General features: G+C 38.0%; 113 protein-coding genes, 1 tRNA gene, 1 other RNA gene and 1 other annotated feature (2 of these 116 only partly in view). Of the genes, 111 read left to right on the top strand and 4 right to left on the bottom strand.

All coding sequences use genetic code 11. The features are described from left to right. From VPAR_RS05620 to VPAR_RS05590, 7 genes are all read left to right on the top strand, one after another. Nucleotides 1-600, top strand: the 3' portion of a protein-coding gene (locus VPAR_RS05620; RefSeq protein WP_004696208.1) for a D-alanine--D-alanine ligase family protein. The gene continues 333 nt to the left of window position 1, outside the view; 600 of the gene's 933 nt are visible here — the last part of the coding sequence; the start codon falls outside the window, past its left edge; the stop codon is at nucleotides 598-600. Between the two features lie 28 nt (nucleotides 601-628). Next, nucleotides 629-1,510: a cell division protein FtsQ/DivIB gene (locus VPAR_RS05615; RefSeq protein ID WP_008714136.1), complete on the top strand. Its 882-nt coding sequence runs from the start codon at nucleotides 629-631 to the stop codon at nucleotides 1,508-1,510. Further along, nucleotides 1,511-2,206: a DUF881 domain-containing protein gene (locus VPAR_RS05610; protein ID WP_004697175.1), complete on the top strand. Its 696-nt coding sequence runs from the start codon at nucleotides 1,511-1,513 to the stop codon at nucleotides 2,204-2,206. Further along, entirely contained in the window at nucleotides 2,203-2,547 is a 345-nt protein-coding gene (locus tag VPAR_RS05605; RefSeq protein ID WP_004696202.1) for a small basic family protein, read from the top strand. Before VPAR_RS05610 ends, VPAR_RS05605 begins: the two co-directional genes overlap by 4 nt. A 138-nt stretch (nucleotides 2,548-2,685) precedes the next feature. Beyond that, nucleotides 2,686-3,726 (top strand): cell division protein FtsZ, encoded by a 1,041-nt coding sequence (gene ftsZ, locus VPAR_RS05600; RefSeq protein WP_004697140.1) that lies wholly within the window; start codon nucleotides 2,686-2,688, stop codon nucleotides 3,724-3,726. 80 nt (nucleotides 3,727-3,806) lie between these two features. Beyond that, a complete protein-coding gene (locus tag VPAR_RS05595; protein WP_004696198.1) occupies nucleotides 3,807-4,376 on the top strand; it encodes an outer membrane beta-barrel protein in 570 nt (189 codons plus the stop codon). Nucleotides 4,377-4,623: 247 nt separating this feature from the next. Then, on the top strand, nucleotides 4,624-5,871 hold the full coding sequence (locus VPAR_RS05590; RefSeq protein ID WP_012864505.1) for an aminotransferase class I/II-fold pyridoxal phosphate-dependent enzyme: 1,248 nt from the start codon (nucleotides 4,624-4,626) through the stop codon (nucleotides 5,869-5,871). 129 nt (nucleotides 5,872-6,000) lie between these two features. On the opposite strand, the gene VPAR_RS05585 is transcribed toward VPAR_RS05590, so the two are convergent. Then, nucleotides 6,001-6,270 carry a DUF896 domain-containing protein gene (locus VPAR_RS05585; RefSeq protein WP_012864504.1) on the bottom strand — a complete coding sequence of 90 codons (270 nt, stop codon included), beginning with the start codon at nucleotides 6,268-6,270 and terminating at the stop codon, nucleotides 6,001-6,003. A gap of 123 nt (nucleotides 6,271-6,393) precedes the next feature. Here VPAR_RS05585 and nth point away from each other — a divergent pair, with 123 nt between their 5' ends. From nth to VPAR_RS05385, 40 genes are all read left to right on the top strand, one after another. Next, nucleotides 6,394-7,029, top strand: coding sequence for an endonuclease III (gene nth, locus VPAR_RS05580; protein WP_004696192.1), 636 nt, complete (start codon nucleotides 6,394-6,396; stop codon nucleotides 7,027-7,029). A gap of 1 nt (nucleotide 7,030) precedes the next feature. Then, on the top strand, nucleotides 7,031-8,476 hold the full coding sequence (locus VPAR_RS05575) for a hypothetical protein (protein WP_012864503.1): 1,446 nt from the start codon (nucleotides 7,031-7,033) through the stop codon (nucleotides 8,474-8,476). A gap of 104 nt (nucleotides 8,477-8,580) precedes the next feature. Beyond that, entirely contained in the window at nucleotides 8,581-8,850 is a 270-nt protein-coding gene (locus VPAR_RS05570) for a YdbC family protein (protein WP_004696187.1), read from the top strand. Nucleotides 8,851-8,929: 79 nt separating this feature from the next. After that, the gene (rpmE, locus tag VPAR_RS05565; RefSeq protein ID WP_004696185.1) at nucleotides 8,930-9,127 is read left to right on the top strand and encodes a 50S ribosomal protein L31; all 198 of its coding nucleotides are present in this window, start codon (nucleotides 8,930-8,932) and stop codon (nucleotides 9,125-9,127) included. Nucleotides 9,128-9,184: 57 nt separating this feature from the next. Further along, on the top strand, nucleotides 9,185-10,090 hold the full coding sequence (locus VPAR_RS05560) for a DUF1385 domain-containing protein (protein ID WP_042466781.1): 906 nt from the start codon (nucleotides 9,185-9,187) through the stop codon (nucleotides 10,088-10,090). 2 nt (nucleotides 10,091-10,092) lie between these two features. Then, nucleotides 10,093-11,175 carry a peptide chain release factor 1 gene (gene prfA / locus VPAR_RS05555; RefSeq protein WP_004697261.1) on the top strand — a complete coding sequence of 361 codons (1,083 nt, stop codon included), beginning with the start codon at nucleotides 10,093-10,095 and terminating at the stop codon, nucleotides 11,173-11,175. After that, entirely contained in the window at nucleotides 11,168-12,037 is an 870-nt protein-coding gene (prmC, locus tag VPAR_RS05550) for a peptide chain release factor N(5)-glutamine methyltransferase (RefSeq protein ID WP_012864501.1), read from the top strand. Before prfA ends, prmC begins: the two co-directional genes overlap by 8 nt. Nucleotide 12,038: 1 nt before the next feature. Further along, a complete protein-coding gene (locus VPAR_RS05545; protein WP_012864500.1) occupies nucleotides 12,039-13,070 on the top strand; it encodes an L-threonylcarbamoyladenylate synthase in 1,032 nt (343 codons plus the stop codon). 112 nt (nucleotides 13,071-13,182) lie between these two features. Then, nucleotides 13,183-13,629 (top strand): low molecular weight protein arginine phosphatase, encoded by a 447-nt coding sequence (locus tag VPAR_RS05540; RefSeq protein ID WP_004696171.1) that lies wholly within the window; start codon nucleotides 13,183-13,185, stop codon nucleotides 13,627-13,629. Between the two features lie 11 nt (nucleotides 13,630-13,640). Then, nucleotides 13,641-14,078 carry a ribose 5-phosphate isomerase B gene (gene rpiB, locus VPAR_RS05535; RefSeq protein ID WP_012864499.1) on the top strand — a complete coding sequence of 146 codons (438 nt, stop codon included), beginning with the start codon at nucleotides 13,641-13,643 and terminating at the stop codon, nucleotides 14,076-14,078. A gap of 45 nt (nucleotides 14,079-14,123) precedes the next feature. Next, complete coding sequence (glyA, locus tag VPAR_RS05530) at nucleotides 14,124-15,356, top strand: serine hydroxymethyltransferase (RefSeq protein WP_012864498.1); 1,233 nt, start codon at nucleotides 14,124-14,126, stop codon at nucleotides 15,354-15,356. A gap of 185 nt (nucleotides 15,357-15,541) precedes the next feature. Further along, a complete protein-coding gene (gene upp, locus VPAR_RS05525) occupies nucleotides 15,542-16,168 on the top strand; it encodes a uracil phosphoribosyltransferase (RefSeq protein ID WP_004696164.1) in 627 nt (208 codons plus the stop codon). Nucleotides 16,169-16,412: 244 nt separating this feature from the next. Then, complete coding sequence (locus VPAR_RS05520) at nucleotides 16,413-17,438, top strand: sugar-binding transcriptional regulator (RefSeq protein WP_012864497.1); 1,026 nt, start codon at nucleotides 16,413-16,415, stop codon at nucleotides 17,436-17,438. 67 nt (nucleotides 17,439-17,505) lie between these two features. Further along, nucleotides 17,506-18,516, top strand: coding sequence for a type I glyceraldehyde-3-phosphate dehydrogenase (gene gap / locus VPAR_RS05515; protein WP_012864496.1), 1,011 nt, complete (start codon nucleotides 17,506-17,508; stop codon nucleotides 18,514-18,516). A gap of 13 nt (nucleotides 18,517-18,529) precedes the next feature. Beyond that, nucleotides 18,530-19,708 carry a phosphoglycerate kinase gene (locus VPAR_RS05510; RefSeq protein ID WP_012864495.1) on the top strand — a complete coding sequence of 393 codons (1,179 nt, stop codon included), beginning with the start codon at nucleotides 18,530-18,532 and terminating at the stop codon, nucleotides 19,706-19,708. Between the two features lies 1 nt (nucleotide 19,709). Beyond that, a complete protein-coding gene (gene tpiA, locus VPAR_RS05505) occupies nucleotides 19,710-20,480 on the top strand; it encodes a triose-phosphate isomerase (RefSeq protein WP_012864494.1) in 771 nt (256 codons plus the stop codon). A gap of 13 nt (nucleotides 20,481-20,493) precedes the next feature. Continuing rightward, nucleotides 20,494-22,020 (top strand): 2,3-bisphosphoglycerate-independent phosphoglycerate mutase, encoded by a 1,527-nt coding sequence (gene gpmI / locus VPAR_RS05500; RefSeq protein WP_012864493.1) that lies wholly within the window; start codon nucleotides 20,494-20,496, stop codon nucleotides 22,018-22,020. A gap of 117 nt (nucleotides 22,021-22,137) precedes the next feature. Continuing rightward, nucleotides 22,138-23,421, top strand: coding sequence for a phosphopyruvate hydratase (eno, locus tag VPAR_RS05495; RefSeq protein ID WP_012864492.1), 1,284 nt, complete (start codon nucleotides 22,138-22,140; stop codon nucleotides 23,419-23,421). 188 nt (nucleotides 23,422-23,609) lie between these two features. Then, nucleotides 23,610-24,620, top strand: coding sequence for a GspE/PulE family protein (locus VPAR_RS05490; RefSeq protein ID WP_012864491.1), 1,011 nt, complete (start codon nucleotides 23,610-23,612; stop codon nucleotides 24,618-24,620). Then, on the top strand, nucleotides 24,604-25,623 hold the full coding sequence (locus tag VPAR_RS05485) for a type IV pilus twitching motility protein PilT (protein WP_012864490.1): 1,020 nt from the start codon (nucleotides 24,604-24,606) through the stop codon (nucleotides 25,621-25,623). The genes VPAR_RS05490 and VPAR_RS05485 overlap by 17 nt, the downstream gene beginning before the upstream one ends. Before the next feature lie 8 nt (nucleotides 25,624-25,631). Continuing rightward, nucleotides 25,632-26,807 (top strand): type II secretion system F family protein, encoded by a 1,176-nt coding sequence (locus VPAR_RS05480; protein ID WP_012864489.1) that lies wholly within the window; start codon nucleotides 25,632-25,634, stop codon nucleotides 26,805-26,807. A 37-nt stretch (nucleotides 26,808-26,844) separates the two neighbouring features. Further along, on the top strand, nucleotides 26,845-27,291 hold the full coding sequence (locus VPAR_RS05475) for a competence type IV pilus major pilin ComGC (protein WP_012864488.1): 447 nt from the start codon (nucleotides 26,845-26,847) through the stop codon (nucleotides 27,289-27,291). A gap of 53 nt (nucleotides 27,292-27,344) precedes the next feature. After that, nucleotides 27,345-27,887, top strand: coding sequence for a prepilin peptidase (locus VPAR_RS05470; RefSeq protein WP_004696142.1), 543 nt, complete (start codon nucleotides 27,345-27,347; stop codon nucleotides 27,885-27,887). Continuing rightward, nucleotides 27,866-28,327, top strand: a complete 462-nt coding sequence (locus VPAR_RS05465; RefSeq protein ID WP_012864487.1) for a hypothetical protein — start codon at nucleotides 27,866-27,868, stop codon at nucleotides 28,325-28,327. The genes VPAR_RS05470 and VPAR_RS05465 overlap by 22 nt, the downstream gene beginning before the upstream one ends. Before the next feature lie 7 nt (nucleotides 28,328-28,334). Beyond that, complete coding sequence (locus VPAR_RS05460) at nucleotides 28,335-28,691, top strand: hypothetical protein (protein WP_012864486.1); 357 nt, start codon at nucleotides 28,335-28,337, stop codon at nucleotides 28,689-28,691. After that, the gene (locus VPAR_RS05455) at nucleotides 28,688-29,359 is read left to right on the top strand and encodes a hypothetical protein (protein ID WP_012864485.1); all 672 of its coding nucleotides are present in this window, start codon (nucleotides 28,688-28,690) and stop codon (nucleotides 29,357-29,359) included. Before VPAR_RS05460 ends, VPAR_RS05455 begins: the two co-directional genes overlap by 4 nt. A gap of 34 nt (nucleotides 29,360-29,393) precedes the next feature. Next, nucleotides 29,394-29,747 (top strand): hypothetical protein, encoded by a 354-nt coding sequence (locus VPAR_RS05450; RefSeq protein WP_231968113.1) that lies wholly within the window; start codon nucleotides 29,394-29,396, stop codon nucleotides 29,745-29,747. Nucleotides 29,748-29,756: 9 nt separating this feature from the next. Then, nucleotides 29,757-30,611 carry a hypothetical protein gene (locus VPAR_RS05445; protein WP_012864483.1) on the top strand — a complete coding sequence of 285 codons (855 nt, stop codon included), beginning with the start codon at nucleotides 29,757-29,759 and terminating at the stop codon, nucleotides 30,609-30,611. After that, complete coding sequence (locus VPAR_RS05440) at nucleotides 30,595-31,191, top strand: PilN family protein (protein ID WP_042466778.1); 597 nt, start codon at nucleotides 30,595-30,597, stop codon at nucleotides 31,189-31,191. Before VPAR_RS05445 ends, VPAR_RS05440 begins: the two co-directional genes overlap by 17 nt. 7 nt (nucleotides 31,192-31,198) lie before the next feature. Beyond that, nucleotides 31,199-31,588 carry a hypothetical protein gene (locus tag VPAR_RS09645; RefSeq protein ID WP_042466776.1) on the top strand — a complete coding sequence of 130 codons (390 nt, stop codon included), beginning with the start codon at nucleotides 31,199-31,201 and terminating at the stop codon, nucleotides 31,586-31,588. Between the two features lie 119 nt (nucleotides 31,589-31,707). Then, on the top strand, nucleotides 31,708-32,550 hold the full coding sequence (locus VPAR_RS05430) for a shikimate kinase (RefSeq protein WP_042466775.1): 843 nt from the start codon (nucleotides 31,708-31,710) through the stop codon (nucleotides 32,548-32,550). Continuing rightward, a complete protein-coding gene (locus tag VPAR_RS05425) occupies nucleotides 32,522-33,436 on the top strand; it encodes an ATP-dependent 6-phosphofructokinase (protein WP_042466774.1) in 915 nt (304 codons plus the stop codon). Before VPAR_RS05430 ends, VPAR_RS05425 begins: the two co-directional genes overlap by 29 nt. A 159-nt stretch (nucleotides 33,437-33,595) precedes the next feature. Continuing rightward, nucleotides 33,596-34,678, top strand: a complete 1,083-nt coding sequence (locus tag VPAR_RS05420; RefSeq protein ID WP_004697057.1) for an efflux RND transporter periplasmic adaptor subunit — start codon at nucleotides 33,596-33,598, stop codon at nucleotides 34,676-34,678. Between the two features lie 12 nt (nucleotides 34,679-34,690). Continuing rightward, on the top strand, nucleotides 34,691-35,413 hold the full coding sequence (locus tag VPAR_RS05415; protein WP_004697222.1) for an ABC transporter ATP-binding protein: 723 nt from the start codon (nucleotides 34,691-34,693) through the stop codon (nucleotides 35,411-35,413). Next, on the top strand, nucleotides 35,406-36,617 hold the full coding sequence (locus VPAR_RS05410) for an ABC transporter permease (RefSeq protein ID WP_012864479.1): 1,212 nt from the start codon (nucleotides 35,406-35,408) through the stop codon (nucleotides 36,615-36,617). Before VPAR_RS05415 ends, VPAR_RS05410 begins: the two co-directional genes overlap by 8 nt. A gap of 225 nt (nucleotides 36,618-36,842) precedes the next feature. Then, nucleotides 36,843-37,307 carry a PaaI family thioesterase gene (locus VPAR_RS05405; protein WP_012864478.1) on the top strand — a complete coding sequence of 155 codons (465 nt, stop codon included), beginning with the start codon at nucleotides 36,843-36,845 and terminating at the stop codon, nucleotides 37,305-37,307. A 36-nt stretch (nucleotides 37,308-37,343) separates the two neighbouring features. Further along, nucleotides 37,344-38,366, top strand: a complete 1,023-nt coding sequence (gene pheS, locus VPAR_RS05400; RefSeq protein WP_012864477.1) for a phenylalanine--tRNA ligase subunit alpha — start codon at nucleotides 37,344-37,346, stop codon at nucleotides 38,364-38,366. Between the two features lie 9 nt (nucleotides 38,367-38,375). Beyond that, on the top strand, nucleotides 38,376-40,820 hold the full coding sequence (pheT, locus tag VPAR_RS05395) for a phenylalanine--tRNA ligase subunit beta (RefSeq protein ID WP_012864476.1): 2,445 nt from the start codon (nucleotides 38,376-38,378) through the stop codon (nucleotides 40,818-40,820). An 87-nt stretch (nucleotides 40,821-40,907) separates the two neighbouring features. Next, nucleotides 40,908-43,331, top strand: coding sequence for a U32 family peptidase (locus tag VPAR_RS05390; protein ID WP_012864475.1), 2,424 nt, complete (start codon nucleotides 40,908-40,910; stop codon nucleotides 43,329-43,331). Between the two features lie 13 nt (nucleotides 43,332-43,344). Next, nucleotides 43,345-45,723 (top strand): endonuclease MutS2, encoded by a 2,379-nt coding sequence (locus VPAR_RS05385; RefSeq protein WP_012864474.1) that lies wholly within the window; start codon nucleotides 43,345-43,347, stop codon nucleotides 45,721-45,723. A gap of 157 nt (nucleotides 45,724-45,880) precedes the next feature. Here VPAR_RS05385 and VPAR_RS05380 read toward each other — a convergent pair whose 3' ends face one another. Beyond that, nucleotides 45,881-47,971 (bottom strand): transglycosylase domain-containing protein, encoded by a 2,091-nt coding sequence (locus VPAR_RS05380; RefSeq protein ID WP_012864473.1) that lies wholly within the window; start codon nucleotides 47,969-47,971, stop codon nucleotides 45,881-45,883. Nucleotides 47,972-48,128: 157 nt separating this feature from the next. Between VPAR_RS05380 and tyrS the strand changes: the two genes are divergently transcribed. From tyrS to VPAR_RS05350, 6 genes are all read left to right on the top strand, one after another. Beyond that, nucleotides 48,129-49,337: a tyrosine--tRNA ligase gene (gene tyrS / locus VPAR_RS05375; RefSeq protein ID WP_004697206.1), complete on the top strand. Its 1,209-nt coding sequence runs from the start codon at nucleotides 48,129-48,131 to the stop codon at nucleotides 49,335-49,337. Nucleotides 49,338-49,556: 219 nt separating this feature from the next. Continuing rightward, the gene (locus VPAR_RS05370; RefSeq protein WP_004697042.1) at nucleotides 49,557-50,198 is read left to right on the top strand and encodes an NUDIX hydrolase; all 642 of its coding nucleotides are present in this window, start codon (nucleotides 49,557-49,559) and stop codon (nucleotides 50,196-50,198) included. A gap of 77 nt (nucleotides 50,199-50,275) precedes the next feature. Then, nucleotides 50,276-52,657, top strand: a complete 2,382-nt coding sequence (ppsA, locus tag VPAR_RS05365) for a phosphoenolpyruvate synthase (RefSeq protein WP_012864472.1) — start codon at nucleotides 50,276-50,278, stop codon at nucleotides 52,655-52,657. Between the two features lie 98 nt (nucleotides 52,658-52,755). Beyond that, nucleotides 52,756-53,385 (top strand): helix-turn-helix transcriptional regulator, encoded by a 630-nt coding sequence (locus tag VPAR_RS05360; protein WP_232618500.1) that lies wholly within the window; start codon nucleotides 52,756-52,758, stop codon nucleotides 53,383-53,385. Between the two features lie 10 nt (nucleotides 53,386-53,395). Beyond that, the gene (locus VPAR_RS05355) at nucleotides 53,396-54,217 is read left to right on the top strand and encodes a pyruvate, water dikinase regulatory protein (protein ID WP_012864470.1); all 822 of its coding nucleotides are present in this window, start codon (nucleotides 53,396-53,398) and stop codon (nucleotides 54,215-54,217) included. Then, on the top strand, nucleotides 54,214-55,203 hold the full coding sequence (locus tag VPAR_RS05350; RefSeq protein ID WP_012864469.1) for a deoxyguanosinetriphosphate triphosphohydrolase: 990 nt from the start codon (nucleotides 54,214-54,216) through the stop codon (nucleotides 55,201-55,203). The genes VPAR_RS05355 and VPAR_RS05350 overlap by 4 nt, the downstream gene beginning before the upstream one ends. Nucleotides 55,204-55,287: 84 nt before the next feature. Here the strand turns inward: VPAR_RS05350 and rpmB are convergent, their stop codons facing one another. After that, a complete protein-coding gene (gene rpmB / locus VPAR_RS05345) occupies nucleotides 55,288-55,476 on the bottom strand; it encodes a 50S ribosomal protein L28 (RefSeq protein ID WP_005386334.1) in 189 nt (62 codons plus the stop codon). A gap of 223 nt (nucleotides 55,477-55,699) precedes the next feature. Here rpmB and recG point away from each other — a divergent pair, with 223 nt between their 5' ends. The 32 genes from recG (at nucleotide 55,700) to VPAR_RS05185 (ending at nucleotide 85,469) form a co-directional block, all read left to right on the top strand. Continuing rightward, nucleotides 55,700-57,742, top strand: coding sequence for an ATP-dependent DNA helicase RecG (gene recG / locus VPAR_RS05340; protein ID WP_012864468.1), 2,043 nt, complete (start codon nucleotides 55,700-55,702; stop codon nucleotides 57,740-57,742). A gap of 132 nt (nucleotides 57,743-57,874) precedes the next feature. Beyond that, nucleotides 57,875-58,060 (top strand): 4-oxalocrotonate tautomerase, encoded by a 186-nt coding sequence (locus VPAR_RS05335; protein ID WP_004696087.1) that lies wholly within the window; start codon nucleotides 57,875-57,877, stop codon nucleotides 58,058-58,060. 76 nt (nucleotides 58,061-58,136) lie between these two features. Beyond that, nucleotides 58,137-59,591, top strand: coding sequence for an IMP dehydrogenase (guaB, locus tag VPAR_RS05330; RefSeq protein ID WP_012864467.1), 1,455 nt, complete (start codon nucleotides 58,137-58,139; stop codon nucleotides 59,589-59,591). A 15-nt stretch (nucleotides 59,592-59,606) separates the two neighbouring features. After that, nucleotides 59,607-60,329 (top strand): WecB/TagA/CpsF family glycosyltransferase, encoded by a 723-nt coding sequence (locus tag VPAR_RS05325; protein ID WP_012864466.1) that lies wholly within the window; start codon nucleotides 59,607-59,609, stop codon nucleotides 60,327-60,329. 14 nt (nucleotides 60,330-60,343) lie between these two features. Continuing rightward, nucleotides 60,344-60,985, top strand: a complete 642-nt coding sequence (locus tag VPAR_RS05320; RefSeq protein WP_004697134.1) for a phosphatidylserine decarboxylase family protein — start codon at nucleotides 60,344-60,346, stop codon at nucleotides 60,983-60,985. Then, nucleotides 60,978-61,649, top strand: coding sequence for a CDP-diacylglycerol--serine O-phosphatidyltransferase (gene pssA, locus VPAR_RS05315; RefSeq protein ID WP_012864465.1), 672 nt, complete (start codon nucleotides 60,978-60,980; stop codon nucleotides 61,647-61,649). The genes VPAR_RS05320 and pssA overlap by 8 nt, the downstream gene beginning before the upstream one ends. A gap of 19 nt (nucleotides 61,650-61,668) precedes the next feature. Then, complete coding sequence (locus VPAR_RS05310) at nucleotides 61,669-62,931, top strand: glycosyltransferase family 2 protein (RefSeq protein ID WP_004697272.1); 1,263 nt, start codon at nucleotides 61,669-61,671, stop codon at nucleotides 62,929-62,931. Between the two features lie 17 nt (nucleotides 62,932-62,948). Next, on the top strand, nucleotides 62,949-63,710 hold the full coding sequence (surE, locus tag VPAR_RS05305; RefSeq protein ID WP_012864464.1) for a 5'/3'-nucleotidase SurE: 762 nt from the start codon (nucleotides 62,949-62,951) through the stop codon (nucleotides 63,708-63,710). Nucleotides 63,711-63,764: 54 nt separating this feature from the next. Next, nucleotides 63,765-63,848, top strand: a tRNA-Leu gene (locus VPAR_RS05300). Nucleotides 63,849-63,942: 94 nt separating this feature from the next. After that, nucleotides 63,943-64,734: a hypothetical protein gene (locus VPAR_RS05295; protein ID WP_012864463.1), complete on the top strand. Its 792-nt coding sequence runs from the start codon at nucleotides 63,943-63,945 to the stop codon at nucleotides 64,732-64,734. 68 nt (nucleotides 64,735-64,802) lie between these two features. Continuing rightward, complete coding sequence (gene acpS / locus VPAR_RS05290) at nucleotides 64,803-65,174, top strand: holo-ACP synthase (protein ID WP_004696069.1); 372 nt, start codon at nucleotides 64,803-64,805, stop codon at nucleotides 65,172-65,174. A gap of 1 nt (nucleotide 65,175) precedes the next feature. Continuing rightward, nucleotides 65,176-66,753, top strand: coding sequence for a bifunctional ADP-dependent NAD(P)H-hydrate dehydratase/NAD(P)H-hydrate epimerase (locus VPAR_RS05285; protein WP_012864462.1), 1,578 nt, complete (start codon nucleotides 65,176-65,178; stop codon nucleotides 66,751-66,753). Further along, the gene (locus VPAR_RS05280; protein ID WP_012864461.1) at nucleotides 66,750-67,694 is read left to right on the top strand and encodes a ComEC/Rec2 family competence protein; all 945 of its coding nucleotides are present in this window, start codon (nucleotides 66,750-66,752) and stop codon (nucleotides 67,692-67,694) included. Before VPAR_RS05285 ends, VPAR_RS05280 begins: the two co-directional genes overlap by 4 nt. Nucleotides 67,695-67,938: 244 nt before the next feature. After that, nucleotides 67,939-69,036 carry an N-acetylmuramoyl-L-alanine amidase family protein gene (locus VPAR_RS05275; protein WP_012864460.1) on the top strand — a complete coding sequence of 366 codons (1,098 nt, stop codon included), beginning with the start codon at nucleotides 67,939-67,941 and terminating at the stop codon, nucleotides 69,034-69,036. 3 nt (nucleotides 69,037-69,039) lie between these two features. Beyond that, the gene (locus VPAR_RS05270; RefSeq protein ID WP_004696063.1) at nucleotides 69,040-69,600 is read left to right on the top strand and encodes a GerMN domain-containing protein; all 561 of its coding nucleotides are present in this window, start codon (nucleotides 69,040-69,042) and stop codon (nucleotides 69,598-69,600) included. A gap of 112 nt (nucleotides 69,601-69,712) precedes the next feature. After that, nucleotides 69,713-70,693 (top strand): thiamine-phosphate kinase, encoded by a 981-nt coding sequence (gene thiL / locus VPAR_RS05265; protein WP_012864459.1) that lies wholly within the window; start codon nucleotides 69,713-69,715, stop codon nucleotides 70,691-70,693. Next, nucleotides 70,683-71,177 (top strand): tRNA (adenosine(37)-N6)-threonylcarbamoyltransferase complex ATPase subunit type 1 TsaE, encoded by a 495-nt coding sequence (gene tsaE / locus VPAR_RS05260; protein ID WP_012864458.1) that lies wholly within the window; start codon nucleotides 70,683-70,685, stop codon nucleotides 71,175-71,177. The genes thiL and tsaE overlap by 11 nt, the downstream gene beginning before the upstream one ends. Continuing rightward, on the top strand, nucleotides 71,161-71,919 hold the full coding sequence (gene tsaB / locus VPAR_RS05255) for a tRNA (adenosine(37)-N6)-threonylcarbamoyltransferase complex dimerization subunit type 1 TsaB (RefSeq protein ID WP_012864457.1): 759 nt from the start codon (nucleotides 71,161-71,163) through the stop codon (nucleotides 71,917-71,919). The genes tsaE and tsaB overlap by 17 nt, the downstream gene beginning before the upstream one ends. Next, on the top strand, nucleotides 71,919-72,368 hold the full coding sequence (gene rimI, locus VPAR_RS05250) for a ribosomal protein S18-alanine N-acetyltransferase (RefSeq protein ID WP_012864456.1): 450 nt from the start codon (nucleotides 71,919-71,921) through the stop codon (nucleotides 72,366-72,368). The genes tsaB and rimI overlap by 1 nt, the downstream gene beginning before the upstream one ends. Next, complete coding sequence (tsaD, locus tag VPAR_RS05245) at nucleotides 72,365-73,396, top strand: tRNA (adenosine(37)-N6)-threonylcarbamoyltransferase complex transferase subunit TsaD (RefSeq protein WP_012864455.1); 1,032 nt, start codon at nucleotides 72,365-72,367, stop codon at nucleotides 73,394-73,396. Before rimI ends, tsaD begins: the two co-directional genes overlap by 4 nt. A gap of 2 nt (nucleotides 73,397-73,398) precedes the next feature. Further along, nucleotides 73,399-74,790, top strand: a complete 1,392-nt coding sequence (locus tag VPAR_RS05240; protein ID WP_012864454.1) for a sensor histidine kinase — start codon at nucleotides 73,399-73,401, stop codon at nucleotides 74,788-74,790. Next, a complete protein-coding gene (locus tag VPAR_RS05235; protein ID WP_012864453.1) occupies nucleotides 74,791-75,369 on the top strand; it encodes an ANTAR domain-containing response regulator in 579 nt (192 codons plus the stop codon). Nucleotides 75,370-75,500: 131 nt separating this feature from the next. Beyond that, a complete protein-coding gene (gene groES / locus VPAR_RS05230; RefSeq protein WP_004696047.1) occupies nucleotides 75,501-75,782 on the top strand; it encodes a co-chaperone GroES in 282 nt (93 codons plus the stop codon). Nucleotides 75,783-75,894: 112 nt separating this feature from the next. Next, entirely contained in the window at nucleotides 75,895-77,520 is a 1,626-nt protein-coding gene (groL, locus tag VPAR_RS05225) for a chaperonin GroEL (protein WP_012864452.1), read from the top strand. Nucleotides 77,521-77,853: 333 nt separating this feature from the next. Continuing rightward, complete coding sequence (locus VPAR_RS05220) at nucleotides 77,854-78,270, top strand: DoxX family protein (protein ID WP_004696040.1); 417 nt, start codon at nucleotides 77,854-77,856, stop codon at nucleotides 78,268-78,270. Nucleotides 78,271-78,333: 63 nt separating this feature from the next. Beyond that, nucleotides 78,334-79,590 carry a diaminopimelate decarboxylase family protein gene (locus VPAR_RS05215; RefSeq protein WP_012864451.1) on the top strand — a complete coding sequence of 419 codons (1,257 nt, stop codon included), beginning with the start codon at nucleotides 78,334-78,336 and terminating at the stop codon, nucleotides 79,588-79,590. Nucleotides 79,591-79,884: 294 nt separating this feature from the next. After that, nucleotides 79,885-80,628, top strand: coding sequence for a Fe-S cluster assembly ATPase SufC (gene sufC, locus VPAR_RS05210; RefSeq protein ID WP_004696035.1), 744 nt, complete (start codon nucleotides 79,885-79,887; stop codon nucleotides 80,626-80,628). A gap of 8 nt (nucleotides 80,629-80,636) precedes the next feature. Then, nucleotides 80,637-82,046, top strand: a complete 1,410-nt coding sequence (gene sufB, locus VPAR_RS05205) for a Fe-S cluster assembly protein SufB (protein WP_004696034.1) — start codon at nucleotides 80,637-80,639, stop codon at nucleotides 82,044-82,046. A gap of 9 nt (nucleotides 82,047-82,055) precedes the next feature. After that, entirely contained in the window at nucleotides 82,056-83,102 is a 1,047-nt protein-coding gene (locus VPAR_RS05200; RefSeq protein ID WP_012864450.1) for a SufB/SufD family protein, read from the top strand. A 12-nt stretch (nucleotides 83,103-83,114) separates the two neighbouring features. Further along, nucleotides 83,115-84,344: a SufS family cysteine desulfurase gene (locus tag VPAR_RS05195; protein ID WP_004696029.1), complete on the top strand. Its 1,230-nt coding sequence runs from the start codon at nucleotides 83,115-83,117 to the stop codon at nucleotides 84,342-84,344. A gap of 14 nt (nucleotides 84,345-84,358) precedes the next feature. After that, nucleotides 84,359-84,784 (top strand): Fe-S cluster assembly sulfur transfer protein SufU, encoded by a 426-nt coding sequence (gene sufU / locus VPAR_RS05190; protein ID WP_012864449.1) that lies wholly within the window; start codon nucleotides 84,359-84,361, stop codon nucleotides 84,782-84,784. Between the two features lies 1 nt (nucleotide 84,785). Further along, nucleotides 84,786-85,469 carry an HAD hydrolase-like protein gene (locus tag VPAR_RS05185; RefSeq protein ID WP_012864448.1) on the top strand — a complete coding sequence of 228 codons (684 nt, stop codon included), beginning with the start codon at nucleotides 84,786-84,788 and terminating at the stop codon, nucleotides 85,467-85,469. 80 nt (nucleotides 85,470-85,549) lie between these two features. Here VPAR_RS05185 and VPAR_RS05180 read toward each other — a convergent pair whose 3' ends face one another. Then, entirely contained in the window at nucleotides 85,550-86,056 is a 507-nt protein-coding gene (locus VPAR_RS05180) for an S-adenosylmethionine decarboxylase family protein (protein WP_004696023.1), read from the bottom strand. Nucleotides 86,057-86,269: 213 nt separating this feature from the next. On the opposite strand from VPAR_RS05180, the gene VPAR_RS05175 reads away from it, so the two are divergent. From VPAR_RS05175 to pcrA, 26 genes are all read left to right on the top strand, one after another. Then, nucleotides 86,270-86,749, top strand: coding sequence for a CtsR family transcriptional regulator (locus VPAR_RS05175; protein WP_004696020.1), 480 nt, complete (start codon nucleotides 86,270-86,272; stop codon nucleotides 86,747-86,749). A gap of 6 nt (nucleotides 86,750-86,755) precedes the next feature. After that, nucleotides 86,756-87,295, top strand: coding sequence for a UvrB/UvrC motif-containing protein (locus VPAR_RS05170; RefSeq protein WP_012864447.1), 540 nt, complete (start codon nucleotides 86,756-86,758; stop codon nucleotides 87,293-87,295). Between the two features lie 9 nt (nucleotides 87,296-87,304). Continuing rightward, complete coding sequence (locus VPAR_RS05165) at nucleotides 87,305-88,366, top strand: protein arginine kinase (RefSeq protein WP_012864446.1); 1,062 nt, start codon at nucleotides 87,305-87,307, stop codon at nucleotides 88,364-88,366. Between the two features lie 234 nt (nucleotides 88,367-88,600). Further along, nucleotides 88,601-91,048: an ATP-dependent Clp protease ATP-binding subunit gene (locus VPAR_RS05160; RefSeq protein ID WP_012864445.1), complete on the top strand. Its 2,448-nt coding sequence runs from the start codon at nucleotides 88,601-88,603 to the stop codon at nucleotides 91,046-91,048. A gap of 164 nt (nucleotides 91,049-91,212) precedes the next feature. Continuing rightward, nucleotides 91,213-92,586 carry a DNA repair protein RadA gene (gene radA, locus VPAR_RS05155; RefSeq protein ID WP_012864444.1) on the top strand — a complete coding sequence of 458 codons (1,374 nt, stop codon included), beginning with the start codon at nucleotides 91,213-91,215 and terminating at the stop codon, nucleotides 92,584-92,586. Between the two features lie 15 nt (nucleotides 92,587-92,601). Further along, nucleotides 92,602-93,753, top strand: coding sequence for a PIN/TRAM domain-containing protein (locus tag VPAR_RS05150; protein WP_004696009.1), 1,152 nt, complete (start codon nucleotides 92,602-92,604; stop codon nucleotides 93,751-93,753). Continuing rightward, nucleotides 93,737-94,912: a 2-C-methyl-D-erythritol 4-phosphate cytidylyltransferase gene (gene ispD, locus VPAR_RS05145; RefSeq protein WP_012864443.1), complete on the top strand. Its 1,176-nt coding sequence runs from the start codon at nucleotides 93,737-93,739 to the stop codon at nucleotides 94,910-94,912. Before VPAR_RS05150 ends, ispD begins: the two co-directional genes overlap by 17 nt. A 2-nt stretch (nucleotides 94,913-94,914) precedes the next feature. Beyond that, nucleotides 94,915-96,384, top strand: a complete 1,470-nt coding sequence (gene gltX, locus VPAR_RS05140) for a glutamate--tRNA ligase (protein ID WP_012864442.1) — start codon at nucleotides 94,915-94,917, stop codon at nucleotides 96,382-96,384. A 118-nt stretch (nucleotides 96,385-96,502) separates the two neighbouring features. Further along, on the top strand, nucleotides 96,503-97,474 hold the full coding sequence (locus VPAR_RS05135) for a bile acid:sodium symporter family protein (RefSeq protein WP_042466766.1): 972 nt from the start codon (nucleotides 96,503-96,505) through the stop codon (nucleotides 97,472-97,474). A gap of 244 nt (nucleotides 97,475-97,718) precedes the next feature. Further along, nucleotides 97,719-97,925, top strand: a binding site (T-box leader). Between the two features lie 49 nt (nucleotides 97,926-97,974). After that, nucleotides 97,975-99,423 (top strand): cysteine--tRNA ligase, encoded by a 1,449-nt coding sequence (cysS, locus tag VPAR_RS05130; RefSeq protein WP_012864440.1) that lies wholly within the window; start codon nucleotides 97,975-97,977, stop codon nucleotides 99,421-99,423. Next, nucleotides 99,413-99,889: a Mini-ribonuclease 3 gene (locus VPAR_RS05125; RefSeq protein WP_042466765.1), complete on the top strand. Its 477-nt coding sequence runs from the start codon at nucleotides 99,413-99,415 to the stop codon at nucleotides 99,887-99,889. The genes cysS and VPAR_RS05125 overlap by 11 nt, the downstream gene beginning before the upstream one ends. Before the next feature lies 1 nt (nucleotide 99,890). Continuing rightward, complete coding sequence (gene rlmB / locus VPAR_RS05120; protein WP_012864438.1) at nucleotides 99,891-100,622, top strand: 23S rRNA (guanosine(2251)-2'-O)-methyltransferase RlmB; 732 nt, start codon at nucleotides 99,891-99,893, stop codon at nucleotides 100,620-100,622. Nucleotides 100,623-100,624: 2 nt separating this feature from the next. Then, nucleotides 100,625-101,158: an NYN domain-containing protein gene (locus tag VPAR_RS05115; RefSeq protein WP_012864437.1), complete on the top strand. Its 534-nt coding sequence runs from the start codon at nucleotides 100,625-100,627 to the stop codon at nucleotides 101,156-101,158. 73 nt (nucleotides 101,159-101,231) lie between these two features. Beyond that, nucleotides 101,232-101,906, top strand: coding sequence for an RNA polymerase sporulation sigma factor SigH (gene sigH / locus VPAR_RS05110; RefSeq protein ID WP_012864436.1), 675 nt, complete (start codon nucleotides 101,232-101,234; stop codon nucleotides 101,904-101,906). A gap of 5 nt (nucleotides 101,907-101,911) precedes the next feature. After that, nucleotides 101,912-102,148: a preprotein translocase subunit SecG gene (secG, locus tag VPAR_RS05105; RefSeq protein WP_004695991.1), complete on the top strand. Its 237-nt coding sequence runs from the start codon at nucleotides 101,912-101,914 to the stop codon at nucleotides 102,146-102,148. A gap of 58 nt (nucleotides 102,149-102,206) precedes the next feature. Then, entirely contained in the window at nucleotides 102,207-104,570 is a 2,364-nt protein-coding gene (gene rnr / locus VPAR_RS05100) for a ribonuclease R (protein ID WP_042466763.1), read from the top strand. An 8-nt stretch (nucleotides 104,571-104,578) separates the two neighbouring features. Further along, nucleotides 104,579-105,049: an SsrA-binding protein SmpB gene (smpB, locus tag VPAR_RS05095; RefSeq protein WP_012864433.1), complete on the top strand. Its 471-nt coding sequence runs from the start codon at nucleotides 104,579-104,581 to the stop codon at nucleotides 105,047-105,049. A gap of 154 nt (nucleotides 105,050-105,203) precedes the next feature. Further along, entirely contained in the window at nucleotides 105,204-105,704 is a 501-nt protein-coding gene (locus VPAR_RS05090; RefSeq protein ID WP_012864432.1) for a hypothetical protein, read from the top strand. Next, a complete protein-coding gene (locus tag VPAR_RS05085; protein WP_012864431.1) occupies nucleotides 105,704-106,432 on the top strand; it encodes a 6-carboxyhexanoate--CoA ligase in 729 nt (242 codons plus the stop codon). Before VPAR_RS05090 ends, VPAR_RS05085 begins: the two co-directional genes overlap by 1 nt. Nucleotides 106,433-106,436: 4 nt before the next feature. Continuing rightward, on the top strand, nucleotides 106,437-107,594 hold the full coding sequence (gene bioF / locus VPAR_RS05080; RefSeq protein ID WP_012864430.1) for an 8-amino-7-oxononanoate synthase: 1,158 nt from the start codon (nucleotides 106,437-106,439) through the stop codon (nucleotides 107,592-107,594). Between the two features lie 183 nt (nucleotides 107,595-107,777). Next, nucleotides 107,778-108,119: a transfer-messenger RNA gene (gene ssrA, locus VPAR_RS09550) on the top strand. A gap of 192 nt (nucleotides 108,120-108,311) precedes the next feature. Continuing rightward, nucleotides 108,312-108,929, top strand: a complete 618-nt coding sequence (locus tag VPAR_RS05075; protein ID WP_012864429.1) for a Type 1 glutamine amidotransferase-like domain-containing protein — start codon at nucleotides 108,312-108,314, stop codon at nucleotides 108,927-108,929. 245 nt (nucleotides 108,930-109,174) lie between these two features. Continuing rightward, complete coding sequence (locus tag VPAR_RS05070; RefSeq protein ID WP_012864428.1) at nucleotides 109,175-110,302, top strand: efflux RND transporter periplasmic adaptor subunit; 1,128 nt, start codon at nucleotides 109,175-109,177, stop codon at nucleotides 110,300-110,302. Nucleotides 110,303-110,316: 14 nt separating this feature from the next. Beyond that, nucleotides 110,317-113,499, top strand: a complete 3,183-nt coding sequence (locus VPAR_RS05065) for an efflux RND transporter permease subunit (RefSeq protein WP_012864427.1) — start codon at nucleotides 110,317-110,319, stop codon at nucleotides 113,497-113,499. Nucleotides 113,500-113,654: 155 nt separating this feature from the next. Then, a complete protein-coding gene (locus VPAR_RS05060) occupies nucleotides 113,655-114,596 on the top strand; it encodes a manganese-dependent inorganic pyrophosphatase (RefSeq protein ID WP_012864426.1) in 942 nt (313 codons plus the stop codon). Nucleotides 114,597-114,815: 219 nt separating this feature from the next. Then, nucleotides 114,816-115,343 carry the 5' portion of a DNA helicase PcrA gene (gene pcrA, locus VPAR_RS05055; RefSeq protein WP_004695971.1) on the top strand. Its footprint extends 1,662 nt past the window's final position, so 528 of the gene's 2,190 nt are visible here — the first part of the coding sequence; its start codon is at nucleotides 114,816-114,818; the stop codon falls past the right edge of the window.

Here is a 115,343-nt window from a genome sequence, read left to right as displayed (position 1 = left end):
CCAACAGCTACTTCTGAATCCTTTAATGGTAATTTAGAATCTGCAGAAGCTATTATAGGACATATTCGTAAACAGTTTACGATTCCTGTAGTAGTGAAATCTGCCACTCAAGGCTCTAGTATTGGCGTTACCATCGTTCGTGATGAGGCACAATTGGAGGCTGCTGTTACAGAAGCGCTAAAATATGATCCGATTCTTGTAGTAGAGCAATTTCTTGATGGTCGCGAATTTACAGTATCCGTTCTTGACGGAAAGGCATTGTCAGTAATTGAAATACGTCCACATTCTGGGGAGTATGACTATACCAGTAAATATACTGTAGGTGCTACAGAATATTTAGTACCTGCGCCTATTAGTGAAGAAATGACTGCTGAGATGCAACGCATAGGGGAACTTGTGTATCGCGAAGTACAAGGCAGTGGGGTTATTCGTGTTGATATTATGACAGATCATGCAGATAATATGTATGTTCTAGAATACAATACTGTGCCAGGTATGACGGCAACGTCTTTAGTACCAAAGGCAGCTAAAGAAATGGGAATTGACTTTCCAACATTATGTGAAAAGATTCTATTAACAGCTAGTATAGGGAAATTTTAAGGGCTGAATAGAACATAAGGAGTTATCTATGGATGACAAGCAATACCATCCATCCAACTCTGGGGAGATGCAGTCTTCTACACCTGTTCATGATGAACGGGCTGTATTTAGAAAACGAGTGTTAAAAATCGGTGGTGCAGTTACTCTCGTGTTGGTGGGATTGTTTACACTACCTATTCCTTTTGGATCCTTAAAAATTATAGGATCGGATAAGGTAACTGTACAAGATGTAATGGTAGCAGGGGATATTCATGAACCTGTAAATATATTGCAAATTAGTACAGAGAAATTAAAAACTAGATTGGCGAAAGACTTACGGGTTGAAGAGGCCCAAATTAGTTATCAATTGCCATTTACAATGGTTGTACGTGTCATAGAGCGCAAAGCTGTTGCAGTTGTACCAGCTCAGTTTGGTTATTTAACACTTGACAGTAAAGGTCAAGTGATTGCATCAGAGCCTGCAATACAAGATACGTCGGTACCAATGATATCAGGTGTTAAGGCGGGAAATATTTTGTTAGGTGATACCGTTGTTGATAAGCCCATTTTAGCGGCTCTTGAATACTTAAACTCTCTTGATGAGAGCACCTTCAAGACTATTGCAGAAGTCAATATAGGAGATCCTGATGCAATAATGGCTTATACCGTATCGGGGGTGCAAATTAGATTAGGAGATAGTAAAGACTTACCTAAAAAAGCCGAGTTAACTCAGTCTATGTTACAAGATATTAAGACAACACATAGCAATGTACAATATATAGATGTTAATGTTTCATCACCATATATAAAAACTGATGTAATACCGGAAGTTAAAAAGCATCAGACTGGAACAAAGACAACAGAAAATTCATCTACTAAGAAGGATGATAAAAAACAAGATAAACAAGGTCATGTTGAAGATAAAAGGTAGATGATTGTCGTGAGACACGAACGGTGGGCAATAGCCTTAGTCAGTTGTATATTGGGTTTCATGGTTGTTACTCAATATAAGATGACTCAAGATAATATAGAAGAAAATATCCGTTTACAACGGGCTGGTGATTTAGCCGTACAATTACGAGAGGCCCAAAGTGAACGTGATGCATTATTAAAACAAATAGAAGAACTTAAACAGTCTGGTGCTAGTAGCAATGTTAAAGCAGATGAACAGTTGATGATGAAAGCGGCTTTAACTAATGTTAAAGGTACGGGTGTTAGTGTATTAATTGAGGATAGCTTAAAGCCAATTCAAAGTGGTGAAAATCCTAATTTATATGTAATTCATGATGAAGATATTTTACGTATTGTTAATGAATTGCGAGCTGGTGGGGCTGAGGCGATAGCTATCAATGATCAACGTCTCATAGGGACTTCTGAAATACGATGCTCTGGCCCGACTATTACTGTGAATGGTAAGGTTTTTGGGGCGCCTTTTACAGTTAAAGCAATTGGTGATCCAAAAACATTAAATTCTGCGCTCACCATGCGAGGCGGTGTGGTAGATTCCTTGAAACACTGGGGCATAAAGGTAACCATAAAGGAAGAAAATGAAATAGCTATTCCAGCTTTTACAGGAACCTTCAGAGAAGAGCATATAAAGCCTAATGAAACAGGAGGTAAAGAATGAATATTTATATCTTTGCCATTGTTGGTTTAATTGTAGGTACTACATTAGGGTGGCTTTCACCATTTCATATACCTATAAGTTATGCAAATTACACATCAGTCGCTGTTCTGGCTGCACTAGATGCTGTATTTGGTGGTAGCCGGGCTGCATTGGAACGAACCTTTGATCTTAGTAATTTTGTACTTGGGTTCTTTTCAAATGTTGTGTTAGCTGTTATTCTTGTATATGTAGGTGACCTCATAGGAATTAACCTATATTACGTAGCTCTTATTGGCTTTGGATTGCATGTATTTATTAATGTAGGCGCTATACGAAAGATTATTATGACTAAGCGATTCTAATAAATCACATTCTATATAGTGGAAAGTTTTTAAATTTTAGTGTAAAATAAATGTAATTGTTATAAGATTGTCAGTATATAAATCGATACATTGGGACGTATATTGATACGATAGATAACGATAAGAGGAGGAAGTTCAATGTCTGATTTTGCAAATATTAAAGTTATCGGTGTTGGTGGCGGCGGTAATAACGCTGTTAATCGCATGGTAGATAGCGATCTTAAAGGTGTTCAATTTTTATCCGCTAATACTGAAAGCCAAGTGCTTGAATTATCTAAAGCGGATGTAACGATTCAAATTGGCGAGAAGGTTACAAAAGGTCTTGGTGCAGGCGCAAATCCACAAATTGGTGAAGAGGCTGCTCAAGAAAGCCGTGAAGAAATTATAAAAGCTCTTGAAGGTGCTGATATGGTATTCGTAACTGCTGGTATGGGTGGTGGTACTGGTACAGGTGCTGCTCCTATCGTTGCAGAATGTGCTAAAGAAATCGGTGCCTTGACAGTAGGCGTCGTTACTAAACCGTTCGCTTTTGAAGGTAAACGCCGTCGTGCACAAGCGGAAAAAGGCATTGAATTCTTGACTCAAAAAGTAGATACTATTATCGTTATTCCTAATGATAAATTGTTGCAAGTTGTAGATAAAAAATGTTCCTTAAGCGATGCATTCCGTACAGCTGATGATGTACTTCGCCAAGGTATCAAGGGCATTTCAGACTTGATTCAAGTTCCTGGCTTGATCAATCTTGACTTTGCAGATGTTAAAACTATCATGACTGAACAAGGCGAAGCATTGATGGGGATTGGCGTTGGCGAAGGTGAAAACCGCGCTGCTGACGCAGCTAAAATGGCTATTAATAGCCCATTGTTGGAAACATCTATCGATGGTGCAAAAGGCATCTTACTCAATATTTCCGGTAGTGCTAACTTAAGCTTGTTTGAAATTAATGAAGCTGCCGAAATTATTTCTGAAGCGGCGGATCCTGATGCAAATATTATCTTTGGTTCTGTTATCGATGAAAGCTTAGGCGATACAGTTCAAATTACTGTTGTGGCAACTGGTTTTAATTCAAATACTAAGAATGTACCTGAATTCGGTAAAACAACAACTACATCCCGTCCGGCATCCACTACAAATACTAACAGTGGTATCCCTGATATCCCTGTATTCATGAAACGCTAATTTATAGATTGTATAATTATTATACCTATCAATTAGTAACTTATTAAGACATACCATTGGTATGTGTATAGGAGGTAAAAATGAAGAAATTAGTATTATTAACTTTAGCAGCTACAGTTGTAGCCGGCAGTGCATTTGCTGCAGCTCCTGTAACAAAAATTAGTGATGGATCCACTAAGGTACAAGCTGATTATGCTTTTAAACAACACGTATCTAACGGTGGTGGCAATAGCAATGATGGTTTCGGTGTTTCTTTACAACACGACCTTTCCAATAAAGCTGCATTACAATACTCTTACGATAAATTAAATGCAAAAAATGGCGATATTAAAGATCATCAATTAGCATTGGTTTATAAGGTACATCCAAATGTAAATCTATATGGTGCAGGTACTGCGATTCGTACAAATGATACTGAACTTGGTTTCCAAGCCGGTGTTATCGGTCATGTACCTTTGACTAATAAAGTAAACGGCTTTGCTAAGGCTGGTTGGGGTAATGATATTAAGCAAACTTATCAAGTAGGTGCTCAATATGAAGTACGCCCTGATGTAGATTTGAATGTATACTATGGCTATGATAAATATAGTGTAGATAGCAATGATAAAACTGCAAAAGGTTTACACGCTGGTGTAGGCTACTCCTTCTAAGGATGATAAGGACCACTCTTTTGAGTGGTCTTTTTTTATATATTTACTGTTTTATTGTATATTTGTTAACTATTTTTCCTAAATAAGGTACTTAATTATTATATATATATTTAATAAGTGTTGAATTACTAATAGTTAGTTAAATCTTCTATGTATACAATATATTTACTGAATATACGTTGTATATTTAAATCAGTTTAGGTATGATAAATGTGTAATATTCATTTCAGATAGGATGGTGCAAGTTATGACAAGTGTTGCTGCAAAGCATGCAAAAGGAAAAAAATTAAAAGACGTAATCTTCGTAACTGCTGGTCAAGCTCAAGCTGATGCTAAAGAAAATGGCCGTGAGAATGTTGTGAATGGTACGTTGGGTGCTATTCATGATGAAGAGGGAAACTTAGTTTTTCTTAAGACCGTTAAAGAAGAATATTTGAGTCTTTCGGATTCTGAACATGTTGGTTATGCACCAATTGCGGGTATTCCAGATTTTTTGTGTGCTGCTGAAAAAGAATGTTTTGGTAATTTCCGTCCAGAAGGTCATATTCGTAGCATTGCTACCGCAGGTGGCACTGGTGGCATTCATCATTTGATTCATAACTATACAGAGCCTGGTGATGAAGTATTAACAGCGGATTGGTACTGGGGTGCATACCGTGTTATTTGTAGTGATACTGGACGTACACTAGTTACGTATTCCTTATTTGATGAACATAATAACTTTAATCATGAAGCATTCCAAAATCGTGTAAACGAATTGGCGGCTAAACAAACAAATGTGGTTGTTATCTTTAACACACCAGGTAATAACCCAACCGGCTACTCTATTGAGGATAAAGATTGGGATTCTATCCTTAATTTCTTGAAGGATTTAGTTGCTATTGGTCGAAATAATGTGATTATTGGTATTGATGTAGCATATCTTGATTACTCTGGTGAAAAAGATGAGGTACGTGCGTTCTTCAATAAATTTAGTCATTTACCAAAAGAAATTCTCACCTGTGTGTGTTATAGCTTATCTAAAGGATTTACTATGTATGGTCAGCGCGTTGGTGCGATGATTGGGATCTCTGATGATGAAGAAATAGCTGATGAGTTTTTCGAAGTTAACAAATCTACAAGTCGTGCCACATGGTCCAATATTTGTCGTCCCGCAATGCGTACAATGGCTAATATTGTGGCTGATCCAGCTAAGTTTAAGGAATATGAAGCTGAACGCAATTGCTATTATCAATTAATTCGCGATCGTGCTGATATCTTTAAACAAGAAGCAGCACAAGTAGGACTTCCTATGTTACCTTACCGCGGTGGCTTCTTTATTACAATTCCTACAGACTCTGCGAATGCTATCTGTGAAGAATTGAAAAAAGAGCACATCTATGTGATTGCATTAGCAAATGGTATTCGTATAGCAGCATGCGGTATTCCTAAATGTCAAATGACAGGTCTAGCTGAGAAAATTTATAATGCCATGAAAAGTCTTGGTAAATTATAATAGATAAGTAAGTTATACTAAAAACCACTTGATACATGTATCAAGTGGTTTTTAGTATGTAGATATAAATTTGATTGAATAAATATAAAAGGATATTAGTAATGTAATCAAATTTGTTTATTTCTTACATTAGTGAATATTCTTATGCTCTTTAATGTCTTGATCAGCTTCTTTTGCCAAATCTTCGAGAGCTCGTTTAGGAACTGTTCGTTCACCTGTTTCTGGGTCCACAAATTCAACGCGGTCTAAGGTGCTTGTAATTTGCCCTCGAATGAAGCTTAAGTAGATTTCATATAGTTCTTTTTTTTCTGCTAATTCTTCTGGTGTTAATTCTTGACCAGATTTTTTCTTTGCAGCTAGTTCGTTTATTCGATTTATTGTATCGTTAATATTACTCATATGCGCCTCCTGTATTCTATATTAGAATAGCATGTTTTATTATAACATAGAACTTAATGAATACGTATGGTAAGATATAAGTTGTACGCGTCTGTACTTTCACAGGTGAGAAAGGAGAACTGTATGCGTGTAACAAAAGCGATAAAGGCAGAGCAGTTGAAACTGTTACAAGAGCATTATTTTGATGCAAAACCTGCCCTTGAGTATACAAATGAATTTGAATTATTAGTTGCTGTAGTTTTGTCTGCACAATGTACGGATGAACGGGTTAATATTGTTACTAAACGACTGTTCCCAGAACTTAATCATCCTGCAAAGATGCTTGAAATCGGAGTTGCTAAGTTAGAGACTCTCATTAAAGATTGCGGTCTTTATAAGTCCAAGGCAAAAAACTTAATTGCTACTTGTCAAATTTTAGTTGACCGATATCATGGAGAGGTGCCTCGTGAGTTTGATCAACTCGTTGAATTGCCTGGTGTGGGGCGTAAAACAGCAAATGTTGTGGTATCCGTTTTATTTGGTACACCAGCCATTGCGGTAGATACACATGTATTTCGCGTGTCTAACCGATTAAAATTAGGTATTGCTAAGACGCCAGAAGAGATGGAACAAAAGTTACAAAAGGCAATTCCAAAAAAGGACTGGGCTGCTGCACACCACTGGTTAATCTATCATGGTCGTAGATTGTGTAAGGCTCGTAAGCCTTTGTGTAATGAATGTTTTTTAAATCATCTATGTCCTTCAGCCGGAAAGGTTTAATATGAAAGAAAATAACGAAGAATTTATTGCCCTTTGTGCTAATCATGGTATTGAGGGAATTGATATTGTAAATGAGTTAATGCGTTTTAAAGTGCTAGATCAATTGATTTCTAGTAATGCTAGCTCCCGTGAGTGGGGTGTAACGGCAGATGATTTATATGCGTTAGCAGAAAAATCCACAGTAGAATCCTTTGGTCCTGTACCATATGATTTGAATACATTCCAAGCTCTTTATGGACCATCCTTTAGAGTGGAATTGTTTGATTTTATTAGTGACACAGGCATTTTAGAAGGTCTAGATGTAGGCACTATTTGGGAAACTCCTGTTCGTGAAAGTATCGAGGCTCATAGTAAAACGGGAGAATTGGTTCTGTATGCTTATGTAGAAGAATATGCAGGCATGGTTGAAGAGATTCTTCAATCTTATGAAGATAAAAAAGTCGTTCTGTATACGGCATCTCCCGTGTGTTATAGCATTTTGACACGTTTATATCCGATGGCTCAAATCATTAATCAATGGCCTCATCGTAGCTATTTTGACCATATCTTTACAGGCACAGTTGGTATGTTCCAATCCTCTGAAGATATTGTAGAAGAGGTCGCTAACGGATTACATAACTTGGTTCCAGAAGGGACTGCTCAATTATTCTTACCTGCTACAATGGCACAAAATCAATTGGGCTTAAATAATATGGCGTTGCAATTTTTCTTGAACCAAAAACGAGTAGAAGCTATACGGGAATGGACTCCATTAGGGGCTTATGAAATCGTATATGGTAAATACGATGTAAAAAAAATGCGTGTTGGTCTTCGTGAACGTGTAGGGGATGAGTGGAAAACAATTAATTATATTCCATTACCTCATGGCGTATTTGCGCAATTGCCAGTATTTACGGTATTAAATTATGGCTTGTCCTTGCGTTCTATTTTGTTGCCCGGCAGTCAAACGGACGTAGCCTTAGGTCAAGATGGTATTTATTGCATTGATAGCCGTGTATCTGAATTAGGTCGCACTGCTCTTATTGAAAGTGGAGCTTATTTTCTTACTTTTAAACGTCATACTGATCATATTGATGTAGATATTACGACAGAAGCGCCTGTAGATGATATGTACTGGATGTTCCCAGATGCTGAATTAGCATATATGTGGTATGCCTATTTCTGCAGCACTACGGGTCAAACATTGATTCAAGAAATCTCCATGCTCGTTCAAACAGATGAATCCTTTGGCTATATGCTTAGTAGCGTACGTCGTCGCATATTAGATGTAAAGGATGAGACCCAACTAATTGAATCTGTACAGGCTGCTGACGAGGCATATATTAAGGCTGTTACGGAGGCTACAACGAGTTGGAAAGAGACCGTAGATTCATTAGGTGCACAAGTTATGCCACCTACAGCTTCTATTGATATTGAAGATTATAGTGACTATAAAAAAGAATTGTAAATCATATAATTTTGGTTTAAAATATATCGTATCCTAAAAAATATGAACTACTAAATATAGTAGATACGAAACATAGCATATGAATATGTAAGAAAGGAGGACCTATGGCAGTTATTAATTTTGAAATCTTCAAGGTTATTGGTACTTTATCTGAAGATAAAGATGGTTGGAAAAAACAATTAACATGTACTAGTTGGGGAAAATACAATCCTAAGTTTGATCTTCGTGCTTGGGATAGTGAATATACAAGCATGAAAAAAGGTATTACCCTTTCTTTAGAGGAGCTTATTGCATTGCGTGACATCCTCAATGAAAGCGACTTGGAAGCTATTTTAGCTGAGGCTATTGAAGAAAAGCAAGCATCCAAGGAATAGTATTGGTTACTTGCATTTGTGCAGGTGTCATGCTATAATCTATAAGAATAATATTGATTGCTGGAAAGAGGTGTATAGAATGAAACAAGGTATTCATCCAGACTATAAAGAAGCTACAGTAACTTGCGGTTGTGGCAACACATTCAAAACTGGCTCTGTAAAAGAAGACCTTCGTGTAGACGTTTGCTCCAAATGCCATCCGTTCTTCACTGGTCAACAACGTGCGGCTCAAGCTCGTGGTCGTATTGAACAATTTAACAAACGTTACGGCAAATAATTTGTATTGTAATGTAACATGTATTGGCAGGGCTGTTGGCTCTGCCTATATTTGTTTATGAGAGGAGATCTTGTGAACAGAGAACGTATAAAAAAGTTTGTCGGAGGACAGGCTGTGATCGAAGGTGTCATGATGAGAGGCCCTGGCTATACGGCAACTGCCGTACGTGAGCCTGCGGGAACTATTGTAGTTCAAAAAGAGGCTACAAAGTCCATTGCTGACACATATCCAATATTGAAAAAACCATTTCTTCGTGGCTGTGTAGCTCTCTATGAATCTCTAGTGATAGGCATGAAGGCTTTATCCTTCTCTGCTAAGGCTGCTGGCGATGAAGAGGAAGAAATGTCTAATAGTGAAATCGCCATTACCATGGTCATTTCTACACTGTTTGCGATAGCTGTGTTTTTGGCATTGCCTACATTTATCGTAAAATTCATTCCTGGTGTACAAGATAATCATATAGTATTAAATCTCATTGAAGGTGTCATTCGTTTAATACTTTTCTTACTTTATATTTGGGGGATTGGTCTTACGAAGGATATTCAACGAGTTTTCCAATATCATGGTGCAGAGCATAAAACGATTCATACTTATGAATTAGATTTGCCTTTAACTGTAGAAAACGTTCGCCAACAAAGTCGCTTGCATGCGCGATGTGGTACAAACTTCTTACTTATTGTTATGGTAGTTAGTATCTTTGTATTTGCTTTCTTGGGTTGGCCCAATTTGTTGGAACGTATCGTGAGCCGCGTACTCCTTATGCCTGTAGTAGCTGGTATTGCGTACGAGGTAATTCGTCTTGCTGGACGTAGCGATCATTCTTTTGTGAAAGCTCTTATTAAACTAGGTCTTGCGTTACAATATATGACAACGCGTGAACCAGAAGATGATCAAATTGAAGTTGCTATACGAGCTTTAGAAGAGGTCCGTCCACCTGAGAGTGACGCATATGAAGAGGAATAAACATGTTAGTTGATAAATTACAAGTTATTGAAGATAAATTTATGGATCTTGAGCAGCGCATTAGTGACCCAGAGGTCATTGCTCGCCAAGATGAATGGCGTAAATTGACCCGTCAACATGCTCAATTATCTGAAACCGTTGAAACGTTCCGTACTTACAAAAAAGTTTTATCTGGTATTGATGAAGCTATGGAAGTTATTGAAGATAAATCCATGGACGAAGAATTCCGAGAAATGGCTCAAGAGGAATTGAAAGAGTTAAAACCTCAAAAAGAGGAATTGGAAGAAAAGTTGCAAGTTCTATTATTGCCTAAGGATCCTAATGATGATAAAAATATTATCATTGAGATTCGCGGTGGTGCTGGCGGTGATGAAGCTGCATTATTCGCAGGCGACTTGTTCCGTATGTACACAAAATATGCGGAAAGCCAAGGCTGGCGTTGTGAGATTATCGATGCTAATGAACCAGAGCTTGGTGGCTTTAAAGAGGTTATTTTCTCTGTGGATGGTGAAAATGTATACTCTAAGATGAAATTTGAATCTGGTGTACATCGTGTACAACGTGTACCGGCTACAGAAACACAAGGCCGTGTACATACATCTACAGTTACAGTAGCCGTATTGCCAGAGATGGAAGATGTTGATATTGAAGTTAATGAAAAAGATTTAAAAATTGATACATATCGTGCGAGTGGTGCCGGTGGTCAGCATATCAATAAAACAGAGTCTGCTGTTCGTATTACACACTTACCATCTGGTATCGTTGTAGCGTGTCAAGATCAACGATCTCAATTACAAAACCGTGAAAAAGCTATGCGTGTATTGCGTGCTAAGTTACAGGATCAAGCTGAACAAGAGGCCATTTCTAGTATGGCTGCAGATCGTAAGAGTCAAGTCGGCACAGGTGATCGTAGTGAACGTATTCGCACCTATAACTACCCACAAGGTCGTGTCACAGATCATCGTATTAATTTAACATTATATAAATTAGATGCTATTTTAAATGGCGATCTTGATGAAATTATTCAAGCCTTAAATGCTGCAGACCAAGCGGCAAAAATGCAGGAGGCTAATACAAATGCATAAGGAGATTTGGACAATCGGTCGTATTCTCCAGTGGACAGAGCAGTACTTTCAAAGCAAGGAGATGGATACACCTCGACTTGATGGGGAAGTACTGCTTTCTCACGTTTTAGGTAAAGATCGGATTTATCTATATACCCATTATGACCAACCGCTTATTCAAGACGAGCTCGATGCCTTTAGGCCTCTCGTTCAACAACGAGCTAAGGGACATTGTGTAGCGGCTATCATTGGGGAAAAGGACTTTATGGGGTTGACCTTTAAAGTGAATGATAAGGTATTAATTCCACGACCTGATACGGAAACCTTGATTGAGCATGTACTAGGTACTTATCCAAAAGATAGTAATCTGCGTATTCTTGATGTATGCACAGGCCCTGGGACAATATTATTAAGTCTGTTACATTATTTGCCAAATTCTAGTGGTGTTGGTTTAGATATCTCCACAGATGCTTTACCGGTGGCACGCGAAAATGGTGAGTCCTTTAATTTATCTGACCGAGTACAATTTATGGAATCAGATATGTTCCACACTTTATATGGAAAAAAAGAGAAATTTGATCTTATTGTTTCTAATCCGCCATACATTCGAACTGGTGATTTAAAGATGTTGTCTCCAGATGTGTTAAATGAGCCTCATATTGCATTATTTGGTGGAGAGGATGGACTTCAATTTTATCGAATCTTAGCTAAAGAATGTAGAAATTATTTAAACGCTAATGGCCGTGTGGCGTTTGAAGTAGGCTTTGACCAAGCAGAAGAGGTAGGTGCTTTATTGCAAGAAACAGGTCAATATTCGAATATTCATTTTATAGCTGACCTCGGTGGTTATAACCGCGTAGTGACAGCTGTATATGAGGGCTAATATGGATACTAAAATCATTACAAATCCATCAGAACAAGATATAGATACTTTAGCCCGTGCTTTGCGCAATGGTGAATTGGTATCTATACCTACAGAAACTGTATATGGATTAGGTGCTAATGGGTTAGATCCGGAGGCGATGGATAAAATCTACACCGCTAAAGGTCGCCCTTCCGATAATCCACTTATTTTACATGTTCCTAATAGTGAAAGTATAAAACCTTTAGTAACAGAGGTTTCAAATACGGCACAATTATTAATGGATACATTTTGGCCTGGTCCGTTGACAATCACATTGCCTAAATCAGATTTAGTGCCAGATCGTGCTACAGGCGGGTTACCTCGTGTTGCTTTACGTTGCCCTGATCATGAGCTTTGTCGAGCTTTACTAGAGCGTGCTGGTGTACCTATAGCGGCTCCTAGTGCTAATATATCTGGACGGCCAAGTCCCACAACGGCACAAGATGTTTATCATGATATGAAGGACCGTATTTCCTATATTTTAGATGCTGGTTCATGTACGATTGGTGTAGAGTCTACTGTGGTGGAAGTTCATGATGATAAGGTCATTATATTGAGACCTGGTGGAATTACAAAAGCACAGCTAGAAGATGTTGTGTCTACTGTTGAGTATGATACTGCTCTCGTTAATGCAACAACTAAGCCAAAGGCTCCTGGTATGAAGTATACCCATTATGCTCCTGATGCACCTATGACAGTTGTTGTAGGCAGTCCAGAAGATGTAGCAAGTACTTTCAAAGAGCTTTCTGCAGAGGTAGAAGGTCCCATAGGTTGTTTGGTAAGTCATGAAACGTATAACTTGATTAAAGAGGATACACGCTTTATATGTCATTGTTTTGGACATCATAGTGATGCTTTATCATTAGGTCATGACTTTTACAAAAGTCTATTACATTTTAATGAAAATCATGTTACCCTAATCTTGGCAGAAGGTGTTGATGATGACGGTTTTGGTGTTGCTATTATGAATCGTATGGAGAAGGCATCGAGCCATCATATCATTTATAAGTAAATTTACTAGCATAAAAATGTCCACTGATAATAGAAATATGTCTTTACATATTGGATGAATTTGCTATAATGTATAAAGTAATCACAAAATGTGATTAAGTAAGGATGTTATTATGAATATTTTATTTGTGTGTACCGGTAACACTTGCCGTAGCCCTATGGCTGAAGGTATTACACGGGCACTTGCAGCGGAGCAACATAAGGATGTTACCACTGTATCGGCTGGGTTATTTGCCGCTTATGGCGCAAAACCAACTGAACAAGCCGTGGAAGCCGTCCGTTCCATTGCAGATATTTCTGATCATGAGTCGAGACCATTGACGATGGAACTCGTGAATGCAGCAGATCTTATCATTGGTATGACGAAAGATCACAAATCTGTACTACTTCGCCAATTCCCATTTGAGGAAAGTAAAATCAAAACGATTTCCGAGTGGGGTGGTCAAGATGGTGATGTTACGGACCCATATGGATCTGATCAAACCGTATATAATCAATGTGCGGAACAAATTTATCACTTAGTAGAGGCTGGTCTTACATCAGTGCCTCAGAAGGCGTAGGAGATGAAATTATGAAAGTTGCAATCGGTTGTGATCATGGCGGATTAAATTTAAAGGCATCCGTTAAGGAATTGTTAAATGCATTGGGACATGAAGTAGAGGACTTTGGCTGTCATACAGCTGATTCTTGCGACTATCCTGATATTGCTGTACCTGTAGCAAATGCAGTTGTATCTGGTCAAGTAGACAGAGGTATTTTGATTTGTGGTACTGGTATTGGTATCGGTATTGCAGCAAATAAGATTGCAGGTATTCGCGCTGCTCTTTGTCATGATACATTCTCTGCCCATGCATGTCGTGAACATAATGACGCTAATATTCTCACAATGGGGGAACGCGTTATCGGCCCCGGCCTTGCAAAGGACATCGTTACTATTTGGATGGCAACGGATTTTGAAGGTGGCCGTCATGAACGCCGTGTGGAAAAGATTAAAGCCTTAGAGAAGTAATACATCGTTACCTTATACGCATATATTTACATGAGGAGGATACTTATGAGTTTCTTAGAAAAACAAGACCCTAATATTCAAGCTGTTATCAATCAGGAGTTGGCACGTCAACGTGACAAATTGGAAATGATTGCTTCTGAAAACTTCGTTTCTCAAGCAGTAATGGAAGCTCAAGGTAGCGTATTAACAAACAAATATGCAGAAGGGTATCCTGGTAAACGTTATTATGGTGGTTGTGAAAATGTTGATGTTATTGAAACATTAGCTATTGAACGTGCAAAACGCTTGTTCGGTGCAGAACATGCTAACGTGCAACCTCACTCTGGTTCTCAAGCAAACTTTGGCGTGTATTTCGCATTATTACAACCAGGTGATACTATTGTGGGCATGAACTTGTCCCATGGCGGTCACTTAACTCATGGTTCCCCTGTTAACGTATCTGGTACATATTTCAACGTAGTACCTTACGGTGTAGATGCAGAAACACAACAAATCGATTACGATGAGTTCCGCAAGATTGTCTTGGAAGCAAAACCTAAATTGATTATTGCCGGTGGTAGTGCTTATAGCCGTCAAATCGACTTCAAAAAAATGGCTGATGTAGCTCATGAAGTTGATGCTATCTTCATGGTAGATATGGCTCACTTCGCAGGCCTTGTAGCAGCAGGTTTACATCCAAATCCTGTAGAATATGCTGATATCGTTACTACAACAACTCATAAAACATTGCGTGGCCCTCGTGGTGGTATGATTCTTTGCAAAGAAAAGTATGCTAAAGCAATCGATAAAGCCATTTTCCCTGGCATCCAAGGGGGTCCTTTGATGCATGTTATCGCTGCTAAAGCCGTAGCATTTGGTGAAGCTTTACAACCTGAGTTCAAAGTATATGCACAACAAGTCATCGACAATGCAAAAGCGTTGGCTGCAGCATTGCAAGAAAAGGGCTTAACAATTGTTTCTGGTGGTACAGATACTCATGTTATGCTTGTAGATGTTCGTAATACTGGTTTAACTGGTAAAGAAGCTGAACACTTACTCGATGAAGTAGGTATTACATGTAATAAAAATACAATTCCATTTGATCCAGCTAGCCCATTTGTAACAAGCGGCATTCGACTTGGCACGCCAGCTCTTACGACACGTGGTTTGCAAGTGAAAGATATGGAAGAAATTGCCGATATTATTGCAGTGGTTCTTAAAAATCCTGAAGATAAATCGGTCCATGAAGAAGCTAATAAACGTGTCGCTACACTTTGTGAAGCGTATCCATTGTACTAATCGATTACATTAAAATTACATTATATATTTATAGTCCTATAAGTTTATAGGTAGTATAAAAGGGGTGTGCCCTCGGCACATCCCTTTTAATATTTTTATGGCATGATTTTCTAATCTGTGATAGAGTAAATATGATAGTTAATAGCTAGAATGGGATATGTATATTGTTTTATAGGAGGACAGTCATGAAAGTTAATGTTATGACACATCCATTGATTCAACACAAAGTTACATTGATGCGTGACGTACAAACCGGCTCTAAAGATTTCAGAGAACTACTTGATGAAATTACTATGTTGATGGGGTATGAAATTACACGCAACTTACCACTTGAGGATGTGGAGGTAGAAACACCATTAACTAAAATGATTGGCAAACGAATTGCAGGTAAAAAATTGGGTATTATTCCAATTCTTCGCGCTGGTCTAGGTATGGTAAATGGTATGCTTAGTTTAATTCCAACTGCAAAAGTTGGTCATATCGGTTTGTACCGTGATCCTGAAACTTTGAAACCAGTAGAATACTACTGTAAACTACCATCTGACGTAGGCGAACGTGACTTTATCGTAACTGATCCAATGCTTGCTACTGGAGGAAGTGCAGCAGCAGCTATTACATTGTTAAAAGAAAAAGGAGCTAAGCATATTAAGTTAATGTGCTTAGTGGCTGCTCCTGAAGGTGTAGAGGCTGTAAATAAAGAACATCCTGATGTACCTATTTATGTAGCAGCACTTGATGAAAAGCTTAATGATCATGGTTACATCTTGCCTGGCTTAGGTGATGCAGGTGACCGTATCTTCGGTACAAAATAAAATACAATAAAGTAAAACGATATATTAAAATATAATAAGAGGACATGACGACATATTATTAGATTTGAAATAATAACAAATCATCTAAGGCGTATGTCGTTTTCTCTTATTTAGGGTTGAATAAAATTTACATAAGGTATACAATACAAGTGTAAAAGTATTTTTTTATTTTAGGTGGGACGGATTTTGTTCACATGGGACGAAAAACGATTCATACGATCCAAACGGGTAAAGGAGGGACCCGATGAACGAATTTCTAATGATATGTGAACGTATTGTTCCTGAAATTGTTAGCGTATTGAAGGAGCGATACAAAATACTAAACCACCTTGTTTATGAAGAGCCTATAGGCCGTAGGACATTAGCTACTGCAACGGACCTTCCTGAGCGAACCGTACGAAGTCATATTGAGTTAATGCGTGCTAATGGTCTTGTAGACATTTATAAACCAGGGATTTTTCTCACTGATGAGGGACATGCAATTGTTCCAAAGTTGCGAAATTTTTTAAATGAGCTAGATCGTATTAACGAGCTAGAACATCGATTGACTGAAGCACTTCATATCGATAGGGTTATCATCACTCCTACTGAAGGAACCTTGATGGTTAAAAAGTTAGGTTTTGCAGCAGCAAAGCTATTACAGGAATTATTAGAGCCTGACTCTGTAGTTGCCATCAGTGGTGGCAGTACAATGGCTGCAGTAGCTGAAGAGATGCCAGTATTACCATTTAATCCTATTGTTGTACCTGCCCGGGGTGGCGTTGGTGAGGTAGTGGAGTACCAAGCTAATGTAATCGCTTCTGTGTTAGCTGAAAGACTTCGCGGGTCCTATAAGATGCTCCATTTACCTGATGGACTTTCACAAGACTCATTACATATGCTCATGACTTGTGAACCGCAAATTAAAGAAATTGGAGATCTCATTAGTAGGACTGACGTACTATTATTTGGTATTGGTACTGCAATGCGCATGGCAGATCAGCGCCATATTGCTGATGATGTGCGTAAGCAGTTGATAGATAATCATGCGGTAGGTGAAGCACTTGGTCAATATTGTGACATTGAGGGTAAGTTAATTTATTCTACTAATAATATTGGTTTATCACTTCCTGATGTAGTAAAGGTTCCCAATGTTATTGCTGTAGCTGGTGGACAAGAAAAAGCGAATGCTATTATAGGTGTGATGCGAGCTTGTCAAAAAGGTATACTCATAATTGATGAGCAAGCAGCGGAGGGGATGCGTCAATTGTTACAAATTTCTGCCTTATAGGCGAATTAGTAGTTATAAATTTTAGTTTGAATTTGGTTAGAATTTTTGTTATTAGGAGGATCTAACAATGGCAGTAAAAGTTGGTATTAACGGTTTTGGTCGTATTGGTAAATGTGTAGTTCGCGCAGCGATTAATAATCCTGACGTTGAGGTTGTAGCAATTAATGCAACTGGTGATAATGAAGGTACTGCATTATTGTTAAAATACGACTCCGTACATGGTACAATTCCTAACGAAGTAACATTCGACGAAGAAAATATCTATGTTGATGGCAAAAAAATCCGCGTATTCCACGACCGCGATGCTTCCAAATTACCTTGGTCTGAAGAAGGCGTAGAAATCGTAATTGAATGTACAGGTAAATATCGCGATGCAGAAGAAGCAAAAGTTCATTTAGAACAACCTACAGTTAAAAAGGTATTGATTTCTGCACCTGGTAAAAATGAAGACTTAACTATGGTTATGGGTGTTAACCAAGATATGTACGATCCTGCAAAACACCATATCATCTCCAATGCATCTTGCACAACAAACTGTTTGGCTCCATTCGCTAAAGTATTATGCGATGAATTCGGTATCAAACGCGGTATGATGACTACAATTCATTCCTACACAAATGACCAAAAAATTCTTGATGCACGTCATAAAGACCCTCGCCGTGCTCGTGCTGCAGCAATGTCCATCATTCCTACAACAACTGGTGCAGCAAAAGCTGTTGCTAAAGTATTGCCTCAATTAAAAGGTAAATTAGATGGCTTCGCATTGCGCGTTCCTACTCCAGACGTATCTGCAACAGATCTTGTTTGCGAACTTGAAAAACCGGCTACTAAAGAAGAAATCAATGAAGCATTCCGCAAAGCAGCAGCTGGTGAATTAAAAGGTATTCTTGGTGTATCTGATGTACCATTGGTATCCTGTGATTTCAGCTCTGATCCTCGTAGCTCCATTGTTGATGCTGATTTGACAATGGTTATGGATGGCAACATGGTAAAAGTTGTTTCTTGGTATGACAACGAATGGGGTTACTCCGAACGTCTTATCGACATGGCCGCATTTGTAGCAAGCAAAGGCTTATAATCAGGAGGCTTTGATGAAACAAACAATTGAAGGTTTACAAGTAGCTAATAAAACAGTATTTGTTCGTGTTGATTTTAATGTTCCTATGAAAGATGGTGTCATCACTGATGACACTCGTATTCGTAGTGCATTACCTACTATCAATTACTTAATCGAAAAAGGGGCAAAGGTTATCCTTGCTTCTCACTTTGGTCGTCCTAAGGGAGAACGCAAACCAGAAATGTCTTTGGCACCATGTGCTAAGCATTTATCTGACCTTATCAACAAGCCTGTAGCATTCGTAGATGACTGCATTGGTCCTAAAGTTGAAGAAGCTGTAAAAGCATTACAATCTGGTGATGTATTGATGCTTGAAAATTTGCGTTACCACAATGAAGAAACTAAAAATGACCCTGAGTTTGCTAAGCAATTGGCATCTCTTGCAGATGTTGCTATCAATGATGCGTTTGGTGTATCTCACCGTAATGCGGCATCTGTAGTCGGTATTGCTGATTATATCCCTATGGCAGCAGGTTTCTTGCTCAAAAAAGAAATTGACGCATTAAGTGCAGCTATAGTACATCCCAAAACACCTATGGCAGCTATTATTGGTGGCGCGAAAGTTACAGATAAAATCTCCGTTATTTCTAGCTTATTGCCTAAAGTTGATGTAATGATCATCGGTGGCGGTATGGCTAATGCGTTCATTAAAGCACAAGGTTGTAATATTGGTAGCTCCTTATTTGAAGAAGGTCAAGAAGTTATTGCTACAGACCTTGTTATGGAAGCTCGCGTAGCAGGTGCTAAATTACTGACACCTATCGATGCTGTAGTTGCAGATGCTTTCAGCAACGATGCTAATACTAAAATTGTAGATGTTGATCAAATCGAAGACGGCTGGATGATATTAGATATTGGGCCTAAAACCCGCGAACTTTATGTAGAAGCATTGGCGCCAATGAAGACTATTATTTGGAATGGTCCTATGGGCGTATTTGAAATGGAAAACTTTGCAGCTGGTACAAATGCAGTAGCGAAAGCTGTAGCTGAATCTGATGCGATGACTATCGTTGGTGGTGGCGACTCTGTAGCAGCCATTGAAAAAAGTGGTTTAGCAGATAAAATTAGCCACATCTCCACAGGTGGCGGTGCATCTTTAGAATTCTTAGAAGGCAAAATTCTACCGGGTATTGCTGCATTGTCCGAGGCATAATATGAGAAAACTCATTATTGCAGGGAATTGGAAAATGAATGGCACCATTGCATCTGGATCAATTCTGATCGAAGCGTTTAACAGCGTGTTACAAGATATGGAATTGTTCTGTGATGTAGTTGTATGTCCGCCTTTCACAGCCATCGAACATGCGGTAGCATTGACGAAAAATACAGCTATGGAAGTAGGCGCACAAACTATGGATTATCATGATGCTGGTGCGTTCACTGGTGAAATTTCACCACTTATGCTTACAGAGGTAGGCGTTAATTATGTAATCATTGGTCATTCTGAGCGCCGTGAATATTATGGCGAAACAGATGAGACGGTAAATGCAAAAATTAAAAGTGCATTTCATCATAATTTGAATCCTATTGTCTGTGTTGGTGAAAGCTTAGAACAACGTGAAACTGGTCATACGATTGACTGGATTACGTCACAACTTAAAGGGGCTTTGGCTGATATTCCTAAAGAGCAAGTCAGCCAATTGATTATTGCGTATGAACCAATTTGGGCTATCGGTACTGGCAAGACCGCAACGGCTGATCAAGCCGAAGAGGTATGTAAAGAAATTCGAAGTTACATTCGATCTTTATACGATAGTGAAACTGCTGAGGCAATACGCATCCAATATGGTGGTAGCGTTAAATCAGAAAATGCATTAGAAATTCTTGGAGAGCCTAATATAGATGGAGCTCTTGTAGGTGGTGCATCCCTTGTGGTTGATGAATTTATTGATATTATTAAAGCGGCGAATCAAGTAAGCGCTTAATATGAGGTTAAAAATGGCTAAATTAGAGGCTCCCGTAATGCTAGTCATCTTAGATGGCTTTGGCTTGGGGGATCAAACAGATACAACCAATGCTGTAGTACAGGCGAAGCCGCTCTGTTTTAATCAATTATGGGATACGTATCCACATACAACATTAGAAGCATCAGGGCTTGCGGTAGGCCTTCCAGAAGGTCAAATGGGGAACTCTGAAGTAGGCCATTTAAATCTTGGCTCTGGTCGCATCGTCTATCAAGATTTGACACGTATTACAAAAGATGTCGAGTCCGGTGAGTTTTATAATCGTCCTGTTATGAAGGAACTATACAAAGTAGCTAAAGAACAAAGCTTACATCTTATTGGGTTAGTTTCAGACGGCAATGTGCATTGCTCCTTAGATCACATTAAGGCAGTCATTAAAGGAGCTCATGATAATGGGATCGAGCATGTGTATGTACATGCTTTGCTCGATGGTCGTGATGTAGCTCCGCAATGTGCACAAGGTTATTTAAAAGACTTAGAAGCGTATATGGCTGAGTTAAACTGTGGCAAGATTGCTACTGTGAGTGGTCGCTATTATGCGATGGACCGCGATAATCGTTGGGATCGTGTTGAGTTGGCATACAATGCGATTGTAAATGGTCAAGGTGAAACAGCTGCATCTGCTTGTGAAGCGGTGCAACAGTCCTATGATAAAGATGCAGCAGATGAGTTTGTTCTTCCTACAGTCATTGATGGTGAAGGAACCATCAAAAATGGTGATGCTGTCATCTTCTGTAACTTCCGTCCAGATCGTGGTCGTGAACTTACAAAAGCACTAGTATTACCTGATTTTGATGGCTTTAAACGGAAGCCACTATCTATATATATGGCAACTATGACAAAATACGAGGATGGTTTGCCCGTACATATTGTGTATGAAAAGGATACATTATCTGAAACATTAGGTGAAGTTCTAAGTGCAGGTGGTTATCGCCAATTGCGTATTGCGGAAACAGAAAAGTATGCTCATGTTACATATTTCTTCAATGGCGGTGAAGAGGAACCCTTTGAAGGTGAGGACCGCATTCTCGTAAAATCCCCTCAAGTGGCAACCTATGATTTACAGCCAGAAATGAGCGCTTATGAAGTGACCGATAAGGTTGTACAAGCAATTCAAGATGAAACGTATGATATGATCATTTTGAACTTTGCTAATCCAGATATGGTCGGTCATACGGGTAGCTTTGAAGCCGCTGTTAAAGCAGTTCAAGCTGTGGATACTTGTTTGGGGCGTATTGTAGAGGCTATTCGCAGCAAAAATGGTCATCTGTTGATTACAGCAGACCATGGCAATGCTGAGCTTATGGTCAACCATGAAACCGGTAAGGTGCATACGGCACATACTACGAATTTAGTTCCTTTAATTTTAATGAGCGACACACTTAAAACAGCTACATTAGAAGCTGGTAAACTATGTGATATTGCGCCTACATTATTAGACTTGGCTGGTATAGAACAACCAACAGCCATGACAGGACATAGTTTAGTGCATAAAGCATAATATGGAGCTTTCACTATATTAGTAGTTAATTAGAGTTATAAGCCTATAAGGTTAAGCTCAATATATATAATGGCTGTCAGATGGCAGTTATTCCATTAGATTTTATGAGGTGAAGAAATGGCAGTAATTGAACAAGTCATTGCAAGAGAGATTTTAGATTCCCGCGGTAATCCAACAGTTGAAGTTGAAGTATGTTTAGAAGATGGTACTATTGCGACAGCAGCAGTTCCATCTGGTGCTTCTACAGGTATGTTTGAAGCCGTAGAATTACGGGATGGAGATAAATCCCGTTACTCCGGTAAAGGTGTTTTAAAAGCTATCGATAATGTAAATGCTAAAATCGGTCCTGCACTTATCGGTTATGATGCTACAGAACAAGTAGCAATCGATAACTTGATGTTGCAACTTGACGGTACAGACAATAAATCTAACCTTGGTGCAAATGCAATTCTTGGCGTATCCATGGCAGTAGCTCGTGCGGCGGCTGAATCTTTGGACTTGCCATTATTTGTATATCTTGGTGGCTTCAATGCTAAAGAGTTGCCAGTTCCTATGATGAATATCTTGAATGGTGGCGCACATGCAGATAACAACGTAGATATTCAAGAATTCATGATCATGCCTGTAGGCGCTAAATCTTTTGCAGAAGCTCTTCGTAGCTGTGCAGAAGTATACCATACTTTGAAATCCGTACTTCACAATAAAGGTCTTAGTACTGCAGTAGGTGATGAAGGTGGTTTCGCACCTAACTTGTCATCTAATGAAGAAGCATTAGAAGTAATCTGTGAAGCTATTAAAGCTGCTGGTTATGAACCAGGAAAAGATTTCAAATTGGCACTTGATTCTGCATCTTCTGAATTCTACGAAGATGGTAAATACAATCTAGCTGGCGAAGGCAAAGTTAAAACAGCAGCTGAAATGGTTGACTTCTATGAGTACTTAGTAGGTAAATACCCAATCGTATCCATCGAAGATGGCCTTGCTGAAGAAGATTGGGACGGTTGGAAATTGTTGACAGATCGTCTTGGCGATCGCGTACAACTTGTTGGTGACGATTTATTTGTAACTAACACAAAACGTTTGGCTCGTGGTATTGAACTTGGTGTAGGTAACTCTATTCTTGTAAAAGTTAATCAAATTGGTACCCTCACTGAAGCTTTCGATGCTATGGAACTTGCTAAACGCGCAGGCTATACCTGTGTAGTATCTCACCGCTCTGGTGAAACTGAAGATACATTCATTGCAGATATTGCTGTAGCTGTAAATGCTGGTCAAATTAAGACTGGTGCACCAGCTCGTTCTGAACGTGTAGCGAAATATAACCAATTGCTTCGTATTGAAGAAATGTTATATGAAACAGCACAATATAAAGGTAATGATGTTTTTTATAACTTAAAATAAGATACGTTTTATCTAACAGTTTAATAAGGGCGCCCTTCGGGGCGCCTTTTTTGTATGTCTAAAAATAGAAAAGTTTTCGCTTCGTGGATTTTTAAAAATAAAAAAGGGATTTAGAGGCTGATGTCGAAACCTATAACGCCATATGCTAGTGTGAGGTAAAAACATACCGCAAGGTATTGGAGGTGACCATGTATGTAGACGTAACATTAGACGATATTATCTTGTATGCCTTAGAACACCATGTAAGCGATATCCACTTTGATCCCGTTAAAACTGGTGCTCATGTTCGGTTACGACAAGATGGACTGCTGCAACATTACATGACTGTATCATTTGAGGAAGCTGAACTCATTATCAATCGCATCAAGGTGTGTAGTTCTTTAGATATTAGCGAGAAGCGTTTACCCCAAGATGGTCGTTGGGCTTGGAGTCATAAAGATAAGTCTGTAACAATGCGTGTGTCTACATTGCCTAGCCTATATGGAGAAACCTTAGTATGTCGTCTTATGGGGAATGAAGGAAGCCATAAAGATTTAAAAGCGTTAGGGATGCGTAAAGATATTTTTGAGCATATTGCACAATTATTGAAACGTCCTTATGGCTTATTGCTTATCTGTGGGCCGACTGGCAGTGGTAAGACAGCCACCTTATACGCCATGTTACGTATGCTTAATTTAGAGGAAACAAAGTTAATCTGTCTAGAAGATCCTGTAGAGGCTGAAATAAAAGGGGCTATCCAAATTGGTATCAATGAAAAGATTGGTTTTACCTTTGCCAAAGGTCTTCGGTCTGTTTTACGGCAAGACCCAGATACGATTATGATTGGTGAAATTAGGGATAAGGAGACCGCAGAGTTAGCCGTTAAGTCTGCTTTAACGGGGCATCGCGTATTATCTACTATACATACCAATACAGCTATAGGCGTTGTAACACGACTCATGGATATGGGGGTAGAGCCGTATTTAATACGGGCTACATTAATGGGAGCTATTGCACAACGGCTAGTACGAAAATTCGATGGTACAGTATATCAAGGACGGACTGCTTTATTTGAATACTTAGAAATACCAGCTAATTTGGCTCATTGGGACCAATTAGAAACACATTTATTATTGTCATTAGAAGAGTCTGCTCGTGAGGCCGTATCTCAGCATGTTACATCTATAGAGGAGGTGCATCGTTGTGGACTTATGTTGTAAGAGTGAAAGTTTAGAAACTATTGTAGAAATGGCAATACAATTATCATCAACAGATATTCATCTACAATGTGGGCAGCCTATTTATTTGCGACATGGTGATGGATTAAAGGCTACTTCGTTTATGTGTACTACAGAATTAATCGAGGATATTTTGCGCCGTTGTGGTATAGCCTCCTATGAGTGGCAGTCGCTTGATGAGGCTTGTTCCTGTTGTGGTGTGCGGATCCGTATTCATCTATATCGAGCTAATCAGACTATATGTGGTACATTGCGATTACTCTGTCATCAACAACTAAAGTTAGATGACAATAGTGAGGGGCAACTGTTACAAAAATTATGTGAAGCACATGATGGTCTATTGCTTGTTTGTGGACCTACAGGCAGTGGTAAAAGTTTTACCTTAGCTTGTTGTATTGATTACATTAATCAGACTATGGAGCGGCACATTATTACCTTAGAGGACCCCATAGAATTTGAGTTTGCACCTAAGAAGTCTTTAATACATCAACGACAATTAGGTGCTGATATCAATACTATGTCAGATGGTATTCGAGATGCCTTACGAGAGGATCCGGATGTCATTATGGTAGGCGAACTTCGAGATCGTGAAACTCTTGAAGCGGCACTTCATGCGGCAGAGACTGGTCACCTTGTAATGGCGACCATGCATACACAGCGTGCAGTGATGGCTGTTCATCGTATGATTTCACTGTTTCCTGGGGAGCAACAAGAAGAGGTACGCAATCAAATATCTCAAGTGTTACGTGCCGTTATATGTCAGCGTTTACTTCGATGGAATAAAAAGTTCATTACTATTCGTGATATTTTGCTAAATACCCATGCAGTAGCAAATTTGATACGGACCCGTAAGGAACCACAAATCATTTCTATCCAAGAAACACAACTACCAATGAAAACATTAGAAATGGCTGTGCGAGATGTAAAGGCACAATATGGAGCTCAACAACAATTACATACCTTGCTTGATCAACAATTATCGTAGGTGAATATATGGAGGCTTATGAATATGTCGTAAAAAATAATCAAAATGAAACAGAAAAAGGTTTGATGTGGGGGGATTCAGAACAGGAAATTGCAATACGGTTAAAACGAGATGGCTATAAAATTTATAGGATATCGTTGCAGGATGAAAAAAAGAAACATAAATGGAATCATACTATGGTGGTAGATGTGACTTATCAATTAGGTCTACTCATTGAATCTGGTGTTCCATTACGGCGTGCCTTACAGTTACTCTGTCAGGGGAAACGAGGACTACTCTATACAGCTTTATATGAATCTATAGAGCGTGGTCAGACTTTATCACAAGCTTTACGAAGTGAAGGATGTCCTCCTATTGCTTTGGCTTTACTAGAAAGTGGTGAAGCAGCGGGCACCTTGGGTGAAAGTTTACAATATATATCCCGTCACTATGATTGGGAGAGGCAGCTGAAACAAAAGGTTATAAGTGCTATTTCTTACCCTTTATTTCTTCTTTTAATGATGAATATATTTTTTCTAGTCACCATTTTGTTTATTATTCCTTCATTTGAAAATGTATTTACCACTATGCATATTACATTACCTTTGATGACGCGAGCTCTTTTTGTATTAGGACAAGGGTTAAAATCGCATCCTCTAATGGTAATAGCTATACATTGTGTTGTAATAGGTTCATTAGCATTTGCTTATAAACAACATAGTATAAAGTGTAAAGTACATCGTTGGCTTTGGCTATTGGCTCACCGATACCAATGGAGTACTTGTGTGTACTATACGAGCATGTTAAAAGTTTGGGCTCTCTTACTAGATTCTGGTATCTCTATTATTCACACCATGAATATCACTCGCCCTTTGTGGGGGAATATATATGGTGCTGAATGTAGTGAACAGGTGGAAGCAAAGTTATTATCAGGACACTCATTTGAAGAAAGTTTGCGTAGTGGTCAAATAGGAAATTCTTTTATATGGCAAATGATCTCCATTGGAGAAGAGAGTGGCGAATTAGTAAAAATGTTAAACCACTGTGGATACTACTATGAATCTATACTTTCAAAATATATTTCTCGTTTAGAACGATTGTTGGAACCGATTCTACTAACCGTAATGGGAATTGGTGTAGCCGTATTAGTTGTATCTGTTATGTATCCCTTATTTACGTCCATTGCCAACTTAGGAGGTCAATAGACAATGTTATTACTTAACTATTAAAAAGGAGGATATTATGAATTCTTTTATGCATATGATTCATGGAGTGAATCATCAATTAGAAATGTGCGGTCAATGGGTCGTAGATCGATTACATATTTCTCGTGTTCGAGAAGGGTTTAAGAAATCGAGAAAAGGCGGATTTACTCTCGTTGAATTAATGGTTGTAGTGGCGGTTATCGCTATATTAGCAGCTATTGCGATGCCACAATTCTTATCTGCTGCGGATAAAGCTCGAAACGCTAAGGAAACAGCAGATATTCAAATTATAAAAAATGCCACTCAGTTGTATATGATCGATAAAAATGTCGATACACCTCCAACAGTAGAAAATTTATATAAGGAAGGTTATCTTACTGAACATGTTAAGACTGCAAAAGGGAAAGAATACACTATTACTTATGAAGTAGTCAGTGGTGGGACCTCAAAATCTGTTGTTGTTAAAGCACCTAATGAGCCTTAATTAACTTGTATAGGTTATGAATTACATACGTTAGTTATATGAAAGGACAAGGTATGAAAGGGACCAATTATGTAATAGGCCTTTTTGTATATATAGCATCTATAGTTCTGCCTATTATAGTTTCATCAAAAGCAATATCTTATACTCACATTGCTTTGTATGCTGTGTTTTCACTCATCATCATAGCAGGTGCTACCATCGATATGCATTACTATATATTGCCCGATGAAGGAGCGCTAGCTCTTGTAATAGGAGGGATTATGTATAGCTATATAAATGATAAATCTATGTTAGTAACCGTGTTAAGTGTTATGAGCGTAGGGGCTATTACATATGGACTTCGTTTGATCAGCCATAAAGGTTTTGGCATAGGAGATATTAAATGGTTTTCTGCTATTGCAATGTGGCTCTCGCCATGGGAAATTATATGTTTCTTTTACGTAGCATTTTGTGTTGGTTCTCTCTATCTCTTACTAACAGGTTATCGTAATCGATATATCCCTTTTGGTCCCTTTCTATGCTTTGGTGGATGGTGTGCCTTACATGGGGGTTCCTATATGGAGGTGCTTTACCAATGGTTAAGGTACAACTTATAAATCGTCAAAGTGGATCTTTACTGGCGGAATGGATTATTACACTTGGTTTAATTTTACTGCTCATCTCTATTGCTTTACCTATTGTAATAACACCTAGTCGTTATACCTTAAATGGTACTACGCAAGAGGTGGTGTATATGCTCAAGAAAGTTCAACTTTGGTCTATGCTAGGGCATAAATCTAATGGTAAAGGGAGAATGCTTTTTATATTAAATAAGGACAGTTACACCTTAGAGGAAGATGCTAATCATCATACGGTAAACATATCATTGCCGCCAAATATTGAGAGCACGCGGTCTATGACCATTATTTCTTTTTCAGCTTTAGGCTTACCTTATGATGGGACAGAAATTATTTTGAAAGATCGTGAAAGTGGTGAGAAAAATCGCATATGGATATCTGTACAAACGGGGCGTATTAGGTGGGAAGAAATGCACTGAAGGATTTATGTATGGCGATGCTTTAATATCAGCTGCTATAATCATGCTCATTTTACCTATTGTATTATCTATATTTTGGATGGCTACTCTTACGGTATATAAGGCGTATTATTGGGATCATATATTGCAAGATACCATAACGTATTTAGAAAGGGCTAAAGCTTCTTACTATAAAACTGGAACAATAGAAGCAGGTGTATATAACTCTCAATTCACTATGAGTCCTAGTGAAAAAATTACCTATAAAACACATATAAAGCCTGTAGTGATAGAAGGTGTATCTTTACAACGATTAACAGTAGATGCCATCGATAATCAATCTGTTGTCTACTCTCTATCAGTTGATTTGGAGGGGATACATTGAACGGCGAGGATATAGAAAAGGTAATTGGAAAGAACAAAGAATATAAGCAGAATCCTATAGCAAATAAGAATAAAAATAATAATAAGAAAAATAATAGTAAGAATAGAAATAATATGGGATTTATTTTGTATTCTACGCTCATTAGCATGACGATTTCTGTCATAGTTCTTACCATATTGTTAGGCATCGTATTCTATGCAGTTATGTGGGATGCTAAATTACTGGATAGTGTAGCTATGATGGAGGATGGCCGATATACACGGCGGATGGTTGTGGCTCAAATGATATGGAACCCTGTGAAGGTTACTGTAGAAGACCATAATAAGAGTTTATATATTCACGATACAAAACGTACAACCTTAACTGTACAACGTCATGCACTATACAGAAAATTAACAGATAGTAGCTTGCAGCCTGTCAGTGGCAGTCGAATTGTAGGAACTACAGATAAACGAAATGTGGGCTATACTCAGGAATATCCTTTTAGTGTTGATACTAATGGGACCGTGTATTTGCGCTGGTATATTAACAATCGTTTTGTTAATGATAGGAAATATACAAGTGGTTATGGAGGACTAACCATATATGAGGTCTCCATTGGACAGAGTGCTATTTATGATTGGTATAAAAGTAAAGAGGAGACAAGTCATGAACATAGGAGCCCATAACGCGGGCTTTATTACATATATAGCGATACTTACGATGTCCTTTTTATTACTATTAGCTTTTATGGGGCTTCGTATAGGACAAATATGTGAAAGTAATGTGGTAGATGAATTGCATTTGGAAGAAGCTCATTACGCAGCACAAAGAGGTGCTCATTGGTTTGTGGGCTATTGTAAATTAGGAAATGTATGGGACTTTCAAAATAAACTAGTTGTAATAGATGATGAAAATGTAGAGATTACTATTGAAGCGGACAGCTCAACAGATAATCCGCGTCATATTATGAGTTATGGAAAACTGAGGAATAGTGAAATCGTGAGTCGTGTACATATGTATGTGACCGTAGATAAAGAAAAACATATGCATGTTATAAAGGTAAAACCTTATTGAGGTGATTCTATGAAACGAAAAAAGAAAATACATTCTGGAGTATGTATAACTGATGAACATATTGTATGTGTTACCGCTCATATAGAAAATAAAACAATGGTCATTACCGATGCGTTGGAGATGAAGCGTACGGGACCTATTGATGAAGACGTTACAAAATTTATTGAAACTTATGATTTAGACGAAGGTGCTTATAGTATTGTAGCTAATATCGATACGCAAATGCATATGGCACCCTATGATCCTCACGATTTTGATATGAAGGAATTCATAAAGTGGAATGTAGAGGACTACTTTAGCTTTGATGGGGATAGTTTCCAAATGGATGCCTGTCGTCGAGAATATCCACGCCATAATTATCATATGTTTATGGTAGCTGTAGATCGACATTCTCTAGAACTTTTGAAACAAGGTATACGAGATACTTATGCACCCGTTGATGTTATTGATTTTTGGCCTATTCCTATTTGTTATTGCTTGATGCGGCGCAGCGGTACTGTAACAGGTGTTGTAGAAGAAGGCGCCATGCATTTATGGCTTTGGTGGAATGATATATGCATTCAAGAGTGTATTGTACCTATTACTGGTAGCGATGTAGCTGAAGCTATGGATAAGTTAGAAGTGAGATTACAAGACTTTGGTATAGATGAGATACAGGGAATTCGGATGTATGGGTTAGAATCTATAACAAATGAAGAACGGACAGATATGGAAGGTATAATTTCCATGTATGGAGAAACTGAATATATTCCATTATTATTTTTAGGTCGTGGTCGTAATCGTTGCAAGCAAGGACAATTAGATTGGGACATGGCTATCGGTATGGCAGCAAGGGGGCTTAAATGGATTGGATTGGGCTGGTAAGGATAGATATATTAATTTAATGCCTCGTTCGTTACGATGGCATAGTTTATGGCATACCTATCGATACCTTTTTTATGGGATAAGTCTTATATACGTTATAGTAGGATTTGTTACATTATATAGTTGTTGGTCAAGCTATCATAGCTATGAAAATAAGAAGACAGATTTTGTACGATTGCAAGCAAATGCTCAGTATCAAGAAATACATCAACATTATGGTGAATTAATGGAAATAAGAAATAAAATAATAAAGAATAAACTCTCTAAGAATCAGACTGATATATTACCCAATACAATGGTCGTATATATTCTTGATGTCGCCATGGCAGAACATATTAGTTTACAGCATCTTAGCATTAAGGAGGGACGTATCAGTATAGATGGTATAGGCACGAGTGACGAAGTGTGTCGTAAATTTATTGCTATTCTCCAACAAAAATTACTAGGAATGGAGTGTCATGGAACGGTTAAAGCAGACAAAGGTGTTTATACATTCCATATGGATGGATCTAAAAGAGAGCACAACGTATCAGGTCGAGAAAATATTAGCGGGCCTAGTGTTGTGGGGGATACTCATTAGTCTTTCTATGTATGGGCATATCTATTTTGAAGAAAAAAATAATAACATAAAAAATCAACAAGATAATTATCTTATACAAATGAATGCTGAGTCGGATTATATAGTGTCTAATGAAGCAAAACTATTAGAATCTTTTATAGAGAACAAGACATCAAATACAAGTTCTAATACAAGTATTTTTGATTCCTTGCAAGGAGAACCATTAATGATTGTCAGTACTGATGAGCATGAAGGTATACTAGAGTTAATGTTATTAGGTAGTACAGAGCGTATGATTAATTGGATAAATACTGTTGAAGAAAAGGATCCTTCACGCCGTATAGAAATAGAAGATATAGAACGTAAAGGTAATGTAGTTTATGTACATTGTGCAGTTAAATCGATTATAAAACCGTAATGAAAATCGTGTGTATTATATAAAGACAGATTATAGATTTTATGTCTATAGTCTGTCTTTGTTTTTGGGCCATTTTATAGTACAATGAAGGATATGTAATGATAAGGGGCACATAATAGATGATAATAAAACGGAATATTATGCTCATCGGCTCTATGGGAAGTGGCAAAAGTCACTTCGGACGAAACCTTGCGGAACGCAAGGGGTGGCAATTTGTAGATACCGATCGCGTATTAGAAAGTCGTTTTGGGTTGCCCATTGCTGAGATATTTAAAAAGATAGGAGAAAAAGCATTCCGCCGCGCCGAAATGGATGTACTAAAAAAGGTTTGCTTATACCATGAAGCAGTGATTTCTGTGGGGGGGAATTTTCCTATTGAACATCGCACCTTAAAGGTATTAAAAAAATATTCCTATATTATTGGTATCCGAGCTGCACAATTCCGTATTGTGAGTCGCGTGAATCGCCGTGTTGGGAAACGGCCTACCATGGACTATAGTAATGTGAATGCCTTTGTACATGCTATGATACAATCGTGGAAGCCCGTGTATAAGCAGTGCGATTTTGTACTAGATACAACAAATGGCCGGACCTATGATTTTATACAGCGTATTGAGGATGAATTAGATGCCTCAGATGTGCAATTTAAAGCAAGACGTCAACCCAATGATACAAACGATGTAGATGCTAAAGAAGCATCTAAAGATATACAATTGAATAATTACCAAAGTAGGAAGAAAGAGATTTCTGAAGCAGTATCAAAAAGAGCAATGTCTAATAAAATTCGTTATGATAAAAGGTATAAACAAAAGACTTCTAATCAAACGAATAAAAAAGGTAAGGCACATAATATATCCAAACAACGTACACCACAAGGGGGTAATGGATATGAGAAGAATCGCAATACTAACAAGCGGCGGAGACGCACCTGGAATGAACGCCGCCATAAGAGCGCTAACTAGAAAAGCTATACATGAAGGTTTTGAAGTATTTGGTATTGAACGTGGCTATTTAGGTATCATTGAGGAAAAGATATTTCCATTATCGAATCGAGACGTTGGTGGCATCATAACACAAGGTGGTACGATGCTGAAAACAGCACGTTTTCCAGAATTTCAAAATGAAGAGATTCAACGCAAAGCTTATAATATTTTGAAAGCTTATGACATTGACCATTTGGTTGTTATCGGTGGTGATGGCTCCATGCGTGGTGCTACAAGTTTATCTAAACTTGGCATGTCCACCATGACCATTCCATGTACGATAGATAATGACATGGGTGGTACACAATATACGATAGGCTATGATACGGCTCTTAATACGGTAGTTGATGCGGTTGGACGTATTCGGGATACCTCAAACTCCCATGAACGTGTAGCTATTGTGGAGGTTATGGGGCGCAAAGCTGGACATATTGCATTAAAGGCAGGCCTAGTTTGTGGGGCAGAAATAGTTTTGGTTCCTGAAAATCCAATGCCTTTACATGCGGTGTGTCGTCATTTAAAGGAAACACAAATTCGGGGTAAAGAATATAGTGTTATCCTTGTTGCAGAAGGTGCCTATAACAGCGGTGAGGTGAAAGCTTTCATCAAGGAGCATACGGAATTTGATCCTAGCTTAACCGTGTTAGGATACTTACAACGTGGTGGTGGTCCATCGGCATTTGATGCTATTTTAGCGGCTCGTATGAGTGAAGCCTGCCTTAATCTATTAATGAGTGGTGTCGATAACCGATTAGTAGGTTATATAGATGGTCATATCCGCGCCCTATCTTATGAAGAGGCAGAACGTCTTGAATTTCCAATTGATGAAAAGGATTATAGACTATTATCAATATTGAGTAGTTAATGGCCCGTAAGGGCCATTTTTTATATATCATAATTTATTCATTAATGAAATTATATTGCGTAAAAGTAATTGGTGCTGTATAATTTAAAAATACTATATGTGTTGATATAGAATAAATGTCTTTTTAATATATCTTCATCTAAAAAAAAGGAGATCATAATGAAAGAGTTCTTACAAAAGCATCGTAAACGTATAGTAACAGGTGCTGTTGTTCTTTGTGTTCTTGGTGGCGGCACATATTACTACATGGATAGTCTAAATGCAAATCAAGCACAAACATTATACACTACTGGCAAGGTTGAAAAGGGTGATGTAAAAACTAGTATCAGTGCTACAGGTACTATTAACCCTGTAAATTATGTAGATGTTTCTACAAACGTTGCTGGTAAACTTGAAAAAGTTTTAGTTAAAGAGAATGATCAAGTTACGGCTGGTCAAGTTATTGCTTATATTGATACACGTCAATTACAAGCATCTGTTGATGATGCTCGTGCAGCGTTGGCTAAAGCAGAACTTGATATGAATCGTTATAAATCTTTGGCGGCTCAAGATGCTATTGCACAACAAACATATGATGATTCTGTAACAGCTTATGAACGTGCTAAATCTACCTATGAACGTGCTGCAGCGGATTTAAGTGATGCTACGATTACAGCTCCAATGTCTGGTACTGTTGTAGGTACACCGCTAAAAGCAGGTCAAACTATTAGTACTGGTATCTCCACACAAATGATCATTGCTACCATTGCAGATTTAAAAAATTTAGAGATTTATCTTACTGTAGATGAAACAGATATTGGCAATATCAAACAAGGTGCTAAAGTAGAGTTTACTGTAGATTCTAAGCCAGGTGAAACTTTCACAGGTTACGTTTCTGAAATTGCAAAAGGTACAAAAGGTAATATGGGCACTACAAGTAGTAGTGTTGTGTACTATACTGTTAAGGTTCAAATTCCTGAAAATATTGCAGGTAATTTCCTACCAACTATGACGGCTCGTGCCACAATTTTTGGTGAAGATATTAAAAATACATTGGTAGTTCCTCTTACTGCTGTACGTACGGACAAACAAGGTGAGTATGTATATGTTATAAAAGATGGTCAACCAGTACGAACCGCTGTCTCTACAGGTGTAACTGGGGATACTAATGTTCAAATCTTAAAAGGTTTATCTGAAGGTGATGAAATTATCGTAAGCGGTGATGTAAATGCACCCAAAAATAATGTAGCTGGACCATTCTAAGGGTAGGTGCTTATGAACCAAACAGTAATTGACATACAAGGAATTACAAAAACCTATGTGAATGGCAAATTATCAGTACCTGTTCTACATGGCATTGATTTAGTTGTCAATAAGGGTGAATTTGTATCCATTATGGGACCATCTGGCTCAGGTAAATCAACCTTTATGAATATTCTCGGATGTTTGGACCGACCTACAACTGGTTCTTATCGACTCAATGGAGACGAGGTTGCTACCTTATCTGATGATGAGCTTGCGTATGTGCGTAATAAACAGATCGGTTTTGTATTTCAAAGCTTTAATTTGTTGACAAAATTAACAGCCCTAGAAAATGTAGCGCTTCCTATGATTTATGCAGGTGTAAATAAAAAGATGCGCATTGAACGAGCTTCTCAATTATTACAGTCTGTCGGATTAGACGAGCGTATGGATCACTTGCCATCCGAGTTGTCTGGGGGGCAACGACAACGTGTAGCGATTGCTCGTGCATTGGCGAATAATCCTGCTATTATTATGGCTGATGAACCGACAGGGAATCTCGACTCTAAGTCAACCATTGATGTTATGAATATATTTAGAGGTCTTCACGATGAAGGACGTACAATTCTTCTAGTTACACATGAACCTGATATTGCTACGTATGCGAGTCGTAATGTAGTCTTGAAAGATGGGATAATCGTAGAGGATTCGTTCAATTCTAATATGACTCCTATAAAGGAGGTGCCTAATGTATAAAGAAAGTTTTCTAATGGCATGGGCTTCCTTGGTTGCAAATAAATTACGATCCCTCTTGACCATGCTAGGTATCATTATTGGTGTAGCTGCAGTTATTGCATTGGTATCTATCGGTAATGGGGTGAAGCAAGATATTGAGGATTCTATTTCTAGCTTAGGCTCTAACTTGTTGGTAGTTATGCCAGGGGCGCCGCGGACGCCAGGTGTTAGACCTTCGCAAGGGTCCATGAAATCGTTGAAAATATCTGACTATGAAGTTATTGCCAAGTTAGAAGGTGTAAAAGCCGCTAGTCCTATGACAAATGGCTCTTATGTGGTGATTTATCAAAATAAAAACTGGACTACATCTGTTGCGGGGGTTAATTCTAACTTTCAGGATGTAAATAATTGGACTATGACATCTGGTCGATTTTTCTCCGATAAAAATGTTCAGAACCGAGAACGTGTAGCGGTTGTGGGACAAACGGTAGTAAAAAATTTGTTTGCTGATGAAGATCCTGTAGGCAAGGAAATTCGTGTTAAAAATATTCCATTCCGTGTCATTGGTGTTCTCAAAAGTAAAGGGAACGGAACCATGGGTAATGACCAAGACGATACGGTGTTAATTCCATATACAACATCAATGGAGCGCGTAGAGGGCATTGACTATCTTCGCATGGTGTATGTTGTGGCTAAGGATGATGAGGGCATCGACCGTTTGCAGGCAGATATAGAGAACTTGTTGCGTGTTCGTCATAATATTAAAGATACAAATTTGGATGATTTCAATATTCAAAATATGAAATCTATTATGGAAACAGTGGCTCAGACGACCGGAACATTTACGTTATTCCTTGGGGCTGTTGCTGCGATTTCTCTAGTTGTAGGTGGCATTGGTATTATGAACATCATGCTTGTATCTGTAACGGAACGGACTCGAGAAATTGGTGTGCGTAAAGCTTTGGGGGCTACGTATAGCGTAATTGTTACGCAATTCTTAATAGAAGCCGTTGTAATCAGTTTGATGGGGGGCTTTATTGGTATTGCTTTCGGTATAGGAGCCTCAAAAGTAATCGGAATGGTATCTGGAATGAGTACAGTTGTATCTGTTCCAACAATCATAATGTCCTTTGCCTTTTCCATGGCTATTGGTTTGATTTTTGGTATATATCCAGCCCGTAAAGCGGCTAAACTCAATCCAATCGATGCATTGCATTATGAATAGTTTTGAATTTATAAATGTATTTTCTTAAGAACATACCATATAATTAGATAGAGTTATTCGCATATGGTGCGTTGCATGATACAATATGTATGATGTAACGCACCATTTTTATATGTTTGTATTGAATTTTGACATATAACTATAGAGATTTTCATACAGGTAATGTAATAGACTTAGTATTTAGATTAGTTAATCTATGGGTATGTATATAGAATGGAGAACCTTATGGCTACAACATTGTTAGAATATTTCAACGAATTACGAGATCAAAACCCATTTTCTTGGGTGAAAGATTCTGCGATTACAGCAGTGGAACCAGGTCATGCGGAAATGACATTGCAAACAAATGAAACAGATTACTGCAATTTTAGAGGGGATTTGCATGGTGCCGTATGTATTGGCTTAGCAGATAGTGTGATGGGGACTGCTTGTTTTACATTGGGAAAATCTGTTAGCACCATTGATCTTAATGGTAACTATGTGAAAGCTGTTAAGGGCGGTGCTGTATTGCGTGGTGTAGCTAATGTAGAGCACAACGATAAAACTACTATGGTTGCTACCGCTCGTATTTATAATGAATTAGGTGAACTTGTTCACTTGGCACGGGGTACATTTTTTGTACTAGAAGAGAAGCCATTACCTGATTTACCATGGCGTTTTATTGAAGAAGATAACCCTGATTTGGTATAATATAAGTTAGACTTTTACAAATAGGAGGATGCTTGAATGGAACAAGAATTACAACGTATTAAGGCAGAAGCTCTTGATGCCATCAAAGGCGCTGCTGATCAACAAGCGTTGCAAGATATACGTGTTAAATATTTAGGTAAAAAAGGCGAGGTAACGGCTTTATTAAAAGGTCTTGGTAAATTATCTCCAGAAGAACGTCCTAAAGCGGGGGCCCTTGTTAATGCTGTTCGTGAAGCGTTAGAGGCTGAAATTGATACAGTTAAAGCTCGTATGGAAACTGCAGAGTTAAATGCTCGTTTAGAAAAAGAGCGCATCGATATTACATTGCCTGGCCGTGCACAAAAAGCTGGTCATATCCATCCATTAACAAAGGTTAATGAAATGATTGAAGACTTCTTCATGAAAATGGGGTATACCGTTGAAGAAGGTCCAGAAGTAGAGCAAGATTACTACAACTTTGAATGCTTAAACTTGCCTAAAGATCATCCTGCACGTGATATGCAAGATTCCTTCTATATTACAGAAAACTTCTTATTGCGCACGCATACATCTCCAGTACAAGCTCGTACAATGCAACGTCATGAACCTAATAGCCCAATCCGTATGATTGCGCCTGGTAAGGTTTACCGTTGGGACTATGATGCGACTCATTCCCCTGTATTCCATCAAGTGGAAGGCCTCATCATAGATGAGCATATTACTTTTGCTGACTTAAAAGGCACATTAGAGTCCTTCTTACGTCACATGTATGGTGATGACACAAAGGTACGTTTCCGTACAAGCTTCTTCCCATTTACAGAACCATCTGCAGAGGTAGATATTTCTTGTGTAATGTGTGGTGGTGAAGGTTGCCGCGTATGTTCTCATACAGGCTGGCTTGAAATTTTGGGCTGCGGTATGGTTCATCCCGATGTATTGCGTATTAATGGGTACGATCCTGAAAAGGTTAAAGGCTTCGCCTTTGGCATGGGTGTAGAACGTATTGCTATGCTTTTATATGGCATTAACGATTTACGTCTATTCTTTGAAGATGATGTACGATTCTTGGAACAATTTTAGGAGGAACTCATGAAAGCAAGTTTACAGTGGATGAACGAATACGTGCCTGTGGATATGAAGCGTCCTGCTCAAGAATTGGCCGATGAATTAACACAAGCTGGTATTCCTGTAGAAGATGTCATTGCTATGGATAATGGCATCAAGAAAATTTATACTGGTAAAATCGTGGAGATTACAAAACATCCAGATGCAGATAAATTACAAGTATGTCAAGTTGAATGCCTTACAGAAGAAGGCGAACCTGTTATAAAACAAATCGTAACGGCTGCTACTAATGTTGCAGTAGGTCAAATCGTGCCTGTAGCGTATCATAAATCTCGCTTAGCAGATGGTACAGAAATTAAAAAAGGTAAATTGCGTGGCGTTGTTTCTGAAGGCATGTTTTGTTCCGTTGCAGAATTTGGTATCTCTAGCGACTTAGTATTGCCAGAAGAAGCTCAAGGCATTTACATTTTCCCTGAAGGAACACCAATTGGTCTTGATGTAAAAGACGTTTTGGGTTTAAATGATACGGTATATGAGTTTGAACTCACTGCTAACCGAGCAGATTGTTTTTCTATGGTTGGCTTATCCCGTGAATTTGGGGTGATGACAAACCAAAAAGCTTTATTCCCTGTTATCATGGTTAACGAAAATGGCGAGTCCATTGAAGGAAAAGCTTCTGTATCCATCGAAGCTGATGATCTTTGTACTCGTTTTACTGCTCGCGTAGTAACTGATGTTAAGGTTGAGCCATCTCCATTGTGGATTCAAAACCGTTTGCGCAATAGTGGTATTCGTCCTATCAATAATGTAGTAGACGTAACAAATTATGTTATGTTAGAACTTGGTCAACCTATGCATGCCTATGATTATGATCATGTAAAAGGTCATAAATTAGTGGCGAGACGTGCTAAAAATGGTGAAGTGCTTGTTACACTTGATGGTTCTGAACGCGAATTGAATGACTCCATGCTTATTATTGCTGATGCTGAACGTCCAGTAGGTGTAGCAGGTATCATGGGTGGGTTTGATAGTGAAGTGACAAACGAAACGACCACAGTTATGTTTGAAGCTGCTGTATTTAATGGTCCATCTATTCGACGCACTGCTAAAGCTCTTGGCATGCGCTCTGAAGCATCTGGCCGTTTTGAACGTGGTGTAAATCATAAATACACCGCCTATGCTATCGACAGAGCGGCGCAATTATTGCAACAAATTTGCCCTACTTGTAAAGTTGGTGTAGGTGTAATTGATGTATATAAAAATCCTGTAGAACAACATACAGTTACTTTCACAGCAGCACAAATCAATGATTACTTGGGTACAAACATTGAAAAAGACAAAATGGTTCGTATTTTGACAGCCCTTGAATTCGTTGTAACAGAAGAGGGCGACAAGTTGTCTGCCCTCGTTCCAACATGGCGTGGTGACGTAACAGTGATGCCTGATATCGCCGAAGAAGTGGCTCGTATCTACAATTACGATAATATTGCGCCTACAATCCCTGTTGCGGTATTGTCCTCTGGTGGCATGACACCTAAGAAAGCTCTTACTAAAGAGGTTACACATGCATTAGCTAAATTGGGTATGACTCAAATCATTACATTTAGCTTCATGCATAAAGATGGTCTTTCCAATATGATGCTTCCTGAAGGGGATAGCCGTTATACAGCCATTCCAATCTTGAATCCTATTTCCGAAGAATTCCCTTATATGCGTACAACATTGGTACCGGCTGTTATTGAAGCAGCAAAACGCAATATTGCGCAACAAAATAAGGATCTTTGGTTATTTGAAACAGCTAATGTATATGAACCAAAAGCTTTACCTTTAACAGAAGTACCTCATGAACGACCTATGTCTTGTGGTATATTGATGGGCAAGGCAAACCAAGCTGGTTGGAATCAAGCAGAACGCACTACAGATTTCTATGATGTAAAAGGTATTGTAGATGCGTTGTTAACTGAACTAGGCGTTACAAGCTATGAAGTTAATCGCGGCACTGAGCCATACTTTCACCCAGGTGTGAGTGCTCAATACGTAGTTGATGGTAAAATGATTGCTCAATATGGTGAATTACATCCACAAGTGAGCAAAAACTTTGATTTGCCTGGTAAAGTATATATGTTTGAAATCAATTTGGAAGCCGTATTATCCTTAACGATTCCACCGTTCCGTTATACATCCTTCAGTAAATTCCCAGGCACTAGCCGTGACCTTGCCATCGTTGCACCTGTGTCCGTATCTAGTGGTGAAATTTTATCTATCATTAAAGAACATGGTGGAGAATATTTAGAAAGTGCATCTATCTTTGATGTTTATGAAGGTGAACATATCGAAGCAGGTTACCGCAGTCTCGCATACAACTTACAATTCCGCTCTATGGAAGGTACGTTGAATGATGAGGATATTGACGGTAATATTCAAACTATTATTGATGCATTAGCAGAAATTAACTGCAGATTACGTTAATCTCAGCAGTATATTGAAAGGGTTTACCGTATGGTAAACCCTTTTAGTACTATAGTTATGCCTTTAGTTAGGTAGAAAGGACTGTCCATGGAATTATTGGCTCCTGCTGGTACGATGGAAAACTTTATAGCCGCGTTAGAGGCCGGGGCGGATGCAATTTATTTAGGCGGTAAGGGTTTTAACGCACGTGCTCATGCAGCAAACTTTGGAATTGAGGAATTAACCGAGGCTATTCGCTTGGCCCATATTCTAGATGTGTCTGTGTATGTAACGGTAAATATCCTCATAGGTGATTCTGAACTTACGACCCTTGCTGAGTATTTGAAGGAGTTAGAGTGCATCGGTGTCGATGCTATCATCGTGCAAGACTTGGCTGTGGCTAAATTAGCGCAACAGGTGGCCCCTAAGTTGCATCTTCACGGCAGTACGCAGATGACGGCGGCCACACTCGATGCTGTTCGTTTTTATGAAAGTCTCGGTTTTACACGTGTCGTTTTAGCTCGTGAATTGAGCCTCGCTGAAATTGAACATATTTGCAAGAACTGTACAGCTGAAATCGAAGTCTTTATACACGGTGCGTTGTGCGTATGTTATTCTGGTCAATGCTTAATGAGTTCTTTTATTGGTGGTCGCAGTGGTAACCGTGGTGCTTGTGCACAGCCTTGTCGTTTGCCTTATGAGTTATTGGATTCTTCAGGTACTAGCTTGTTGCCAAAACACGAAGCCTATCTATTAAGTCCAAAGGATCTTAACTATAGTGAATATATGAATGAACTTGTGGCGGCCGGTGTTACGTCCTTTAAGGTAGAAGGGCGTATGAAAAAGGTTTCCTACGTGCGTCAAGTTATTGGGACCTATCGTCATATTTTAGATACGGCTCATATAGATTCTACTGATGCCGATGCATTAGCTTCTGGATTTAATCGTGGATTCTCTACGGATTATTTAACAGACCATGTAGGAAAATCAATGATGACCGTGGTAGCCCCAAATAATCAAGGGAAATTGATAGGCAAAGCAGAGGTCAAAAAGGGTCAAGTTCATTTATTTCTAACAGAACCGATTGAAAAAGGATCACTTTTAAAGGTAATGCAAGATTCTGGTAGTATTACGTATTATCAAATTGATCAGAATTGGTCCTTAATGGATGAAAAGCATTTTGTAGGCAAACCTGATGAAGGGTTTGCAGCGGGACAAGTATTTTTAGCATCTACGCCAAAATCTCAAAAGCAACGAGGCTTACAAGATTTCAGTGCTAAATTAGAGGTACATGGTTATCTATCTATTAATACAGATCGAGAACAACCTTGCACAGACCTTACCTTTGTATTGAATGATGGGCGTACTGTGACTGTATCTAATGAGTTTGAACCGGTTTATGCTAACAATAAACCGACTACATTAGAGAAGGTTACAGACCAAGTAGGTAGATTAGGCAATACATTATTTACGCTTGGCTCTATGTCTATTCCTGATGGACCTTATATGTGGCCAGCTAGTGTGTTAAATGCATTGCGTCGCGATGCTGTAGAGGCATTAGAAAACTTGTTGATTACAGACCATGAAATAGCATGGGCTGAGCTAGCTACAGAGCCTCAAGATATGTCTTCTATAGTGGCTAAGAGTAGTATTCAATATACTGAGCCTATGGTGAGTGCTCGCGTTGATGAACTAGAGGCTGTGAAAGCAGCTATTGAAGGGGGCGCTAAGAAGATTATCTTCGGTGGTGACCGTTTACAACGTAAGCCTTATGAACTTAGCATCTACGAGCAGGTAGCTAAACTTTGCAAAGACCATAATGTACTTTGTGTATTTGCTACCCCTCGCGTCGTGAAAGATGATGAAGTAAAGGCGTATATGAATACGCTTAAGACCATGGTAGAGGCTAAAGCGGATAGCATTTCTATTCACGTGCCACAAGCATTACTATGGCTCCGTGATTTAGGTTATACCGGTGCTGTTGAAGCCGATACAGGTCTTAATATATTTAATGGCTCTGCACTACAAGTATGGCAAGACTTTAATATGAGTAGTATAGCGCCATCCTTAGAGTTAACCTTGACGCAACTCGTAAGCTTACAAAAATCTACTAATTTGCCATTAGAGGTTATGGTTCATGGTTATACGGAAATGATGATTTCTGAATACTGTGCCATCGCTAGCTTTGTAGGGACTGGTAAAAAAGAAAATTGCCCTATGCCGTGTGTAAAGGAAGATTACGCATTGAAGGACCGTAAAGGGGAAGTGTTCCCACTTCGTACGGATCCGTATTGCCGTATGCACATCATGAACAGTCATGAAATGGATATGCGCGCGTATGTGCCAGAGTTACATCGAAAAGGGCTACATATTTTGCGTATCGATGGGCGTCATATGGATCCAAAGAGATTGCGTATTATCGTAGCAGATTATGTATCCATTCAAAATGGAACAAAAGAGGCTCCTCCTAAGAGTGTAGGCAAGGATGATACGCCTATTACAAGGGGCCACTATTTTAGAGGTATTTTATAAAAGAGGTAGTACATTGTTTAACGAAGATGTATTAGACTTTCACCATATAAAAGAACAATTACAACAACATTGTAGTTCTACCATTGCTAAAGAATTAGCGATGCACATTGAACCGATGACAGATGCCAAGACCATTCAAGAAAACCTTGATGAGACGGCAGAAGCGATGCGTTCACTGCAAACAGAGGTAGAACAGCCGTTAGGCGGTACACGCGATATTCGTGAATCTTGCAAAAAGAGTCGCAAAGACTTTGTTCTTACACGTGAAGCCTTGTGGGACATTTATTTGACCATTGGTGCTTATAAGCGCATGATAAAGTTCTTTAGAATGAAATATATGGATTATCCATTGCTATCCCTATGGGTACAGGATATGCCAAATACAGATCGCATTGAAAACCGTTTTAAACGCGTCTTTGATGAGAAAGGGGAATTGCTTGATACAGCATCTCCTAAATTGGCTAGCCTTAGAAATACGATTATTAAAACTCGTGAAAAGATTAAAAATGATATTCAAGCTATTTTGCACGACAAGGATAATCAAAAGTATTTCCAAGAAGCGATTATTACACAGCGTAACAATCGTTACGTAATCCCTGTAAAACAGGAGTATCGCCAATACTTTGATGGTCTCATTCACGACCGTTCTGCAACGGGTCAAACCTTATATATTGAACCGATGCGCTTGGTGAATCTAAATAATGAATTACAAGAGGCATTAATTGGTGAAGAGCAAGAGGTATTGCGTATTTACCGCGAATTATCGGCCCTTGTCAAACAACATAGCAATGATTTGATGGATGCTTGTGAAAAGGTATCCCATATTGAATTTGTATATGGTAAGGCGAGCCTTGCTATTTCTTACAAGGGTGTACCGGCAATCTTAAGTACTGACAGAACAGTTAATCTCATGAGAGCTCGTCACCCATTAATTCCACCAAATATGGTAGTGCCTACAAATATTCAATTAGGTACATCGTACCGTATTTTACTAATTACTGGTTCTAACACAGGTGGTAAAACAGTTTCCCTTAAAACATTGGGCTTGTTGAGCTTGATGAATCAATGTGGTCTATTTATCCCTGCTGATCACGGTTCTATGTTACCAGTATTCCATAATATCTTTGCCGACATTGGAGACGAGCAAAGTATTGAGGCCAGCCTTAGTACGTTCTCTGCTCATATGACACAAGTTATTTCCATCATCAAACATTGTGGTCCTAACGACTTGGTTTTACTGGATGAACTTGGGTCTGGTACTGATCCAGAAGAAGGTAGTGCACTTGCCGTATCTATTCTTGAGTTCTTCCGTAAAAAAGGTGCCCTTATGGTGGTAAGTACCCATTATAATGAGCTTAAAAATTATGCGTACCATACGGAAGGTATTGAAAATGGCCACGTAGAGTTTGATGAGCGTACCTTAAAACCTACATATCGACTCCATATCGGCGTAGCCGGCAGTAGCCATGCGTTAAGCATTGCTGCACGTTTAGGCTTACCAAAAGACATTGTAGAACGCGCAACAGAGTATAAATCTCAATTTGGTAGTCATGAAATGGAAGAAGTTCTTTCCGACTTAAACGAACAACTTCGTAAAGCCTCTGAACGTGAAAGAGCGTTAAAGAAAGAGCTTGATGAAACACGTCGTATGCGTGGCCAACTAGAGAAGGAAAAGAAACAGTTTAATGAAAAACGTAAACAAATCTTATCTAAAGCTCAGGCCGATGCAGAATCCATGAAACGTAGTTTACGCGTTGAAGGGGAAGCGATTATCAAGCAATTGAAAACGCAATTCTCTGAAACAAATAAGGATAGGCGTCAATCGGCTATTAATGCAGCACGTATGGGAATTTCTAGTGTTCATGTACCAGAAGCTCCAGTGGATGATGAGCGTAAGTCGTTAACTGCAGATGCTATTAAGGTTGGCCAAGCTGTTTATGTTACATCCTTGCGTTCGTTAGGTACTGTGTTATCTATCAATGGTAATCGTGTGAATGTTGATATTAATGGGCTAACAGCCACCGTTAAGGTTAGCGAATTACAATCTACTACACGTGAAGAAGGCAACAAACTCGCACGTGAACAAAAAGCAGTTATGCCTAAAACAAGAAAACGTATGGGTGGCTCGGCAGTACAACGTCAAAAAGAAGTCCGTACGGAAATTAATATTCTTGGTCAAACAGTAGATGAAGCGATCGTTTCTGTAGGTAGATTCATTGACCAAGCTTTGCTTGGTGGTGTTAATCAAGTGCGTATTATTCATGGTAAGGGTACAGGTGCATTACGTGAAGGCGTTCACCAATATTTACGTACCTTGCCTCATGTAGCGCACTTTGAAACAGCCGGTTATGATGAAGGTGGTGCAGGGGCTACGAATGTAGTTCTTAAATAAAAATATAATCTTCAGAAAATTGTATATGGAAATAAAAGGGTACATATCAGCTCTTATGGCTTGCTACCTTTTTATAGAGATAATATTTAGATAGTAAATATGTATAAAAAGAAAGGGCGGAACACTGAGTTCCGCCCTTTTAGAAACTACTGTTGAATTAGCGTTCCTTTTTAGACTTTTTATTTTTCGATGAATTTGATTTTTGCTCTGTGACCTCTTCTTTTTGAGACTTGTCATTACTTTTTATTTTTTCATCTGTTGCTTTGCCTGTATCATCTTTCTTATCTGCTTTTTCGTCCTTTTTATCTTCTTTTTTAGGTTGTGCCTTTGTAGGATTGACGTAACCTTCAGAGATTGCTGCTTGTGCGCTAGCTGGGACAGGGAAGTCAGAGGCCGGAGTATTGGCAAGAGCATTGGACATGAATTGACCCCACATAACAGCAGGTGTACTACCACCCGTAATACCGTGTAATGTTTCGGTGCCGTAGTCATCACCAATCCAAACAGCAGCTACTAAATCTGGAGTGTAACCTATGAACCAAGCATCTTTGGAGTCATCAGTAGTACCTGTTTTACCTGCTGCAGGACGACCGATGGCTGCATTACCGCCAGTACCACCATTTATAACAGATTCTAGCATATTAGTCATGATGGCCGCATCTTTTTCATCAATAACGCGTTTTTCTTGGATAGAGTTTTCTTCTACAACTTGGCCGTTGCGATCTACAATTTTAAGGATGGCTGTAGGTTGAACCTTGATACCGCCATTAGCAAGTACACCGTAAGCCTGTACCATATCAAGAGGTGTAACACCATGAGTTAAACCGCCAAGTGCTGTCGATAAGTTGTAATCTTGATCAGTTAGAGTAGAGATACCCATTTCTTTAGCAAGATTGATAACTTTAGTCATACCTACTTCATCGGCAACTTTTACAGCTGCTACATTGCGAGAATGTTGTAATGCGTAGCGGTATGTAATATTACCTTCGTAGTCGTTTTCATAGTTTTTAGGGCTCCAATTACCGAAGGTAACAGGACTGTCCTCAACTATAGAGCCAGGAGTCTTACCTGATTGAATAGCTGCTAAGTAAACGAAAGGTTTCATAGTGGAACCAGGTTGACGTTCTGCTTGTGTAGCGCGGTTGAAAGCGTCATCACCGCGACCACCGACCATGGCTACAATGTAACCATTGTGAGGGTTCATGGCTACTATAGCACCTTGTGGTTGAGATAATCCATTTTTATCAGTGTAGTAATTAGGCAAGTTTTGCATTGCTGCAACAGCAGCATTTTGTGCATCCATATCGAGAGTAGTATAGATTTTTAACCCATCTTTATAGATGGCATCATCGCCGTACTTTTCAGAAATCTGAGAAATAACATAGTTAATGAAGTAAGATGCATTAGATTTCTCATGAGCTTGTTCTTGTTTAGCTATTAAACCTAAATCTGCTTGACGAGCTTCGTCAGCTTGCTCTTGTGTAATATAACCATATTTTACCATTTGGCCTAATACGACAGCTTGACGTTTTTTACTAGCCTCTAAATCATTGAATGGGGAGTAATAGTTAGGGCTTTGTGGTAAACCAGCAATGAGCGCCGCTTGTGCAAGTGTTAACTCACTAGCATCCTTACCAAAATATACATGAGATGCAGATTGTACACCGTAAGCACCTTGACCAAAGTAGATTTGGTTCATATACATTTCAAGGATTTCATCCTTGGTGTAATGTTGTTCAATTTTAAGCGCTAATAATGCTTCGGAAATTTTACGTTTTAATGTTCTATCTTGGGATAAGAATGCATTACGAGCTAATTGTTGAGTAATTGTGGAACCACCTTCAGATACACCGCTATGTACAATGTTTACCCATACAGCACGTAAAATACCAATTGGGTCAATACCATGATGCGTATAGAAACGGGAATCTTCTGTAGCTACAAAGGCATTCTGTAAATCTTTTGGTACATCTTTTAGAGGTACTGGCAATCTATTTTCTGTGGAGTGAACCGTAGTAATGAGATTGCCGTGCACGTCATAAATTTGAGACGATGCAGAAGGGCGTACATTGGATACATCCGGTAGATTTGATAATGTGGCACTTATGAAACCACAGCCACCACCGGCTACGATGAGTATAAAGAGAAGTGTACAAATCCAAAATAGACGCTTAGGATTTGTTTTCTTCGGCGTAGAACCATTACCATTTGAGCGGCGATTGGCTCTCGTATTTGAGTTACTACTCATAGAGTCACCTCTTTTTTCTTTTAGTAAATATAACGTAAATTCTATTACGCAGTTATAAATATTATATCATAAATGGTTTAAATCCAATACTATATATAATTGTGAAAGTTTTTAGATAATGGTATACTAAAACAATAGTATTTCTAGGAGGATTATCATGATTAGTGCTCAAGAACAAGTGCGCCAAATTAAACATGGTGTAGCGGATTTAATTAACGAACAAGATCTTGTAAAAAAAATAGAGAAATCCATTAAGGAAAATAAACCACTAGTTGTAAAACTAGGTTTGGATCCAACGGCTCCAGATATTCATTTGGGACATACTGTTCCTCTTCGCAAGCTGCGTTTATTCCAAGAATTTGGTCATCAAGTAGTGATCGTCATCGGTGGTTTCACTGCTCGTATTGGTGATCCTACTGGTAAAAGTGTTACTCGTCCACCATTAACAAAAGAAGAAGTATTGAAAAATGCTGAAACTTATAAAACACAAATCTTCAAGGTATTAGACCCAGAAAAAACAATCGTTCGTGACAATAGCGAATGGTTAGAATCTATGAACTTTGCTGACGTACTTCGTTTGGCTAGCTCCTATACAGTTGCACGTATGATGGAACGCGATGATTTCAGCAAACGCTTTAAAGAAGGTCGTCCTATTGGCGTGCATGAGTTCATGTACCCATTGATGCAAGGTCACGATTCTGTTGCATTACATGCAGACGTTGAATTTGGTGGCACAGACCAAACTTTCAACCTGTTGATGGGGCGTCATTTACAAGAATTAGAAGGTCAAGAGCCACAAGTTGTTATTACAATGCCATTGCTTGAAGGCCTTGACGGCATTCAAAAAATGAGTAAATCTTTAGGCAACTACATTGGTATTGATGAAGAACCTAAAGAAATGTATGGTAAAGCGATGTCCATACCTGATGAATTGATGATGCGTTACTTCATGCTCGTTACCGATATGTCTATCGAAGATCAGGAAGACATGACAAAGCGTCTTGAATCCGGTGAATTGCATCCGCGTGATGCCAAGATGCAATTGGCTCGTACCATCGTTCGTTTGTACCATGGTGAAGAGGCTGCTTTGGAGGCGGAAGAGGAATTCAAACGCGTATTCCAACAACGCGCTATGCCTACAGATATTCCTGAATATGCTATGGATGCGCCAACAGAGCCAATCTTTGTACCACAGTTTTGTACAGATGCCGGTTTGACAGCATCCAATGGTGAAGCCCGTCGCTCCATTAAAGCAGGTGCTTTCAAAGTAAATGGCGAAAAATATAGCGAAGAAAACATTACTCTTGAAGACGGCATGATCCTTCAAGTCGGTAAACGCAAATTCCTAAAAATTAAATTTAACTAATATAAAACTGTGATGAGGTGCAGAAACCTTGTCACAGTTTTTTTATCTATTTTGTCTATAAGATTTTTTATCTACTGAATCTACTATTTGTGAAGCAAAAAATGACTTACAAGTTAATGTATAATAAATATAAACGATAAATATAAAATACAAATTTGATACATAAAAGACTTAAATAGATATTGTATAAATTTACTATAATTTTTAAGAGGACCATATATGGACAAAGTACTAAGCAACTTTTTAGAACAACGAGAACATACTGTTCTTACAGATATTGATGTTATCACGGCGGCAGTAGCCGTGCCTCTATTAGAAATCGATGGAGAAAATCATGTGGTGTTTACTGTGCGTAGTAATACATTGCGACGTCAACCTGGTGAAATCAGTTTCCCTGGCGGGCACTGTGAACCTAATGATAAAAGTGGTGCTCATGCAGCCATGCGTGAATGCTCTGAGGAACTCGGTATAGACTTAGATCAAATTGAACTGCTAGGAAATTTAGACTGTTTAGTATCCGCAATAGGTGTAAAACTATACGCCATAGCAGTGCGACTACATACAAGTGATTTAAAACCAAATTCCGATGAAGTAGGAGAGGTATTTACGGTTCCCTTACAATATCTACTAGACATGGAACCAACCGTAGGTCACTTAGACATAGCTACAAGACCGTTGCGTGATTTTCCGTTTCATCTATTAGAAGGATATAATATTGACTGGAAAATTAGACAAAACTACTCCGTCTATTTCTATCCCTATAAACAATACACCATATGGGGACTTACGGGGCGAGTACTAAAGAACTTTTTAGATATATATAGGGAAGTTTATTTGCATATTAATGCTCATATAAATTGACAGATTTTAAATTAAGGTATACTATTTATGTGTAAAAGGTTTAATGTGTTGCACTAATTAATCTAGGAGGTTCTCACATGAATCGCGAAACAGCATACGTACTTTGGTTTGATGAATTACAACGTGAAGATGTTAATTTAGTAGGTGGCAAATCTTCTTCTTTAGGAGAATTGACATCCTCCACTAATGTACCTGTACCTTATGGCTTTGCAACAACTGCTCATGGTTATCGTGAGTTTATGAAAGCTACAGGTTTGGAAGATAAAATCCGCGCTGAACTTGATGCTTTAGATGATGTAGAAAATTCTGCATTATTGCGCGAAGTGTGTGCTAAGATTCGCCACATGATTTGCGAAGAAGAAATGCCTAAAGATTTGGCAGATGCTATCCGTCATGCTTATGAAGAACTTGGTAAAAAAGTGAACGAAGAAAATCCATTTGTGGCTGTTCGTTCTAGTGCAACAGCAGAAGATTTGCCAGATGCAAGCTTCGCAGGTCAACAAGATACGTATTTAAATGTACGCGGTGCTGACGTAATTATCGAAAAAGTAAAAGAATGCTACGCATCTACATTCACAGATCGTGCAACATACTACCGTGTAAAACAAGGCTTCGATCATATGACAGTAGCATTGAGTGCTGCGGTTCAAATGATGGTATTTTCTAAAGCAGCTGGCGTAATGTTTACTGTTGATCTTGTAACAGGCAATGATAACAATATTCTTATTGAAGGCTCTTGGGGCCTTGGTGAATATGTTGTACAAGGTACGGTTACACCAGATAATTTCCGTGTGGATAAAGAAAAGATGGAAATTACGGACCGTATGATTAACGATAAACATGTCCGCCTTGTTCGTAAAGCCGATGGTGACTGTGTTGAAGAAGTGGTGCCAGCTGACGAAGCAAAACAACAAGCTATTACAGATGCTCAAGTTTTGGAACTTGCAGAATATGCAAAAGCAATTGAAAAGCATTATGGTTGCTACATGGATATGGAATGGGGCGTAGATGAACGCAATGACAAGATTTGGATCTTGCAAGCTCGTCCAGAAACAGTTTGGTCCCGCAAAGAAAAATCAGAAACGTCCGAAAAAGCTAGCACATTAGATGCAGGTAATCGCGATATTATTGTAAAAGGTTTGCCAGCATCCCCTGGTAATGCAGCAGGTAAAGCTCACGTTATCATCAATCCTGAGGATATCGATGAGTTCAAAGAAGGGGAAATCCTTGTTACAGCTATGACAGCTCCTGATTGGGTGCCAGCCATGAAAAAGGCAAAAGCAATTGTTACTGATGCTGGTGGTATGACTTGTCATGCGTCTATCGTTAGCCGTGAGCTTGGTATTCCTTGTATCGTAGGTACTAAGAGTCGTAGTCATGAAGCGACTACCTCTATTAAAGATGGTCAAATGATTACCGTTGATGCTACAAATGGTATCGTATATGATGGCGTATTAGAAGATATCGTCAAAAAGCCTGAAGCCCAAGTTTCTACAGGGGCAGCAGCTGAATATGTACCTGTAACAGGCACTAAGATTTATATGAACTTAGGTGATCCTGATTTGGCCCAAAAATATGGTGTACTACCATGTGATGGCATCGGTCTCATGCGTGAAGAGTTCATTTGGACAACCTTTATTCATGAACATCCATTGCACCTTATCGAAACAGGGCGCAGTGACTTCGCTGTAAATACATTGGCGGAAGGTATGCGTAAAGTATGCCAAGCATTAGCCCCTCGCCAAGTAGTAGTCCGTTTGAGCGATTTCAAATCTAGTGAATACCGTGACCTTAAAGGTGGCGATAAATATGAACCGCATGAATCCAGTGCATTACTTGGCTGGCGTGGCGCATCTCGCTACTATGATCCTAAGTACACACCTGCTTTCAAATTAGAATTAGAAGCAATCAAAAAAGTACGTAACGAATTTGGTTTCAAAAATCTACAAGTTATGATTCCATTCTGCCGTACTGTGGAAGAAGCTGAATTGGTGACTAATTTGATGGCGCAAGAAGGTCTTGCACGTAGCAAAGACTTTAAAGTATGGCTTATGGCGGAGATTCCATCTAACATTATCTTGGCTGATCAATTTAATAAATACGTAGATGGTTATTCTATCGGTTCTAACGATTTGACTATGCTTGTACTTGGTTGTGACCGCGATAATGAAACAGTTCAACATATCTATGATGAACGTAATCTAGCAGTTCGCAGAGCGATTCATCACCTCATTGAAGTGGCCCATAAAGATGGCAAAACCGTATCTATTTGTGGTCAAGCTCCAAGCGTGTACCCTGAACTTTGTGAATTCCTTGTGAAGAGCGGTATCGACTCCATTTCTGTTAACCCAGATGCAGTAGTTAATACTAAGAAAATGGTGGCTCAAATTGAACAACGAATAATGCTTGATGCTATGACTGGTCGTGGTCGTCAAGAATCTGACGAACTAACTTGGTAACAATATAGTTATAGTGAAAGAGGAGGCCTGTGGGTCTCCTCTTTTTCTGAATGGTAACTTACGATATAATACAAACAGAGATGAAAGGGGGTTACCGTGTGAAACTGTCGAAACGACAAGAACAAATTGCTCAAATCGTTCGCGAAGAAGGTCCTGTAACAGGTAGTGCCATTGCTGAACATTTAGAGGTCACAAGATCTGCGCTGCGCTCAGATTTATCTGTATTGACCATGTTAGGTGTGTTAGATGCACGTCCAAACGTAGGCTATTACTATGTAGGACTTTCAAAGGAAACACAAACGGCTGAGCGATTAAAGTCATTTCTGGTAAGTGATGTATTATCTCAAGCAGTCGTGGTCAATGGGGATACGAGTTTGTATGATACAATTGTCACATTATTTACAGAGGATGTAGGTACCATATTAGTGTGTGATGGCTCATACCTAATGGGTGTGGTATCTCGGAAAGATTTATTACGCGCCTCTATGGGACAAACAGATTCGCATACCATGCCTATATCCATGATTATGACCCCTGTAAGCAAGGTTATAGCGGTGGAGCCTACCGATACTTTGGTAGAGGCTGCACAGAAAATGATAGATTATGAAGTAGATTGTTTACCTGTCGTCGTTCGTGAGGATGTAGGTAACAAGAAACGCTCAAAGGTTGTGGGCCGTGTATCAAAAACGACGGTAGCAAAAGTATTTTTAGAATGTAGCATACACTGAGGTTGATAGAATGGCAGAAAAAATTATTTATGCAATATCGGATTCCCTGGGGGAAACTGCTGAGGCTGTAGCGAGAGCTACGGCGAGTCAATATGATAAGGAGCAAATTGAAATTGTCCGCATTCCCTATATTGATAGTGAAAGCCAAATTGATGAGGTTATAGACGACGCAAAACTTGGGAATCATGTTATTTGCCATACCATTGTATCTGCGTCTTTACGTAAGTATTTGCATGAGAAGGTGGCTGAATATAATATTCCGGCTGTGGATATTATGGGCCCTGTTCTCGATGCAGTTGGTACTATCGCGACTACTAAACCTCGCATGACAGCAGGTATGGTTCATAAGCTCGACCAAGAGTATTTTAAAAAGGTTGAAGCTATTGAGTTTGCCGTGAAATATGATGATGGTAAAAATCCATCTGGTTTTGAAAAGGCAGACATAGTTATTATTGGTGTATCTAGAACTAGTAAGACACCATTGTCCATGTTCTTGGCATATAAAAAGATTAAAGCCGCAAATTTGCCACTAGTGCCAGAGGTACCGTTGCCAGAAGAATTATTCAAAATTCCGGCAAAAAAAATCGTGGGCCTTATTATAGATCCATACAAATTAAATAATATTCGAAGTGAACGTTTACGCGCTATCGGTCTTGAAGACGAAGCAAATTATGCATCTATTGAGCGTATTCAATCTGAATTGGATTATGCAAAGGCTATCATGCGTCGTTTGCACTGCCAAGTGTTAGATGTTTCTAATAAATCCATTGAAGAAACAGCTTCCCTTGTTATGCAATTGATTGATAAAAATCGCGCATCGGAGGGTAAATGAATATACGTGAACAAATAGAGGAGAGGGAGGCTTTGCTTCTGTCTCCCTATGCAGCTAAAAGCCGCGATGCAATCCGTGATATAGAAGAAGAGCCTGATTCACTTAGAACCGCGTTTCAACGCGATCGGGATCGCATCATTCATAGTAAATGTTTTAGACGGTTAAAGCATAAGACACAGGTATATATTGCGCCAGGTGACCATTATCGGACACGCATGACTCATACCCTTGAGGTAGGTCAAATTGGTCGTACTGTAGCTCGTGCATTACGTTTAAATGAAGACCTTGTGGAAGCTATTGCCATGGGCCATGATGTGGGGCATACACCATTTGGTCATGTAGGTGAATATGCATTGCGAGATATGGTGGGACACTTTAATCATAATGAGCAAAGTTTGCGCATGGTTGAAGTATTAGAAAGACATGGTGATCATCAAGGTCTCAATTTAACCACCGTTGTTCGAGATGGCATCGTAGGTCATACAGGGGCTACAATTCCTGTGACTTTAGAGGGGCAAATTATTCGTATTGTAGACCGCATTGCGTATTTATGTCATGATTTTGATGATGCCCAACGGGCAGGTATGTTGACGGCAGAGGAGTTACCTTTTGAAGTGCGCGAGCATTTTGGTATGACTCCATCTAGTATGATTACTGCAATGGTTGAGGATATGGTACGCGAATCCTTGGATAAGCCAGCTATATCCATGTCTGCTGATGTGGAAATGACGATGAATCTATTCCGTCAATTTATGTTTAAATATGTTTATTTGGCACCAGCTTTAATTCCGGATCGCAAAAAGGCATCCCATGTGGTGAAAAATTTATTCACTCACTTCATGGAACACCCTAATGATATGGAAGGTTGTGAAACTGGAAAAGAGTTTTATTCTACACTTGATGTAGTGGATTATGTGGCAGGCTTAACAGATCAATATGCTATTAAGCTATTTAAACAATACTATATTCCAAACATTACATTATAAATAACAAAAAAAGCAGTTAGTTCAATTTGAACTAACTGCTTTTTTGGGGCTCTAGAACCCCAAAGAGTACATGTACTTTTTATTTTACGCGCGTGTAATTTTATTAGAACGAAGGCAGCGAGTGCATACGTTTACTTTTTTAGTAGCACCGTCTACAACCGCCCGTACTCTTTGAATGTTCGGTTTCCAAGTTTTTCTTGTGCGAATGTGAGAATGACTCACGTTCATACCGCTAGATGTGGATTTACCACATACTTCGCAAAGGTTTGCCATAGTTTCCACCTCCAAGCTTAATCTATAACATAACAAAAGTATATTATCATAAAGAATAGCTTAAAGCAAGTATTTTTGTCGTACATATTGCTCTTTTTATGAAATATACTACAATATAAGGTATACTATATATCATATTCTAAGATATGAAAGGGCTTTTGCACAAGGATATACAGAAATTGGATATATCTCATGTGTTTATCGTATATTTAAAGGAGTTTTTATGGATGAACGATTGACGACTATAAAGGGAATTGGTCCTGGTCGCGAGAAACAATTGCATAAGTTGGGAATTACCAATGTTACATCCTTATTGACTTACTTCCCTAGAACCTATGAAGATCGCCGTACGATGTATAGAATTGGTGATTTAAAATCAGGTATGACAGGCGGTGTGGTGGGTACTGTTATTGCCGTACAAGAAAAGCGACCTCGTCCTCGATTGTCTATTTTAGAGGTCGTCATTGCAGATGGCACAGGACCTCTGAAGATTGTTTTGTTTAATCAAGGATATAAAAAGAACTTTTACAAAAAGGGACAACGTATATATGCATATGGTAAAGCTGAGTTTCAGTATGGTACTATGCAAATGAATACACCGCAAATGGAAAATTTAGGAGATAGTGGTGAACCAGATCGAGGTATCGTTCCTATTTATGCGCTTGCTGATGGGGTATCTCAGTTTGTGGTTCGTTCATCTGTACGCAATTGGTTCGCAGCTAATCATGAGTTACCAGAGATTTTACCTGTGGAGGTTCGTGAAAGTCATCATTATATGAGTCGCTATGATGCTTTTAAGATGATGCATTTTCCAGACTCCTCAGAGCATTACAAAGAGGCTCGTCATCAATTGGCCTATGAGGAGTTGTTCGTCATGCAAGCTGGCTTAGCTTTGTTGCGAAGTAAAGAGCAATGCCACAGAGGTCCAAAAATGGGACCAAACGGGGAACTAATGGCTCGGTGTATAGAGAATTTACCGTTTTCCTTAACAGGTGATCAACAACGAGCGTTAGAGGATATTCGTATTGATATGGAAGATGAACGACCTATGCAACGTTTGTTGCAAGGTGATGTAGGCTCAGGTAAAACTATTGTGGCTACCTTAGGTTTATTAAAAGCTATCGAAAATGGGTATCAGGGGGCATTGATGGCCCCTACGGAAATTCTAGCGGCTCAACATTATGAAGGGATACGAACTGTATGTGCTAATTTAGGTATTACCATAGAACTATTAACTGGCTCCACTACGAAAAAAGAGAAAGAATGCATCTATGAGGGCTTAGCAGATGGCAGTATCCATATGATTATTGGAACGCATGCTCTTATTCAAGAAAATGTTAATTTTCATAATTTGGGCCTTGTTATCATCGATGAGCAACATCGTTTCGGTGTAGAACAACGGGCAAGATTACAACAAAAGGGGACATATCCTCATGTGCTTATCATGACGGCTACACCGATTCCTCGTACCATGACATTATCCGTATATGGTGATTTGGCAGTATCCTTAATCAAAGAAATGCCACCAGGTCGAAAACCAGTTAAAACATATGCTGTAGATAGTTCTTATAAAGATAGATTATGCACTTTCTTCGGCAAGGAAATGGCAGAAGGGCGTCAGGTCTACGTGGTGTGCCCTCTTGTAGAAGAATCCGAAAAATTAGACTTGCAAGCCGCTGAGGAATTGTATCTAGAATTAAAAGAGTACTTTTATAAGGCCTATGAAGTGGGTCTCGTTCACGGTCGTATGAAACCGAGTGAAAAAGATGAAGTGATGAATGCCTTTCATAAGGGTGAAATTTCATTACTTGTTTCTACTACAGTTATCGAAGTTGGTGTTAATGTGCCAAATGCGACTATTATGTGCGTTGAAGGGGCAGAGCGATTTGGTCTGTCTCAGCTACATCAGTTGCGGGGCCGTGTAGGTCGTGGCGCTTATCAGTCCTATTGTATTCTTGTTAGTGATTCTAAAAATGATGTAAGTCAAGAGCGTTTAAAGCTGATGGAACAAATCCAGGATGGATTTGAGCTTGCGGAGCAAGATTTATTGCTTCGCGGATCTGGTCAATTATTTGGTTTAGCTCAATCGGGGCTGCCAGATTTACGCGTTGCAAATATCATTAAAGATATTGAAATTTTAGTAGAGGCTCGTAAGGATGTACTAGATTTTGCAAATCAATTTGGAATAGAAAAATTAGAATCTGTCATGAAAGAAGAATTAGAAAAAAGATTTGGTGAAAAATTCCTAAGAATATTGTATAATTAAGAGGTAGGAATAATAAGTACATAAGTATTGATAATATTAGATTTTATCTGGCTTTTTCCCTTGTCTATATGTTCCTCATACCGTATAATAGAACAAACAATTTATTTCATTTTTTCATCTATGGAGGTTAATATGCCAATTATTCATGTAGAGCTTGTAGAAGGGCGCACAAAAGAACAAAAGAAACAATTAGGTGAAGCAATCACAAAAGCTGCGGTTGATATCGTAAATGTTCCTGCTGATGCAGTAAAAGTTATCTTCGTAGATATGAAAAAAGATGATTATATGGAAGGCGGCATTTTGCGGTCTGAACGCTAAGGCTACGACTGACCGCCTAGTCCATAGGGACTAGGCGGGTCGTAGTTTTGTTTTATTATACGGAAAGGAAAGAAATATGAGAGACGATAAATTCGGTATGCGTGGACTAACTTTTGATGATGTATTATTAATACCAGCAGCTTCTGATATACTGCCTAATCAAGTAGAGTTAAAAACTCAATTAACTCGTGACATTACATTAAATATTCCTATGATTAGTTCTGGGATGGATACGGTTACCGAATCACGGATGGCGATTGCTATGGCTCGTGAAGGAGGTCTTGGCGTTATCCACAAAAATATGTCTATTGAAGAGCAAGCTCATGAAGTTGACAAGGTAAAACGCTCTGAACATGGTGTTATCGTTGATCCTATTTTCTTAAGTCCTCAAAATTTACTATCTGATGCAGCAGAAATTATGGAAAAATATAAAATTTCTGGTGTACCTATCACAGAACATGGTAAACTAGTAGGGATCATTACAAATCGCGATATGCGTTTTGAAACTGATTTAAGCCGACAAATCGGGGAATGCATGACAAAAGATTCCCTTGTTACTGCACCGGAAGGTACATCTCTTGAAGCGGCGAAAGCTATCTTAAGCGAACATCGTATTGAAAAATTACCTCTTGTAGATGGCGATGGTAACTTAAAAGGCTTAATTACGATTAAAGATATTGAAAAAGCGACTAAATATCCAAATGCAGCAAAGGATGGTAGTGGTCGATTATTAGTTGGTGCCGCAGTAGGTGTTTCTCAAGATTTGTATGATAGACTTGATGCGCTTGTATCTGCTAAAGCTGACGTAATTATTGTTGATACTGCCCATGGGCATTCTGCAGGTGTTCTTCGTACGTTGAAGGACATTAAACAGGCGTATCCTCACATTCCTGTAATTGCAGGTAATGTGGCAACTGCAGCAGGCACTGAGGCTCTTATCGAAGCTGGAGCTGATGCAGTTAAGGTTGGTATAGGACCTGGTTCTATTTGTACAACTCGTGTTATTGCTGGTATTGGGGTACCTCAAATTACGGCAGTCTATGAGTCTGCCCAAGTGGGGCGTCGTTATGGAGTTCCTATCATTGCTGATGGGGGTATTAAATATTCTGGAGATATTGCTAAAGCTATTGCGGCTGGTGCTAATGTAGTTATGATGGGTAATATTTTAGCGGGTACTGATGAAAGCCCTGGAGAAACAGTGATTTATCAAGGCCGTTCTTATAAAGTATATCGAGGCATGGGTAGTCTAGGGGCTATGAAACTTGGTAGTAAAGATCGATATTTCCAAACAGAAGCTAAGAAATTAGTTCCTGAAGGTATAGAAGGTCGTGTACCATATAAAGGTATGTTGGCCGATACAATTTTCCAAATGGTTGGTGGTTTGCGTGCAAGTATGGGGTATTGCGGATGTCATAACATCCAAGAAATGATTGAAAACACTCAATTCATTCAAATTACAGCGGCTGGTTTGAAAGAAAGTCATCCGCATGATGTAAGCATTACCGTTGAAGCACCAAATTATAGTGGTTGATAATGGAGTATTACATTGAATAAACGTATTTCTGTTTTATCTGTGCCTATCGATTGTGTCACAATGGATGAGGCAGTCCAACGTATTTTACAATTAACTGAACAGCCGGGGCTACATTTAGTAGCAACGGCTAATGCAGAAATGGTTATGTTGGCTAATGAAAATCCTACATTGCACTCCATATTGAATAATGCTAGTCTTGTCGTTCCCGATGGGGCTGGCATTTTGTGGGCTGCAGAGCGTCAAGGAGAACATGTGCCTGAACGTGTAACAGGCGTAGACGTAACTAAGGAATTGTTTAAAGTTGCGGCGACTCATCAAATTCCTGTATACTGCTTGGGGGCGGCACCAGGTGTTGCTCAACGAGCGATTGATAATGTATCTGCTCAGGTAGGTGTATTAAATATAGCAGGAATTCATGACGGATTCTTTGATAGTGCAGAGGAACAAGAAATCATTAAATCTATAGCTGATTCTAAGGCAAAATTGGTATTTGTTGCCTTAGGTGTGCCAAAGCAAGAACAATGGATTGCAGAAAAGTTGAGTCACCTCGATGGCGTAGTTGCCATCGGAATTGGTGGTTCCTTTGATGTCTTGGCAGGTAATATTCCTCGGGCCCCAGAATGGATGCAACAAAATCGACTTGAATGGTTGTATCGATTATATTTAGAACCTCAACGGATTGGCCGCATGTTGGCTATTCCAAAGTTTATGTGGACCGTTATTAGAAATAAATAGAGGAGTGTTGAATCGTGCCTACAGGACCAATAATTAAGGAAGGGTTTCCTCTGATAGGAGCTATGCTCATTATCACTGTGGTGTTAGGATATTTAGGACATTATGTAATTGCGATTATTTCATTTATTCTGGCATTATTTTTCGTCAATTTCTTTAGAAATCCTAAACGTGTAATCCCTCAAGATCCAGATTTGATTTTATCCCCAGCGGACGGTAAAATCATGGATATTTCTGATGTATACGAAGATATTTACTTACACAAAGAGTGTAAAAAAGTAACTATTTTCTTATCTGTTTTTGACGTGCATGCTAATCGTGCGCCTATTGATGGTAAAATTACATATCGTCACTATACGATGGGGAGTTTCCTACCAGCTTTCAAAGATGATGTAGGTTTTGAAAATGAACGTCATACTATTTGTATTGAAAATGATCGTACTTCCGTATTAGTAACGCAAATTGCGGGCCTTTTAGCAAGACGTATCGTATCTTGGACAGACCTAGATAGTGTACTTGAACGCGGTCAGTTGTACGGGATGATTAAGTTCGGTTCCTGTACTGAGCTCTATATGGATAAGAATGTAGAGTTGTTCGTGGAAAAAGGTCAACATATTACAGGTGGGGACACTATTATCGGGAGGTTACGACATGAATAAATCTATTATTCCAAATTTATTTACTAGTGCGAACTTAGCATTTGGTGTTCTTGGTATTACGTTGTCTGCTACTAACAATACATTCTGCGCAGCCATATGTATATTATTGTCTTTAGTAGCAGATGGGTTAGATGGGCGCGTAGCAAGAGCTTTAGGAGTTGCAGGACCAATGGGCCGGGAACTTGATTCTCTGTCTGATGTAGTGGGATTTGGTGTAGCGCCTGCCTATATGCTTTATATGAAAGAATTATATGGTTTAGGATGGATTGCATATGTGCCACTATTAGCTTTTGCAGTGCTTGGTGCATTTCGTTTAGCGCGATTTAATATTAAAACTGACGAAGTTCATGGCTATTTTGAAGGTTTACCAATTCCAGCCGCTGGATGTTTAGCAGCGACTTACGTATTGTGTGGCGTATCGGTACCTCAATTTGTGTTGGTAATTTGTATGATTGGTATAGGTCTCCTTATGGTTAGTGAAGTTAAATATCCCGATTTTAAAGGTAAAAGTGAGATTTATATCAATAAATTTTCTATTGTACTCACAGCCATATTTGTTGTAGCTTGTCTCGTGTATGATTGGCATACATGGGCCGTTATGATTTTTGCTGGTTATGTAATGTTTGGGCTTATTAACGGGGCTTTAAATATAGTGCGTAAATAGATGTGTGGAGGAGAATAGTATGAATTACCTACTGGATCTATTACTGATTCCTATGCAGGTAATAATCGTAATTTATACGGTTTATTATTTTATACTCGCTGTCGTAGGGATGTGGCGATCGCGAGTACATAAAAATTATACCCCTAAAAATTCCTTTGCCATCGTTGTATGTGCTCATAATGAGGAAGCTGTTGTTGGTGAGTTAGTTAAAAACTTACGTGGCCTAGATTATCCAGATGATCTGTACGATATTTTTGTAGTTGCCGATAACTGTACAGATAAGACTGCGGAAGTAGCAAGTGCTGCTGGCGCTAATGTGCATGTACGTGAAAATAAACAAGAAATAGGTAAAGGTTATGCCATGGGGTGGATGTTTGATCGGGTAGAACAAATGGATCGGAAATATGATGCATTCCTGATTTTTGATGCCGATAATTTAGTACATCCTCAATTTATGTTAGAAATGAATGATCATCTTGAAAAAGGTGAGTCTGTAATTCAAGGTTACTTGAACTCTAAAAATCCAACTGACTCTTGGGTAGCCGGTACGTTCTCTATCGCCTTTTGGATGGTTAACCATATGTGGCATTTAGCAAAATATCGTCTTGGATTATCTACGGCTTTAGGTGGTACAGGCATGTGTATTCGTACATCTATTATTCGCGAATACGGTTGGGATTGCAATAGCTTAACCGAAGATATGGAATTTTCCATGAAACTATTGACTCATGGTATCCGTACTTGTTGGGGGCATGATGCTATCGTATACGATGAAAAGGTTACGACTATGATGGCTTCTTGCAGACAACGTTTACGATGGGCTCAGGGGCAATTTGACTGTGCGGGGCGATATATTCCTAAATTATTTGCTATTGGTATCAAAACAGGGAATATTATGATTCTGGATGGTATATTCCAAGTGAGTCAACCTTATTTCTTATTGTTGACAACCGTATACTTGGTGTTATCCTACATCAATGCGTATACTCCAATTTATACAAATATTTTGTATCAAATTATGCCTATGTCTGTATGGACAATTATAGGTGTTGGTCAATATCTATTCCCATTAATTGTATTGTTGAAAATCAAGGTACCACCAAAGATTTGGTTCTACTATTTACTATATCCATTATTTGTGTATTCTTGGATTCCAGTAAATATTTTAGGGTGGTTCCGCCGTCATAATAAGGTATGGTCTCATACAGTCCATACGAGAGCTGTGGGCTTAGATGATGTTAAATTAACACGTATGGGCAATATGAATAAGAATGAAAAATAGAATCTGTAGGAGTGACTATGCATATTTTAATGTGTAATGACGATGGCATTTTAGCAGATGGTTTACGTCATCTTGCATCGTATTTAAGTCAATATTATAGAATTACCGTTGTAGCACCTGCTAATGAGCAAAGTGCTAAATCCCATGCATTGACGACCGAGGTTCCATTGAAATTAGATGCTTGCAATGGCGAGGATGAAAATCCTCGCCTTTATGCTCTAACGGGAACGCCGTCCGATTGCATGAAGTTCGGCCTCAGTTATTTATTGACTGATGATATGCCAGATCTTGTAATTTCTGGAATTAATCATGGATTTAATTTAGGCTCTGATGTATTGTATTCCGGCACTGTTTCAGCAGCTATGGAAAGTGGTTTTTACGGTATTCCTGGTTTAGCATTATCTGTTGAGAGATATTCTGTTGAACGGGGAGACGAGATGTATCCATTTATACATGAATTGATTAAGAAAATTTATGTGGCGGGCCAGTTTAGCGGTTTACTAAATGTGAACTTCCCATTACGTGGCACATGTGATTGGGACCATTTTAAAATGGTGAGCCAAGGCTTACAAACCTATAGTAATATTATCGAAGCTCGCATTAATTCAAGAGGACAGGATTATTATTGGTTAGCTGGCGAGCTAGACTATGGTGCTGAAAGTGTTCCTACAGATGTAGAATTTGCCCGTAAAGGCTATATTACAGGTGTCGCACTTACATGGAAACAACAATGTGATACGGATATGAAAAGGGTTCAAAATATTTTAGATGAAATATAAAAAATATGTTGACATTGCTTAGGGATGTCTGTATAATAACAAATGTTCCGATACGCCGGAGTGGCGGAATGGCAGACGCACTTGACTCAAAATCAAGCGGGTAACACCGTGTGGGTTCAAGTCCCACCTCCGGCACCAACATTAGGCGGTAAGACTTTTGTCTTACCGCCTATTTTTATATTTATGAATTTATATACTATAATATACATTATTAATTTCATGAGGTGACAGTATGGATCAAGGTGTAATTGATTATATTACAAATATCTTCGATATTCCTAAACTTACTCAACAGGTTAGCGCTGTACAGATGCCATTGCCATTATCTCGATTGGCAGAAATACCATTAGATGGATCTGTAAATCAGTGCCAAGGATTTTGTTATAATTCCAAAAAAGACGTTTTTGCTTTAGCTTGTATTAATTCAGATAATACGAAGCAAATTATTTATGAAATTAATCCAAAAACTTTTACTGTTGTTGCAAAATATGAGTATAGTTATAAAAGTTTATTAGGTCATATGAATACCTTAACTTATAATTCCGTCAATAATCGTTACTATACAACAAATGCTGTTGTAGACGGATATAACCTTACTCCTATTGAAGCGGATAGCATGATTGTTGAAGCACCGATTAAACTAAAAGAGAAAGTTTTTAATCTTGCATATGATAAAGTACGCAATGAATATGTATCAATTGTGCCTTTAACAAACTCTGAACGGACAATTAATTATTACGACTCTAATTTTAATCGTATTCGTTCTTATAAAATTGATGCCAATCATACAAACTTAAATAATAACGGTGCTTACGCAACTAATGGAAATACTTTATTTACAACGTTGACAACCTTTGTATACGTCGATGAAGAGGGGGTTGTTAAAAATATTAGCCCTTATGCTTCTGGAATGGAAGTAGAAGACATGGATTGTAGAAATGGTCAAATGTATATGGCGGTCAATCGCAAAGGTAAAGTTGAAATTTATAGTTTGTCTAGCCTACCATTTTCGGTAAATGTCTAGATATTACTTATGTTTTAATCCCCTTTATGAGTGTATAATAATAGTATTAGGGTATTTTAGGAGCTATTATGAAATTAGGGAATGATATTATAGAGATTGACCGTATACGTCAAGCTATAGAGAAATCAAGTTCATTTAAAGCGCGCGTTTATACGATTCATGAGATTGAATATTGTAAAAGTCGGAATAAAGGATGCTACGAATCCTTTGCAGGTATATATGCTGCAAAAGAGGCTTTTATTAAAGCTTTAGGCACAGGGATGAGGCATGGATCATGGCAAGATATAGAGATTTATCATGATGAATGGGGCGCACCCTTAATTCGTTTACAAGATACTTTCAAAGATATTTACGAAACATCAGGTTATACTGATATTCATGTATCGATTAGTCATTGCAAGGATTATGCAATGAGTACAGTTATACTTGAAGGAGCATAAGATGAATATTTTAACTACAGAAGATGCTCGATTTATAGATCGAGAGGTTCCTAAGCAATTAGGAATCTCTTTAGAAATCCTCATGGAAAATGCTGGACGTGGTATCGTAGATGCCTTATGGGGAGAGTACGATTTATTTTCCCTGAATAATGGCCGTTCCATAAATAGTTTTGTTTTATTCATATGTGGTACGGGTAATAATGGGGCAGATGGCTTTGTAGCGGCTCGCCATTTGATGGAGCAAGGCGTACCAGCACAAATTGTACTAGTAGGAGATATAAACAAGTGTAGTGATCTTTTTGCACTGCAAATTGAGCGCTGCAAAGCTATGGGCTGTAGCATCGATATGTATGATGAATTCAATGATTGGTCCAACGTAGCCATTGCTGTGGAAGGCATCATGGGAACGGGCTTTACTGGAAGGTTAAGAGAGGTGACTATCGATATATTGAACGATATTGATACTATGCGTAGTCAGTATAATTTTGATTTGTGGGCTATTGATGTACCTGCAGGTTTGGATGCTACTACTGGTCAAGTAGCAGAAGGCACACTGACCTATGATTATACTGTTACTTTTGGGGCAATCAAACAAGGTTTGTTATTATATCCCGGAAAGGCTATAGGAGGAACCTCAGTGGTTGCTCCATTGGGGGCTCCTTGGCAGCATGTACTGGGTGAACATGTTAGAACTTTAACCATTGATTCTGATTTAGCCGAAAAAATTATCAACTATCGTATCCCAATGGCGCATAAAGGCGTCAATGGAAACACTTTAATTATTGGTGGTTCAAATGATATGATAGGAGCCCCTATTTTGGCTGCTGAAGCGGCAGTTCATAGTGGTGCTGGTAAAGTAACATTAGCTGTACCCAAAATAATTAAACAGATTGTACAAAGCCGTGTCATACCTGAGGTGATGGTTAGTTCCACAGAGACTAATAAAGAACTTTTTGATTGTCGCCAAGTTGTTGCTATGGGACCTGGTTTAGGTCGCACCCGTGAAATCTGTGATTTAGTGGATCATATTTTAGATGCTTACGAAGGAGCATTAGTACTAGATGCTGATGCTTTGTATGCATTGGGACATGTTGGTTGTGTTAATAAAGATGCTTTGCGAGATGGTGATATTGAGTCTGCATATACAGTGGAAAGAGAACTGCCATATTGTGTCATGACACCGCATTTAGGTGAATTTAGTAGACTTATTGATTTACCTATTAAATGGATTGAGCGTCATTATATCACGTTGGCTAGAGAATTTGCTAAGGCTCATCAAGTTATTCTTGTACTAAAAGGAATTCCTTCAATTGTGGCATTACCTGATGGAACAGTGTATGTAAATACTATCGGTAATGCGGGCATGGGTACTGGCGGTATGGGAGATGTGCTGACTGGTGTAATTGCTGGTTTTATAAGTCAGGGTTATTCACTACAAGATAGTGCTGTTCTCGGTGTATATGTACATAGTCGTAGTGCAGATATTCTGAATGAAACAAAGAGTTGGGGTTATACTCCGAGTGATGTCAGTACTTCTTTAGGTTGTGTTATTAGTGAATTGTTGGGAGATTATGAATGACAAATAGAATACAACGATTTATAGCTTTCTTGCTAGTATTATGTATTCCTATCTTCGCCATTGCAGGATGCACAAATAAGGATGTAGCAAATGCAGCAAATCAGGTAACCACTAATGCTAATGGGGCTTACTCTATCGATACTAAGACGACTACTCCTGAAGGCAAGCTAGATGTATATATGCTAGATATTGGTCAGGGGGATGCTATATTGCTTAAGGTAGGCGATGAGTATAGCATGATTGATACTGGTGATATAGAACATCGTGAAAATATTGTGGCCCAACTTAAAGCTATGGGTGTAACGAAGTTAAAAAATATTATTATCACGCATCCTCATGCTGATCATATGGGTGGTTTTTATGCTATTGTAAAGGCTATGCCTATTGAACATGTATATGATGATGGTATTGCTGTTGATAATAATATGTACAAAACCTATGAAAAATGGATTGAGAAAAATAAAATTCAACGAACTACTTTGAGAAGTGGAGATGTAGTTGATTTTGGACATGGTGCTGTCTTTGTAGTATATGCTCCTTGGGTTGAACCTTTGACTGATAAAAAAGGAGAGACAGATCTTAATAATAATTCTATTGTAGGTAAATTAATCTTCGGTAAATTTTCTATGCTCTTTACGGGTGATGCTGAATTACAAGAAGAGAAAAAACTTATAAAAGAGCAGAATTCTAGATTGTTTTCTCGTATTCTTAAGGTAGGTCATCACGGTTCTCGTACAAGTAGCTCTGAAGATTTTTTGAAATCTATTAAGCCTGAAAGTGCATTAATTTCAAATGGCATGTATAATAAGTATGGTCATCCTCACGATGTGACATTACGTCGTTTACAGGAAAATAATATTGCTATTTACCGTACAGATACGATGGGGCGTATTCATATTAGTACGGATGGGAATGAATGGCAAATTACAACTGAACGATAGTTTTGATTACTTATACAAAAAATAAATTTATGAAACTGTTTTTTGTGTATTCTGTATAAGGTCTTTATATAGTAATATGTGTAATCGGCATACTAATCTTCATGTTTGTATGAAATAATCTATTTATAATCTAACATTAGTTTATGGATAGATTGGAACGATGAGATTTTGATAGATAAAAATATCATCGACTCATCTCTATGGTTTGGACACTATGTATGTCAGTTAGATTGGAGTGAATGTATTGCGTAAACTATTTTTAATGTGCCTTGCAGTCTTGATGGCGATACCTTTATTATTGACTCAAGCAAAGGCAGCTAATTTAGAAGATGCTCGATGGGTGACTAGAACAGATGCACCTGTACCATATGTTCGTATTGTTATGGACTTATCGGCACCTATAAAGGCATCTGCATCAATTAGCAAAGATGGGAAAACTACGACTGTTACTTTAAAGAATACAAAGCTAAAGACGGCTAAAGAGAACATTTCTATGGACTCAGCTATTGCTAGCTCTGCTAAACTTTCACAAGATGGCAGAGACGTTAAAGTAACAATCAAGACACCTTCATCTATTGATACTAGTGATGTAAAGGTTTTTTCCTTGAAAAAAGATACGGTTAATAAGAAACCGTATCGTATCGTTGTTGATGTTCAGAAAAAAGGTGCTGTAGCTAAGCCTGCTTACTATGGTAAAAAGCCATCTCAATCTGCGCATCCAGCAAAAAATGTACCTACAGAATCTGGTAAATACTCTACTAGTGGCGGTTTATCTGGCAAAACAATTACTATTGACCCAGGACATGGTGGTAGTGATTCTGGTGCTATTGGACCTCACGGTGTACAAGAGAAAAACATTACACTACCGATCTCTATGTATTTGAAAAAATCTCTAGAAAATCGTGGTGCTAAAGTGTTTATGACTCGTACTACCGATGTAGATGTATATGGCCCTAATGCAAGCGGTGTTGATGAATTGGGGGCTCGTGTTAACGTGGCTAACCGTAGTAATTCTGATGCGCTTGTAAGCGTTCATATCAACGCATTTAATAATCCTAGCGTTGGTGGTATTGCAACATATTACTATAGCAAAACCGGTAACGATGCTCGATTAGCACAAAAGGTACAATCTCAAATTGCTAACACACCTGGTTTCAATGGTGATCGTGGCATTCAAGAGGGTAACTTATACGTGTTGAGACATTCTAATATGCCTGCAATTCTTGTAGAGCTTGGTTTTATCTCTAACCCTAATGAGGAACGTGTGCTACAATCTCCTCAAACTCAAGAAGACTTTGCTAACCGCATTGCAAATGGTATTGCTAATTACTTTGGAGGTTAATCGATGAAATTACGTAAACAAGTTCTATCGATTCTCTGTGTAGGTATGCTGGCATTTGTAGTGGGTTGTACACATGAACAAGCTCCTACAACAGGTAAAAGTGAACCTACGCAAGAGACGAAAGTCAATAAGGATGCAGAAACAAGTAAAGTATCTCAAGAAAAGGTTAAGATGGCCTTCTTTGTTCCTACGGAGGATGGTTCTGGGGTAAAACAAACTACCGTTGAGATAGAGGCGAATAAAGTTACGCCTAAAGCAGCTCTTTTAGCAATGTTAAATGCTGATAGAGCACAAAAATATCCAGTCTTCTCTAAGGATATTGAAATTACATCTGTTACTGTAAAAGATGGTATTGCTTCTGTTGAAGTAAATGATGCATTCGTAAAGGGTAATGGCGGAGACTTAACTGTTAAGTTACAAATGGCTGCTATTGTAAATACATTGACATCCTTTGATAATATTAATGGTGTTCTATTCGTCAATAATGGTAAAAAGGTGCCAACTGTAGGTTCCTTTGATACTAAAGAACCTGTTAAGAGAATGACGAATCTAATTAAAAAATAATTCTTTTAAGGACATTTATAGCAGATAGTTGATATATCAACTATCTGCTATTTTTGTTGTCTTTTATATATGTTACAATACAATAAGTAATAATCGGAAATTAGGTGATCAGATGCAATTAAAAGATGTTGGGGAATTTAATTTCATTCGTCAAATTCAAAATAACACGATTTACAACCCTAATACCGTAGTGTACGGTATTGGTGATGATTGCGCTATTTATAAAACTGAACAAAATACAGAGCAATTGATAAGCACTGACACAATGGTAGAAGGTATTCATTTTAGCTTTCACTATATGACGCCCTATGATGTAGGGTATCGTCTTATGACGGCTAATTTGAGTGATGTTGCGGCTATGGGTGGCATTCCTAGACAAATTGTATTATCTCTTGCTGTATCAGACCATATTGATACAGCAATTCTTGATGAAATTTATAGGGGAATTAAAGATCAATGTATGCGGTATCAACTCAATATATTGGGTGGAGATACGGTACGTACGGAAGGCCCCATGGTTTGGACCGTAACAATTATCGGAGAGATTCCTAAAGGTACTGCGGTTATGCGAAGTGGTGCGAAAGTAGGAGACGTTGTTGGTCTTACAAACTATGTAGGCTATGCAGCTACAGGTTTAGGTGCGTTATCATATAATTTAGTAGGCTATGATATGACCAAAGTGGGGCATCAACGTCCTGAACCACAGATTGAATTGGGGCAAAAATTGCGACTGCTTGGTATACATAGTATGAATGACATTAGCGATGGACTAGGTAGTGAATTGAATGAAATCGCTGTAGCTAGTAATGTTTCCATTGTATTTGAAGAGCAAGCAATCCCTTTACACGAGGAGACTTACGAATTAGCTAAGCATTTACAAACTAATCCAGTAGATTATGCTTTGTATGGTGGAGAAGACTTTCAGTTAGTCTTTACAGCGCCAAAATCACTACTTTCGGAATTGGAAAAGCTAGCAGGCATTACGTTGATTGGGGAAGTTTTATCTGGCCCTCCTCGGGTTCAAATGGTAACACTTGATAAAACGATTAAGACCATAGAAGCGAAAGGATATAATCATTTTCATGAAGGATAAGGTACAGGTTCATTTAAAGACTCATACAGTAGAAGACACACAACAATTTGGCCAATTATTAGGCGAATGGGTTAAACATAATGGGCATCCTCTTTGTATAGCACTCATTGGTGACTTGGGGACAGGAAAAACACATTTGTCGCAAGGCATTGCAAAGGGCTTTGGAGTTACTGAAGAAATTACAAGTCCCACCTTTGCCATCATGAATACCTATGATGTGAATAGAACTCATTTATATCATTTTGACGTATATCGCTTGGAAGATATTAGTGAACTGGAAAATATTGGATTTTATGAATATACAGAAGACTGCGTATCCATTGTAGAATGGGCAGATAAATTCGTTCATGAATTGCCTGATGAAACGCTATGGATTCATTTAACACGTATTGATGATACAAGTCGTTCCATTACATTAACTAGTGATTACCTTACAACGGGTGATTTAGTAGAAATAGGAGGCCCATATGTGGTTGGGGATTGAGACGAGCTCTCTCGTGTCGAGTGTGGCTTTAATAGATGAAAGTTGCCTAATTGGGGAATTGACCATTCAAGCTGGATTGACTCATTCTGAGCAGTTGGTACCTCATATTGATATGCTATTACGAGCTTCTCAAGTTGAAAAAAGTGAATTAAAAGGTATTATGGTTAGCATTGGACCTGGTTCTTTTACAGGCTTACGTATTGGTATGGGGACAGCTAAAGCTATGGCTTATGCCTTACAAATTTCTTTATATGGCGTAATGACCATGGACAGTTTAGCTCGTAATGTAGCTTATACGGACCGCACGATTTGTACCGTTATCGATGCTCAGAAAAAACATGTCTATGCAGGTATCTACAAATATGATGGTAATGAATTGGTCTGCAAAGAGGAGCCTTTTGTCATTGCTGCTAATGATTTATTAGATCGACTCCGAGCCTCTGAAGAATATGTAGTGTTCCTTGGGGATGGCGTTAAGCGAATAGAGAAGCTACTAGATGAAAGTGATACAAATTTAACGATTTTAGATATATCGCAACGTATTCCAAAAGCTAGTTCTCTATTACTAGCTGGCCGTAGATTGGTAGGCTCTGAAGAGAGTTCTGACCCTATGGATATGGTTCCTTATTATATTCGACGATCAGAAGCAGAAGTGTTATGGGAAGAACGCCATAAAAATAATCCTGAAATGTTGAAACAAAATCCTACAGTTGTAGTTACTGAGGCAGCAGGAGTCGAATAATGGAGATTCGTTTGGCTACAATAGATGATGCTCAAGCTATCTATGCTATTGAACAACAGTCTTTTTCTGTTCCTTGGAGTTTAGAATCTGTTCTCGTTGAGTTAGAAGGGGCATCAAATAAATTATATATGGTAATTTGTGAGGAGAACAAAATTGTTGGATATGCAGGTGCTTGGCTTGTATACGATGAAGGTCAAATTACGAATATCGCCATTATTCCTTCCGCACGAGGTAAGGGATACGGATCAAAACTTACAAAACAATTAATAGATGAATGTCTTATGAGAGGTATGAAAGAAATTTTCTTAGAGGTGCGCATATCTAATCTTGCAGCATTGGCTATGTATAGAAATTTAGGATTTTCTGTAAAAGGAATTCGTAAAGATTATTATTCAGAGCCTACGGAAGATGCTTATATTATGTCTCTCGTTTCAGAGGAAATAGAATGAGTATATACACATTAGCCTTGGAAAGTAGTTGTGACGAAACCTCTGCTTCTGTCCTTAAGGACGGGCGCACTGTTTTGTCTAATGTTATTTCAAGCCAAGTGCCAATACATAGAAAATTTGGTGGCGTTGTACCTGAAATTGCATCACGTCATCATATAGAACAAGTGATACCCGTAATAGACCAAGCATTACGTGATGCAAATGTGACTTTACAAGATATCAATCATATTGGTGTTACGTATGGTCCCGGTCTTGTAGGGGCCTTATTAGTTGGTGTAGCTGCTGCAAAAGGGTTATCCTTTGCTACCGGGATACCCTTGGTGCCAGTGCACCATATGGAAGGTCATATTTTTGCAAACTTTTTAGCTAATCCAGAACTGGAGCCTCCATTTTTAAGTCTCGTTGTCTCTGGTGGTCATACCATGTTAGTACATGTAAAAGGATATGAAGAATTTGATGTTCTTGGTCAAACACGAGATGACGCAGCTGGCGAGGCTTTTGATAAGATTGCACGGGTCATGGGATTCCCTTATCCAGGGGGCCCTCATATCGATGCCCTTGCCGCTGAAGGGAATCCAGAGGCTATTGAATTTCCAAAGGCTTTAAGTGAACCAGGTAATTTTGAATTTAGCTTTAGTGGTTTAAAGTCTGCCGTTTTAAACTATTTAAATAGTAAGCAACAAAAGAATGAACCTATCAATCAATCTGATGTGGCTGCATCATTCCAGAAGGCCATCGTTGATGTGTTGGTAGAAAAGACGAAAGATGCCGCACATACTTTAGGTGAAAGTCGTATTACTATTGCTGGTGGTGTATCAGCCAATAAAGGATTACAAAAGGCTTTAGAAGCTATGTGTGTAGAAGAAGGTTTTACTTATTACAAACCACATAAAATTTTGTCTACTGACAATGCGGCCATGATTGGATGCCGAGCTTATTATATGGCGCAGGCCGGTAAATTTGGCGATTTAACATTGAATGCAAAGCCTAGTGTTGAAATTGGATACGTATCTTGGAAAGAGGATTAATCGTGGATATTGGTCAAGATATTTTAAATAGAACACCATTAGGACCATTACAAACCTCATTACTTGAGCATATTAGTAAACTCATATCCTTTGGCGAGTCTTTAACTCGTCAAAGGATACAGATTTTTACACCCCTACTAGAGACAGGACAAGGTGAGAGATCACAACAATGTGCAGATATGCTATGCATAGAACGCAGTGATCAAGGGATTACTACACGTCAATTAAAAGGCAGTCATACGTGGCATACTATGATGAAAGATGGTCAGCCACTTATCGGGTTAGATGACGAGCAGCGTCAACATGTCTTTCCTATCGTAGACAACGGAGGTCGTATTATTGGGGGGATATCTTTTACATTATCACCATCTATTAAGGCAGAACAATATGAGCAAGAATACGTTTTGTCTGATACGATGCAACGTCTTATGCTGACAGCTACTGATGAACAAATATTGTCTTACGAACCCATGTCCTATTTTGATGGTTTAATTATTTTCGACGACACTTATAAAATACTGTATGCTAACGATGCAGCTATGAAGTTAGTAGATATATTAGGCTTTGACCGTCGCTTGGTTGGTTCATCAATTTTTAGCAGTACCTTAAAGATGTCCGCTATACAGCAGGTATTATCAGATAGAAATATACTTACAAATGAAGAAATCTATCAAGATATGGTAATTCGTCAGCATATGATTCCTATTGCTATGGGGCGCAATGAAACGAGGTGCTTTTTAGTTCTTCATGATTGTACTCGTGAAAGCAAACAGCAACAAGAATTATTAGTTAAAAATTCCATTATCAAAGAGGTTCATCACCGTGTAAAAAATAACTTACAAACAGTAGCAGGTTTATTGCGCATGGAGGCGAGACGCTCTAGCTTGCCAGAGGTAAAACAAGCACTCCAAGAGGGAATTAATCGCATCGAGAGTATGGCTCTAGTTCACGATATAGTATCTCATTACGATGAGGATTATATCGGTATACGATCGATTTATGATGAATTATGTCGATTGTTGCGTATGAGTATGGTGCGACAAGACCAAGAGGTTACTTTTATTTACAGTGGCGAAGACATATTAATCTCCTCTCATATGGCAAGTTATGTATCTCTTATTATTAATGAGTTGATTACAAATAGCTTAGAACATGGGTTAGACGGTAGAAATGGTCAAATTCATTTGACTGTAACGGATATAAACGGGAGTATCGAACTAATCTTTTGGGATAATGGTAAAGGATTGCCTAGCAATTTTTCTTTCACATCTAATAAACGTTTAGGTCTAACTATTATTAATAATTTAGTTGCCCACGAGTTGAAAGGTAGTTTATCCATAGAAAATACTGGTACAGGTGTATTGGTGACGATACATATGAAGAAGGAGGCATAAATGCGCGTTTTAATCGTGGATGATGAATCTCTAATACGTATGGACTTACGGGATATTATTGAGTCTTGTGGTCATGAAGTCGTTGCAGAAGGTACAAATGGTGTTGAAGCTTTAGAACTTTGTAAAAAACATAAGCCAGATATTATATTGATGGATGTTAAAATGCCAGAATTAGATGGTATTGAGGCGGCACGTCAAATTGGCTTTCACCATGAAGCACCTGTAGTATTATTAACAAGTTATAGCCAGCAAGATTTAATCGATAAGGCTCGAGATTCTGGTGTATATGGCTATTTAATTAAACCAGTACGGGAGGAACAGTTAGTTCCTTCCTTAGAGATGGCTTTAGGTCGCTATAAAAGTGATGCTCAGTTGCGCGAAAAGATGGCTGAGCTAGAACAGTCATTAGAAGATCGTAAAATCATTCAAAAGGGAACTGGTATATTAATGGAACTATATTCTATATCTGAAGCGGAAGCGTATAATCGCATTCGCACCTTAAGTATGAATAAACAAATATCTATTATAGAAACATGTAATCTCATCATTAAACAGTCTAATAAGTCAAATAACATCTAAAAAGTCAAAAAATCAAAATTAGTACTTGCAATTATTTTAACTTCGGTTATAATAATACTTGTAATTAGCACTCAATGAGTTAGAGTGCTAATAAATTATGGAGATTAACTAGAAAAAAGGAGTGACATTATATGTTAAAACCATTAGCTGACCGCGTTCTTATCCGTCTAGAAGCAAAAGAAGAAAAAACTAAAAGTGGTATCTTCCTTCCTGATACAGCAAAAGAAAAACCTCAAGAAGGTGTAGTTGTAGCTGTAGGTGCTGGTAAAGTATATGACAATGGTCAACGTGTAGCTCCAGAAGTTAAAGTTGGCGACACTGTTATGTTCGCAAAATATGCTGGTAGCGAATTAGAAATTGATGGTGCTACTCATTTGATTATTAGCGAACGCGATATTTTAGCAGTATTATAATCGCTAATTTATAGTCTACATGACTATAAAAACTGATGATACATCCTATATTGCCTAAGGGTATATATATTTCGTTACATTGGATAGTGTTACTATTTAGGAGGTAATACATATGGCAAAAGAAATCTTGTTTAATGAAGAAGCTCGTCGTGCTTTAGGTCGTGGCGTAGATCAATTAGCAAATGCTGTAAAAGTTACATTAGGTCCAAAAGGTCGTAATGTTGTGTTGGATAAAAAATTCGGTTCCCCAACAATTACAAATGATGGTGTAACTATTGCTCGCGATATCGAACTTCCAGATCCATTTGAAAACATGGGTGCTCAGTTGGTAAAAGAAGTTGCTACTAAAACTAACGACGTAGCAGGTGATGGTACTACTACTGCCACAGTATTGGCACAAGCTATGATTCAAGAAGGTATGCGCAATGTAGCAGCTGGTGCTAACCCAATGATTTTGAAAAAAGGTATTGAAACAGCAGTAAAAACTTTAGTTGAAGAAATCAAAAAACGCTCTATTAAAGTTTCTGGTAAAGCTGAAATTGCTCAAGTTGCAAGTGTATCTGCTGCTGACGAAGAAATCGGTGGTTTGATTGCTGAAGCTATGGAAAAGGTTGGTAATGACGGTGTTATTACTGTTGAAGAATCCAAAGGTTTGCAAACTGCATTAAATGTAGTAGAAGGTATGCAATTTGATCGTGGTTACATTTCCCCTTACATGGTAACTGACCCTGATCGTATGGAAGCTGTTATGGATAACCCATATATCTTGATTACTGATCGTAAAATCAGTGCTATCGCAGATATGTTGCCAACACTTGAAAAAGTAGTAAAAGTAGGCAAAGAACTTCTTATTATCGCTGAAGATGTAGAAGGGGAAGCGTTGGCTACATTAGTAGTAAACCGTTTGCGTGGTACATTCAAAGCTGTAGCTGTTAAAGCTCCTGGCTTTGGTGATCGTCGTAAAGCTATGCTTGAAGATATCGCTATCTTAACTGGCGGTACGGTAATCACTGAAGATATGGGCCGTAAGCTTGATTCTGTAGAACTTGAAGATCTTGGTACAGCTCGTCAAGTTCGCATCACTAAAGATGAAACTACAATCATCGATGGCGCAGGTGATAAAGATGTAATTGCTAAACGCATTAACCAAATCCGTGCACAAGTTGAAGAAACATCTTCTGATTTCGACCGTGAAAAATTACAAGAACGTCTAGCTAAATTGTCCGGTGGTGTTGCAGTTATCGAAGTAGGTGCTGCTACAGAAGTTGAAATGAAAGATAAGAAACTTCGCATTGAAGACGCATTGAACGCAACCCGTGCAGCTGTCGAAGAAGGTATCGTAGCTGGTGGTGGTACTACATTCATCGATATCATCCCTGCATTGAATACATTGAAAGCTACTGGTGATGTTCAAACTGGTATTAACCTTGTAAAACGCGCTGTAGAAGAACCACTTCGTCAAATTGCATACAACGCTGGTCTCGAAGGTTCTGTAGTAGTAGAAAAAGTTAAAAATACTGAAGCTGGTGTAGGTTTCAATGCCTTGACTGAAGAATACATCGATATGGTTAAAGCTGGTATTGTTGACCCTGCAAAAGTTACTCGTTCTGCCCTTCAAAATGCCGCATCTATCGCATCTCTTGTATTAACTACTGAAACAATCGTAGCTGATAAGGTAGATGAAAATGCAGCAGTTCCTGCAATGCCTCCAATGGGTGGTATGGGCGGTATGATGTAATCAGCTGCTTAGAATTAATTTTATAAGAAATATAATAATCCTAATGAATTATGAATTACATTTTTTCATATTCATTAGGATTATTTTTTACTGATAAATTAATCTATTGTAAGGGTGTAATATTTTAAATTTCAAATTTCAAAAAAACTATGATTGTATTTAAGCTGACGATATTATGTTGATTACATCGATAAAATTGATTTTGTATACAATGTATGATATAATTCTATAGAATTTAATAGTGAGTCTTATTGACATAGTTATTCTCTAATAGTATAATTAGCGTATCGAATTTATTCGATTTTATATGTTTGAATTGAAAGAAGGATCACTATGTTGAACTTTATTTTTAAAAGTAAACCTAATTATGTAAATTTTGGCTTATTAATTTATCGCCTTGCATTGGGCATTTCCATGTTTTATCATGGTTATTTAAAATGGCTTAGCGGAGCTGAAGGACTCTACAAAGTAGGAACTATGTTGGCACCTTTAGGTGTATCCGGTGGTTATGAGATGCTAGGCACTATGGCAGCACTTGCAGAAATGATTGGTGGTATTCTCATTGCAGTAGGATTATTTACACGTATTGGTGCTATTCTAGTTGTAGGTACTTTAGCAACTGCGACTATTGTGAGTTTGAATGGTAGTTTCTTTAGCTGGGACTACCCATCTCAATTAGGCTTTGGTGCACTTATGTTATTCTTTGCTGGTGCTGGTCGCTTTAGTTTAGATAAAGCTTTATTTAAATAATTAGGAAATTAGAATAAAAGACTCATCGGCTGATGAGTCTTTTATTTATGTAGAAAGGTTATCATGAACAAAAAAACAGTTCCATTCACGTCAGAACAATTAGAAAATATTATTGCTCAGTATCCAACTCCATTCCATATTTATGATGAAGAAGGAATTATTGAGAATATGAAATCTTTCATCAATGCATTCTCTTGGAATAAGGGATTCAAGCAATATTTTGCAGTTAAAGCAACTCCAAATCCATATATCATGCGTTTATTACAAAAACTTGGAGTTGGTGCAGATTGCTCTTCCTTAGCGGAATTAATTTTATGTGAAAAGGTGGGTATTACAGGACATGATATTATGTTCACATCTAATGACACACCATATGTGGAGTATAAAAAAGCACTTGAAATGGGTGCAATCATCAATCTTGATGATATTACGCATATAGAATATTTAGAAAAAAATCACGGCTCTTTGCCAGATACATTCTGCGTGCGTTATAATCCGGGTTCTTTAAAAGAAGGAGGCAATACAATTATTGGCCTTCCTGAAGAAGCTAAATATGGTATGACACGCGAACAAATATTTGAAGCGTACAAACAATTACAAGCTAAAGGTGTAAAACACTTTGGTATTCATACAATGGTTGTTTCTAACGAACTTGATATTGACGGTTTAGTTGGTACAGCAGAGCTTTGCTTTAATCTTGCTGTAGATATTAAAAAAGAACTTGGTATCACTGTTGAATTTATTGATTTAGGTGGAGGTGTAGGTGTAGCTTATAAACCAGAACAAACACCAGTAGACTTCCGCGCATTAAGCAAGGGTGTAGAAGAAGCGTATAATCGGATTTTAGTAGCTAATGGACTTATTGATGTAGCATTGGCTTATGAATGTGGGCGTATGGTAACCGGTTCATTTGGTTACCTTGTTTCTACTGCTATTCATAAAAAAGATATTTATCGTCATTACATCGGTTTAGATGCTTGTATGGCAAATCTTATGCGTCCGGCGTTGTATGGCTCTTATCATCATATTACCGTAATGGGGAAAGAAAATGCTCCCAAGGATCATGTATATGATGTAACAGGCTCCTTATGTGAAAATAATGATAAATTTGCTATTCAACGAGAGCTGCCAAAAATTGATATTGGAGATCGTGTCATCATTCACGATGCTGGTGCACATGGACATTCTATGGGTTTCAATTATAATGGTAAATTACGTTCTGCAGAGTTATTGCTACATAAAGATGGCTCTGTTACACAAATTCGTCGTGCTGAAACATACGATGATTTATTTGGAACTCTTGATTTTTCAAACCTATAATTTAATATTGAGAATCGAATAGGATGAGAATTAATATTAATAAAAACCTATCAATATATGTAATACTTGATATTCTTTTAATTCCTGTATATTTTAGTAGGAATATCTTGCTATCATTTAGATAAGAATGTATAATGAGTGTAGATTGTTATGCACATACTTGCTAAGTTGGCGAGAATTACGGCGGTATTCACGTTAGTGCGTACCGCCTTTTTATATGTGTCAGTATATACGTTTTATATATAACGAGTGTATGTTTCTTATGGTTACATACAAATAAAAGGAGTGAACATTTTGGCTGAATTACTTCAGATAAAAGATTTAAAGGTATCTGTTGAAGAGAAACAAATCTTGAAAGGTATTGATTTAACAATTAATAAAGGTGAAATTCATGTTGTGATGGGGACAAATGGTGCTGGTAAATCTACACTTGCTAATGCAATCATGGGTAACTCTACATATACAGTAGATAGTGGTTCTATCATTTTTGATGGTAAGGATATTACGGAAGATGCAGTAAACGATCGTGCAAAAGCGGGTATTTTTATGTCCTTCCAAAATCCAATTTCTATTCCTGGTATTACTGTAGAAAACTTCATTCGTACAGCTAAATCCACAATTACTGGTGAAAATGTACGTGCATTATCTTTCAAAAAAGAATTGAAAGAAAAAATGGATGAATTGTCCTTTGATTTATCTTATGCGCAACGTTATGTAAATGAAGGCTTCTCTGGTGGTGAACGCAAGAAGAATGAAATTCTTCAAATGTCCATTTTGAATCCTAAATTGGCTATTCTTGATGAAACTGATTCTGGCCTTGACGTAGATGCGGTTCGTATCGTATCTGAAGGTGTACAACGTTTCCATAACGAAGAAAATGCTGTATTAATCATTACTCATCATAACCAAATCTTGCAAAAACTAAAACCAGACTATGTTCATGTGTTGATCAATGGCAAGATTGTTAAAACTGGTGATGCTTCTCTTGTACGTGAAATCGAAGAAAAAGGTTATGACGCATACAAAGCATTAGCATAGGAGGCATAATGGAAGAAAGAAAGAAAACCCAAGTCGCGGATATGGACCGTGGCGTCTATGATATAAAGAACGAATTTGAATATTCTTATATCTCTGATGCCGGTTTAACAGAAGATATTATCCGTGAGATTTGGTCTAATAAAAATGAACCAGAATGGATGCTCGATTTCCGTTTAAAGTCTTTGGAAATCTATAATCGCATGGGCATTCCGAATTGGATTCCTGATATCTCGGGCTTAGATATGGCAAATATTCATACATATGTTAAGCCTAAAGTAGATATGAAAGAAAACTGGGATGAAGTTCCAGAAGAAATTAAAAGTACTTTTGACCGCTTAGGTATTCCAGAAGCGGAAAAAACATCTCTAGCTGGTGTTGGTGCTCAATATGATTCTGAAGTTGTTTACCACAGTATTCAAGAAGATCTTGTTAAGCAAGGTGTTATCTATACTGATATCGAAACAGCATTACATGAACATGAAGAAATCGTAAAAAAATACTGGATGACATTAATTCCACCTACAGACCATAAATGGGCTGCTCTTCACGGTGCCGTTTGGTCTGGTGGTTCCTTCGTATACGTTCCTGCAGGTGTACAAGTAGAGATTCCATTGCAATCTTACTTCCGTTTGAATGCACCAGGTGCTGGTCAGTTCGAACATACGATGATTATCGTAGAAGAAGGGGCTAAATTGCACTTTATCGAAGGTTGTTCTGCTCCTAAGTATGATGTGTCTAACCTTCATGCAGGCGCTGTTGAACTGTTCGTTAAAGACAATGCTACATTGCGTTATTCTACAATTGAAAACTGGTCTAAAAACATGTACAACCTTAACACAAAACGTTGTGTAGTAGGTAAAAATGGTACAATTGAGTGGGTATCTGGTTCCTTTGGCTCCAAAGTTTCTTGTTTGTACCCAATGAGTATTCTCAACGGTGAAGGTGCACATGCTGAATTTACAGGTGTAACATTCGCTGGTGAAGGACAATTCCTCGATACAGGTTGTAAAGTGGTACATAATGCACCATATACAACAAGTAATGTAAACTCTAAATCCATTTCTAAATCCGGTGGCGCTGCAATTTATCGTGGCCTTTTGAAGATTGGTCCTAAAGCTGAGCATTCCAAAGCAACCGTTTCTTGTGAATCCTTGATGCTTGATGCTGAGTCTCAATCTGATACAATCCCAGCTATTATCGTAGAAAATGACAATGTGGATTTAGGTCATGAAGCTAAAATCGGTCGTATTTCCGACGAGGCAATTTTCTATCTTATGACTCGTGGTATTAGTGAAGAAGAAGCTCGTGCGATGCTCGTTCGTGGCTTTGTAGAGCCAATCTCTAAAGAATTGCCACTTGAATATGCAGTAGAAATGAACAATCTAATCAATCTTGAATTAGAAGGTTCTATCGGTTAAGGAGGAATTATGAGCGAATTACTATTTAATGAACTCCCTAGACCGACATTCAGATGGTTGCGCGTTAATCATACTGTAAGCTCTCTAGCTGGAGAAGATACAGCGGTACAATCCATCGCTGTGGAAGCGAATAAAGATATACTTTCACCATTACCTGTTGGTACAGCATTACTAGATGGTAATTATGAAGGTGCTAATAAAGAAGCTGTTCAAGTATTAGTTGAAAAAGCGGAAGGCTATGCTATCAATGTGCCTCCTAAGGCGAAAGAAGTTGTAGGTATCCGCATTGATGCTAATGCTCGTGTGGCAAACCGTTTCCAATTTATCGTTGGTGAAGGTGCTGAACTAGAAGTGCAATTTTATGTAACGGGCTCTGGGGATGCATTGATAAATGTTAGTTATTTAAACGAATACGATGTGAAAGAAGCTGGTAAGGTTGTAGTAAAAAAGGTAAATCTTTTGCCTGAACATGTACAACATATCGAGCATCGATACACTAAATTAGAAGAAAAAGCAGATGTAGAATACATCAATATTGAAATTGGTGGCAGTGAAAACATCTTGAATTACTATCATGATTTAGTAGGTCAAGAATCCCGTATGGTTCATGACATTGCTTATCTTGGTAATAAAGAGCAAAAATTTGATATTTCTATGGTTATGAGTCATGGTGGTAAAAAATCATTTAGTGATATTCATACCTTAGGTGCTCTTAGTGGCAATTCTAAAAAATCCTTCAGAGGGACCCTTGATTTTCTTAATGGAGCAACAGCTTCTGAAGGTGCGGAAGAAGATACTTGCTTATTGTTAGATCCAACTGTAAAATCTGTTTCGTTACCACTTTTATTGTGTAAAGAAGATAATGTAGTTGGTAATCATGCAGCAAGTGCAGGCCAAATTGATCATAATAAATTGTTCTATATCATGAGCCGTGGCTTTAGTGAGGTAGAGGCAAAACATATCATTGTTGAATCTATGATTCGACCTATTATTGATCGCATTGGTGATGAAACGATTGAAGAAGCAGCGTTAGCAGCTGTACGTAATAAAATTTAAAGAGGCGTTTTTATGAGACCAATTGCAGAAGCATACAAAGACTTTCCTATATTACATAAAGAGCATAATGGGCATCGTGTTATCTATTTAGATAGCGGTGCTACTGCTCAAATTCCACAGTCCGTAATTGACCGTGTTGTGGAACATATGACACAACGTAATGGTAACCCACATCGTGGTTCTCATATTTTAGCCATTGAAGCATCTGAAGACTATGAAAATGCACGGGATCGCGTAGTTGAATTTATCAATGCTCGCGAACGCGAAGAGGTTATATTTACACGTAATAGTACGGAGTCAATGAACTTGATTGCCCACAGCTATGGCCTTCATAATGTGAAAAAAGGTGACAAGATTGTCATTACTGTTGCTGAACATCATGCGAATCTTGTAACATGGCAATATGTGGCAGAACAGACGGGGGCAACCTTAGAATACATGTATCTTGATGAACATGGGCACTTAAAAGATGGTGAAATCAATAAAATTGATGAAAAGACTAAAATTGTTGCTTTCGCTCATGTTAGTAACGTGCTTGGTATGGAATTCCCAGTAAAAGAATTAACTGAGAAGGCTCACTCTGTAGGTGCTATTGTTGTTCTAGACGGTGCTCAATCTACACCTCATAAAAAAATTGACGTACAAGCATTGGATTGCGATTTCTTCGTATTCTCTGGCCATAAAATGTGTGCATCTCAAGGGATTGGTGTACTATACGGTAAACGTGACTTATTAGAAACTATGCCTCCATTCCTATTGGGTGGCGATATGATTGAGTATGTAAAAGAACAAACTGCTACATTCAATGAGCTTCCATATAAGTTTGAGGCAGGTACTCCAAATGCTGATGGTGCTGTTTCCTTGCATGCAGCTATTGATTATTTGGAATCCTTTGGAATGGATGCTATAGAAGCCTATGAAGAGGAGTTAGTAGCTTATATTCTTCCTAAGATTGTTGAATTGCCACATGTCCATGTTATTGGTTCTCAAAATCCTAAGGAAAAACATGGCGTTATTGCGTTTACTGTAGATGATGTACATCCTCATGACGTAGCTACGATTTTGGATTCTAAGGGGATTTGCGTTCGTTCCGGTCACCATTGTGCACAACCATTAGGTGCGTTCTACAATGTATCCGCATCTACTCGTTTAAGTATGTACTTATACACTCGCAAGGAAGATTTAGACGCATTCCTTGAAGTATTAAAGACTGTTCGTTCAGTAATGGGTTTTAAAGATTAGGAGAGTTACCACTAATGGAAATGGATCAATTATATACGGAACTTATTTTGGAACATAACCAAGATAAACGTAATAAGCATGAATTATCTGAATTTACAAATTCTGAACATGGACATAACCCTAGTTGTGGTGATGATCTAATATTACAACTCAATGTAGTAGATGGTATCATTAAAGATGCTGCATATACAGGTTCTGGTTGTGCTATTAGCCAAGCATCTGCATCTATGATGATTGATATCATTAAAGGCAAATCTGTTGAAGAAGCGCTTCGTTTGGTAGAAATTTTCTTAGGTATGATTAAAAAAGAAATTACCGATGAAAATGAGTTAGAAGAATTGGAAGATGCTATGGCATTACAAAATATTTCTAATATGCCAGCACGTGTGAAATGTGCAGTTCTTGCATGGCATACATTGAAAGAGGCTTTAAAGAAATAATATGAAGAAAACGATATTATTTGATTTAGATGGAACCTTAACTGACTCTCAAGAAGGTATTCTTAAAAGCATTAAATTTGCATTGGAACATTTCGGTTATACTGTACCTGATGAAGAAACATTACAATTGTTCTTAGGACCACCATTGGTAGATGCTTTCCAAGAATATTGTGGTCTGACCTTTGAGCAAGCGGAAGAAACATACTTTAAATTCCGTGAACGTTATGGTACCATTGGTAAATTTGAAAATAAAGTATATCCGAATATTGTAGACTTATTGGCTAAATGCAAAACTGAACAATATACTATAGCTGTAGCTACTGCAAAACCAGAACATTATGCTAAAGATATTCTTGATCACTTCGAATTGACACCATACTTTGATGTTATTGTTGGTGCTAATTACGAAGCGGGATTGTTACACAAAAAAGAAATTCTTGAAAAAGCTCTCACGCTATGTGGTAACCCATTAACTGATGAAAATGGTCGTCGATTGACATTCATGGTTGGAGATCGTAAGTACGATGTAGAAGCAGCTAATGAACTTGGCTGTATCTCCATCGGTGTTACCTATGGTTACGGTACAGAATCTGAGTTAAAAGAAGCGGATGCTGAATATATCTGTGATGATGTTGATGAAATTGCTGATGTTCTCAATCTTGAAGAAATGATGGTTCGTAGATAAGCTATATAAATAGAATTACATATCAACCCAAATAAAAAGCTAGAGGAAATCCTCTAGCTTTTTTGCATTTTCATTTTATGTTATTTTTTTAGGCCACTCTTTTTAGCTAATGTTTTGATAACCTTAGCACTTTGTTTTTTCAACTTGCCTCCTGTTTGTTTGAGTTGGATACGTGTACGAGAAACACGACCAAGTGTAGTAATCTTAGTTTTGCGACGTGGCTTCATATCACGTTCGTTACCAAAGTCGCCACGTTGCACACTTGTTGCCTTTACTTTTTCAGCTCTAAAAGATTTACGTAAGGCTTTCATAATTAACGTAAGCGGTAATGTTTGCTCGAAGGAATACAAATCAACTGCTACATAACCAAGTGCAGGATATGTGTGCAATGTAAAGTGAAAACCTGGTGCGACAGAAAGGAGGGCGATTTCCTCGTCCATAACCTGACAACTGATTTCATCTACATCAAGTTCAGCTAAGTCAAATGCGGTTGCTACACTTTCCTGTACAGCTGTAGCGGATGAAATTGCGTCTTCATCGCAGGAATATAAATCAATTAACAGTTCTTGTCCTAATGCTTCTGCCATAACAACACCTTCCTTCAGAAAATAATATCTCATTTATTATACATAGATTTAAGCATTAAGTCCAATTATATGAGAATACATTAAAAGTCAAACGTTATTTTTATGAAATTTGACTTTTATGTTGACTAAGGTCAAAAAGTCAAATATAATAGAGTTATGATAAAGAACAAATAGTCAAAACTATAGTAAATAAACTTTAAAGGGGTGTTTTTTATGAGTATGATAGCTGATAAAATAGAAAAATTTATATTAGACCGTATGCGTGAAGAACAAGAAAAGCTAATTTTAAAGCGTAATGAATTGGCTGATGAATTAGATTGTGCGCCATCCCAAATTAGTTACGTGTTAAGTACGCGTTTTTCTAATGAGCGCGGTTTTGATGTTGAATCAAGACGTGGCTTGGGTGGATATATTCGAATCAAAAAAATTAACCCAGAAAGCTCAGATTCTTTACCTGCTGTTACAACTTATCGGATTTATGAAGGTCCAAATACGGTAGAACGATTAATTGATATGCGAGATGTAGATCAATCATTATTTCAATTATTACAATCTGAAAAGATTACCCGTCGTGAAGCTCAATTGATGCATAATTCTTTTGCTACATTAATTGAAAATGTAGACGTAGAAGAACGTAATGATGCTGTTCGTCAATTATATGCATCAATGGTGGACACTTTACGGAAGGAGTGATGATTTGTGTTATGTGATCATTGCCATAAAAATGAAGCTACTATCCATATGACTAATATCATAAATAATCAAAAGACTGAGCAACATCTTTGCAGTGCTTGTGCCACCGAGTTACAACAAGCTGGAAAATTATCTCCTTATAGTTCTTTTATGAATGATATGTGGGATAATAACTTTTTTACTAATGATTTTTTTAAGAATATGGTCTATCCAGATAACTTATTAAAAGCTCATCAATCTAAGAGATGCCCTCAGTGTGGTATTACTTATGATGAATTCAATCGGGTAGGTAAGTTTGGCTGTGGTCAATGTTATGAGACTTTTAATAGTGAAATAAATCCATTATTAGAACGAATACAAGGTAGTTCTGAGTATGAAGGGGCTATACCTAGTCGTGGTACTAATGTATTTAAAGCAAAGTATGAAGTAAAGCAATTGCGCCGTCAATTAGATACAGCTATTCAAGCTGAAAACTTTGAAGAAGCCGCAATTTTGAGAGATAAAATTAAAAATCTAGAAGTTATCATCGATGGTGATAACGAATAGGAGGTTCTTATGTTAGATACTATATTGGACTCTCCGCTAAGTCAGTGGCTGTGTCAGGATACAGAGGCGACTGACCACATTGTAATTTCAAGTCGTATACGATTGGCGAGAAATTTTGATGATATATTGTTTACGAATCGTGAAGATACAGTTTCCTTAGAAAAAGTGAATACAATCTCTCGAGGCCTATTGCCAATATTAAAAAAGGCTGATGAGCATCAATATACAAATATTAGCCTTGAGCAATTAAGTCAACGTGAACGTGCTGTCTTAGTTGAAAAACATTTAATGAGTCCTGCTTTAGAGGAAAAATTACTGTATCGTAATTTGATCGTATCTGATGATGCTTCTATCGCAATTATGGTAAATGAAGAAGATCATTTACGTATTCAATCTATGGCTCCAGGACTTAAATTGCAACAAGCTTATAATCATGCAGTTCAAATTGATAAAGCTATCGAAGCAAAATACCCTTATGCCTTTGATGAGCGATTTGGTTATTTAACTGCTTGCCCCACTAATGTGGGTACAGGTTTACGGGCCTCTGTTATGTTACACTTACCCGCATTGACGTTATCTGGTCGTATTACGAGACTCATTCGTAACATAATACAATTAGGTTACTCTGTACGAGGGTTGTATGGGGAAGGTTCCGAAGCTTTAGGTTGTATTTACCAGATTTCTAATCAACGAACGATGGGTATTAGTGAAGAAGCAACTATTGAGCAATTGATTAAAATCGTAGAAGGAATTATTGCAGAAGAACGAAAGTCTCGGCAATCTTTATTACACAATGATAAAGAAGGTTTGGAAGATATACTTTGGCGATCCTATGGAGTTTTACAATATGCACGCCGTGTAAGCGGTAAAGAGGCACTTAGTAAGCTTAGTGATATTCAATTAGGTGTAGATTTAGAAATATTACCATTCTGGGGTAAAGATACTTTTAATGAGCTTGTTGCTATAACTAGACCAAACTTCCTCTCTAAATATTTAGGTAGTGAAAATTTGACAGATACCGATCGCGACAGCTATCGTGCAAAGGTGATACGTCAAAAAATTTCAAATTAATATAAGTACATAAATAATTAATGCATGATTATTTATTTTGTATAGATTGATTTATATAATTTTCTTAGTTTACTGTTAAGAGATTTGTAAAAAATAGTAAATATTAATACTAGATAGCATAATAGATTAATAGAGTTTAATAATATTTTTGATATTCCAATGGTTATTTCACCATTGTTTACATATATTTGAAAAGAAATAATTACAATTTACATAGATAGATGAGGTGATATTATGATGCAACGGTTTACAGACGATGCACAGCGTGTTCTTTCGTTAGCTCAAGAGGCTGCTTTGGAGTTAGGACATGACTATGTCGGTACTGAACACGTACTCATCGGCCTTACAAAGGTTAAAAATGGTGTAGCAGCTAAAGCTTTAGAAGAGCTTGGCCTTGTTACAGAAGATATTTTTGAAGCTGTAGAAGAACATGTAGGACGTGGTAATAAAAAGGCAACATCAATATATATGACACCTCGCGTTAAACATGTACTTGAGCTTGCCATTCAAGTAGCAAATCACATGAATCACAATTACGTTGGTACTGAGCATATTCTATTGGGCCTACTTAGCGATGGTAGCGGTGTTGCAGTTGCTATTTTACGAGCTATGAATATACGTAGTAATGACGTAGTAGAAGCAATTCGTAGTATTCTTGGCTCGAATAAAGGTAGCAATAATGGTGGTCAAGAGGGAATAAATAGCAATAATGATTTAGGTGAGCTGTCAGATTTTGCAACTGACCTTAATGAGTCTGCTAAACAAGGTAAGATTGATCCCGTTATTGGTCGCGATACGGAGATTCAACGAGTCATTCAAATTCTCAGTCGTAGAACTAAAAATAATCCTGTTCTTATCGGTGAACCAGGTGTAGGTAAAACAGCTATTGCCGAAGGCTTGGCACAGCGCATTGTGACTGGTAATGTACCGGAGATTTTGCGTAATAAACGCATTATATCTCTTAGTATTGGCTCTATGTTAGCGGGTGCTAAGTACCGTGGTGAATTTGAAGAACGGTTAAAAAAAGCTATCGATGAAGTACAACAACATGATGATATGATTATCTTTATAGATGAAATTCATACATTGGTTGGGGCAGGTGCTACTGAAGGTGCTATGGATGCAGCTAATATCTTAAAGCCAGCTTTGGCACGAGGTGAATTCCAAGTTATCGGTGCCACAACACTTGATGAATATAAGAAACATATAGAAAAAGATGCTGCTTTAGAGCGTCGTTTTCAACCCGTTCAAGTAGGAGAGCCTAACGAAGAGGATGCTCTTGAAATTTTAAAGGGCTTAAGAGATCGGTATGAAGCTTTCCATAAGGCTAAGATTACAGATGAGGCATTAACAGCAGCTGTGTCTTTATCTAGCCGATATATTACAGATCGATTCTTGCCTGATAAGGCTATCGATGTAGTCGATGAAGCTGCATCTAAGGTTCGTATGAAAGTATTTTCTGCAGCACCTGATGTTAAAGCATTAGAGGATCGCCTCAATACAGTTAAGAAAGAAAAAGAAGCGGCTGTTACGTCTCAAGATTTCGAAAAGGCTGCAAAGCTTCGCGATGAAGAACAATCACTAGTAAAAGAAATTGGTGATAAAAAATCTATCGCTAAAGAAAAAAGTGATCAAAAGTTAATAGTAACAGAGGAAGACATAGCTGCTGTAGTAGCACAATGGACAGGCATTCCAGTGGCTAAAATTGCAGAAGAAGAGTCTGCAACCTTACTACATTTAGAAGAAGAACTTCATAAACGCGTAGTAGGTCAAGATGAGGCTGTTACTGCTGTAGCTAAAGCTGTACGCCGTGCAAGGGCTGGATTAAAAGACCCAAAACGGCCTATTGGTTCATTCTTGTTCCTTGGGCCAACTGGTGTAGGGAAAACTGAGCTAGCAAGAGCGCTTGCATCCTCCTTGTTCGGCGATGAATCTGCTATGATTCGACTTGATATGTCTGAATATATGGAAAAACATACTGTGTCTCGCTTAGTCGGTGCCCCTCCAGGTTATGTAGGCTATGAAGAAGGTGGCCAATTAACAGATGCGGTACGTCGTAAACCATATAGCGTTATCCTCCTCGATGAAGTGGAAAAGGCACATGCAGATTTCTTTAATATTTTGTTACAAGTTCTTGATGATGGTCGTCTTACTGATAGTCAAGGAAGAACTGTAGATTTCAGAAATACAGTTATTATTATGACAAGTAACTTAGGTGCTAAAGCTTTACATAAAAACTCTCCAGAACTTGGTTTCTTAGCAGCTAAAAAGGCTGATTCTAATGTTGATGAAAATAAAGGAATTGATTTTAAAGAGGCTAAGAAGTCGGTAATGGATGCGGTAAAACGTTATTTTAGACCTGAGTTTTTAAACCGCATCGATGAAATGATTGTATTCCATCCATTAACTGAAGAGGACTTAAAAGAAATTGTAACTATCTTGATGAGTGATGTTACAAAACGTCTTGAAGAGCGTGATTTACAATTAGAAATCTCTCCTGAGGCTATGAAATTACTCGTTAAGGAAGGCTCTGATTTTACGATGGGGGCTCGACCATTAAAACGTGCTATTCAACGTTTAATTGAGGACCCAGTGTCGGATCTTATTTTGAAAGGAGATGCAAAAGAAGGCAAAATTATTAAAGCAGATGCAAAGGATAATGATCTTGTTGTATCAATATGATAAAAAATACAAATTATACAGTTGATGACTACCTTTCATATAAAAAATATAAGTTAAATGGTATACTATAGAATGATGATAGTTAACCATGTAGTAAAATTATGCATAAAAGGTCATGAATGGTTATCATTCATGGCCTTTCTTTTTAAAAGTTTTGAGGTATTATGGCAAAAGCAAAATCAGTATTCTTTTGTCAAAATTGTGGGGCTGAATCCTCTAAATGGATGGGCCGTTGTCCACAATGTGGAGAATGGAATACATTAGTTGAAGAAATAATTAAAGAAACTAAACATAGTCGAACACCTTCTCGAGGTGTTGGAAATCAAACGGCGAAGCCTACTGCCTTGCCAGATATCGAAATCTCTTCTATTGCACGCGTATCTACAACCTTTGGTGAAATTGACCGTGTATTAGGTGGGGGTATAGTGCCGGGTGCTCTAATGCTTTTAGGTGGTGATCCTGGTATTGGTAAATCTACTCTGTTACTACAGGTTTCTCAGAAGGTAGCCGATACAGTAGGAGCAGTTCTTTATGCATCTGGTGAAGAGTCTCAGTTACAACTTAAACTTCGAGCAGAACGACTGCATATTAATACTGAACGGTTACAAGTTATTGCAGATACTGATCTAGATCATATATTGGAGCAAGCTGAAGCAATGACTCCTTCCTTACTAGTCATTGACTCTATACAAACTATGTATACTGGAGATATAGATGCTGCGCCAGGCAGTGTTAGTCAAGTTCGTGAATGCACATCTCGCCTACTTCGCTTCTGTAAAGAACGAAATATACCTACTGTAATCATTGGTCATGTAACAAAGGAAGGCAACATTGCAGGGCCTCGTATGTTAGAGCATATGGTAGATGTAGTGCTTTACTTTGAAGGGGAGCGTTCCTATCAATTCCGTATATTACGGTCTATTAAAAACCGTTTTGGATCTACATCAGAAACAGGCATTTTTGCCATGGTAGAGGAAGGGTTACAGGAATTGTCCAATCCGTCTGCTTCTCTTTTAGCCGAGCGTTCCGATGAAGAAAGCGGCAGTGCCGTCATGATTTACCTTGAAGGGGTTCGTCCCATCTTAGTAGAGGTACAAAGCTTGGTAGTTACTACGGCCTTTGGTATGCCACGACGCACGGCGATAGGTTACGATCTCAATCGATTAATCGTATTATTGGCTGTTTTAGAAAAACGCTGTGGCTTTACATTAGGTAATAAAGATGTATATGTAAATGTTATCGGTGGTCTCAAGGTAAATGAACCGGCTTGTGATTTATCTATGGCGGTTGCTATAGTATCAAACTTAAAAAATCGTATCGTGCCAACAGATATGGTTATCTTAGGTGAAGTAGGCTTAACTGGTAATGTTCGCAGTATTCCTCGCATTGAACAGCGTATTAATGAAGCTAAGAAATTAGGTTTTAAAAAGTTTATTATTCCTGAAGGCAACTATAAACAAATCAAGGATAATGATAGTTCTATCAAAATTAAAGGTGTCAAATCTATACAAGAGGCGATGCAACTCGTATTTTCATAATTAGGAGGTGATTTCATGATTTATCGGATTTTACGCTATGTAATAGCCATTTTAGTAGGTACAGCAGCCTACGTGGGAATGGATAGCTTAGCACCTATTATTGACCCGTATTTGGTTTCTCAATTTGAATCTTTTGGGGACATGTCATTAACAATTGCACGCATTGCAGTATTAATCGTAGGTACTCTATTAGGCCTTGTTATTGGTTATCTGATTTCATCATTTATTTTGAAACAAGGTTTAGTAATTGCTAAAAGATTAGAGCGTATTCTTACTCATATTCCAAATCAAGAATTGATTGCAGGCACCATCGGTTTATTATTCGGCCTTATTATTGCAAATCTAATTGGTGTTGCATTCAATCAAGTACCTATTATAGGACCTTATATTCCTATAATTTTGAGTGCTATTTTTGGATATAGTGGACTTAAAATCATGGCTCGTAAAGGCCCCGAAATGTATAATAATTACGTACAACAATGGGGAGGAGATAGCACTAAAAAAACAAGTCGTTTTAAAATGTTTTCAACTCATAAATTAGATAAATCCTCTAGTACGCCAAAATTACTAGATACTTCAGTTATCATTGATGGTCGTATCAAAGAACTATGTGCTACGGGTTTTATTGAAGGTCCTCTTATGGTGCCACTATTTGTATTAAATGAGTTACAGGTAATTTCTGACTCTGCGGATGCTACGAAACGCAACCGTGGTCGACGTGGCCTTGATATTTTGAAGGATATGCAAGATGCCAATAAGGTTGCTATAGAGGTCGTTGAAGATGATTATGATGATCTTGTAGAGGTTGATTCAAAACTTATGCGACTTGCTTTAGATAAGCAATGGAAGTTGATGACAAATGACTTTAACTTGAATAAGGTGGCTCGTGTACAAGGTATAGAAGTACTTAACCTCAATGAATTGGCAAATGTATTAAAACCTGCTCTAATCGCTGGAGAATGGATTCGCGTTCAAATCATGAAAGAAGGTAAGGAAGTACACCAAGGTGTGGCTTATCTCGATGATGGCACGATGATTGTCGTAGAGGATGGTAAGCCTTATGTTGGTCAAAATGTAGAGGTTATGGTTACATCCATATTACAAACGAGTGCTGGTCGTATGATCTTTGCTCGTGTAGATGGAGGACAAAATGGGCAAGGCAATTAGTTGTATCGTTCTCGCTGCAGGTGCTGGTCGCCGTATGGGATACAAAGAAAATAAGATATTTATTCCTTTAGGAGGATATTCTATTATTCAACGTACCATACAGAATGTAGAAAAGATTGAAGGTTTAAAAGAAATTATTCTTGTTGTAGCTGAAGGCGAACAAGAATATATGTCTAACCATATTCAAGGGTTGGATTTGCATATTCCTGTAAAGATAGTACTTGGTGGAAGAGAACGTCAACATTCTGTGGCATATGGACTCAAAGCTGTATCAGAAGATAGTAATATTGTGCTGGTTCATGATGGAGCGCGTCCATTAGCATCTAGGGAACTGTTTGATGCTGTTGTTAGGGCTGCAATAGAATATGGAGCTGCTACTGTAGGTGTCCCTGCTACGGATACGATTAAACGGGTTAATACAGAGCATACTGTAATAGAAACATTAAAACGCAGTGAATTATACCAAATTCAAACGCCACAAGGCTTTCAAAAAGAACTATTTAAAGCGGCCCATCAAAAGGCTCATGATAAAAAATATTTAGGCACTGATGATGTGTCCCTCGTTGAGTATTTAGGGCTGCCTGTGCATATAGTAGATGGAGATTACTGTAATATTAAAGTGACTACACCTAATGATATTGTTGTAGCAAAACGATATTTAGGAATTGAGGATAAACGTATGCGCGTTGGATTTGGTTATGATATTCATCAATTAAAAGCAGGTCGTCCTTGTATCTTAGGTGGTGTTCAAATCGAATCTGACCTTGGCCCTGATGGCCATTCCGATGCGGATGTTCTCATCCATGCCTTGATGGATGCCCTGTTGGGAGCTGCAGGTTTACGGGATATTGGATACTATTTTCCACCTGAAGATGACCAGTATAAAGGGATTTCTAGTATGCTTTTACTAGAAAAAGTAAATTTCTTATTGAAAGAACGTGGGTTACAAGCCTATAATATTGATATTATGGTTATTTCTGAGACACCTAAATTAAAGCCTCACATTGATATGATGAAAATGAATTTACAGTCTATTTTAGAGATACCATTAGATCGCATTAGTATTAAAGCGACAACGAATGAAATGCTAGGGGCTATTGGGCGCCGCGAAGGCATTGCTGCACAAGCTGTCGTTTCTGTATATGAAGGAGAGATTTAATCATGAGTTCCATGAAAGTTCGTTTTGCTCCAAGCCCTACGGGACCATTCCATATTGGTGGTGCTCGTTCTGCTTTGTTTAACTGGCTATTAGCACGTAAGGAAAAAGGCACATTTGTATTGCGCATTGAAGATACAGATTTAACTCGTTCTACACGTGAAAGTGAAGAGAATATTAAAGCTTCCTTACAATGGCTTGGCATGAACTGGGATGAAGGCATTGATGTAGGCGGTAATAATGGTCCTTACCGTCAAACAGAACGTCTTGATTTATATAAAGAAGTAACACAACGCTTATTGGATGAAGGTAAAGCTTATGAGTGTTATTGCACCCCTGAAGAGTTAGATGCGGTGCGTCAAGATCAAATGGAGCGTGGGGAAACACCGAAATACAATGGTCATTGTGAACACTTAGATGAAGAGACAAAGGCTAAATACATTGCTGAAGGTCGTAAACCTACAATTCGTTTGCGTGTACCGTTGAATAAAACATATGCTTTTGATGATATGGTACGTGGGCATGTATCCTTTGAATCTAATGGTGTTGGTGATTTTGTAATTGTAAAATCTGATGGCATTCCTGTATATAACTTTGCTGTAGTAATGGACGATCATATGATGGGGATTACTCACGTTATTCGTGCGGAAGAACATCTATCCAATACACCTCGACAAATGGCCATATATGAAGCTCTTGGCTGGGAAGTCCCTAAGTTTGGTCATATTTCTTTAATTCTTGGTAAAGACTACAAGAAAATGTCCAAACGTCATGGTGCTACTTCTGTTGAACAATACAAACAATTAGGCTACTTACCAGAAGCACTTGTAAACTTCTTGGCACTTCTTGGTTGGGCTCCTGAAGGTGAAGAAGAATTCTTCACACAAGATGAATTAATTCAGGCTTTTTCTATGGATCGGGTAGCGAAAAATCCTGCTGTGTTTGATATTGATAAATTGAACCATATAAATTTCCACTACATGAAGAATTTGAGTGATGAAGAATTATTCCACCTTTGTTTGCCGCATTTGAAAGAGGTTGGTTTAGCTCCAGATAGCTTGAATCAAGCTGATATCGATTGGTTGACATTATTATGCTCTACATTCCGTGATCATATTAGCTATGGTGCTCAAATCAAAGATCATGTAGGCTTGTTTATGGGCGAAACAGTATTCCTTGAAGAGGGGCATGAAGAAGAATTGCGTGCTGTATTGAATGAAGAAACAGCTTCAATAGTTCTCTGCGCTTTCCGGAATGCATTGGCTGAACTTGATGAAATTACACCTGAAGTTGTAAAAGCAACAATCAAGGCCGTAATGAAAGAAACCTCTTTAAAAGGTAAATTCGTATTTATGCCAATTCGTGTAGCTTTAACAGGTCAAATGCATGGTCCAGATTTGAATAATATTGTTACATTACTTGGTAAAGAAAAGTGCTTACATCGTTTAGATAATGTAGGTGCATTAACAAAATAAATTTGATCAATTAATCAAAGGAGTTCATGTAACAGGTGTTATGTGAACTCCTTTTGTATGTGTTGTTAATATTCTATAGAAATGCTATAATAATCGGCGTATTAAATTTTGATTTATTATGAAAGCGAGTGTTTTTATGAGTGTTATTCGTTCTATTAATCACTTATTCAATAGTTATCTATCCTGGATAGTACTATTGATGGCTGTTTTAGCATATATGCTACCTGCAGTATTTTCTTGGATGACTCCTTATATTGCTTACATGCTACAGTTTGTTATGTTTGCGATGGGGTTAACATTAACGGCTCAAGTCTTTATTGATGTATTTAAGCAACCAATGAAGGTTATTCTCGTATCCGTAATCCAATTCTTATGGATGCCATTGGCAGGTTTCTTAGTAGCCTTAGCATTTAATTTTCCTCCAGAAGTTGGGATTGGTTTTATCTTGTTGGGTGCATGTCCTGGTGGTACTGCTTCTAATGTAATGACCTTCCTTGCAAATGGTAATGTTCCCTTATCCGTATCAGCAACAACTGTATCCACATTATTGGCACCTATTTTAACGCCTTTATTTGTCGTATTATATGCTGGTGCAACATCTTCTATTGAAATTCAATTTATGCCAATGTTTATATCCATTGTAAAAATCGTATTGGTACCAATCATTTTAGGTATTGTATTGAATTACTTTATTGGCTCTAAAATTGAGCCAGTTAAATCTGTATGTCCAACGATTGCAGCCATCGCAGTGTTGCTTATCTTGGCAGCTGTAACTGCAGTTAACCAAAAACAAATTGCTGAAACTGGTCTCATTATCTTTGTAGCATGTTTAGTACAAAATTTGAGTGGTTATGTTGTGACATACTTGGTATGTAAAGCCCTCAGTATTGATGTGTCTTCTCGTCGTGCTATGCAAATCGAAGTGGCTATGCAAAATTCTGCATTATCAGTATCTTTAGCACTTAAACATTTTACGCCACAAGCTGCGGTAGCAGGTGCAGTATTCTCCATTATTCATAACTTTACGGGCTCCATCTTTGCGGGGATTTGCCGTAAACATGATGATCAAGAAAAGCTGGAAAATGCATAATATTAATTGATATTAACTAAAAAATTGCCATTAATTGTTTTCTATAAAAGCTATTGTTATTTATAATAATAGCGGTCAGATATTTTAATTATATTGATCCTCATCATTTCTAATTAAGTTGGCTGAAATACACATGTATGATAGGCTAATAGCTAAATTTGAAAGATGAGGATTTTTCTTATAATTATTGACATTCTATAGCATTATTGGTAGAATAATTTTATATATAAATATAGATTATATAATAATAGCTGAGACTGAAAGAAGTACTCTACAACTAACTTTTTAGCGAGAACCGATGGTGGGAGGGTTCATGGATAGGTAGACGAAATGCATTCACGAGCTGACACTCCGATTATAGGTAGGTTTGTCCGGTGACGCGCCGTTATGCGATGAGTGGGTACCACTGTTGGTGCCTAACAGAGTGGAACCGCGGACCATCGTCTCTGTATGAGATGAGAGGTCTTTTTTATTTTACAAAAATGGAGGCATCGGTAACGATGAGAGAAATTACTGTTTATAATACTATGACGCGCCAAAAAGAGGTTTTTAATCCTGTAACACCAGGCGAGGCAAAAATGTACGTATGTGGTGTCACACCATACAATCATCCTCATATTGGCAATGCTCGTCCTTTCGTGACTTGGGACGTAATTCGTCGCTATATGAAACATGTAGGCTATAAAGTAACCTATGTGCAAAACTTTACTGATGTGGATGATAAAATCATCAACACTTCTAATGGTGAAGGCGTCTCTTGGGATACCATTGCAAACCGTTATATCGATAGTTATTTTGAAGTAATGGATGCGTTAGGTGTACAACGTGCAGACATTTATCCACGTGTATCTACACATATTGAAGATATTATTACTATGATTCAAACATTGATTGACAAGGGCTACGCCTATGAACTTGATGGCGATGTATATTATAGTGTAGAGAAATTTGAACATTATGGTGAGTTATCTGGTCGTACATTAGACGATATGGAAGCAGGCGCACGTATTGAAGTAGATGGTCGTAAGAAGAATCCTATGGACTTTGCTTTGTGGAAAGCAGCAAAACCTGGTGAACCTTATTGGGAAAGCCCATGGGGGAATGGTCGTCCAGGGTGGCACATTGAATGTTCTGCTATGAGCCAAAAATATTTAGGCACAGAATTTGACTTCCACGGTGGTGGTAGCGATTTGATTTTCCCTCATCATGAAAATGAAATTGCTCAATCAGAAGGTTGCTCTGGTCAACATCCATCAGTGCGCTACTGGTTGCACAATGGTTTTATCACTATTAACTCTGAAAAAATGTCTAAGTCCTTGAATAATTTCTTCTTGGTAAAAGATATTTTAGAACAATATAGTCCTGATGCATTGCGTTATTTCTTATTGAGCACGCATTACCGTAGCCCATTAGATTTCTCTGATGAGCGTCTAGAAGAAGCTAATAAATCTTTGGAACGGTTAAGCACAGCTATTGAAAACCTTCTTTATCTTGAAAAATGTGAACCAGGTGCATGTGATGAAGCTCAACGTTTATTAGAAAAAGCGAAAGAATACGAAGAAGAATTTGAGGCTGCCATGAGCGATGATTTCAACACGGCTTTAGCAACATCTAGCATGTTTGGTCTCGCAAAGGAAATAAATATTTATTATCAAGCAGTAACAAGTAGAGAAGGCGTTGTTTGCCAAGAGGCAATTGCTGAAGTAAAACGAATCTTCAAATTTATGACAGATGTTATTGGCGTTCTCGAAAAAGCTTGGGAAGGCAACACGGGCGCCAATGCTGCTGAATACGAAGAATTAATGCAAGTTATTCTTTCTGTACGTCAAGCTTGTCGCGAACAAAAACAATGGGCATTAGCTGATTGTATCCGCGATCGATTAGCTGAGATTGGTATTACCATTGAGGACTCTCCTCAAGGTGCACGGTGGAAAAAACGTGAAGTTTAAACAATTTCAATTCTTAAAGAATGAAGCGATAAAAAAACTAACGGCTCTTGAAGAAGAGCCGCTTCGTTTGCGCAAACGAACAATAGAGGAGTGCTTAAGTGCTGATGCAGTTATGCTAGCATATATTGGTGATGCAGTATACTCCATGTATGTGCGTGAACGCGTGGTACAAATGAATATTACAAAAGTACAGATTTTACATACTATCGTTACTGAATTTATTTGCGCTAAATCACAGGCGAAAGTATTGCTAGAAATAGAAAATACTTTCACAGAAGATGAACAAGCTATTGCACGCCGTGCTAGAAATAGTAATGTAAACGTGCCTAAAAGTAGTACTGTTCAAGAATATCGCAGTAGTACGGCCTTTGAAGCAGTACTAGGATTTCTTTATGAAACGCGCCAAGAAGAGCGCTTACAGCATATCATGGGGCAAGCCTTTTCTATAACTCTACGAGGTATGTAGTATGGATAATTATATTGTAGGTCGCAATGCGGTTAAAGAAGCCCTTAAAAGTGGTCGTTCTATTCAACGTATTTTGGTCAGCGAAGATAGGGTAAAAACAGGGTTAGCTGATATTGTAGATCTTGCTAAATCTCAAGGGATTGAAGTTAGACCAACACCAGTTAAGCAGATGAATAAGTACGATTTAGAGGTACCACATCAAGGGGTTATAGCTCTTGTATCGGCCGTTCAATTTAAAGAATTGGGAGAGGTATTACAAGAAACAACACATGAGGTTCCTTTACTCATCTTAACGGATGGTGTTGAAGACCCACATAATATGGGAGCGATTATTCGTACTGCTGAATGTGCAGGAGCTACGGCTGTACTCATTCCTAAACGACATAATGCGCCTATTAATGCTACTGTTGCAAAGACATCTGCAGGTGCCATTGAACAAATTCCACTTGTACAAATTGGTAATGTAACGCAAACAATTAAACAACTTCAAAAACAAGGGTTTTGGGTAATGGGGGCTCATATGGAAGGCGATCGTACCTTGTATGAAGCTGATATGACAATTCCTACGGTTATAGTCATTGGTAATGAAGGTAAGGGGATTAGTCGCGTTGTAAAAGAAGCTTGTGATTTCCTTGTAACAATTCCTATGTATGGGAATTTGAATTCTTTGAATGCATCTGTTGCAGCTGCAGTTCTTATGTATGAGGCGGTACGTCAACGCCAAGCGAAATAACTATGCTGAAAGATATCTTAATTGTAGACGGATACAATGTAATTTTTGCATGGACTTATTTGAAAAAATTGGCTCATGAGTCCTTAGAACATGCGAGAATGGAACTTCGAGATAGATTGTTAAATTATGGTAAATTCAAGGGCTATGAAGTAATCCTTGTGTTTGACGGTAAATATACAAAATCCGGAGGCTCCATTGAATCCATCACAAGTGGATTCATTGAAGTATATACTGAGGATGGAGAAACGGCGGATTCATTTATTGAACGAGAGGTATTTTTACGTAAAGGCAAATATACTAATGTATATGTTGTAACCTCCGATGGGGCAGAACAGAATCAAATTCTAGGCTCTGGAGGGTTGCGTATTCCTGCTCGTGAGTTGCAAAATATGATTCGTATTGCTAAGGAAGAAGAACGACTTCAATATGCTCATGAACATAGACGTGATCAATTTTCAGTGCGTCGTAATGAAGTGGGAGGTTTATTATCTCCTGAAGTGGCTGAAAAGCTTGAGAAATTGCGTCGAGGTCATTGATAGTTGAAAATCATATACTGTTCCAGTATAATGAATATATTGGTTTTTCTCGCTCAATTGTAAGGAGGAGCTTATGAAAATGATTCATACACGCAAGTCCGATTACAATTTCAAGGAAATGACCGATGAGCAAGTTGTGGCCATAGCTCAGGAAGAGCAAAATGAGTTTGCAATCGATTATATTGTTAATAAATATAAGAACTTTGTTCGAGCTAAGGCTCGCTCCTATTTTTTGGTAGGTGCTGACCGAGAGGATATCATCCAAGAAGGGATGATTGGACTCTATAAGGCGACGCGAGATTTTAAACATGATAAATTAGCGTCTTTTAGAGCCTTTGCGGAACTTTGTATAACTAGACAAATTATTACAGCCATTAAATCGGCTACAAGACAAAAACATGCGCCTTTGAACTCCTATATATCCTTAAATAAACCGGTGTATACAGAGGACTCGGAGCGTACATTGATTGAAATGCTATCTTCAACAAAGATTACAAATCCTGAAGACCTCATTATCAGTCAAGAGGAATTAGATGATATTGAGCGCAATATTGGCCATATTTTAAGTGATCTTGAATGGGAAGTCTTGGAAGGATACCTTGATGGACGTTCCTATCAAGAAATGGCTGAGGTCACAGATCGTAGTATTAAATCTATTGATAATGCGCTACAAAGGGTAAAACGTAAATTAGAGAAGTATTTAGAACATCGTGTATTGGGCTCGCATCGAGCATCACAGGAAGGATGATAGTCGTGACAAATTTCTTAATGATTGTAGAAGTAATCGTATCTATTTTATTAATTGTAGTAGTTGTTGCACAAAATAGCAAAAACGCAGGCATGGGCGGTGCTGTTTCTGGTGCAGCAGACTCTTCTTTTGGTGGTAAGCAACGCGGTTTAGATGCTTTCTTATCTAAATGTACGATTATATTGGGGATTATCTTTGCTGTGTTGAGCTTAGTATTAGGGGCAATGATTAATCAATTCTAATGATGAAAGCCTGCTTTGCAGGCTTTTTCTTTTTTCATCCTAATAAGGGGGTGCAGACTTGAAGAAGAAGGTATTGGACTTTTATAAATCTATACAACCACATGCATACCATATTGAGGATGCAGCAATGGATAATCGTATTCGAGGTGGCAAAGATCTTGAAATGTTTATTCGATCTGCGAAAATGCTCGCCCGTGAAGGCGTATTAACTTCATCTCGACCAGATGTATACCGATATGAAGATCAACAGCATGAAGAATATGAAGGTATCTACAAAGGATATCGTAAATCTTATGGATTTGTTATTATGCTGGATGATGAAGATATTTATGTAGCAGAACAAAATAAAGGAACTGCTATGCATAATGATAAGGTACGTGTTCGCATTGTACCATCAGATTATACTAAGCATAAACGTGAAGGCATCATCGTTGATGTTATTGAGCGTGCCAACGAAACTATTGTGGGTACTTACGATAGACAACAACATTTTGGCTTTGTTGTACCTGATGATGAACGCATTGGTACTGATGTTTTTGTGGACTTAAAAAATACTTTAGATGCTCGTAGTGGCGCTAAAGTTTTAGTAAAAATTACAAAATGGCCTGAAGGCAATAAAAAACCTGAAGGAATTATAACAGAAATTTTAGGTTATAAGGGGGATGTAGGCCTAGACATTAACTGTATTATGGCTAATCATAAGATTCCTTTTGCATTCCCTAAAGAGGTAATTGAGGCAAGTGAGAAGATAGATACTATTGTTCATGAAGATCCGAAGCGGTGGGATCTTAGAGACTTACAAATGGTAACTATCGATGGAGAAGATGCAAAAGATCTTGACGATGCTGTAAGTGGTCGTAAATTACCAAATGGTAATTATGAGCTAGGTGTACACATTGCGGATGTTAGTCATTATGTTACTTCAGGCCAGCCTATTGATAATGAAGCATACAAGCGGGGGACTTCAGTTTACTTAGTGGACCGCGTAGTACCAATGTTACCAGAGGTATTATCGAATGGTATTTGTAGTTTAAATGCACATGAGGACCGCTATGCTATGACGTGCATGATGGAGATTGATGATTCGGGTACAGTTGTTAATTATCGTATTCGTCCGTCTATTATCCACGTAGGACGTCGTTGTAGCTATAAGGAAGTTTATAAAGCGCTTGAAGAAAATATCATTCCTGACGATTTAGTAGATTTTATACCTATGCTTCGCGATTTAGCAGAGATTTCAAAGATTTTAAATCGGATGCGTCGTCGTAGAGGGGCATTAGACTTTGATTTTCCTGAGTATAAGGTATTACTTGACCTCGACGGTACGCCGTTGCGTATTGTAAAACGCGACCGAACTATGGCAGAGCGACTTATCGAAGAATGTATGCTAATTGCCAATGAAACGGTAGCAACACATTTGAGAGATACTGAACGTACATCGGTATATCGTATTCATGAAAATCCAAGTGAAGAGAAATTAGATTTATTCCAAAAGGTATTAAATTATTTAGGTCAAAATCTCGTCATCAGTGCTGATGGCGTAACGCCACGAGATTTCCAAAAAATTCTTGATGTGGTGAAGGGACAGGATATAGAGCAAGTGGCTCAAATTATGACCTTACGCTCCATGCAGCAAGCAAAATATAGCATAGAAAATGTTGGCCATTTTGGTTTAGCGTCTACATGCTATACGCATTTCACATCTCCCATTAGACGGTATCCGGACTTGATGGTGCATCGTCTTTTAAAAGCGGATATGCATTGGAAAGGTGGATACTCTAAACGAGATGTAGATGAAGCCTTCTTGGCAGGTGCTGTGGAACATTCTTCCATACAAGAACAAGTAGCAACCGAAGCGGAACGTGAAACTACAGATCTTAAGAAGACTCAATACATGGTTCCCTTTGTAGGTGAAGTTTTTGAAGGTACTATTGCGAGCATAACATCCTTTGGTATGTTTGTAGAATTAGAGAATGGTATCGACGGTCTTGTGCATATTAGCATGATGAACGACGATTATTATTTCTTTGATGAAGAACACTTTGTTCTCGTTGGTAAGCGTACAGGTAAAACATATCACTTAGGTGAAAAGGTTACTGTTACACTTGTAAAAGCCGATGTAGAAAAGAAACAAATCGACTTTGTCCTTGGTGAAGTAGATAACCTGATGGCTATCCAAGAACAATTGAACAGTGGTTCCGATTATGCTACTAGTCGTGATGGTTTTGGTAGTTCTAAGGATCGTAAATCATCCCGTAAAAGCGGTAGAAAATCGTCTAAACGAGATGATTCAATAGCTGGGCGTTCTAGATATGATGTTTTCAGTAAAAAATCTAAAAAAGGTAAATCGAGTCACAAGAAGTCAAATAAAGCTACAAAACGTGGTCAATCTAAAAAATCTAAAAGTAAACGTAAACGATAGAGGAGAATATGGCAAAGAAATCTAGCCCATCGCTTATTGCTGACAATCGTAAGGCGCGTCATGATTTTCATATTCATGAGACCTATGAAGCTGGTATTGCTTTAACAGGAACTGAAATAAAGTCTATTCGTCAAGGTAAGCTTAATCTTAAAGATAGCTTTTGTCGTATAGATAAAAGGGAACTCTTGTTGTATGGCGTTCATATTAGCCCATATGAACAAGGAAATCGTTTTAACCATGAACCGGAGCGGACACGCAAGTTGTTGATGCATAAATCTGAAATCAATAAGTTACATGCTCAAGTTAAGGAAAAAGGATTCTCTTTAGTGCCGCTAAATTTTCATTTCAGTCACGGTTATGTAAAGGTTACCGTAGGTCTAGTAACTGGTAAGAAAATTTATGACAAGCGTCAAGATATGGCGGAACGTGATGCCAAGCGCGATATTGCTAAGCGAATTAAAGAGCAACAAAAATATTAAGAATTATAAGGAATCAAGTCGATATGGCTTGGTTCTTCTTGTATATTTGTTAACTGTGTTATTTTTAGTGGTTGATAAAAATACAGTGAGAATTTATAATGTAAACAATAAGAGATGTTTGTAGTTGACATTTTCTAAGTAGAGGAGATACATTATGAATCAGAACATTCGGTACATTACAGAGGTTGCTATTTTAACTGCCATGATTACTGTATTAGGGGCTATTAAAATACCTAATGTCATTCCAGGTATAGAGTTTCAATTATCAGCCCCGTTGGCGGTAGCGATATGTGCCGTATTCGGATTTAAAAAGTATATTATAAGTGGTTGTTTATCTAGTCTAATAGGCTTAGCATTAGGTACTCAAACCATTTTAAATGTTATGATTGCTATGCAATTCCGGCTCATTGTGGGACTAATCCTTTGGATGTGCCATAATCACATGATAGGTATTATGGTTTCTGGTCCAATTGCATCTGCTTTAGCGAGATTATCTTTGTCTTTATACGTTGGTAAGGCTGCATTACCGATGATAGCTCTCGCAGTCCCAGGTATGATCTTTACAGTAATTATGGCACCAGTATTTGTGAAAGTATTCCATAAAATTCACAACCAAGTACCTCAAAGTAATGTAGTTAAAGGTAAGGTATCATAATGGATGAATTATATAGTGTGCGTATGCGCGCGGCTCAAGGTGGTCCCCATGAAAACGGGGGCCACCATATTTCTGGCGCAGAACGCATTGTGACCTTAAATCAAGTTGGATTTATAGCCCAGTCTTTAGCTGAACGAGCTTTGCATCACAGTAAAGGGACTGCTGATTTTATTAATATTACAGTGGACTTAATTCCGTCGGAAACAATTACATATATAGATTGTTTAAAAGTAAAAGAACATACGGCAAACACAGTTACTGAAGCACATCAATTAGCTGTAAAACTTTTACAGGGGACTGATATTAGTGAGTCAGCTATTAGAAATTCTATTTTTTTATTAAAAAGTCTAGTTTCATCTATGCGGGGAGCTATGTTAGTTGATGCAATTTCTGGTGAGCGCCTCGATGCAGGTAATCGTGGTGTTCGCGTAAGTCATATGGACTCCTTTGATTCTGATAAACTAGGAGATAATGAACATATGAGAGAGGCTTTAGTATTGGCGTCTAAGGTGCAATCTGCAGAAGGGATTGTAGGCGAATTATGTTGGTCTGATGATCCAGATTACACAATAGGCTACGTCGCTTGTAATGGTGTTTATCATCGCATCCCTAATATGAAGGAAATTGGCTCTAATTTAGGGGGACGTGTATTCTTTGTAAAGCCGAATATTGATTTGGAAGGCGTAATTGAGTACTTGGAAAAAGAACCTGTACTTGTTCAGTGGTGATCGTATGTATAAATTCTTCCAAGAACAATTAGATAGTAAAATAAATAACCATAATTTGCGTACTCTAATGGAATACTGCCCTATAGATGCAGTACGGGTTAAAAAAGATGATAAAGAATATTTGATGATGGCGTCAAATAATTATTTAGGTCTTACCTTTGATCAACGTGTAATAAATGAAGCCGTTAAAGGGGCTCAACAATATGGTACTGGTTCAGGCGGTTCCCGTCTTGTATCTGGTACATTTCCATTGTTTACAAAACTTGAAAAGGAACTAGCAAAATTTAAGAATACAGAAAAGGCTCTCGTGTTTAATACTGGATACATGGCAAATGTAGGTACTATTTCTGCTATAGCAGATAAAAATACGATTATCTTTAGCGATGAATTAAATCATGCTAGTATTATTGATGGCTGTAGATTGAGTAAGGCTACTATAAAAGCCTATAGTCACTGTGATGTAGAGGAATTAAAGTTTTTACTTAAACAAGTAAATCGTAATGCACGTAAGCTCATTGTCACAGACGGCGTTTTTAGCATGGACGGTGACATAGCCCCATTAGATAAGCTCTACGAGCTCAGCCGTGAGTATCATGCGTTACTTATGGTAGACGATGCTCATGCGACGGGAACTATTGGCAACGGACATGGCACGGCTGCTTATTATGGTCTTGAAAAAGACGTGGATATTCAGCTAGGTACATTGAGCAAATCTCTAGGAGCTGTTGGCGGCTATGTGGCTGCTAATAGTACTATCATCGATTATCTAGTGAATATGAGTCGCAGTTTTATATTCTCTACGGCATTGTCTCCAGCCGATATAGGTGCCGCTTTGGCCGCATTACAAATCATAGAGTCTGATTCATCCGTATTAAGGCGACTACAAGACAATGTGAACTATATGACAGATTGCTTAAATTCTATGGGAATATATGCCACGAATGAAACTCCAATTTTTCCAATACTTATCGGTAGCAATGAGGATACTCTAGCGGTATCAAATCATTTATACAACGCTGAAATTATAGGTACAGCGATACGTCCACCTACAGTTCCTGTTGGTGAAAGTCGAATTCGTCTAACCGTTACAGCTGCACATAATAGAGAACAAATTGATTATGTGTGCCGGACATTGGATAAAGCTATAAAAGCATTATCTTAGATTTATAATTTCAATTTGATAGTTCAATTTATGGTAGGACATAAATTGATTTAAAATCATAATAAGATTTACTAAAGTTTTACTCTTGTATTGGAGTAGAAATCAGTGATTTACAAGCGTCGTAAAGGTCTATTGCAATTGACAGTTATAATAAATAGGCTTATAATTATGAGACCGACGCACGGGGATGTAAAGGTTTCGACAGGGGTGCGTGTGGTATAGATAGCGAGTCGGCGTTCCATGAGGCCGTTAAACGGTGGGAAAACATTTAAACGCAGAAGAAAATTTTGCATTAGCTGCATAAGCTACGTCCCTCATACTTGTGCCTACCAAGTGTGAATGGACGTCAAACAGTAGGCTGGTCTAATTTAGTTGTTCATATGAATTAGGCGAGACAATATGAACTGGGGTTGTGTAGCTTGTCTGTGAGCGATAGCAACCCAAGATCTCAATCATAGACTGTGCTCGGAGAAGTCTATATGGCAACACTCTTGGACAGGGGTTCGACTCCCCTCATCTCCACCAAATAAGAAGCGTACATTTTAAGAAATAAGTTTGCGCTTACAGATAAATTTGTGATTATTCGGCTATAATAGATAAAGGAAAGCCGATTAAGTGGTTTTAAAACCGTCTAAGTAGATTCTTAGGCGGTTTTTTGTATATTAATAATAAAATTTTCAAATTAATTTAAATAAAGAGTCTTTGAGGTGATAAAGCATGGAAATTTTACTTATGTCATATTTAGCGGGAACAGAAAGTATAACAAAAAAATATCTTTCGAAAATGGTTTCGAATAAGATAGTTTTTATTCCTACTGCTGGTAATGTTGAACCATATACTGGATATATTGATGAAGGTATTGAGATGTTAAAGTCTTTAGGATATGAATTGGAAATTATTGATATTTCTAAATATGATGAAGATTATTTAAAAAATAAACTTTCAAAGACTGAATGTATCTGTATATCTGGTGGTAACACATTTTATCTATTACAAGAGCTGAAAAAGAAAAATCTTATAGGCCTACTTTATGAAAGAATCAAAGAAGGCTTATTATATATTGGTGAATCTGCTGGCGCAATTATTATGTCTGAAAATATTGAATATAATCAGATAATGGATGATAAAAGTATAGCATCTGAATTAGATGATTATATGGGTGTAAATGTATTTAATCATTATGTTGTGCCTCATTTAGGAGAGTATCCATTTGAAGAGACTGCTCAGAAAACATTAGATACTTATCAAGATATGATACCATTAGTGCCGATAAACAATAATGAAGTAATCTTAGTTGAGGATCATGGTTATACGGTATTAACTGAAAAAAAGTAAACTAGTAATATATAGTTTTATAATTCTAAAACTATTTAAGTTCATATTGAATATAAAATGTCAATAGTTTTTAACATTTTTGTTGTATACAATATATGTGGGTTTAATCAGATTTTATCTATGTTCTACAAAGGTAGAGGGGTATCGGAAAAATTGACTTTATCTATAGAATCCTGTAAAATATATAAAGATATTTATGAAATTATGTGACATGAATGATTCGTTTCTGAAAAGGAGTACAGATAATGAAGTATCGTTATTCCCGTATGTTAGCAGCTCTCGTAATGTCTGCTGTGATGATTGCAGGGTGTGGCAACAATCAACAGCAAGCTGGTGAGATTAATGTTAATACATATAAACTTACAGCAAGTGATACACAAGTTGATCAAACATTTGCTGGCACTGTAGTTGCGGAGAACTCTGTAGCTGTACATGCTCGTGTAAGTGGTTATATTGTTGAGAAGTTTGTAAAAGGTGGGGAACAAGTAGTAGCGGGACAACCATTATATCGAATTGATTCTCGTCAATATGAAGCGAGTCTTGCTAATGCAGAAGCACAAGCAGCTCAAGCTAATGCAAACTTGAAAAATGCTGAAGTAGATCTTCAACGTTATGAAACTTTGGCATCACAAGATGCGATTGCTCAACAACGTGTAGATACGCAACGTAGTGCTACAGAGCAAGCTAAAGCTACTTATGAAGCGTATGAAGCATCCGTGAAAATTGCTCAAGATAATATGGGGGATACCATGGTATATGCACCATATTCTGGTACATTACGCATGGATGACGTAGATACAGGCACTTATGTTCAGGCTGGCTCTACTACATTGGTTACAATCGATTCTATTGATCCAATCTTCGTTGAGTTTAGTATGACTGAGCAAGAATATCTTGATTTTATGAAGAATCCTACAACGGATGATTCTAATGGTCCAAATATTCAATTAAAACTTGCTGATGGCGAAACATATAATGAACTTGGTTCTATCGTGCAAGCGGCTAAGAGTTTAGATCAATCTACGGGTAAGCTTGTATTGAAAGCGTCCTTCCCAAATCCTAATCATTTATTATTACCTAATATGTATGCTACTGTTGTTTCTCCTGGTGAAAAGATTAAAAATGCAATCCTTGTACCAAGTCGTGCAATTTTACAAATCATGGACAAAAACTTTGTTTATGTTGTAAATGCAGCTGGTGTAGTAGAACAAAAGACAGTAGAGATTGGTGGTACTAAAGGTAATGAAACGATCATTAAATCTGGTTTGGCTACTGGTGATACAATCATCGTTGACGGCTTAACTAAGGTGAAAAATGGCGTAAAAGTAAATGGCAAACTACTAACTAAAGAACAGTTGAAAGCTACAAAATAAAAGGAGGATAGATCGTGTCGAAATTCTTTATTAATCGACCTATCTTTGCCATCGTAATAGCCATTGTTATTACGTTGGTAGGGCTTATCTCTATGATGAACCTTCCGGTAGCTCGATATCCACAAATTTCTCCACCTACAGTTCAAGTTAATACTGCTTATACTGGTGCAACTGCTCAAGTTGTTAATGATACAGTAGCCAGTGTTATTGAAACGCAGATTGTAGGCGTACAAGATATGGACTATATGACATCTAATAGTTCCAGTAACGGTAGCTATTCGTTGACTGTTCAGTTCAATCAAGGTACAGATGCTGATATGGATGCGGTTAATACACAAAACCGTGTTCAAGCAGCACTTGCACAATTGCCTTCAGAGGTACAAGCTGTAGGTGTTACAACTACTAAATCTTCTGGTGATATGGCACTTATATTCTCTTTGAGTTCACCAAATGGCACATATGATGCAACATTCTTAAAGAACTATGGTACCAATTATATGATGGATACAATCAAATCCATTAAGGGTGTTGGTTCTGTACAGGAGTTCGGATCTGATTATTCTATGCGCATTTGGCTAGATCCGGCGAAGATGCAAAAACTTGGTGTTACTATCTCTGAAGTTACGGCGGCTATAAAAGGTCAAAACTTACAAGCCGCAGCAGGTACAGTAGGGAAAAACCCTACAAATGGTGAACAAGCCTTTCAATATCCTATCAAAATTGATGGACGTCTCGTAACACCTGAACAATTTGGCAATATTGCTATTAAAAGCATTAATGGTAAGGTATTACATCTAAAAGATGTCTCCCGTATTCAAATTGGGGCTGAAGGATATGACTTCATCGCAAAATCTGCTCACAAAGAGGTTGCCGGTTTTGCTATTTCCCTACAAAATGATGCTAATGCATTAGAAACAATTGCTAATGTTAAGAAGGTTCTAGATGAGCAATCTAAATCCTTCCCACCAGATATGCAATATAACGTAGTTGTAGATAATACTAAATTCGTAAGTGCATCTATTAATGAGGTTGAGCATACATTTGTAGAGGCATTGCTCCTTGTTTTAGTTGTAGTATATGTCTTCTTACAATCTTGGCGATCCACAATCATTCCTATGATTGCTGTGCCAGTATCTTTGCTTGGCACATTTGGCGCTTTTGTTTTATTAGATTTCTCTATTAACACTTTGACGCTTTTTGCCATGGTTTTGGCTATCGGACTTGTTGTTGATGATGCTATCGTAGTGGTAGAGGCTGTTGAATATGAGTTAAAATATAATGGTTTACCTCCAAAAGAGGCGGCTATTAAAGCAATGGAAAATGTGCAAGGACCAGTAATTGGTATTGCCTTTGTATTGACTGCTGTATTTGTACCAGTTGCTTTCATGGGTGGTATGACAGGCATCCTTTACAAACAGTTCGCATTAACGATTGCTGTTTCCGTTGTAATTTCAGCTATTATTGCACTTGTGTTGACACCAGCATTATGTTCTACAATGTTGAAACCACATATATCTAAAAATCGTGAAGATTGGTTACATCGCCAATTAAATAAGTTTAATGCTGCTCTAGAACGATTCAGTAATTGGTATGGCATCCAATTAGCGCGTTTAAGCCATCGTTTAAGTTTAATTGTTATTACATTGCTAGTATTTGCAGGTGGTACAGCCTTAGTTTTCCACTTCTTACCAACTTCTTTCGTACCAGCTGAAGATAGTGGTTACTACATGATTGCTATTAATGAGCCACCTGGTGCTACATCTGAACGGACTATGGCTACACTTGAAAAAATTGCATCTTTCTTGGAAGAAAAAAATGATCCTGAAAAACCTAAGGATGAACAATTATTCCAAGAAGTATTTACTGTCGCTGGTTTTGACCTTTTAGGTGGTGGTCAAAAGTCTAGTGCTGGTGTAATTTTTGCTACTATGTCTGACTGGAAATATCGTACTACTGCTGCAACTTCTATCAATGCAATGGTTGGTCAAACCTTTGGTTTTGCCGCTCAAGGTGTACCTGAAGCAACAGTTATTGCTATGAATCCACCATCTATTCCAGGTCTTGGTACTACTGGTGGTTTTAGTATGTACATCATTAACAAAGCTGGCGATAGTCCACAAGTTATGGCTGACCGTACTAATGAATTTATTGCGGAAGCTCGTAAGAGCCCAGCAATTCAATCTATTTATACTACTTTTGATACATCTACGCCGACATTACAATTTAATGTAAATCGTGAAAAAGCGGCTCAAGATGGTGTAGCATTAGCTGATATCTTTACCACTTTGCAAGGGTTCTATGGTAGTATTCAAGTTAACGACTTTACTACTTATGGTAAAAACTATAAGGTTGTAGTCCAAGCGGAAGACGCATATCGTCAAAATGCGGATCAGCTTAATATGTTAGCTGTTAGAAATAGCAATGGCCAAATGGTTCCTGTTTCTAACTATATTACAAAGGAACAAACAGGTACACCATCTAGCATTACTCGCTTTGATAATGCGATGGCCGTACAAATTGGTGGTTCTCAAGCTAGAGGATATTCCTCTGGTGATGCTATCAATGCATTAAAAGAGGCCGCCGCTAAAACATTACCTGCTGGTTATACATATGATTGGGCAGGGCAATCTCGTGAAGAGTTAAAAGCCGGTTCTCAATCTATGTTGATTCTAGGTTTAGGCCTTGTCTTTGTATTCTTAATCTTGGCTGCCTTATATGAGTCTTGGAAGGTTCCATTTGCCGTATTGTTCTCCGTACCATCTGGTATGATTGGTGCTTCTTTAGTACCATTCTTATTGAACTTCACAGGCAGATACTCTTTGGCAAATGATATTTATATGCAAATTGGTCTTTTAACCTTGGTTGGCTTGGCTGCAAAAAATGCGATTCTGATTATCGAATATGCTAAGATTCGCGTTGACGAGCGTGGTATGAATGTTGTTGATGCTGCTATCGAAGCTGCAAAAATTCGTTTGCGTCCAATTTTGATGACATCCTTTGCATTTATCCTTGGTGTATTACCATTGGCAGTATCTAGTGGTGCTGGTTCTGGTGCACGTACTTCTATGGGTATTACTGTAGTAGCAGGGATGACAACAGCTACATTGTTTGGTATCTTTATCATCCCAATGTTGTTTATCATCATTGAAACAATTGGACCTGGTTTGTTAACAAACCGCAAAAAGAATCACGACTAATCATTTATATTAGATAATTTTATAGAATGTTAAAAACACGTCACTACTTAGTAGTGGCGTGTTTTTTTGTATGATTTATGATATAATAATATAGTTAAAAATCGGATTGACGTAAGTCGATATTAAGTATGAAATTAATATAAAAGAGGTATATTATGAGTGATGTAAAAACATATGTAGCAGGTCATAAAAGCCCTGATACTGATTCAATTTGTTCTGCTATTTCCTTTGCTAACTTACTAACACAAATGGGGACACCAGCAACTCCAGTCTGTGCAGGTGAAGCTAACAAAGAAACAACATATATTTTGAACCATTTTGGCTTTGCTCACCCTCAAGTTGTTAAAAATTGGGAAGAGTTTGCTCCAGAAGGCGGTAATTTGTATTTAACAGACCATAACGAATCCAAACAAATAATTGATGGCTATAAATCCATGAATATGTGTGGTGTTGTCGATCATCACCGCATTGGTGACTTCGAAACTGATGGACCTGTATTCATGCGTTTAGAACCTGTAGGTTGCTCTAATACAATCATTACTAAGTTGTACATGGAGAATAATCAAGAAATTCCTAAAGGCGTTGCAGGCTTGATGTTATCTGCTATCATTTCTGATACTGTGTTATTCCGTTCTCCAACATGTACAGAAACAGATAAAGAAATGGCTCATAAATTAGCTGAAATCGCTGGCGTAGATATTGAGTCCTATGGGCTAGATATGTTGAAAGCGGGAGCAGATATTTCTGATTTAACTAATGATGATATTGTTCGTACAGACATGAAAGAATTCTCTGAAGCAGGTAAGACTATTTCTATCGGTCAAATTTCTGTTATGGATACAACTGATATATTGGCTAAACAAGGTGAACTAGTACAAGCCTTAGAAGCGCTTCGCAATGCTAATAACTACGATGCATCTTACATCATGATTACAAATATTCTCGATGAGAGTACAACATTGTTGTTTAGTGGCGATGTAGAAGCTGTAGTTACTAAAGCATTTGAAAAAGAAATAAAAGATAATGGTGTATTCTTACCTAATACTATGTCTCGTAAAAAACAAATTGTACCACCAATTCTTGGTGCTATGAAATAGTATACAAACTAAAAAAGAACGTTGCTCGCAACGTTCTTCTTCTCTATTTATAGGGCTTCAAGTATATTGCATGAATATTTTAATTGCTATTATAAATGTGTTTATTTGCATATAATAATTTAGCTTTTAACTATACATACTTATTTCACAGATTTATAAAGATCATTTATGTATATTTGGAGTTTGTATTGCATAAGTAAGGGCAATAGGTGTGTTTCGATGAATTCATTATTAACAGGTTTAAATAAAGAACAACAACAAGCAGTCCAGCATACGGAAGGCCCTTTATTGATTTTAGCTGGTGCTGGATCTGGTAAAACAAAGGTCTTAACAGTTCGTATTGCACATTTATTGGCACAAGGTGTTAATCCTTATGAAATCTTGGCGATTACTTTCACCAATAAAGCGGCGAAAGAAATGAAAAGCCGTGTAGAAGGTCTTGTAGGCGATGTGGCAAATCGTATTTGGCTCAGTACATTCCACAGCTTTTGTGCTAAGTTTTTACGTTTTGAAATAGATAGTTTCTTAGGGTATAACAGCAATTTTACTATCTATGACACATCTGACTCTCAAGCTGTTATTAAGGCCGCATTGAAAGCGTTAAATTTGGATGATAAATACTATCCTGTAGGGGCTATGATTGCTGCCATATCAGATGCTAAGAATAAATTACTTTTTGCTTCTGATTTTAGAAAACAAGCACGAGACTTTTACCAACAAAAGGTAGCTGATGTTTATGAGTATTAT

The organism is Veillonella parvula DSM 2008, assembly GCF_000024945.1.
GTDB classification, from domain to species: domain Bacteria; phylum Bacillota; class Negativicutes; order Veillonellales; family Veillonellaceae; genus Veillonella; species Veillonella parvula.
The sequence above is the reverse complement of the archived record's forward strand: the minus strand, read 5'-3'. Positions and strand labels throughout refer to the sequence as shown.

Bases quoted from the DNA above. Each gene is read 5' to 3' on its own strand.
- eno (WP_012864492.1), top strand. From the start codon at position 22,138: ATGGCAGTAATTGAACAAGTCATTGCAAGAGAGATTTTAGATTCCCGC.
- VPAR_RS05185 (WP_012864448.1), top strand. From the start codon at position 84,786: ATGAAGAAAACGATATTATTTGATTTAGATGGAACCTTAACTGACTCT.
- groES (WP_004696047.1), top strand. From the start codon at position 75,501: ATGTTAAAACCATTAGCTGACCGCGTTCTTATCCGTCTAGAAGCAAAA.
- VPAR_RS05220 (WP_004696040.1), top strand. From the start codon at position 77,854: ATGTTGAACTTTATTTTTAAAAGTAAACCTAATTATGTAAATTTTGGC.
- VPAR_RS05075 (WP_012864429.1), top strand. From the start codon at position 108,312: ATGGAAATTTTACTTATGTCATATTTAGCGGGAACAGAAAGTATAACA.
- VPAR_RS05595 (WP_004696198.1), top strand. From the start codon at position 3,807: ATGAAGAAATTAGTATTATTAACTTTAGCAGCTACAGTTGTAGCCGGC.
- prfA (WP_004697261.1), top strand. From the start codon at position 10,093: ATGTTAGTTGATAAATTACAAGTTATTGAAGATAAATTTATGGATCTT.
- VPAR_RS05520 (WP_012864497.1), top strand. From the start codon at position 16,413: ATGAACGAATTTCTAATGATATGTGAACGTATTGTTCCTGAAATTGTT.
- VPAR_RS05355 (WP_012864470.1), top strand. From the start codon at position 53,396: ATGGCAGAAAAAATTATTTATGCAATATCGGATTCCCTGGGGGAAACT.
- VPAR_RS05405 (WP_012864478.1), top strand. From the start codon at position 36,843: ATGGCTACAACATTGTTAGAATATTTCAACGAATTACGAGATCAAAAC.
- rlmB (WP_012864438.1), top strand. From the start codon at position 99,891: ATGGATAATTATATTGTAGGTCGCAATGCGGTTAAAGAAGCCCTTAAA.
- VPAR_RS05410 (WP_012864479.1), top strand. From the start codon at position 35,406: ATGTATAAAGAAAGTTTTCTAATGGCATGGGCTTCCTTGGTTGCAAAT.
- VPAR_RS05475 (WP_012864488.1), top strand. From the start codon at position 26,845: ATGAATTCTTTTATGCATATGATTCATGGAGTGAATCATCAATTAGAA.
- VPAR_RS05585 (WP_012864504.1), bottom strand. From the start codon at position 6,270: ATGAGTAATATTAACGATACAATAAATCGAATAAACGAACTAGCTGCA.
- gpmI (WP_012864493.1), top strand. From the start codon at position 20,494: ATGGCTAAATTAGAGGCTCCCGTAATGCTAGTCATCTTAGATGGCTTT.
- VPAR_RS05390 (WP_012864475.1), top strand. From the start codon at position 40,908: ATGGAATTATTGGCTCCTGCTGGTACGATGGAAAACTTTATAGCCGCG.
- VPAR_RS05490 (WP_012864491.1), top strand. From the start codon at position 23,610: ATGTATGTAGACGTAACATTAGACGATATTATCTTGTATGCCTTAGAA.
- glyA (WP_012864498.1), top strand. From the start codon at position 14,124: ATGAGTTTCTTAGAAAAACAAGACCCTAATATTCAAGCTGTTATCAAT.
- gap (WP_012864496.1), top strand. From the start codon at position 17,506: ATGGCAGTAAAAGTTGGTATTAACGGTTTTGGTCGTATTGGTAAATGT.
- VPAR_RS05605 (WP_004696202.1), top strand. From the start codon at position 2,203: ATGAATATTTATATCTTTGCCATTGTTGGTTTAATTGTAGGTACTACA.
- tsaE (WP_012864458.1), top strand. From the start codon at position 70,683: ATGAAGGATAAGGTACAGGTTCATTTAAAGACTCATACAGTAGAAGAC.
- rpmB (WP_005386334.1), bottom strand. From the start codon at position 55,476: ATGGCAAACCTTTGCGAAGTATGTGGTAAATCCACATCTAGCGGTATG.
- VPAR_RS05085 (WP_012864431.1), top strand. From the start codon at position 105,704: ATGGATGAATTATATAGTGTGCGTATGCGCGCGGCTCAAGGTGGTCCC.
- sufB (WP_004696034.1), top strand. From the start codon at position 80,637: ATGGAAGAAAGAAAGAAAACCCAAGTCGCGGATATGGACCGTGGCGTC.
- VPAR_RS05285 (WP_012864462.1), top strand. From the start codon at position 65,176: ATGAATATTTTAACTACAGAAGATGCTCGATTTATAGATCGAGAGGTT.
- VPAR_RS05575 (WP_012864503.1), top strand. From the start codon at position 7,031: ATGAAAGAAAATAACGAAGAATTTATTGCCCTTTGTGCTAATCATGGT.
- bioF (WP_012864430.1), top strand. From the start codon at position 106,437: ATGTATAAATTCTTCCAAGAACAATTAGATAGTAAAATAAATAACCAT.
- ispD (WP_012864443.1), top strand. From the start codon at position 93,737: ATGGGCAAGGCAATTAGTTGTATCGTTCTCGCTGCAGGTGCTGGTCGC.
- VPAR_RS05160 (WP_012864445.1), top strand. From the start codon at position 88,601: ATGATGCAACGGTTTACAGACGATGCACAGCGTGTTCTTTCGTTAGCT.
- rimI (WP_012864456.1), top strand. From the start codon at position 71,919: ATGGAGATTCGTTTGGCTACAATAGATGATGCTCAAGCTATCTATGCT.
- VPAR_RS05610 (WP_004697175.1), top strand. From the start codon at position 1,511: ATGATTGTCGTGAGACACGAACGGTGGGCAATAGCCTTAGTCAGTTGT.
- VPAR_RS05310 (WP_004697272.1), top strand. From the start codon at position 61,669: ATGAATTACCTACTGGATCTATTACTGATTCCTATGCAGGTAATAATC.
- VPAR_RS05465 (WP_012864487.1), top strand. From the start codon at position 27,866: ATGGTTAAGGTACAACTTATAAATCGTCAAAGTGGATCTTTACTGGCG.
- VPAR_RS05280 (WP_012864461.1), top strand. From the start codon at position 66,750: ATGACAAATAGAATACAACGATTTATAGCTTTCTTGCTAGTATTATGT.
- VPAR_RS05175 (WP_004696020.1), top strand. From the start codon at position 86,270: ATGAGTATGATAGCTGATAAAATAGAAAAATTTATATTAGACCGTATG.
- VPAR_RS05380 (WP_012864473.1), bottom strand. From the start codon at position 47,971: ATGAGTAGTAACTCAAATACGAGAGCCAATCGCCGCTCAAATGGTAAT.
- VPAR_RS05470 (WP_004696142.1), top strand. From the start codon at position 27,345: ATGAAAGGGACCAATTATGTAATAGGCCTTTTTGTATATATAGCATCT.
- tyrS (WP_004697206.1), top strand. From the start codon at position 48,129: ATGATTAGTGCTCAAGAACAAGTGCGCCAAATTAAACATGGTGTAGCG.
- VPAR_RS05335 (WP_004696087.1), top strand. From the start codon at position 57,875: ATGCCAATTATTCATGTAGAGCTTGTAGAAGGGCGCACAAAAGAACAA.
- VPAR_RS05425 (WP_042466774.1), top strand. From the start codon at position 32,522: ATGAACGCCGCCATAAGAGCGCTAACTAGAAAAGCTATACATGAAGGT.
- prmC (WP_012864501.1), top strand. From the start codon at position 11,168: ATGCATAAGGAGATTTGGACAATCGGTCGTATTCTCCAGTGGACAGAG.
- VPAR_RS05590 (WP_012864505.1), top strand. From the start codon at position 4,624: ATGACAAGTGTTGCTGCAAAGCATGCAAAAGGAAAAAAATTAAAAGAC.
- tsaB (WP_012864457.1), top strand. From the start codon at position 71,161: ATGTGGTTGGGGATTGAGACGAGCTCTCTCGTGTCGAGTGTGGCTTTA.
- VPAR_RS05415 (WP_004697222.1), top strand. From the start codon at position 34,691: ATGAACCAAACAGTAATTGACATACAAGGAATTACAAAAACCTATGTG.
- guaB (WP_012864467.1), top strand. From the start codon at position 58,137: ATGAGAGACGATAAATTCGGTATGCGTGGACTAACTTTTGATGATGTA.
- VPAR_RS05180 (WP_004696023.1), bottom strand. From the start codon at position 86,056: ATGGCAGAAGCATTAGGACAAGAACTGTTAATTGATTTATATTCCTGC.
- radA (WP_012864444.1), top strand. From the start codon at position 91,213: ATGGCAAAAGCAAAATCAGTATTCTTTTGTCAAAATTGTGGGGCTGAA.
- nth (WP_004696192.1), top strand. From the start codon at position 6,394: ATGCGTGTAACAAAAGCGATAAAGGCAGAGCAGTTGAAACTGTTACAA.
- acpS (WP_004696069.1), top strand. From the start codon at position 64,803: ATGAAATTAGGGAATGATATTATAGAGATTGACCGTATACGTCAAGCT.
- smpB (WP_012864433.1), top strand. From the start codon at position 104,579: ATGGCAAAGAAATCTAGCCCATCGCTTATTGCTGACAATCGTAAGGCG.
- VPAR_RS05295 (WP_012864463.1), top strand. From the start codon at position 63,943: ATGGATCAAGGTGTAATTGATTATATTACAAATATCTTCGATATTCCT.
- pssA (WP_012864465.1), top strand. From the start codon at position 60,978: ATGAATAAATCTATTATTCCAAATTTATTTACTAGTGCGAACTTAGCA.
- VPAR_RS05235 (WP_012864453.1), top strand. From the start codon at position 74,791: ATGCGCGTTTTAATCGTGGATGATGAATCTCTAATACGTATGGACTTA.
- VPAR_RS09645 (WP_042466776.1), top strand. From the start codon at position 31,199: ATGTATGGGCATATCTATTTTGAAGAAAAAAATAATAACATAAAAAAT.
- VPAR_RS05195 (WP_004696029.1), top strand. From the start codon at position 83,115: ATGAGACCAATTGCAGAAGCATACAAAGACTTTCCTATATTACATAAA.
- VPAR_RS05350 (WP_012864469.1), top strand. From the start codon at position 54,214: ATGAATATACGTGAACAAATAGAGGAGAGGGAGGCTTTGCTTCTGTCT.
- VPAR_RS05070 (WP_012864428.1), top strand. From the start codon at position 109,175: ATGAAGTATCGTTATTCCCGTATGTTAGCAGCTCTCGTAATGTCTGCT.
- VPAR_RS05460 (WP_012864486.1), top strand. From the start codon at position 28,335: ATGTATGGCGATGCTTTAATATCAGCTGCTATAATCATGCTCATTTTA.
- surE (WP_012864464.1), top strand. From the start codon at position 62,949: ATGCATATTTTAATGTGTAATGACGATGGCATTTTAGCAGATGGTTTA.
- VPAR_RS05165 (WP_012864446.1), top strand. From the start codon at position 87,305: ATGTTAGATACTATATTGGACTCTCCGCTAAGTCAGTGGCTGTGTCAG.
- pheS (WP_012864477.1), top strand. From the start codon at position 37,344: ATGGAACAAGAATTACAACGTATTAAGGCAGAAGCTCTTGATGCCATC.
- VPAR_RS05150 (WP_004696009.1), top strand. From the start codon at position 92,602: ATGATTTATCGGATTTTACGCTATGTAATAGCCATTTTAGTAGGTACA.
- VPAR_RS05060 (WP_012864426.1), top strand. From the start codon at position 113,655: ATGAGTGATGTAAAAACATATGTAGCAGGTCATAAAAGCCCTGATACT.
- VPAR_RS05430 (WP_042466775.1), top strand. From the start codon at position 31,708: ATGATAATAAAACGGAATATTATGCTCATCGGCTCTATGGGAAGTGGC.
- VPAR_RS05090 (WP_012864432.1), top strand. From the start codon at position 105,204: ATGAATCAGAACATTCGGTACATTACAGAGGTTGCTATTTTAACTGCC.
- VPAR_RS05560 (WP_042466781.1), top strand. From the start codon at position 9,185: ATGAGAGGAGATCTTGTGAACAGAGAACGTATAAAAAAGTTTGTCGGA.
- VPAR_RS05480 (WP_012864489.1), top strand. From the start codon at position 25,632: ATGGAGGCTTATGAATATGTCGTAAAAAATAATCAAAATGAAACAGAA.
- VPAR_RS05370 (WP_004697042.1), top strand. From the start codon at position 49,557: ATGGACAAAGTACTAAGCAACTTTTTAGAACAACGAGAACATACTGTT.
- tpiA (WP_012864494.1), top strand. From the start codon at position 19,710: ATGAGAAAACTCATTATTGCAGGGAATTGGAAAATGAATGGCACCATT.
- VPAR_RS05200 (WP_012864450.1), top strand. From the start codon at position 82,056: ATGAGCGAATTACTATTTAATGAACTCCCTAGACCGACATTCAGATGG.
- cysS (WP_012864440.1), top strand. From the start codon at position 97,975: ATGAGAGAAATTACTGTTTATAATACTATGACGCGCCAAAAAGAGGTT.
- VPAR_RS05510 (WP_012864495.1), top strand. From the start codon at position 18,530: ATGAAACAAACAATTGAAGGTTTACAAGTAGCTAATAAAACAGTATTT.
- VPAR_RS05540 (WP_004696171.1), top strand. From the start codon at position 13,183: ATGAATATTTTATTTGTGTGTACCGGTAACACTTGCCGTAGCCCTATG.
- groL (WP_012864452.1), top strand. From the start codon at position 75,895: ATGGCAAAAGAAATCTTGTTTAATGAAGAAGCTCGTCGTGCTTTAGGT.
- sigH (WP_012864436.1), top strand. From the start codon at position 101,232: ATGAAAATGATTCATACACGCAAGTCCGATTACAATTTCAAGGAAATG.
- upp (WP_004696164.1), top strand. From the start codon at position 15,542: ATGAAAGTTAATGTTATGACACATCCATTGATTCAACACAAAGTTACA.
- VPAR_RS05445 (WP_012864483.1), top strand. From the start codon at position 29,757: ATGAAACGAAAAAAGAAAATACATTCTGGAGTATGTATAACTGATGAA.
- VPAR_RS05270 (WP_004696063.1), top strand. From the start codon at position 69,040: ATGAAATTACGTAAACAAGTTCTATCGATTCTCTGTGTAGGTATGCTG.
- pheT (WP_012864476.1), top strand. From the start codon at position 38,376: ATGAAAGCAAGTTTACAGTGGATGAACGAATACGTGCCTGTGGATATG.
- VPAR_RS05135 (WP_042466766.1), top strand. From the start codon at position 96,503: ATGAAAGCGAGTGTTTTTATGAGTGTTATTCGTTCTATTAATCACTTA.
- rpiB (WP_012864499.1), top strand. From the start codon at position 13,641: ATGAAAGTTGCAATCGGTTGTGATCATGGCGGATTAAATTTAAAGGCA.
- thiL (WP_012864459.1), top strand. From the start codon at position 69,713: ATGCAATTAAAAGATGTTGGGGAATTTAATTTCATTCGTCAAATTCAA.
- recG (WP_012864468.1), top strand. From the start codon at position 55,700: ATGGATGAACGATTGACGACTATAAAGGGAATTGGTCCTGGTCGCGAG.
- VPAR_RS05420 (WP_004697057.1), top strand. From the start codon at position 33,596: ATGAAAGAGTTCTTACAAAAGCATCGTAAACGTATAGTAACAGGTGCT.
- VPAR_RS05570 (WP_004696187.1), top strand. From the start codon at position 8,581: ATGGCAGTTATTAATTTTGAAATCTTCAAGGTTATTGGTACTTTATCT.
- VPAR_RS05115 (WP_012864437.1), top strand. From the start codon at position 100,625: ATGCTGAAAGATATCTTAATTGTAGACGGATACAATGTAATTTTTGCA.
- gltX (WP_012864442.1), top strand. From the start codon at position 94,915: ATGAGTTCCATGAAAGTTCGTTTTGCTCCAAGCCCTACGGGACCATTC.
- ppsA (WP_012864472.1), top strand. From the start codon at position 50,276: ATGAATCGCGAAACAGCATACGTACTTTGGTTTGATGAATTACAACGT.
- tsaD (WP_012864455.1), top strand. From the start codon at position 72,365: ATGAGTATATACACATTAGCCTTGGAAAGTAGTTGTGACGAAACCTCT.
- VPAR_RS05215 (WP_012864451.1), top strand. From the start codon at position 78,334: ATGAACAAAAAAACAGTTCCATTCACGTCAGAACAATTAGAAAATATT.
- VPAR_RS05450 (WP_231968113.1), top strand. From the start codon at position 29,394: ATGTCCTTTTTATTACTATTAGCTTTTATGGGGCTTCGTATAGGACAA.
- sufU (WP_012864449.1), top strand. From the start codon at position 84,359: ATGGAAATGGATCAATTATATACGGAACTTATTTTGGAACATAACCAA.
- ftsZ (WP_004697140.1), top strand. From the start codon at position 2,686: ATGTCTGATTTTGCAAATATTAAAGTTATCGGTGTTGGTGGCGGCGGT.
- VPAR_RS05615 (WP_008714136.1), top strand. From the start codon at position 629: ATGGATGACAAGCAATACCATCCATCCAACTCTGGGGAGATGCAGTCT.
- VPAR_RS05545 (WP_012864500.1), top strand. From the start codon at position 12,039: ATGGATACTAAAATCATTACAAATCCATCAGAACAAGATATAGATACT.
- rpmE (WP_004696185.1), top strand. From the start codon at position 8,930: ATGAAACAAGGTATTCATCCAGACTATAAAGAAGCTACAGTAACTTGC.